The following is a 114,306-nucleotide window of genomic DNA, read 5'->3' on the forward strand; positions in this document are numbered from 1 at the left end:
GCATACAGATCGAGATAGAACTGCGCGACGAGCGAGCCGTCGCGGTTCTCCACGCGGAAGAAACGCACGTCCTTGTGCCACACCGGTGCGTCGTCCGGCTTGATCCGCACGCCGAACAGCGTTTCGGTGACGGTGAACAGGCCCTTCAGCACGGCCGGTTCCGGGAAATACTGCTTGACCTCGTTTTCCGAGAACGCGTAGCGCTGCTGGCGCAGCCGCTCGGCCGCGAACGCGACGTCCCACGGCGCGAGCTCGGCCAGACCGAGTTCCTTCGCGGCGAACGCGCGCAGTTCATCCCAGTCCTTGTCAGCGTGCGGGCGCGCGCGCGTCGCGAGATCCTCGAGGAACGCGATCACCTGCTGCGGCGATTCGGCCATCTTCGGCGCGAGCGACACCTCGGCGAAGTTGCGGTAGCCGAGCATCTGCGCTTCTTCGCGGCGCAGCTTCAGTTCGTCGGCGACGATCGCCGTGTTGTCCCACTCGGCCTTGCCGCCGCCGTACTGCGGGCCGAGTTCCGATGCGCGGGTTGCATACGCGCGGTACAGCGTCTCGCGCATCGCGCGGTTCTCGGCGTACTGCAGCACCGGGAAGTAGGACGGGAAATGCAGCGTGAACTTCCAGCCTTCCTTGCCGTCCTTCTGCGCGGCTTCGCGGGCCGCTTCGATCGCGTCGCCCGGCAGGCCGGCCAGCTCGGCTTCGTCGTGCGCGAAATACGCATACGCGTTGGTCGCGTCGAGCACGTGGTCGGAGAACGCCTTCGACAGTGCGGCCTGCTGCTCCTGCAGTTCCGCGAAGCGCGGCTTCCGGTCCTCGGGCAACTCGGCGCCCGACAGGCGGAAATCGCGCAGCGCGTTGTCGAGGATCTTCTTGCGTTCGGCGGACAGCGTCGCGTATTCCGCGCTCGCGGCGATCGCCTTGTACTTCTCGTACAGCGCGAGGTTCTGGCCGACGCTCGACCAGAACTCGGTCACGCGCGGCAGGTTTTCGCCGTAGGCGGCGCGCAACTCCGGCGTATCGGCGACCGCGTTCAGGTGGCCGACGACGCCCCATGCACGCCCGAGCGGCTCCGTCGCCTGCTCGACTGTCTCGACGATCGCGGCCCACGTCGCCGGCGTCTCGGGCGCGCTCGCGGTGTCGACCGCGCGGTTGGCGGCATCGAGCAGCGTGTCGAGCGCGGGCGTCACGTGTTCCGGACGAATCTCGCCGAAGCGGGGCAGGCCGGAGAAATCGAGGAGCGGATTGGTGTTGGCGCTGGCGGACATTAAGACTCCCTGTCTGTTGCCGGATGAACCGGAGTGAAAAGGGTGAGGCGCGATGCGGCGGCGCCCGATACCGACATTATTGGGGCGCATCGCGCGCTTTCCAATCGTTAGTTTCTAACGACGCGATTGGTTGCGCTCGGTGCGGGGTCGGATACGGGGGAGTTTGGTGCAACGGCGCGGCCGCGACGGCGGCCGGCCAGACGCCGGCGCACGAATGCGCGCCGGCTGGGCGGGCAGGGGCGATCGCGTTGCGATCAGGCGGCCGCGGCGGCGCGCTCGGCGGCTTCGATCGTGTTGATCAGCAGCATCGTGATGGTCATCGGGCCGACACCGCCCGGCACCGGCGTGATGTGACCGGCGACTTCCTTCACGCCGGCGAAGTCGACGTCGCCGCACAGCTTGCCCGCGTCGTCGCGGTTCATGCCGACGTCGATCACCGTCGCGCCGGGCTTGACCATGTCGGCCGTCAGGATGTTGCGCTTGCCGACCGCGGCGACCACGACGTCGGCCTGGCGCGTGTGCGCGGCGAGGTCGCGGGTCTTGCTGTGGCAGATCGTCACGGTCGCGCCGGCCTCGAGCAGCAGCATCGCCATCGGCTTGCCGACGATGTTCGAGCGGCCGATCACGACGGCGTTCGCGCCTTGCAGCGGGATGTCATGTGCTTCGAACATCTTCATCACGCCGTACGGCGTGCACGGGCGGAACAGCGGCTTGCCCGTCATCAGCGCGCCGGCGTTCGCGACGTGGAAGCCGTCGACGTCCTTCTCCGGCGCGATCGCCTCGATCACCTTGTGGCTGTCGATGTGCTTCGGCAGCGGCAGCTGGACCAGGATGCCGTGGATCTTCGGGTCGCGATTCAGTTCGTCGATGCGCGCCAGCAGGTCGGCTTCCGACAGCGTGTCCGGGTACGCATCCTTCAGCGAGAAGAAACCGTTGTCCTCGCACGCCTTGATCTTGTTGCGCACGTAGACTTCGCTCGCCGGGTTGGCGCCGACGAGGATCACCGCGAGACCGGGCTGGTGGCCGCGTGCGGTCAGGGCGGCGGCGCGTTCGGCGGCCTGCGCGCGTAAGGTCTTCGAGAGGGCGTTGCCGTCGATGAGGAGGGCTGTCATGGTGGTGGTCCTGCCGGGAAGTTGGAATGCGGGCGTGCGGCGCGCGAAGCGCCGCAGCAAAACACGCAATTATACCGGTCGCCTGCCGTCGTCCGACAGCGAATATAGGCAAAGCGTCATGGCGGCGGTGCCGGCGCGCCGGGAGGAAGCGCCGCGCCGCGCCGCGCGAGTGGGCCGCATCGCACGGCGCGGCAGGGTGACGGTGCGGCCGGCCGGGCAGGTGCCCCGCGGCCGCGCGCGACGTTCAGGCCTGCTTCTTCGACAGCGCGAGGCGCAGCAGATCGGCGACCGTGTTGACGTTGAGCTTTTCCATGATGTTCGCGCGGTGCGCTTCGACCGTCTTGATGCTGATCCCGAGATCGTCGGCGATCTGCTTGTTCAGGCGGCCGGCGATGATCCGCTCGAGCACCTGCTGCTCGCGCGCGGTCAGCTTCGACAGGCGCTCGCTCGCGGCGCGCTGTTCCTGGACGCTCTTGCTTTCGCTTCGGGCCTTGTCGAGCATCCGCTCGACGAGCTTGCGCAGCTCGGCCTCGTCGAACGGTTTCTCGATAAAGTCCATCGCACCCTTTTTCATCGTCGACACCGCCATCGGCACGTCGCCGTGGCCCGTGACGAAGATGATCGGCAGCGCGGCGTTGTCCGCGATCAGGCGTTCCTGCAGTTCGAGGCCGCTCATGCCCGACATCCGCACGTCGAGGATCAGGCAGGCGATCTGGCCGGCCTGCTGCGCCGGCTGATAGGCATCGAGGAACTGCTCGGCGCTCGAGAAGCATTGCACGCGATAGCCGTTCGCCTCCAGCAGCCAGCGCAGCGAGTCCCGTACGGCCTCGTCGTCGTCGACGACGAAGACAGTTTCCTGAGTGGTGGTGACAGGGCTATTCATAGTTCTCCCGTAACGGTATGTGATGCCGATGCCTCGCGCCCCCCTTGGCCGAGATCAGCGGGTTCCCCAATGGGCAGGCTGCAGTGGAATGTCGCGCCGGAAATGCGGCCGTCCGGTTCGACATTGTTGACCACCCACAGACGCCCCCGATGCGATTCGATGATCGAACGGCAGATGTTCAGCCCCATGCCCATGCCGTCGGACTTGGTGCTGTAAAACGGTTCGAACAGGCGTTCGGCGGTCGCCTCGTCCACGCCCGGACCCTGGTCGATCACGCGGATGTCGACGAAACCCGCGTCGATGTCGGCGACGACGCGGATCACGCCGTCCGCCGACGCCGGCTTCACGTCGGCCATCGCCTCGGCCGCGTTCTTCATCAGGTTAACGAGCACCTGCTCGATCAGCACGGGGTCGACATAAATAATAGGCATTCTTGCGAGGATTTCCGTGACGATCCGGATCCTGCGCTTTCTGGCCTCGATTTCGGCGAGCCCGACCGCGTCGGCGACGATGTCCGCGACCCGCGCCGGCTGGCGCTTCGGCTCGCTGCGCTTCACGAATTCGCGGATCCGCTTGACGATCATCCCCGCGCGCAGCGCCTGCTGCGCGGTCTTTTCCAGCGCGGGCTGCAGCGTCTCGGGCGTGCCGCGGCCGCTCTTCACGAGCGCGAGCGTGCCCGAGCAGTAGTTGTTGATCGCGGCGAGCGGCTGGTTCAATTCGTGAGCAATCGACGACGCCATTTCGCCCATCGTCATCAATCGGCTCGTGAATTGCAGCTTCTCTTCCTGCTGGTGCGCGAGTTCCTGCGCCTTCTTGCGGGTCGTGATGTCGGTCGCGATCTGCATCTGCGCGAGGTGGCCGTCCACCCACTGGATGTACTGACGGCGCACCTCGAACCACTTCTGGATGCTCTCGACGTACACCTCCTGCGCGTCGGCCGTGCTGCTCGTCAGCGCGGCGGCCGGCAGGCCCGCGAACGCGTCGACCATGTCGATCGAGTCGGACGACGCCTGCGCGCGGTCGAAGCCGCCGCCGGACAGCTCCAGGTGGCCGTCCGGGCGGATCCCGAACAGATGGCGGTAGTAGCGGTTCGCGAACAGCAGCTCGGCTTCGTCGGCGGCGAGCACCGACACGGCGGCGTCGAGGCTTTCGAGCACCGTCGTGAAGCGCTCGTGCGCGGCCGCGAGTTCCTCGCGCGCGCGCTTCGGCTCGGTGATGTCGGTCATCGACGACATCCAGCCGGTCTGGCGGCCCGAGCTGTCGATCAGCGGCGACACGTAGAGGCGCGCATGGAACAGCGTGCCGTTCTTGCGCCGCACGCGCAGCTCGAAGCCCGAGCTCGGCGCCTTGCCGCGCAGCGTCATGTCGAGCTGGCGCTGCATTTCCGGGTAGGCGTCGCGCGGCCAGTACGGGAACGGCGCGACCTTGCCGACGAGGTCGGTCTCGTCCCAGCCCGTCATCCGGCAGAACGCGGGGTTCACGTGCGTGATGCGGCCGTGCATGTCGAGCACGCGCATGCCGATCAGCACCGAGTTTTCCATCGCGCGGCGGAAGAATGCTTCCGCGTACAGCGCCTGCTGCGCCTCGAAGCGCTGGCGCGTGTGCTTCCACAGGCTCCAGAGGCTCCACAGCACGAAGCACGACAGGCCGGCGACCAGCCATACGAGCGTGTTGTTGGTCAGGTTCGTGAGCTGCGGGAATGCGTACACGCGCACGGTCAGCCCCTGGCCGGGCGGATCGAGCGGCAGATCGTAGTGGGAGTCGCGCGGCAGGCGCGGGCGCGTCGACGTGGACGACAGCTCGCGGTTGTTCGAGTCGGTGATCGAGATCTTGTACTTCGACGACAGCTCCTGCGGGATGTCGTGCTTCAGGATTCCTTCGACCGAGAACACCGCGGCGATCGAGCCGAGATATTCGCGGTCGCCGCGCATCACGGGTGTCTGCAGCGTGATGAAGCCGTTGCCGAAGTCGTCGTAGATCAGCGGCGAATAGGCCTGGCGGCGCGTGCTGCGCGCCTCGTCGTACGCGCCGCGCACGGCGTCCTGCATCTGCGCGTCGCCGGGCTTCGCGAGCCGCTGGCCGAGCAGCGGCGGGTGCACGGTCGGCCAGCGCTGCACGCCGGGCGCGGTGTACCAGTTCAGATAGAGGATTTCCGGATGCGTCTGCATCACGTCCGCGACGGCCATCTGGAATGCATTCTGGTCGAGGCGGCCGGACGCGAGATCGCGCGACAGCGCCTGCAGCTGCTCCTGCGCGCCCGTCATCGACAGGCGGATCTGCTGCTGCGCCCACGCGACGTTACGGAACAGGGTGTCTTCCTGCTGCTGCTGTTCGCGGCGATTGAGGCTCCATAGAATCAGGCTCATCACCACGAGGAACACGAGGATCGACAGCAGCGGCGTCAGCAAATAGGAGTTGGACCACCACGGTCCGTGGTGCCAGCGGGACGGCTGCGACTCCGCCGGCGGGCCCGACGGTCGCGCCGAGCGTGCGAAAAGCCGATCGGTCAACATGGCAGGATTGTAGCGCAGCGCAATACATGGAAAACCCATACCGGATATGTTGAACGGAAACGGATTTGTGCCCGTGGCGCGTGCCGGAGAGGCCCGATACGAGGGTGCAGCGCAGCAATATTCCGCATTGCGAGAAAAGATCTCACAATTCGAAAATTTTGTTGCGCGTGGCCGTACACGATCATTACAATCCGTCGGAGCTTGCCCGCAGCCGGCCGCGTCGCGTCGTCTGCACGAGAGCGATCCTCACATTCCAGGACCCAGGAGACGAGAATGTCCGCTGTACCGAACGAAGTGATGAAATATGTCGCCGCCGATCGTGACGACGACCCGCAAGAAACCGTTGAATGGCTCGAGTCGCTCGACGGCGTGATCTCCTCCGTGGGCACCGGCCGCGCGCACTACCTGATCGAAAAGCAGATCGAATTCGCCCGCATGCACGGCGAACACCTGCCGTTCTCCGCCAACACTCCGTACATCAACACGATCCCGGTCGAAGCCCAGGCGAAGATTCCGGGCGACCAGGACGTCGAGCACCGCATCCGTTCGTACACGCGCTGGAACGCGCTGGCGATGGTGCTGCGCGCAGGCAAGGACACGAACGTCGGCGGCCACATCGCGTCGTTCGCATCGGCCGCGACGCTCTATGACGTCGGCTACAACCACTTCTGGCACGCGGCGTCGGACCAGCACGGCGGCGATCTCGTGTTCGTGCAGGGCCACTCGTCGCCGGGCGTGTACTCGCGCGCGTTCCTGCTCGGCCGCCTGTCTGAAGAGCAGCTCGACAGCTTCCGCCAGGAAGTCGACGGCAAGGGCATCTCGTCGTACCCGCACCCGTGGCTGATGCCGGACTTCTGGCAGTTCCCGACCGTGTCGATGGGTCTCGGCCCGATCATGGCGATCTACCAGGCACGCTTCATGAAGTACCTGGAATCGCGCGGCATCGCGAAGACCGCCGGCCGGAAGGTCTGGGCGTTCCTCGGCGACGGCGAGACGGACGAGCCGGAATCGCTCGGCGCGATCGGCATGGCGAGCCGCGAGAAGCTCGACAACCTCGTGTTCGTGATCAACTGCAACCTGCAGCGTCTCGACGGCCCGGTGCGCGGCAACGGCAAGATCATCCAGGAACTGGAATCGGAATTCCGCGGCGCCGGCTGGAACGTGATCAAGGTCATCTGGGGCAGCCGCTGGGATGCGCTGTTCGCACGCGACAAGACGGGCGCGCTGATGCGCCGCATGATGGAAGTCGTCGACGGCGAATACCAGACGTACAAGTCGGAGTCGGGCGCGTTCGTACGCGAGCACTTCTTCAACACGCCTGAACTGAAGGCGCTCGTCGCCGACTGGTCGGACGACGACATCTGGGCGCTGAACCGTGGCGGCCACGATCCGCACAAGATCTACGCGGCATTCCACGAAGCGACCAACACGAAGGGCGCGCCGACCGTCATCCTCGCGAAGACCATCAAAGGCTACGGGATGGGCGAGTCGGGCCAGGCGATGAACATCACGCACCAGCAGAAGAAGCTGCCGGTCGAGCAACTGAAGAAGTTCCGTGACCAGTTCCGCCTGCCGATCACCGACGAGCAGATCGCCGACGTGCCGTACCTGAAGTTCGAGGAAGGTTCGAAGGAACTCGAATACATGCGCCAGAAGCGCATGGACCTCGGCGGCTACCTGCCGCATCGCCGCGAGAAGGCGACGTCGCTGCCGGTGCCGGCGCTCGACGCATTCGAGCCGCTGCTGAAGGGCACGGGCGAAGGCCGCGAGATCTCGACGACGATGGCGTTCGTGCGGATCCTGAACATCCTGCTGAAGGACAAGGCGCTGGGCAAGCGCGTCGTGCCGATCGTCCCGGACGAATCGCGTACGTTCGGCATGGAAGGCCTGTTCCGCCAGATCGGTATCTGGAACCAGGAAGGCCAGAAGTACGTGCCGGAAGATTCCGACCAGCTGATGTTCTACAAGGAATCGGAAACCGGCCAGATCCTGCAGGAAGGCATCAACGAAGCGGGCGGCATGTGCGACTGGATCGCGGCGGCGACGTCGTATTCGACGCACGGCGAGATCATGGTGCCGTTCTACATCTTCTATTCGATGTTCGGCTTCCAGCGGATCGGCGACCTGGCATGGGCGGCGGGCGACATGCGCTCGCGCGGCTTCCTGCTCGGCGGCACCGCGGGCCGCACGACGCTGAACGGCGAAGGCCTGCAGCACGAAGACGGTCACTCGCTCCTGTGGGCGGCATCGGTGCCGAACTGCGTGAGCTACGACCCGACGTTCGGCTACGAACTCGCGGTGATCATCCAGGACGGTCTGCGCCGCATGGTGCAGGACCAGGAAGACGTGTACTACTACATCACGGTGATGAACGAGAACTACGAGCACCCGGCGATTCCGCAGGGCGAGCACGTGGCGGCCGACATCATCAAGGGCATGTACGCGTTCAGGAAGGCGGACGCCGACCAGAAGGCGCCGCGCGTGCAGCTGCTCGGCGCGGGCACGATCTTCAACGAAGTGATCGCCGCCGCCGACCTGCTGAAGAACGACTGGGGCGTCGCGGCCGACCTGTGGAGCGTGCCGAGCTTCACCGAACTCGCGCGTGAAGGTCACGAAATCGAGCGCTGGAATCTGCTCCATCCGACCGAAGAGCGTCGCCTGTCGCACGTGCAGAAGTGCCTGAAGGACACGCAAGGCCCGGTCATCGCATCGACCGACTACGTGCGCGCGCTGGTCGACCAGATCCGCGGCCAGATCGATCGCCGCTTCGTCGTGCTGGGCACGGACGGCTTCGGTCGTTCGGACACACGCGAGAAGCTGCGTCACTTCTTCGAAGTCGACCGTCACTGGGTCACCGTCGCCGCGCTGAACGCGCTGGCCGACGAAGGCACGATCGAGCGCAAGGTGGTCGCGGACGCGATTGCCAAGTACAACCTCGATCCGTCGAAGCCCAACCCGATGACCGTTTAACGCACACGCGCCGTGTGATGCCGCGCGCCGCTTCCGGGAGGGGCGCGCGCGGCCATGGAGACACAAAAAGATGAGTCAAGCGATCGAAGTGAAGGTGCCGGATATCGGCGATTACAAGGACGTGCCCGTCATCGAGGTGCTCGTGAAAGTGGGCGACACGGTCGAGCCCGAGCAGTCGCTCGTCACGCTCGAGTCGGACAAGGCGACGATGGACGTCCCGAGCCCGGCAGCCGGCACGGTCAAGGAAGTGAAGATCAAGGTGGGTGATTCCGTATCGGAAGGCTCGCTGATCATCCTGCTCGAAGGTGGCGCCGCGGCGCAGGTGAACGGTGCGGCCGCGCCGGCAGCAGCGCCGGCTCCGGCGGCAGCTCCGGCACCGGCCGCAGCCGCGCCGGCTGCCGCTCCCGCTGCGTCGGGCGGCACGCTCGAGGTGAAGGTACCCGACATCGGCGATTACAAGGACGTCCCGGTGATCGAGATCGGCGTGAAGGTCGGTGACACGGTCGAGAAGGAGCAGTCGCTCGTCACGCTCGAATCGGACAAGGCGACGATGGACGTGCCGAGCCCGGCCGCCGGCGTCGTGAAGGAAATCAAGGTCAAGGTGGGCGATTCGGTGTCGGAAGGCACGCTGATCGTGCTGCTCGACGCCGCCGGCGCCGCGCCGGCCGCCGCGCCGCAAGCGAGCGCACCGGCACCGGCCGCTGCCGCGCCGGCACCCGCCGCCGCACCGGCCCCCGCGAAGGCCGCGCCGGCTCCGGCTGCTGCCGCGCCGGCCGCTGCACCGTCGGGCGAGTATCGCGCGAGCCACGCATCGCCGTCCGTGCGCAAGTTCGCGCGCGAACTCGGCGTCGAAGTCGCACGCGTGCAGGGTAGCGGTCCGAAGGGCCGTATCACGAAGGACGACATCACGGGCTTCGTGAAGGGCGTGATGACGGGCCAGCGCGCAGCGCCGGGCGCGGCAGCCGCGCCGGCAGGCGGCGGCGAGCTGAACCTGCTGCCGTGGCCGAAGGTCGACTTCGCGAAGTTCGGCCCGTTCGAGGCGAAGCCGCTGTCGCGCATCAAGAAGATCTCGGGCGCGAACCTGCATCGCAACTGGGTGATGATCCCGCACGTCACGAACAACGACGAAGCGGACATCACCGAGCTCGAAGCGCTGCGCGTGCAGCTGAACAAGGAGCACGAGAAGGCCGGCGTGAAGTTCACGATGCTCGCATTCGTGATCAAGGCGGTCGTCGCGGCGCTGAAGAAGTTCCCGACCTTCAACGCGAGCCTCGACGGCGACAACCTGGTGTTCAAGCAGTACTACCACATCGGTTTCGCCGCGGACACGCCGAATGGTCTCGTCGTGCCGGTGATCCGCGACGCGGACAAGAAGGGCCTCGTCGACATCGCTAAGGAAATGGCCGAGCTGTCGAAGGCCGCGCGCGACGGCAAGCTGAAGCCGGACCAGATGCAGGGTGGCTGCTTCTCGATCTCGTCGCTCGGCGGCATCGGCGGCACCAACTTCACGCCGATCATCAACGCGCCGGAAGTCGCGATCCTCGGGTTGTCGCGCGGTCAGATGAAGCCGGTGTGGGACGGCAAGCAGTTCGTGCCGCGTCTGACGCTGCCGCTGTCGCTGTCGTATGACCATCGTGTCATCGATGGCGCGGAAGCCGCGCGGTTCAATGCGTATCTCGGTGCGTTGCTTGCCGATTTCCGTCGCATCATTCTTTGATGAGCGGGGAGCGGGCTCGCGGGGCGTGGGTTTTCTTTCGGTGATCCACGCCCTGTCGTTGAACTGGCTTTCTTGACGGTCTGCTAGCGTCGCCCCTGCGCGGGGCGGCGGTCACTTTTCTTTGTCTTCCAAAGAAAAGTAACCAAAAGAAAGGCGCGTCCTTGGGCGGACGGCAAAGGTGGTCCTGCCCAAGTGTGCGTTCTCTTGTCAGGCCGTAGTTCTTCCGCGAGCGGCTCCCTCTCTGTCTGCAGCTAATCAAGAAGGGGACAGTAATGAGTCTCATCGAAGTCAAGGTTCCGGATATCGGCGATTTCAGCGGCGTCGATGTCATCGAAGTCAACGTCAAACCCGGCGACGTGATCGAAAAAGAGCAAACGCTCATCACGCTCGAATCGGACAAGGCCTCCATGGAAGTGCCCAGCGACGTCGCCGGCACGGTCAAGGAAGTCAAGGTCAAGGCCGGCGAGAAAGTCTCGCAAGGCACGGTCATCGCCATCGTCGAAGCTTCGGCAGGCGCCGCCGCTCCGGCGAAAGCAGCCGAACCCGCTAAGGCCGCAGCACCGGCTCCGGCCGCTGCGCCCGCCGCCGCTGCGGCACCCGCGCCGCAAGCCGGCAGCTACAGCGGCTCCGCCGACATCGAGTGCGACATGCTCGTGCTCGGCGCCGGCCCCGGCGGCTATTCGGCCGCGTTCCGCGCAGCCGACCTCGGCATGAAGACGGTGCTGGTCGAACGCTACTCGACGCTCGGCGGCGTCTGCCTGAACGTCGGTTGCATTCCGTCGAAGGCACTGCTGCACACGGCGCTCGTCGTCGAGGAAGCTGAAGCGCTCGCGGCGCACGGCATCTCGTTCGGCAAGCCGCAGGTCGATCTCGACAAGCTGCGCGACTTCAAGGGCGGCGTGGTCAAGAAGCTGACGACGGGCCTCGCCGGCATGGCGAAGGCGCGTAAGGTCGAAGTGGTCACCGGCGTCGGCGCATTCGTCGATCCGTATCACATGGAAGTGCAGGGCGAAAACGGCAAGAAGGTCGTCAAGTTCAAGCAGGCGATCATCGCCGCCGGCTCGCAGGCAGTGAAGCTGCCGTTCATGCCGGAAGACCCGCGCGTCGTCGATTCGACGGGCGCGCTCGAACTGCGTCAACTGCCCAAGCGCATGCTCGTGATCGGCGGTGGCATCATCGGCCTCGAAATGGCGACGGTGTACTCGACGCTCGGCACCGAGATCGACGTCGTCGAAATGATGGACGGCCTGATGATGGGCGCGGACCGCGATCTCGTGAAGGTCTGGGAAAAGTACAACGCGAAGCGCTTCGGCAACGTGATGCTGAAGACCAAGACGGTCGGCGCGGAAGCGAAGGAAGACGGCATCTACGTGAAGTTCGAGGGCGAGAAGGCGCCGGCGGAAGCGCAGCGCTACGACCTCGTGCTCGTCGCGGTGGGCCGCAGCCCGAACGGCAAGAAGATCGGTGCCGACAAGGCCGGCGTCGCGGTCACCGACCGCGGCTTCATCGACGTCGACAAGCAGATGCGCACGAACGTCCCGCACATCTTCGCGATCGGCGACATCGTCGGTCAGCCGATGCTCGCGCACAAGGCCGTGCATGAAGGCCACGTCGCAGCGGAAGCCGCGCACGGCGAGAAGGCGTACTTCGACGCGCTGCAGATCCCGTCGGTGGCGTACACGGATCCGGAAGTGGCCTGGGCCGGCAAGACGGAAGACCAGTGCAAGGCCGAAGGCATCAAGTACGGCAAGGCCGTGTTCCCGTGGGCCGCATCGGGCCGCGCGATCGCGAACGGCCGCGACGAAGGCTTCACGAAGCTGATCTTCGACGAGGAAACCCATCGCGTGATCGGCGGCGGTATCGTCGGCCTGAACGCGGGCGACCTGATCAGCGAAGTGTGCCTCGCCGTCGAGATGGGCGCGGACGCGGAAGACATCGGCAAGACGATCCATCCGCACCCGACGCTCGGCGAATCGGTCGGCATGGCCGCCGAGCTGTACGAAGGCGTGTGCACGGACCTGCCGCCGCAACGCAAGAAGTAACGCGACCGGCATGGCCGGCCTTGTGCCGGCCACGAAAAAACGCCGCCGCCCGGGATATCCGGACGGCGGCGTTTTCTTTTGCCTGCAGCCGACGGCAGTGCCCCAACGCGCCGGCGACGACCGGATGCCCGGATGTTCCGACGCCGGAAACGAAAAAAAGCCGCGCAGTGCGCGGCTTCTTCAGGAGCAGGGGGCGCTTACGCGGCCGGCTTGCTCGAACGGCGCGATGCAGCAGCGCTCGCAGCCTTCGTCGCGACAGCGGCAGCCGCGTTGAAGTTCGTTTCGGCGATCTCGACGGCTTGCTTGGCAGCCTTCTGGACCGTTTCGTACGTCGTGTTCGCTGCGTTCAGTGCCGACTTCAGGGCGGCGACAGCCGTTTCCGAACCGGCCGGGGCGTTCTTCGCGACGTTGTCGACGAGCGCCTGGACCTTCTTGTTCTGCTCTTCGAATTGCGCTTCGGCAACCTTCGCGAACTCGGCTTGCGTCGACGACGCGATTTCATACAGGTGACGGCTGTACGACAGCACCTTTTCCGCGACCGGCTGCGACAGGCTCGCTTGCAGCGCGATCAGTTCCTGCGCGTCCTTCACCGACAGCAGGCGCTGCGCGTTTTCCTGGCTTTCCGCCAGCGACGACTTCACGACCTGCAGGTTGAGTTCGATCAGCTTTTCGACGCCTTCGAACGCCTTGGTCGTCAGACCGAACAGGCTTTCGAGGTTGGCTTTCTGTGCGGCGGCGATTTGCTCGGGGGTCAGCAAGGACATGTCAAGCTCCTGAAAAGCGATCGCGTCGATCGCAGGGTAAGGGGCACTACGCTGGGGAACCACGGATGCGCGTGCTTTGTGCAACGCAGCAATGAGTCGTATTTTAGGGCAGAGAAAACGCTTGTCAAGTACTTTTTGTGCGTTGCACAATCGCGACAAATTATCGATAAAACAACGAGTTATCAGGCCCATCCGGAATCGGTTTCAGACGTGATCCCACATGGTGCGCACCGGGCCGGGGAAGGCGCGGCGCACCATGATCATGCACAGGTAAACCTGACAGGCATGTGGAACGTTATGCTTCTGTTCCTGTCGAAAAGCGCGCCGTTTCACTGCGCGTGCCGTGGCGATGTGCCGCCGCCGCGGTCGACACCGGTGCCGCAGGCACACCGAGCGCCGGGTACGTACTTTCCCCGCTTTAATTCGTCGCCAAAGTGACGTTATCTCAATTAACCGTGTGGTAATCGGGAGACGGGTGCTGTCGGGCAGCGCATCTCATCAATTTTTTCGATGGGAGCGGGAGGGTTGATCGACTCGTCGTTGGTCAACTCTTACATTCCGGTTTAACGACGATCGGTAAGTGCCTAATATTGCTCTTTTTTTCAGCTTTAACTACACTTGCGGAAACTCCCGCCCGCTTTGTCCAGACCCCAATGAAAGCCGAATCGTTTTCACCGCGCAGATTGTTGCAGAGCATGACGCTCGGCACGGCTGTGTCGGTCGCCGTCGCCTTGCTGGCGACCGCTGCGTCCGTCGCACCCGCTGACGCCTTTGCCGCCACTGCGAAGACACACCAGGCCGCCAAGAAAGCCGCTTCCACTTCTTCGGCGAAGAAGAAGACGGTGAAGGCCGCCTCCGCGAAATCCGCCAACGTCGCGTCGGCCGATGCGCCGAAGGCAACGCGCAAGCGCGCGACGCTCGCGTCGAACGTGCACGGCCACCGCGGTGCGGTGCGCAAGGTCGCGTTCCAGCCGCGTCGCCCGACGGTCGGTCAGGCATTCGGCCTGCACGACACGCCGGACGCGCTCGCGCTGCGCTCGAGCGTCGCGTACGTCGTCGACCAGAACACCGGCGAGCCGCTGTTCGACAAGAATTCGCACGCCGTCGTGCCGATCGCGTCGATCTCGAAGCTGATGACGGCGATGGTCGTGCTCGACGCGAAATCGCCGATGACCGACCAGCTCGAAGTCACCGACGAAGACCGCGACTACGAGAAGGGCACGGGCTCGCGCCTGTCGGTCGGCTCGGTCCTGTCGCGCGAGGACATGCTCCACATCGCGCTGATGGCGTCGGAAAACCGTGCCGCTGCCGCGCTGTCGCGCTACTACCCGGGTGGCCGTCCGGCATTCATCGCCGCGATGAACGCGAAGGCGAAGTCGCTCGGCATGAACGACACGCACTTCGAGAATTCGACGGGTCTGTCGAGCTCGAACGTGTCGAGCGCGCGCGACCTCGTCAAGATGGTCAACGCGGCGTACCAGTACCCGATGATTCGCCAGTTCTCGACCGATCGCACGTACGACGTCAATACGGGCAAGCGCAACCTGGTCTACAACAGCACGAACGCGCTGATCCGCGGCAACGGCTCGTGGGACATCGGCCTGCAGAAAACGGGCTTCATCAACGAGGCAGGCGAATGTCTCGTGATGCAGGCGACGATCCACGGCCGGCCGATGGTGATGGTGCTGCTGGATTCGTTCGGCAAGTATTCGCGTTTCGCCGACGCGGCGCGCCTGCGCAACTGGCTCGACGCCGGCGGCGGCGAGCGCCTGACGGCGGCCAACACGGCGAGCGGCGGCACCTGATCGCGCCACGGCGGTTCGCCGCCGTACCGTCGCCGCAAAGAAAAAGCCCCGCAATCGCGGGGCTTTTTTTCGTCCGGCCGCCGTGCGGCGGGCGGTGCGGGTCATGCGTGCCGTTGCAGCCCTTCGGCGTCCTTCGCGGGCTCCGGCCGATAGCCGAGCGATTCCGAAATGGTGAGGGCGGTGCGGCTCAACTGGCCGAGCCACGCGTCCTGCAGGCGATCGGCCGGTGCCGACAGCGAGAGGCCCGCGACGAGCTTGCCCGAGTCGTCGTAGATGCCGGCCGCGATACAGCGCACGCCCAGCTCCAGTTCCTCGTTGTCACGCGCGCACGATTGCTGGCGCACGAGCGTCAGTTCGCGCTCGAGCTTCGCGATGTCGGTAATGCTGTTCTGCGTATGGCCGGACAGCCCGGTGCGCGTCGCGTAGGCGCGCACGCGCGACGTTTCGTCGACTGCGAGAAACAGCTTGCCGACCGACGTCAGGTGCAGCGGCGCGCGGCCGCCGATCGCGCGGACGACCTGCATCCCCGAGCGCTCCGAATACGCGCGCTCGATATAGACGATTTCGTCGCCCTGGCGTACCGACAGGTTTACGGTCTGGCCGGTCAGGCGGTGCAGTTCGCGCATCGGCATCAGCGCGGCGTCGCGTACCGACAGGCGCGCCTTCACGAGGTTGCCGAGCTCGAGCAGCCGCATGCCGAGCCGGTAGGTGCCGGGGTCGGAGCGGTCGACGAGGCGGCAGGTCACCATGTCGTTGAGGATGCGGTGCGCGGTGGACGGATGCAGCTCGGTGCGCTGCGCAAGCTCCTTCAGGCTGACGGGGTCGCTGTGCGCGGCGAGCGCGTCCAGCAGCCGCATCATGCGTTCGATCACCTGGATCGACGTTTTGGAATCCGGGGTGGGTTGGCTCATGTCGGGGGGAGAATCGGTTGACGCATCAAGCGGTGGTTGCGTCGATTGTATCTCGTATCGTGAAAAAAGCGAACGCCGTTCGAGGAAGTCCTCGTTTCCGGCCGTGCGTGCTTGCGCGCGCGCCGGCGTTGGTCTTGCCGGCCAAACGGCGGATAATGAGAGCCGTTTTCTCGAAGGAGCGCATATGCGAGTCGGTTTGTTCGTGACCTGCCTGGTCGACCTGATGCGTCCGGAAATCGGTTTTTCCGCGCTGAAACTGATTCGCGAAGCCGGCTACGAGGTGTTCGTGCCGCCCGCGCAAACCTGCTGCGGCCAGCCGGCCTACAACTCGGGCGACCGCGCGCTCGCGCGCGATCTCGCCGAAAAGACGCTGCGCGAGTTCGAGCAGTTCGACTACGTCGTCGCGCCGTCGGGCTCGTGCGGCGGCATGATCCGCACGCACTACGGCGACCTGTTCCGCGACGACCCCGAACTGATGGGGCGCTATGCGCGATTTCAGCAGAAAGTCTATGAACTGACCGATTTCCTCGCGAACGTCGCGAAGGTGACGCTCGCGCCCGGCGAATTCACGGGGCCCGTCACCTATCACGACTCGTGCTCGGGCCTGCGCGAGCTCGGCGTGAAGGCGCAGCCGCGCGCGTTGCTCGCGCAGCGCGGCGTGGCCGTCACCGAGATGAAGGACTGCGAGCACTGCTGCGGCTTCGGCGGCACGTTCGCGGTCAAGTACGGCGACATTTCGGCGGCCATCGCGGACGAGAAATGCGCGAACGTGCGCGCATCCGGCGCGGGCGCCGTCGTGCTCGGCGATCTCGGCTGCATGCTGAACATCGAAGGGCGGTTGCGCCGCACGGGCGACCGCGACACGCGCGTGCTGCACGTCGCGCAGGTGCTGGCGGGCGACGTCTGACGCCCGGTTCCGCTCACTTTTCCCCGATACCGCGATGCAAGTCCAATCGATGCATTTCAAGGCCCGCGCCGGCCAGAAGCTGGCCGACCAGCGCCTGCAGCAGAACCTGAAGAAGCTGTCGACGAAGTTCGTGTCCGCACGCGCCGACGCGATGACCGCGATCGACTTCCAAGCGACGCGCGCCGCGCTGAAGGCGCGCCGCGACCGTGCGCTGGAGAATCTCGACGTATGGCTCGAGGCGTTCGAACGCGAGGCGACGCGGCGCGGCACGACGGTGCTGTTCGCGGAAACGACCGCCGACGCCGCGCGGCTCGTCGCCGACATCGCGCGACGCCACGACGTGAAGAAGGTCATCAAGACGAAGTCGATGGTGTCCGAGGAAATGCGCCTGAACGCGGTGCTCGCCGAGATGGGCGTGCAGTCGATCGAGACCGACCTCGGCGAATACATCCTGCAGATCAACGACAACGAGCCGCCGAGCCACATCATCGCGCCCGTCGTGCACAAGGACAAGGACGAGATTGCGGACCTGTTCGCGCGCACGCACCACCGCGAGCGGCTGACCGAGATCCCCGACATGACGCGGGAGGCGCGTGAGGTGCTGCGTCCGCATTTCCTGTCGGCCGACATGGGGGTGACGGGCGGCAATTTCGTGATCGCCGAGACGGGGTCGGTCGCGGTCGTCACGAACGAAGGCAACGAAGGGATGTGCACGGTGATGCCGCGCGTGCATGTCGCGGTGACGGGCATCGAGAAGGTGCTGCCGACGCTCGAGGATCTCGCGACCGCGATGCGTCTGCTGCCGCGCTCGGCGACCGGGCAGAAGACCTCGAACTATTTCTCGCTGCTCACCGGGCCACGCGGCCCCGGCGACGAGGACGGTCCGGAGCACAACTACGTGGTGCTCGTCGACGGCGGCCGCACGGGACTGATCGGCGGCCAGTTCCAGGAGATGCTGCGCTGCATCCGCTGCGGCGCATGCATGAACCACTGCCCGGTATATCAGAAGGTCGGCGGGCACGCGTACGGATGGGTCTATCCGGGCCCGATGGGCTCGGTGCTGACGCCGAGCTACGTGGGGCTCGATCGAGCGCTCGACCTGCCGCAGGCCGCGACGCTGTGCGGCGAATGCGACAGCGTGTGCCCGGCCGGGATCCCGTTGTCGCACTTGCTGCGCACGTTGCGCGAGAAACAGGTCGAGCGGCATCTGCGGCCGTGGCGCGAGCGCGCCGCGCTCGCCGCGTGGGGCTTTGTCGCGCGCCGGCCGATGCTGTACGCGCTCACGACCAAGCTCGCGGTGCGCATCCTCGAGCGGCTGGGCGGCAATGGCGGCACGCTGCGGCGCCTGCCGATGATGGGCGGCTGGATGGACACGCGCGACATGCCGACGCCGACCGGACGCACTTTCCGCGAACTGTACGCGGCATCGCAAAGCCACCTCGGCTGACGACTGTTCATCGAGCGACAACAGTGCGTTCGCTATTCATGTATTTATCTCGATAGGTGCGGCCTATAGAATCCTGCCTGTAGTCCCCGGAATCGGGTTTCGGGGCATGAGGTCAAGGAGCCGCATCATGAGAAAGACAATATCGATGTACTGGCCGCTGGCAATCGTCGTTCCGCTCGCCGCGGTCGCTTATCTGCACGCGATGGCCGACGCGCCGTCGCGTGGCCCGCTCGCCGTTCATCAGGCATCGGCCGAGCTCGCGCGCGCGGTGTCGTTCGGGCTGGTCGGCGACGCGGCGAAGCCGTTGCCGACCGTATCCGGCGACGTCGTGCTCGCCGCACCCAAGGCGCTGTAAGGCACGCCGCCGTCGCTTTGCGCGGCGGCGCGATTCCGGGCGCCTTTGTATAATGGCGCGTTCTTCTTCCGCGCGGTTCGCCGCGGCTTTTCGATAGTGCGATGACCCGCGTTGCGATCTGTTTCGTCTGTCTCGGCAACATCTGCCGTTCGCCCACGGCCGAAGGCGTGATGCGCCACCAGGTCGATGCGGCCGGGCTGGCCGACCGGATCGCGATCGACTCGGCCGGGACCGGCGACTGGCACGTCGGCGAGCCGCCCGACACGCGTGCGCAGGCGGCGGCCCGCACCCGCGGCTACGACCTGTCGGCGCTGCGGGCGCGGCAGGTGAGCGCGGTGGATTTCGAGCGGTTCGATCTGCTGCTGGCGATGGATGAAGCCAATTTCGCGGAATTGCGGCGGCGCTGCCCGCCCGAGCATCGCGACAAGGTGCGCCTCCTGATGGAATTCGCGCCGGGCGCGACCGAGACCGAAGTGGCGGATCCTTATTTCGGTGGCGCGCAGGGCTTCGAACAGGTGCTCGACCAGGTCGAGCGCGCGTGCGCGGGCCTGCTGGACACCCTCCAGCGCGGCGCCGCACGCTGATCGCGGCGGGGCGTATTCAGTGATTTGCGAATACCCTGTCGAAGACATGGATACTTGACTAAAATCGTCAAATATTTATACTTGACCAAAATCGTCAAGATTGCAGTCCCCTAGACACCATGAGACTCACCACCAAAGGCCGTTTCGCCGTCACGGCGATGATTGACTTGGCACTGCGCCAGGAGCAGGGCCCGGTGACGCTTGCAGGCATCAGCCAGCGCCAGCGGATTTCGCTCTCGTATCTCGAACAGCTGTTCGGCAAGCTGCGCAGGCATGAAATCGTCGAATCCGTGCGCGGCCCGGGCGGCGGCTACAACCTCGCGCGCCGCGCGCAGGACGTCACCGTCGCCGACATCATCATCGCGGTCGATGAACCGCTCGACGCCACGCAGTGCGGCGGCAAAGGCACGTGCGACGGCTCGAAGCAGCCCGACGGCCATTGCATGACGCACGAGCTGTGGTCGACCCTGAACCAGAAAATGGTCGAATACCTCGATTCGGTATCGCTGCAGGATCTCGTCGATCAGCAGCGCGCACGCGAGGGCGCACCCGCGGTGCTGCGCGACCGGCGCACGCCGGAGCCCGTCGCGGCGCCGGCCGAACCGGTGCGCACGATGCCGCTCGGTCCCAATTCGGTGTTCAACATCGCGAGTTCGTGAGCGCGAACGCGCCGCACACCCCATAACGCACATAGTCCCTGCACAGAATTCCCGGAGCGACAGATGACCCAAGAGACTCTCCACCTGCCCATCTATATGGATTACAGCGCGACGACGCCGGTCGACCCGCGCGTGGTCGACAAGATGGTGCCGTATCTGCGCGAGCAGTTCGGCAACCCGGCGTCGCGCAGCCACGCATACGGCTGGGACGCGGAACGCGCGGTCGAGGAAGCGCGCGAGCAGGTGGCCGCGCTCGTGAACGCGGATCCGCGCGAGATCATCTGGACGTCCGGCGCGACGGAATCGGACAACCTCGCCATCAAGGGCGCCGCGAACTTCTACAAGGGCAAGGGCAAGCACATCGTCACGGTGAAGACCGAGCACAAGGCCGTGCTGGACACCTGCCGCGAGCTCGAGCGCGACGGCTTCGAAGTCACCTATCTCGACGTGAAGGAAGACGGCCTGATCGACCTCGACGTGTTCAAGGCCGCGCTGCGCCCGGACACGATCCTCGTATCGGTCATGCACGTGAACAACGAGATCGGCGTGATCCAGGACATCGAGACGATCGGCGAGATCTGCCGCGAGAAGGGCATCGTGTTCCACGTCGACGCCGCACAGTCGACCGGCAAGGTCGAGATCGACCTCGCGAAGCTGAAGGTCGACCTGATGTCGTTCTCGGCGCACAAGACCTACGGCCCGAAGGGCATCGGCGCGCTGTACGTGCGCCGCAAGCCGCGCGTGCGCATCGAAGCGCAGATGCACGGCGGCGGCCACGAGCGCGGCATGCGTTCGGGCACGCTGGCGACGCACCAGATCGTCGGCATGGGCGAAGCGTTCCGCATCGCGCGTGAAGAAATGGCGACCGAGAACGAGCGCATCCGCATGCTGCGCGACAAGCTGCTGCGCGGCCTGTCGCAGATCGAGGAAACGTACGTGAACGGCGACATGGAGCACCGTGTCCCGCACAACCTGAACATCAGCTTCAACTTCGTCGAAGGCGAGTCGCTGATCATGGCGATCAAGGACGTCGCGGTGTCGTCGGGCTCGGCGTGCACGTCGGCGTCGCTGGAGCCGTCGTACGTGCTGCGTGCACTCGGCCGCAACGACGAACTCGCGCACAGCTCGATCCGCTTCACGGTCGGCCGCTTCACGACGGAGCAGGACGTCGACTTCGTGATCGCACTGCTGAACAGCAAGATCGCAAAGCTGCGCGAACTGTCGCCGCTCTGGGAAATGCACCAGGAAGGCATCGATCTGTCGACGATCGAATGGGCCGCACACTGAACACCGCATTGAATACATTCGCGGGCGGATTTGCGCACGCAGACGTAACGAGTCAAGGAGTCTGAGTCATGTCATACAGCAACAAGGTTCTGGATCACTACGAAAACCCGCGTAACGTCGGTTCGTTCGCGAAAGACGACGACGCGGTCGGCACGGGCATGGTCGGCGCGCCGGCCTGCGGCGACGTGATGAAGCTGCAGATCCGCGTCGGCGCGGACGGCGTGATCGAAGACGCGAAGTTCAAGACGTACGGCTGCGGTTCGGCGATCGCGTCGAGCTCGCTCGTGACCGAATGGGTGAAGGGCAAGACCCTCGACGAGGCGCTGTCGATCAAGAACACGCAGATCGCCGAAGAGCTGGCCCTGCCGCCGGTGAAGATTCACTGCTCGATTCTCGCGGAAGACGCGATCAAGGCAGCCGTGGCCGACTACAAGAAGCGCCACGACACGAAGGAAGGCGATCAGGCAGCGGCCTGAGCGGCATCGAGCGGCTTGTGAAGGAACGCGGCGGGCCCGGGTGGCGCGCCGCGGCAAGGACATCATGGCAATTACACTGACCGAAAAAGCAGCACAGCACGTCCAGAAATACCTCGTCCGTCGCGGCAAGGGTGTGGGCCTGCGGCTTGGCGTTCGCACGACCGGGTGCTCGGGGCTCGCGTACAAGCTCGAGTATGTCGACGAGCTGGCCCCCGAGGATCAGGTGTTCGAGAGCCATGGCGTGAAGGTCGTCGTCGACCCGAAGAGCCTCGCGTACATCGACGGCACCGAGCTCGACTTCGCACGCGAAGGCCTGAACGAAGGGTTCAAGTTCAACAACCCGAACGTGAAGGACGAGTGCGGTTGCGGCGAATCGTTCCGCGTGTGACGCGGGTATCCGCGCGATGCGGGCAAGAGGCGGCACGAGCCGCCTTTTTAATGTGCGGCGTTTGCCGCGCGACGAACCGGAATTGAACGCGACGATGGTTTCGCTGAAAGACAGCCACTTCGATCTGTTTCACCTGCCGGCGCAATTCGCGCTCGACGAGGCTGCGCTCGACAGCGCATATCGCACGGTGCAGACGCAGGTCCATCCGGACCGCTTCGCGGCGGCCGGCGACGCGCAAAAGCGCATCGCGATGCAATGGGCGACCCGTGCGAACGAAGCCTACCGCACGCTGCGCGATCCGCTGAAGCGCGCGACCTATCTGCTGTCGCTGCGCGGTGTCGATATCGGTGCCGAAAACAATACCGCGATGGAGCCCGCGTTCCTGATGCAGCAGATGGAGTGGCGCGAAGGCATCGAGGATGCCGCGGCCGCCCGCAACGTCGACGCGCTCGATGCGCTGCTCGCCGAACTGCGCGACGAAAAACGCGTGCGCCTCGAGCGCCTCGGCACGCTGCTCGACAGCGCCGCCGACCAGGCCGCCGCCGAAGCCGTGCGCCAGCTGATGTTCATCGAACGGGTCGCGTCGGAAGTGGGCGCGCAGATCGAGCGCCTCGAAACTTAACCGCGTGCCTGGCGGCACGCGCAGCAAACGGGCCGAGCGCCCGAACGAACCAAGATGGCTTTACTGCAAATTTCCGAACCGGGCATGGCGCCGGCGCCGCACCAGCGGCGACTCGCTGTCGGGATCGATCTCGGCACGACGAACTCGCTCGTCGCGGCCGTGCGCAACAGCGTGCCCGAAGTGCTGCCGGACGAGGCGGGCCGCGCGCTGCTGCCGTCGGTGGTCCGTTATCTGGAGCAGGGCGGCCGCCGCATCGGCCACGAAGCGAAGGAACAGGCCGCGACCGATCCGCGCAACACGATCGTGTCGGTCAAGCGCTTCATGGGCCGTGGCAAGGCGGAAGTCGAAGGCGCGGCGAACGCGCCTTACGAATTCGTCGATGCGCCGGGCATGGTGCAGATCCGCACGATCGACGGCGTGAAGAGCCCGGTCGAAGTATCGGCCGAGATTCTCGCGACGCTGCGTTACCGCGCGGAAGACACGCTCGGCGACGAACTGGTCGGCGCGGTGATCACGGTGCCCGCGTACTTCGACGACGCGCAGCGCCAGGCGACGAAGGACGCCGCGCGTCTTGCGGGCCTCAACGTGCTGCGTCTGCTGAACGAACCGACCGCGGCCGCGATCGCCTACGGTCTCGACAACGCGGCCGAAGGCCTCTACGCGGTGTACGACCTCGGCGGCGGCACGTTCGACCTGTCGATCCTGAAGCTGACCAAGGGCGTGTTCGAAGTGCTGGCCGCGGGCGGCGATTCCGCGCTCGGCGGCGACGATTTCGACCACGCGCTGTTCGGCCACGTGCTTGCGCAGGCCGGCATCGATGCGAAGGTGCTCGCGCCCGAGGACGTGCGCCTGCTGCTCGATCGCGTGCGCGTGCTGAAGGAAGCGCTGTCGTCCGCGCCGCAGGCGTCGCTCGACGTGACGCTGTCGAGCGGTGCCCGGATCGAGCAGACGATCTCGCACGACACGTTCGCCGCGCTCGTCGAGCCGCTCGTGCAGCGTACGCTGACGCCGACCCGCAAGGCACTGCGCGATGCGCAGGTGAGCCCGGCCGACATCAAGGGCGTCGTGCTCGTCGGCGGCGCGACGCGCATGCCGGTGATCCGCGAGGCGGTCGCGAAGCATTTCGGCCAGCCGCCGCTCGTCAATCTCGATCCGGACCAGGTCGTCGCGCTCGGCGCGGCAATCCAGGCCGACCTGCTCGCCGGCAATCGCGGCAGCGGCGACGACTGGCTGCTGCTCGACGTGATCCCGCTGTCGCTCGGCGTCGAGACGATGGGCGGCCTCGTCGAGAAGATCATTCCGCGCAATTCGACGATTCCGATCGCGCGTGCACAGGAATTCACGACCTTCAAGGACGGCCAGACCGCGATGGCGATCCACGTCGTGCAGGGCGAGCGCGAGCTCGTCGCCGACTGCCGGTCGCTCGCGCGCTTCGAGCTGCGCGGCATCCCGCCGATGACGGCCGGTGCGGCGCGCATCCGCGTGACCTACCAGGTCGATGCGGACGGGCTGCTGTCGGTGTTCGCGCGCGAGCAGCATTCGGGCGTCGAGGCGTCGGTCGTCGTGAAGCCGTCGTACGGCCTCGCCGACGACGACATCGCGAAGATGCTCGAGGACAGCTTCAAGACCGCCGAGATCGACATGCGGGCGCGCGCGCTGCGCGAAGCGCAGGTCGAGGCCGAGCGGATGATCGAGGCGACGCAGGCGGCGCTGGCGGCCGACGGCGAATTGCTCGACGACACCGAACGCACGCAGGTCGACGCGCTCGTCGCCGCGCTGCGCACGATCGCGCAGGGCGACGACACGGACGCGATCGAAACCGCGACCAAGACGCTGGCCGACGGCACCGACGAATTCGCGGCGCGCCGGATGGACAAGAGCATCAAGCGCGCACTGTCGGGCCGACGGCTCGACGAGATCTGAACGAACTGCGCGCGGGCCGGCGACGGCCCGCGCGATATTGAACCGTGCGGCGCCAGTCGCCGCACCCTGACTGACGGAACGGACATGCCTCAACTGGTGGTGCTGCCTCACGTCGAACTGTGCCCGGACGGTGCAGTGATCGACGCGACGCCCGGCAAGAGTATTTGCGACAACCTGCTCGACAACGGGATCGAGATCGAGCATGCGTGCGAGAAGTCGTGCGCATGCACGACCTGCCACGTGGTGATCCGCGAGGGCTTCAACGATCTCGACCCGTCCGACGAGGACGAAGACGACCTGCTCGACAAGGCGTGGGGCCTCGAGCCGACATCGCGCCTGTCGTGCCAGGCAATCGTGAAGGAAGATTCTGACCTGGTGGTCGAGATCCCGAAGTACTCGATCAACCACGCGAAGGAAAATCACTGACGGATCGGCGGGGCGGACTCGCCGCGTACACGGGAGAGCAGGCCATGAAATGGACCGATTCGCGCGAAATCGCCATCGCGCTGGCAGACAAGCATCCGGACGTCGATCCGCAGCGGATCAATTTCGTCGACCTGCGCCAATGGGTCATCGAACTGGACGGCTTCACCGACGACCCGGCGCACTCGGGCGAGAAGATCCTCGAAGCGATCCAGGCCCACTGGATCGATGAATCCGACTTCGACGACGAAGACTGAGATTCGCGCTGGCGCCTCGCGCCATGCGGCTCCGGCAACGCTCCCGCAAACAGAGAAGGCTCGTGAAGCATCACGAGCCTTTTTCATTTCCGGCGCGGCGCAAGGGCCGCCCGGCGAGACGTCAGGCGTTACGCGCCGACCAGCGTCCCGTTCTCGATCCGCACGCGCTGGCCCTGGCCGAACGGCGGCGGGTTGTGGTACGTGAACGTGCGCGTCGCGCCGCTTTCCATCTGGACCTGCACCTGGTAGTCGGTTTCCGCGCGCACCTGCTTCTCGACCTGATTGCCGGCGAGACCGCCGCCGAGCGCGCCGATGATCGTCATCGCCGTGCGGCCGTTGCCGTGACCGAACTGGTTGCCGAGCAGGCCGCCGGCCGCTGCGCCGCCGACCGCGCCGATCCCCGAGCTCTGGCCCGGCGTACGCGTCTGCGTGATCGCGACGACGGTGCCGCAGGTCTGGCAATAAGCCGCCTGCGCGGGCGCGGACGGCTGCTGCGCGTATTGCGGCGGTTGCGGCGCCGGCGTATGGCGGCGATGCGTGGCGGCAGGGCGCGGCGCGGGCTTCGGTTCGGCCTGGGCTGCCGCCGCTTTCTCGGCCGCCGCCTTCTGCTGCGCGGCCTGTTCGGCTGCCTGCTGCTGCGCTTGCGCGGCGAGCGCGGCGCTGGCCGCAGCGGCCGTATCGACGGCCGGCTGCGACGCGATCAGCGCGGCCTGGGTCTGGCCGTTCTGCGCATTGTTGCTGTTGGCCTTCGGGAAGATGCCCGTGATCGCTGCGGTGGCCGCGAGGCTCGCGACGATCACGGCGCCTGCCGCGGTCGCGATGAGCGGGTGAAGGCGTTGCTTTTGCGGCGTGGTTTGATTCTGGTTGTCCATTTTGTTCTCTCCGGTGTCGACCCGGCTTCGCACGTTGGTGCCGGCCGGATCCCACGCTCGGGAGCGAGCAGACTCGGCGTTCCGGCGCCGCGTTCTGGTCCCGTGGTCATGCGTGGTGACGCAACAGGAGTGTCGTCCACGGGCGAGGGTCGCACCGTATCAAGGTGTAACGAATTGCAGCGCGGGGGCAGCGGGCGTTACAGGGAAAACCCGGAGAAGGCCGTCGCAACGAGGAGATAAAACGGGGGAGGATCGAAAACCGGCGAACGCCGGCGGGCGGGATTTACGCGTGGTTACAAAGCTGACGCGTGCGCGCCGCAGGGCGCGGCGCACACGCGGGCTCGGCCGTCAGTCTTCGCGGCGCAGGTGCGGGAACAGCAGCACGTCGCGGATCGTCGGGCTGTCGGTCAGCAGCATCACGAGACGGTCGATGCCGATCCCGCAACCGCCCGTCGGCGGCATCCCGTGTTCGAGCGCGCGGATGTAGTCGGCGTCGAAGAACATCGCTTCCTCGTCGCCCGCATCCTTCTGCTCGACCTGCTTCTTGAAGCGCGCGGCCTGGTCTTCCGGATCATTCAGCTCCGAGAAGCCGTTCGCGATCTCGCGGCCGGTCATGAACAGCTCGAAACGCTCGGTGATGCCCGGCACCGTATCCGATGCGCGTGCGAGCGGCGACACCTCGATCGGGTAATCGATGATGTAGGTCGGCTCCCACAGCTGCGATTCGGCGGTTTCCTCGAACAGCGCGAGCTGCAGCGCGCCGATGCCGGCGTTCAGGAAGGCCGGTTGCGACACGTCCACGCCGAGGCGCTTCAGTTCGGAGCGCAGGAACGCGTCGTCCGACAGCTGGCCGTCGGTGTACTGCGGCGCGTATTTCTGGATCGCCTGCGTGATCGTCAGGCGGTGGAACGGCTTCGCGAGGTCGAGCTCGCGGCCCTGGTACTGGATCGTCGCGGTGCCGAGCGCATCGATCGCCGCCTGGCGGATCAGCTGCTCGGTGAAGTCCATCAGCCAGCGGTAGTCGGTGTACGCGGCGTAGAACTCCATCATCGTGAATTCCGGGTTGTGGCGCGGCGACACGCCTTCATTCCGGAAGTTGCGGTTGATCTCGAACACGCGCTCGAAGCCGCCGACGATCAGGCGCTTCAGGTACAGCTCCGGCGCGATGCGCAGGAACATCTGCATGTCGAGCGCGTTGTGGTGCGTGACGAACGGCTTCGCCGCGGCGCCGCCCGGGATCGGGTGCAGCATCGGCGTTTCGACTTCCATGAAGTCGGCGTTGTCCATGAACTTGCGGATCGACGCGATGGTCTTGGTGCGCGCGCGGAACGTGTCACGCGTTTCCGGCGTGACGATCAGATCGACGTAGCGCTGGCGATAGCGCATTTCCTGGTCGGCGAGGCCGTGGAACTTGTCCGGCAGCGGACGCAGCGCCTTCGACAGCAGGCGCAGCTCCTTGCACTGGACCGACAGCTCGCCCTTGTTGGTGCGGAACAGCACGCCGCGCGCGGCGACGATGTCGCCGAGGTCCCACTTCTTGAATGCGTCGTAGGTTTCCGCGCCGACGTCGTTCGGCGTCACGAAGAACTGGATCTGGCCCGAACCGTCCTGCACCGTCGCGAAGCTCGCCTTGCCCATCACGCGCTTGAGCATCATGCGGCCGGCGACCGATACCTCGACCGGGTTCGCCTCGAGCGCGGCCTTGTCCGAGTCGGCGAATTTCGCCTGGAGATCGGCGGCGTGATGCGTCGGCCGGAAATCGTTCGGATAGGCGACGCCTTGCTCGCGCAATGCGCGCAGCTTCTCGCGGCGCTCGGCGATGATCTGGTTTTCGTCCGCCGCGACGGCGGGCTGCGTTTGGGTCGGTTCGGTCATGATGGTCGGAATTCGGAGTGGGTGCGGCAACGCAACGGGAAGGGCGGCGCGACCGCAGGGGCCGCGCCGCGGCGCTTACACGCCCTGTTTGAGGCTCGCGCTGATGAAGTCGTCGAGATCGCCGTCGAGCACGGCCTTCGTGTTGCTCATTTCGACGTTCGTACGGAGGTCCTTCACGCGGCTCTGGTCGAGGACGTACGAGCGGATCTGGTGACCCCAGCCCACATCGGTCTTGCTCGATTCGAGCTTGTCCTGCTCGGCCTGGCGCTTGCGCATTTCGGCTTCGTACAGGCGCGACTTCAGCATGGCCATCGCTTCGGCGCGGTTGCGGTGCTGCGAGCGGTCGTTCTGGCACTGCACGACGATGCCGGTCGGCATGTGCGTGATCCGCACCGCCGAGTCGGTCTTGTTGATGTGCTGGCCGCCCGCGCCCGATGCGCGATACGTGTCGATGCGCAGGTCGGCCGGGTTGACCTCGACTTCGATCGAGTCGTCGATTTCCGGATACACGAACACCGACGAGAACGACGTGTGGCGGCCGCCCGACGAGTCGAACGGCGACTTGCGCACGAGGCGGTGGATGCCGGTTTCGGTGCGCAGGAAGCCGTACGCGTATTCGCCCGACACCTTGATCGTCGCGTTCTTGATGCCCGCGACATCGCCGTCGGACTCTTCGAGCACTTCGGCCTTGAAGCCCTTGCGTTCGCAGTAGCGCAGGTATTGGCGCAGCAGCATCGACGCCCAGTCGCACGCCTCGGTGCCGCCGGCGCCGGCCTGGATGTCGATGAAGCAGTTGTTCGGGTCGGCCGGGTTCGAGAACATCCGGCGGAATTCGATGTCGCCGACGCGCGCTTCGAGCTTCTTCGCGTCGTCTTCGGATGCGACGAGGGTGTCTTCGTCGCCTTCCTCGCGTGCCAGCTCGAACAGGTCGAGCGCATCGCGCAGGTCGCTATCGAGTGCCGTCAGCGTCGTGACGACGCCTTCGAGCAGCTTCTTCTCGCGGCCGAGTGCCTGGGCGTTCTTCGAATCGTTCCAGACGTTCGGGTCTTCGAGTTCCTTGTTGACTTCGGTCAGACGCGCAGATTTGGCGTCGTAGTCAAAGATACCCCCGAAGCTCGCCGGCGCGCGTGCGCAGGTCGAGCAGGGAGCTTTCGATCGCGTTGAGACGTTCCGCTTCCATGATCGTTCGCTATTCTTGCTTCGTAAAAAAGCGGAATTATAGCCGATCGGCGGGGTTTCCCGGTGACGCGGAACGTGCTTGCATGCGCGCCGCGGCCCCGTTCGGCGCGGCGCGCATGCGGCCCGCGCGTGCCGCGGGCGGGTTGGCCGGGCGGGCGGCGCTCAGCCGGCCGCGTGTTCGACGATCAGCTGGACGCGCGTCACGCCGTTCCACGTGTCGGCCACGAGGCGGTACGCGATCAGCGCGCTCGCCGGCAGCGGCTCGGTGTGGTTGAACCAGATCGCGTTGAAGCGCTGGCGGCCGCGCGCCAGCTGCAGCTTCAGGTGCTTTTCCTTCACGAGCGACTGCGACACGACGTCGAATTCGCCGGAGAAAAGCGGGGCCGGAAAGCCCTGACCCCAGACGGCTTCGTCGAGCAGCCCGACGAACTGCGGCGTGAAATACGCTTCCTCGAGTTCGCCGTCGGTCTCGATCACACGCGCCAGCGCGTCGTCGGACAACCACTCGCGCGCGACGGCCTCGAATGCAGCCGCGAAGCGCGGCACGTTGCCGGTGTCGAGCGTGAGGCCGGCCGCCATCGCGTGGCCGCCGAACGCGACGATCAGGTCGGGTTCGCGCTTCGATACCAGGTCGAGCGCGTCACGCAGGTGGAAGCCGGGAATCGAGCGGCCCGAACCCTTGACCCGCGTGCCGGCTTCGTCCGCATGCGCGAACGTGAACGACGGGCGGTGGAATTTCTCCTTGAGCCGCCCGGCGACGATGCCGATCACGCCCTGGTGCCATTCCGGGTTGAACAGCGTGATCGTGCACGCGTCGGCCGGATCGACGTCGGCGAGATCGGCCAGCGCCTGCTGCTGCATGCCGGCCTCGATCTCGCGGCGCTCGCGGTTCATCGTGTCGAGCTGTTGCGCGAGGTCCCATGCGCGGCCGATGTCGTCGGTGATCAGGCACTCGATGCCGAGCGACATGTCCGAGAGCCGCCCGGCGGCGTTCAGGCGCGGGCCGAGGCCGAAGCCGAGGTCGAAGCCCGACGCGGTGCGCGCCTCGCGGCCGGCCGCGCGGAACAGCGCGGCGATGCCCGGCTGCATGCGGCCGTTGCGGATGCGCTGCAGCCCCTGCGCGACGAGCACGCGGTTGTTGCCGTCGAGCCGCACGACGTCGGCGACGGTGCCGAGCGCGACGAGGTCGAGCAGCCCGTCGAGGCGAGGTTCGGCCTCCTTGCTCGCGAACGCGCCGCGGCGGCGCAGCTCGGCGCGCAGCGCGAGCAGCACGTAGAACATCACGCCGACGCCGGCGATGTGCTTGCTCGGGAACGCGCAGCCGGGCTGGTTCGGGTTGACGATCGCGCGCGCGGCGGGCAGCGCGTCGCCGGGCAGGTGGTGATCGGTGACGAGCACGTCGATGCCGCGCGCGTTCGCGGCTTCGACGCCCGCGACGCTCGCGATCCCGTTGTCGACGGTGATCAGCAGGTCGGGCTTGCGCGCGGCCGCGAGTTCGACGATCTCGGGCGTGAGCCCGTAGCCGTATTCGAAGCGGTTCGGCACCAGGTAGTCGATCTGCGCGCCGAACATGCGCAGGCCACGCACCGCGACCGCGCACGCGGTCGCGCCGTCGCAGTCGTAGTCGGCGACGACCAGCAGGCGCCGCTTGTCGGCGATCGCGTCGGCGAGCAGCGCCGCGGCGTCCGCGCAGCCTTTCAGTTCGGTGGGCGGGACGAGGCGCGCGAGCGCAGTCTCGATGTCGGTCGGGGATTGCACGCCGCGCGACGCGTACAGGCGCGCGAGGACGGGGTGGAGGCCGTGGCGCGCGAGCGCTTCGGCGTCGGCGGGCGCGACGGGGCGGGTAACGATCCGGGTCATACAGGTCGGGTTATTCGAACAGGGATGCCAGCGCGCGGCGGCGCCAGAACTTGCGCAGGTCGCCGCGCGTCGCGTGCAGCGTCACGGAGCTGGTGTCGCCGCACAGCGTGAAATCGACGCCGGCCAGCTCGCCGTTCTGCAGCGCGGCGAGGGACGGCGCGAACCAGTCGCGCTCGAGCGCGGCGAGCGCATCGTGCCAGCGTGGCCAGTCCTGCTCGATGTACGGGGCGGACAGCGTGGGCAGCTCGACGAGCGTCGCGCCGGCGGCGGCGGGCAGTGCGTCGAGTGCTGCCGGCACGCCGCCGGCTTCGGCTTGCGCGGCGCGCGCGAGGCCGAGCGCTGCGGGCGACGCGGACAGCACGCGCGCGAACGGCTTGCCGACCGGCTTCAGTGTGCCTTGCGCGTGGAACCAGATCGAATTGACGGCGGGCAGCCCGCGCGCTTCGCGCGCTTCGTTGACCGGATGCTGGAACCACGCCATCTGCACTTCGTTCTGCAGCTTCATCCACATCCGCGAGCGTTCGCCGGTGTGCGCTTCGTGCGGCAGCCAGATCTCGATGTTGCGGCCGCTCGCGCGCAGCGGCGCTGCGCCGGCGAGGCGGGCGAGCTGCTCGCTGGACAGGTACCAGCGCGCCGGCTGCGGCGCCTCCAGCCGCACGCCGAGCTCCTCGATCAGCGGGCGCGCGACCGCCAGCAATGCGGCGGCGTCGCCGTCGTCGAGCGCGAGGCTCGCCGGGTCGACGAGCACGAGGTGGTCGTGAGCGATTTCGACGTGGACGGGTTCGACGCACGCCCAGGCCTCGGTGCCCGGATCGCCGCCGTCCGCCAGCAGCATGTAGGGCGCGAGCGGCGCCTCGTCGGCGGCGTTGCCCTGGGCCGCGCCGAACTGGCGGGCCAGCCAGCGTTCGTGCGGCAGCGTGCGCTGGAAGTCCTCGCCGGCCACGCGCTCGACGAGGCTTGCGCGGGCGAGCAACTTTTCGAGCGCGGGGCTGTCCAGCGTGTGCAGGGACGAGGTCGCATCGGCCGCCGACGGCAGCGCGAACGGAACGAGAAAATGGAGGCGTCGGTCGTGCATGATGGTGCGCATTGTATGGCAAACTGCGCGCGTGATCGGGCCGGCGGACGGCCCGATTGCGTCCGGCGACCGTTTTTTCGGCCGTGCCCGGGCGGCCGGCCGCCGCCGGACGGCGCTCCGGCCACGGGCCGCCATCCCCGCCGTAACCAGCAGAAAGGATTCGCTTGAAACTTCCGTACGAATGGCAGATCGGCTGGCGCTACACGCGCGCCGGCAAACGCACGACCGGCAACGGCTTCATTTCCTTCATCGCGCTCGTTTCGATGCTCGGGATCGCGCTCGGCGTCGCGGCGCTGATCGTCGTGCTGTCCGTGATGAACGGCTTCCAGAAGGAAGTGCGCGACCGCATGCTGTCGGTGCTTGCGCACGTCGAGGTATTCTCGCCGACCGGCTCGATGCCCGATTGGCAACTGACCGCGCAGGAAGCGCGCCGCAATACGTCGGTGATCGGCGCGGCGCCGTACGTCGACGCGCAGGCGCTGCTCACGCGCCAGGACGCGGTGAGCGGCGTGATGCTGCGCGGCGTCGAGCCGTCGCTCGAACCGCAGGTGTCGGACATCGGCAAGGACATGAAGGCGGGCCAGCTCGCCGCGCTCGTGCCCGGCCAGTTCGGCATCGTGCTCGGCGACGCGCTCGCCGGCAACCTCGGCGTGACGGTCGGCGACAAGGTCACGCTCGTCGCGCCCGAAGGCACGATCACGCCGGCCGGGATGATGCCGCGGCTCAAGCAGTTCACGGTGGTCGGCGTGTTCGAGTCGGGCCACTACGAATACGACAGCACGCTCGCGATGATCAACATCCGCGATGCGGAGGCGCTGTTCCGGATGTCCGCGCCGACCGGCGTGCGGCTGCGGCTCACCGACATGCAGAAGGCGCCGCAGGTCGCGGTCGAGCTGTCGCATACGCTGTCGGGCAGCCTGTACATCCGCGACTGGACCCAGCAGAACAAGACCTGGTTCTCGGCCGTGCAGATCGAGAAGCGGATGATGTTCATCATCCTCACGCTGATCATCGCGGTGGCCGCGTTCAACCTCGTGTCGTCGCTCGTGATGACGGTGACCAACAAGCAGGCCGACATCGCGATCCTGCGCACGCTCGGCGCGCAACCAGGCTCGATCATGAAGATCTTCGTCGTGCAGGGCGTGACGATCGGCTTCGTCGGCACCGCGTCGGGCGTCGCGCTCGGCTGCCTGATCGCGTGGAGCATTCCGTGGCTGATCCCGATGATCGAGCATCTGTTCGGCGTGCAGTTCCTGCCGCCGTCGGTGTACTTCATCAGCGAGCTGCCGTCGGAGCTCGTCGCGGGCGACGTCATCAAGATCGGTCTGATCGCGTTCGTGCTGTCGGCCGTCGCGACGCTCTATCCGAGCTGGCGCGGCGCGAAGGTGAAGCCGGCGGAGGCGCTGCGCTATGAATGATCGCGCGACCGCATTGGCGGATTCACGACAACCCATCAGACAGGATTCGGCAGGTATGCAGGAATACGTGCTTCAGGCGCGCGGGATCACGAAGGCGTTCGTGCAGGGCGGCTTCAACGTGCAGGTGCTCAACAACACCGAGCTGACGGTGCGGCGCGGCGAGAAGCTCGCGGTCGTCGGCGCGTCGGGCTCCGGCAAGAGCACGCTGCTGCACGTGCTGGGCGGCCTCGACGAACCGAGCGCGGGCGAAGTGTCGCTGCTCGGCAAGCCGTTTACGCAACTCGCCGAGCGCGAGCGCAACGAGCTGCGCAACCGCGCGCTCGGCTTCGTCTACCAGTTTCATCACCTGCTGCCGGAATTCACCGCACTCGACAACGTCGCGATGCCGCTGCGCATCCGCCGGATGACGACCGAGGATGCACGCGCGCAGGCACAGGCGATGCTCGAACGCGTCGGTCTCGGGCCGCGCGCGAAGCATCGGCCGGGCGAGCTGTCGGGCGGCGAGCGGCAACGCGTGGCGATCGCGCGTGCGCTGGTGACGAAGCCCGCGTGCGTACTCGCCGACGAGCCGACCGGCAACCTCGACGGCACCACCGCCGACACGGTGTTCAACCTGATGCTCGAACTGTCCGAGACGCTCGAAACGAGCTTCGTGATCGTCACGCACGATCCCGAGCTCGCGGCGCGCTGCGACCGCATCATGCGCCTGCGCGACGGCGTGCTGCACGAGGAGCCGGCGCTGCCGGTGTGAACGAACGCCCCGCCGTGCCGTCGGGCGAGTCCCGGCGCGGCGGCGAGGGCGCAGGAAAGCCGCCATGTGGATCGATACGCATTGCCATCTCGATGCCGCCGAGTTCGACGCCGACCGCGACGCCGTCGCGCACGCGGCGCGCGCGGCCGGCGTGTCGCGCATCGTGATTCCGAGCATCGGACGCGACAATTTCACGACCGTGCGCGAACTGGCGCAGCGCACGCCGGGTGCCGTCTACGCGCTCGGCATCCATCCGATGTATACGCCGCACGCGCGCGACGAGGATCTCGACCGCCTGCGCATGGAGATCGAGGCGAGCCTCGATGATCCGCGCTTCGTCGCGATCGGCGAGATCGGTCTCGACTACTTCGTGCCGGGCCTCGACGAGGAGCGCCAGCAATTCTTCTATCAGGGGCAGCTCAAGCTCGCGCGCGAATTCGACCTGCCGGTGCTGTGCCACGTGCGCAAGTCGCAGGACCGCGTGCTCGCCGGGCTGCGCCGCTTCGGTGTGCGGCGCGGCATCGCGCATGCGTTCAACGGCAGTTTCCAGCAGGCCGATGCGTATCTCGCGCAGGGGCTGCATCTCGGTTTCGGCGGCAACGTGACGTTCGGACGCGCGTTGCAGATCCGGCGGCTCGCCGCGCAGTTGCCGCTCGAGGCGATCGTCGTCGAGACGGACGCGCCCGACATCGCGCCCGAGTGGGCGTACAAGTCCCGCAACGCGCCCGACCAGGTGCCGCGCATCGGCGGCGTGCTCGCCGAACTGCGCGGGATCGACGCGCACGCGCTGTCCCTATCCACAACGGCTAACGCGCTCGCCGCGCTGCCGCGCCTCGCACTTTCGTCCGCATAATCGTTGCCGGAAGGTGCCGCATCGACGGCGGCGCCAGGTCGACGAGGAGGTGCGATGCGCGTGTGGTGGATCGCGTTTGCGCTCGGCGTCGTCGTGCTGCAGCGGCAGGCGGCGTTGCCGGGCATGGGCGGCTGGGTAGGCGGGGCGGTCGTGCTGGCCGGTTGCGGCGCGCTGCTCGCAGGGTGCGCGCGGCGCCGTCGAACCCGCGCGATCGTCGCGCTCCGGTGGATGCTGTGCGCTTGCGCCGCCGGTGCGATCGGATTCGGCTATGCGGCCGCACGTGCCGAATGGCGGTTGCGTGACAGCCTGCCTGTCGAGCGGGAAGGGCGCGACATCGTCGTCACGGGTGTGATCCGCGGGTTGCCCGTGATCGACGACACCGGCGCGCGACTGCTGCTGGCCGTCGAATCGAACGATGCGGGGCTGGCCCGCTTCCCTCCGCTGATCCGGTTGTCGTGGCGCACGTACGGCGCGCGCGCAGCACGCGACGCGATGCCCGATTTGCGCGCCGCGCAGCGCTGGCGTCTCGTCGTGCGCCTGAAGCGCCCGCATGCCGAGGCGAATCCCGGCGTGCGCGACAGCGAGGCGGCGTGGCTTGCCGCGGGCATTCGTGCGATCGGCTATGTGGTCGCGCCCGAGCGGGCGGAACTGCTCGACGCGCGGGCATCGGGATGGCGCGCATCGATCGATCGGCTGCGCGACGCGCTGCGCAACGGTATCGGTGACGCGCTCGGCAGCGACGCGCGCCATCGCGGCATCGTGACCGCGCTCGCGGTCGGCGATCAATCCGGCGTCGGCGACGACGCATGGCGCGTGCTGCGCAATACCGGCACGAGTCATCTGGTCGCGATTTCGGGCCTGCATGTCGGGCTCGTCGGCGCGCTCGCGGGCGGGATCGTATCGTGGGTCTGGCGGCGTCTGCGCTGGCGCGGACATGCCGCGGCGCTCGCGATGCCTGCGCCGTATGCGGCTTCGGTGGCGGCGCTGACGGCCGCCGCCGGCTATGCGGCGCTTGCCGGGTTCAACGTGCCGGCGCAGCGCGCGTGGTGGATGATCGCGGCCGGGGCGGCTGGCTATCTCGCCGGACGCAGCGTGCCGCCGTCCGCCGTGTTGTGCGCGGCGCTCGGCGGCGTGCTGCTGGTCGATCCGTGGGCGGTGGTGTCGGCCGGGTTCTGGCTGTCTTTTGGCGCCGTCGCGGTGATCCTGATGGCCGTGGCGGGCTGGCGCGCGGTGCGCGAATTCGACGGCGGCGACGACCGCGGGACGGACGGCGCTGCCACGGTCGACCGCTGGCACCGCCTGCGCGCGTGGTGCCAGCGTGCCGGGCGCCGTGTCGCGGAGGCGACACGCGTGCAGTACGCGGTGACGATCGGTCTTGCGCCGCTGACGGCCGCGTGGTTCGCTCAGATCTCGGTATCGGGCCCGTTCGGCAATGCGTTTGCGATCCCGTGGGTCAGCGCCGTGGTGACGCCGATCGTGCTCGCCGGGATCGGGTTGCCCGCGCCGTTGGACGCGTACGCGTTCCGGCTTGCGCATGCGACGCTCGAACCGATGATGGCGCTGCTCCGGCACCTCGCCGACTGGCCGGCCGGCGTGTTCTGGCTGCGCATGCCCGACTGGCCGGTTCTGGCGCTTGCGTGCGTGGGTGTCGCGTGGGTCTTGATGCCGCGCGGCTGGCCGCTGCGCTGGGCGGCGCCGTTGACATGGCTGCCGCTGGTCGCGCCGGCACCCGATGCGCCGCCGCCCGGCGGTTTCCGGCTGACTGTGCTCGACGTCGGGCAGGGCGCGTCGGTGCTGGTGGAGACCGCGCGCCGGACCTTGCTGTTCGACGCGGGGCCGGGGGCGGAGTCGACCCATGCCGGTGCGCGGATCGTCGCGCCGGCGTTGCGTGCCCGCGGAATCCGTACCGTCGATTCGCTCGTCCTGAGTCATGCGGACGCCGATCACGCGGGCGGCGCGGCGGCCGTCTATGCGGCCGCCGAGGTCCGCCAGCTGCTCGCCGGCATTGCGCCGCGGCACCGGCTGTGGCGCGACGCGCATGCGGCCGGCGTGGCGGATCGGCTGCCGTGCGCGGCCGGACAGCGGTGGATCTGGGACGGCGTCGTATTCACGATGTTGTGGCCGCCGGGCGTTGCCGGCGCGGGTTCCTCGAACGAGAAATCGTGCGTGCTGCGAATCGACGCGGGTGACACGTCGGCGCTGCTGACGGGCGACATCGAGGCACGCGCCGAGCGCCGTCTGGTGGACGATGCGCGCGACGCGCTGGCCGCGCAGATCCTCGTCGTGCCGCACCACGGCAGCCGCACGTCGTCGGTCGAGCCTTTCCTCGATTCGGTCGGGCCGCGCGTCGCGGTATTTCCTGTAGGCTATCGCAATCGATTCGGGCATCCGCACCGGACGGTCCTCGCGCGCTACGAAACGCGCGGGATTCCGCTGCCGCGCACCGATCGCGACGGGGCCGTGAGGTTCGACATCGCCCCGGCGAGCGGCGGCTTCGCGTTCGAGCGTCATCGCGATGCGCAGCGGCGGTACTGGATGGACCGGTGAGCGGCGCGACGGCGCGGATCAGGAAGGCGGAGGCCGGAGGTGGTGCAGAAGGGCCAGCCCCGGCCGACCGCGAAGCATGGGACTGGAGTCAGCTCGAGCGCGCTGACTCCGGTCGACAAAGGAGACATCGGCGTTTGAAGGACATCCTCCATTTCTCGCATGCGAACGGTTTTCCGGCATCGACGTACCGGACGATCTTCGCCGAGCTGGCAGACGACTACGAGCTGCGCTACATCGAGCGCATCGGTCACGACCGCCGCTACCCGGTCACGCGCGACTGGCCGCATCTCGTCGAGCAGTTGCTCGACGACATCGGCAGCCGCTACGAGCGCCCGGTCTGGCTCGTCGGCCATTCGCTCGGCGGCTACCTGTCGCTGATGGCCGCGCTGAAGAAGCCGCACTGGGTGCGCGGCGTGGTGATGATCGATTCGCCGATCATCGCGGGATGGCGCGCCGGCGCATTGCGCGCGAGCCAGTGGGCCGGCCTCGACGAACGGCTGTCGCCGGCGGCCGCGACGCGCAACCGGCGCACGCGCTGGGTGAGTCGCGACGAAGCCTGGCGGCACTTTCACGAGAAACCCGCGTTCGCGCGCTGGGACGAGCGGATGCTGTCCGACTACATCGACTACGGCATTCCACAGGCGGGCGCCGACGGCGAACGCGTGCTCGCGTTCGACCGGCAGGTCGAATACCTGATCTACCGGACACTGCCGCATACGCTCGGTCCGCGGCTCGCGCACGGCGCGCCGGTGCCGCTCGGCTTTCTCGCCGGCACGCGCTCGCGCGAAGTGCGGCAGGTCGGGCTCGATGCGACGCGTCGCGCGGCGCGCGGGCGCATCGAATGGCTCGAGGGTAGCCACCTGTTCCCGATGGAGCGGCCGATCGAGACGGCCCGCGCATTGCAGCGGATGCTGAGTTCGCTGAAAACGGCGGAGGGCGGCGTGCCGCGCGACAGCGCGGCGCTCGCGAAAAGCGCCTGACGCATCGACCCGGTGCACCGGGCCGGCGTGCGCGGTTGCACCGACCGGCCGGCCGGTTCGCCCCGGCGCGCACGGCTGGCGCGGCACAGCGCGAAAGGGCGCGATCATCGCGTCAATTGCTGAGAGAAGGGCGGGCTTTACGGTATAATCCGTTTTTCCCGCGAGCATCCAGCGATGACCAAATATGTTTTCGTCACCGGCGGCGTAGTTTCTTCCCTCGGCAAGGGTATTGCCGCCGCCTCTCTCGCCGCGATCCTCGAATCGCGCGGTCTGAAAGTCACCCTCCTCAAACTCGATCCCTACATCAACGTCGACCCCGGCACGATGAGCCCGTTCCAGCACGGCGAAGTGTTCGTGACGGAAGACGGAGCGGAGACCGACCTCGACCTCGGCCACTATGAGCGCTTCATCAGCACGAAGATGCGCAAGGCCAACAACTTCACGACCGGCCAGATCTACGAATCGGTGATCCGCAAGGAACGCCGTGGCGACTATCTCGGCAAGACCGTGCAGGTGATCCCGCACATCACGAACGAAATCCAGGCGTTCATCGAGCGCGGGGCGGCATCGGCCACCTGCGGCGAGCCGGACGTCGCGATCGTCGAGATCGGCGGCACGGTCGGCGACATCGAGTCGCTGCCGTTCCTCGAGGCCGCGCGCCAGATGAGCCTGCGCCTCGGCCGCAACAGCGCGTGCTTCGTGCACCTGACGCTCGTGCCGTACGTCGCGACGGCCGGCGAGCTGAAGACGAAGCCGACCCAGCACAGCGTGCAGAAGCTGCGCGAGATCGGGATCCTGCCGCACGTGCTGCTGTGCCGTGCGGATCGCCGCATCCCCGACGACGAATCGAAGAAGATCTCGATGTTCTCGAACGTGCCGGAAGACGCCGTGATCTCGGTGTGGGACGCCGACAGCATCTACAAGATTCCGCAGATGCTGCACGACCAGGGCCTCGACCGGATCATCTGCGAGGAACTGAAGCTGTCGCCGAAGGACGCCGACCTGAGCATGTGGTCGGAGCTCGTCGAGAAGCTGGAAAACCCGAAGCACGAAGTCACGATCGGCATGGTCGGCAAGTATGTCGACCTGACCGAGTCGTACAAGTCGCTGATCGAGGCGCTGCGCCACGCATCGCTGCACACGTCGACCAAGGTCAACATCGAGTACATCGACTCGGAAGAGATCGAGACGAACGGTGTCGACAGCCTGAAGCATCTCGACGCCGTGCTGGTGCCGGGCGGTTTCGGCCGTCGCGGCACGGAAGGCAAGATCGCCGCGATCCGCTACGCGCGCGAGTCGAAGGTGCCGTACCTCGGCATCTGCCTCGGCATGCAGCTGGCGGTGATCGAATTCGCACGCGACGTCGTCGGCCTGAAGCAGGCGAACAGCACGGAATTCGATCCGGACACGCCGGAACGCGTGGTCGCGCTGATCACCGAGTGGTACGACCGCGAAGGCAAGGTCGAGACGCGCACCGAGGAATCCGATCTCGGCGGCACGATGCGCCTCGGCTCGCAACGTTGCCCGATCAAGCCCGGCACGATGGCCGAAGAGATCTACGGCAAGGACGTGAACGAGCGCCACCGCCACCGTTATGAAGTCAATAACCGCTTCGTGCCCCAGCTCGAAGCCGGCGGCCTTATCATCAGCGCCCGTACCCCGAGCGAGGATCTGCCGGAAATGATGGAGCTGCCGCGTTCGATGCACCCTTGGTTCGTCGGCGTCCAGTTCCACCCGGAATTCACGTCCACGCCGCGTGACGGTCATCCCCTGTTCAAGTCGTTCGTCGAAGCCGCGCTCGCCAACAAGCAGGCGCGTGGAGTGCAAGCATGAAGCTGTGCGATTTCGAGGTCGGTCTCGACCAGCCTTTCTTCCTGATCGCGGGTACCTGCGTCGTCGAATCGGAGCAAATGACGATCGACACGGCGGGCCGCCTGAAGGAGATCTGCGAGAAGCTGAACGTTCCGTTCATCTACAAGTCGTCCTACGACAAGGCGAATCGCAGCTCGGGCAAGTCGTTTCGCGGCCTCGGAATGGACGAGGGGCTGCGGATCCTCGGCGAGGTAAAGCGCCAGCTCGGCCTGCCGGTGCTGACCGACGTGCATTCGATCGAAGAGATCGAGCAGGTCGCATCGGTCGTCGACGTGCTGCAGACGCCCGCGTTCCTGTGCCGCCAGACCGACTTCATCCACGCGTGCGCGCGCTCGGGCAAGCCCGTCAACATCAAGAAGGGCCAGTTCCTCGCGCCGCACGACATGAAGAACGTGATCGACAAGGCGCGCGACGCGGCGCGTGAAGCCGGTCTGTCGGAAGACCGCTTCATGGCGTGCGAGCGCGGCGTCTCGTTCGGCTATAACAACCTCGTGTCCGACATGCGTTCGCTCGCGATCATGCGCGAGACGAGCGCGCCGGTCGTGTTCGACGCGACCCACTCGGTGCAGCTGCCGGGCGGGCAGGGCACGAGCTCGGGCGGCCAGCGCGAATTCGTGCCGGTGCTCGCGCGTGCCGCGGTCGCGACGGGCGTCGCGGGCCTGTTCATGGAAACGCACCCGAATCCGGCCGAAGCGAAGTCCGACGGCCCGAACGCGGTGCCGCTGAACCGGATGGGCGCGCTGCTGGAGACCCTCGTCACGCTCGACCAGGCGGTGAAGCGCAATCCGTTCCTGGAAAACGATTTCAACTAAAGATCGAATGAACCTTGCGGCGGCTTCGCGCGTCAGTAGCGTAGGCGGTTTCGGCGCGCGTGCCATCGCAGTTTGAAGAATCCATCGTCATTCTCAGAGGAAACCCATGAGTGCAATCGTAGATATCATCGGCCGCGAGATTCTGGATTCGCGCGGCAACCCCACCGTCGAATGCGACGTGCTGCTCGAATCGGGCACGATGGGCCGCGCGGCGGTGCCGTCGGGCGCATCCACCGGCTCGCGTGAAGCGATCGAACTGCGCGACGGCGAAGCCGGCCGCTACAACGGCAAGGGCGTGCTGAAGGCCGTCGAGCACATCAACACCGAAATCTCCGAAGCCATCATGGGCCTCGACGCGTCGGAACAGGCGTTCCTCGACAAGACGCTGCTCGAGCTGGACGGCACCGACAACAAGTCGCGCCTTGGCGCGAACGCGATGCTGGCCGTGTCGATGGCCGTCGCGAAGGCTGCGGCTGAAGAAGCCGGCCTGCCGCTGTACCGCTACTTCGGCGGCTCGGGCGCGATGCAGCTGCCCGTCCCGATGATGAACATCGTCAACGGCGGCGCGCACGCGAACAACAGCCTCGACATCCAGGAATTCATGATCGTCCCGGTGAGCCAGCCGACGTTCCGTGAAGCCCTGCGTTGCGGCGCGGAAGTGTTCCACGCGCTGAAGAAGATCCTGAGCGACCGCGGCATGAGCACGGCAGTCGGCGACGAAGGCGGCTTCGCGCCGAACTTCGGCAGCAACGACGAGTGCCTGTCGACGATCCTGCAGGCGATCGAGAAGGCCGGCTACCGTGCCGGCGAAGACGTGCTGCTCGCGCTCGACTGCGCGGCATCCGAGTTCTACCACGACGGCAAGTACCAGCTCGCGGGCGAAGGCCTGCAACTGTCGTCGGCCGAATTCACCGACTACCTCGCGACGCTCGCCGACAAGTTCCCGATCGTGTCGATCGAGGACGGCATGCACGAAGGCGACTGGGACGGCTGGAAGCTGCTGACCGAGCGCCTCGGCAAGAAGGTGCAGCTCGTCGGCGACGACCTGTTCGTCACGAACACGCGCATCCTGAAGGAAGGCATCGAGAAGGGCATCGCGAACTCGATCCTCATCAAGATCAACCAGATCGGTACGCTGACCGAAACGTTCGCGGCAATCGAAATGGCGAAGCGCGCCGGCTACACGGCCGTGATCTCGCACCGCTCGGGCGAAACGGAAGATTCGACGATCGCGGACATCGCGGTCGGCCTGAACGCCGGTCAGATCAAGACGGGTTCGCTGTCGCGCAGCGACCGCATCTCGAAGTACAACCAGCTGCTGCGCATCGAGGAAGACCTCGGCGATATCGCGAGCTACCCGGGCAAATCGGCTTTCTATAACCTGCGCTAACGCGCTACTATCGGGTTCGTCATCTCGACGCCGCTCTGTGCATGTTGCGCGGAGCGGCGCTTCTTATATCTGCGTCTCCTACATGCGGCTTGTCACTGTCGTCCTGATTGCCTTGCTGGCGCTCATTCAGTACCCCCTATGGTGGGGACACGGCGGCTGGTTGCGGGTGCACGAATTGCGCCAGCAGCTCGGCGATCAACTGCAGAAGAATGCGGACGAGAAGCTGCGCAATGAACGGATCGCGGGCGAAGTGCAGGATCTGCAGGGCGGTACCGCGGCCATCGAGGAGCGCGCGCGCTACGAGATGGGCATGGTGAAGGACGGCGAAGTATTCGTGCAGTTCGTGTCGCCGAATGCGCCGGCCGCGCCGCTGAACAACACGCCTTCGAGCACGTCGACGCGCGGTACGGTGTCCTCGGCGCCCGTGCGCGTCGTGCCGAACCCGCAATCGATCGCGAAGCCGTCGCGGCATCACGGCGGCGAGAAGGGCAAGGCCGCGCATCACTGAGCGCGGGAGTCCGAACCATTGAAAAAGCGCGGGAAATGCCGCGCTTTTTTATTTCCTGTCAGTCTTCAATCGAGTCGGTCGACGCGATCACGCATCACCACCACCAGCCCGGGTAACCGTAGCCATAACCGATGCCGGTGCCCCACCGGTTTCCCCAACCGCCGCCGTAATAGCCGCCGTAGACGGTCACGGGGGGCGGCGAGTAATACGCCCAGGCGCGCGCGGCGGCCTCGGCCGCCATCGCGTCGTTCTGCTCGCGCAGCACCTGCCGGTCGATTTCGTCGTAGCGTTTGCGCTCCGCGCTCGACAGCGCGGGCGGCTGGCCGCCCGATGCGCCCGGTTCGGGCAGCCGGCTCAGGATCGTCGACGAAGGCGGCTGCACCGCGCAGCCGGCGAGGGCCAGTGTGCTGGCGGCGACACTGGTCAGGACGAGGGTGCGGAATGGGCGATTCATGTATTTCTCCAGCAGCGCGCCGACAGCGGAAAGCGGTTTGCGCCGAAGGCGGGACCTCCGGCGCCTGAGCCGTGCGTGCGACGCTCGTGCGTCATTATGCGCCCGCGCGCGCATGGCTCGCACGGGCGCGCCGCTCACTCAGTGACGCTGATCGGTCGCGGGCGTGATGCCGGTCGCGAGTTCCGGCGCGGCGAACAGCTGCGCGACGTCGACGGGATCGAACTCGTAGCGCTGGTTGCAGAACTCGCAGTGGATCTCGACGTGACCGCGCTCGACGATCACGCTGTCGACTTCGTCGCGGCCGAGCATGCGCAGCATCGCGCCGACCTTCTCGCGCGAGCACGAGCACTGGAAGCGCGTACCGGCCGGGTCGAAGTGCTGCACGTTTTCCTGCCAGAAGAGCCGGCGGAACACGACTTCCGGTTCGACCTCGAGCAGTTCCTTCGCGGACAGCGTGCCGCCCAGCGTGCAGACGCGCTCCCACGTGTCGGCGTCGGTCTCGGCGTTGCGCGGCACGATGCCGCCGTCGCCCGGCAGCTTCTGCAGCAGCATGCCGACCGCGCGGTCGCGATCGGCCGCGAGCCACAGCCGCGTGTCGAGCTGCTCCGAGTGATGCATGTAATGCTCGAGCACTTGCGACACCGATTCGAGCGGACCGTCGACGCCGTTCAGCGGCACGATGCCCTGATACGGCTGCTGGCCCGGCAGCTTCTCGGCCGGATCGAGCGTGATCACGCAACGGCCGTGGCCGCTCGCGTTGACGAGCGACGCGAAGTGCGTGTCGTCGCCGATCGTCTGCGCGACGTCGCCGGCGAACTTGGCCGTGGCGCGCATCGACAGGTCCGAGCCGCACTGGACGACCAGCATCTGGACCGGCCCGTCGCCGAAGATCTGCATGATCAGGGTGCCGTGAAATTTCAGGTTCGCGGACAGCAGCGCACACGCGGCCATCATCTCGCCGAGCACCGTGCGCACCGGGGCAGGGTAGTCACGGCGGGAAAGCACCTCTTGCCACGTGTTGCGCAGCGACACGATCTCGCCGCGCACGGGTGCCGAATTGAACATGAATTTCTGTAACTGGTCGCTCACTCTTCTTCCTTGAAATCCGCGCGAATCAGCCGATCCGCACGAGTTGCTCCTTGAAATGCGCGCGTCGTTCGACGTACGTCTTCGCATTTGCGCGCAGCCGCGCGACGTCGTCCGCCGACAGCTCGCGCACGACCTTCGCCGGGGCGCCGAGAATCAGCGAATTGTCCGGGAACGTCTTGCCTTCCGTCACCACCGCGCCGGCACCAACCAGACAGTTGCGGCCGATGACCGCACCATTCAAGACCACCGCCTGAATCCCGATCAGCGAACCTTCGCCGATCGTGCATCCGTGCAGCATCGCCTGGTGCCCGATCGTCACGTTCTCGGCAATCGTCAGAGGAAAGCCGGGGTCCGTATGCAGGACCGCGCCTTCCTGGACGTTGCTGCCGGCACCGACCGCGATCGTCTCGTTGTCGCCGCGAATCGTCGCGCCGAACCATACGCTCGCGTTTTCCTCGAGCACGACCTTGCCGATGATGGCCGCCGTATCGGCGACGAATACGCTTTCGTGGATCGTCGGGGCCGTCTCGCCCAGTTTGTAGATCGTCACGGAGTCTCCTGGTCTCTTCGGTGATGGGCGCCGGTAGAATGGCGCGTCTGGCGTGCCGGGCGCATTGCGTGGCGGCACAAACGCATATTGTAAACCGTCGCGTGCATGCGCTCCCGCGATGCGCACGGGCGGTGCCCCCGCTTGATGAACATGGAGCCTTCTACTTTCATGGCTGCGCCGCACTGCGTGCGACGCACCGCGCTCGACGCGCTGCGGATGTCCGAGCCGGCCGCGAAGGCCGCTCGGGTCCGCGCGCTGCATGACGCGCTGCTGGCCGGGCAGGCCGCGATCGTACCGGCGCTCGATCTGGACGAACCGACCGACCTGCCCGGCCGTCCGGCGCGCCCGCCGCTCGTCGAGCCGCGCCAGCTCGAGCGCCGCAGCATGCGCTCGCCCGCGGGGCGCGCGGTGCTGCTGCACGCCCTCGCGCATATCGAATTCAACGCGATCAACCTCGCGCTCGATGCCGTGTGGCGCTTCGCCGGGATGCCCGACGCATTCTATGCGGACTGGCTGCAGGTCGCGGCCGAGGAGGCCCATCACTTCACGCTGCTGTCCGAGCGGCTTGCCGAATTCGGGCATGCATACGGTGATTTTCCCGCGCACAACGGGCTGTGGGAGATGTGCGAGCGGACCAAGGCCGATGTGCTCGCGCGGATGGCGCTCGTGCCGCGCACGCTCGAGGCGCGCGGGCTCGACGCGTCGCCGCCGATCCGCGCGCGGCTCGTGCAGGCGGGCGACGACGCGTCCGCGGCGATCCTCGACGTGATCCTGCGCGACGAGATCGGCCATGTCGCGATCGGGAATCGCTGGTTCCGGTACTTGTGCGACGAGGCAGGTCGTGATCCGGTGCCGGCCTACCGCGAGCTCGCCGAGCAGTACCATGCGCCGCGACTGCGCGGCCCGTTCAATTTCGACGCGCGTCGCATCGCGGGGTTCGAGCAGGCGGAGCTGGACGAACTCGCCGCGCAGGACGCGGCGGACGGCAAGGCGGCCGGTTAGCGCGGCGGGCCGCCGGGCTCCCGACGGGCGGGCGAACGCTGTCGCCGCGCCGGCCTCGCGGATCGTTCAGCGGCATGTCCGCGGTGTCCGCATGCCGATTCCACACGCCGGCGCTAGAGAGCTGCCTCGACTGCCAGGCGCCGGAACGGAAGCGCCATCGCTATAATCGAACGATCATTCTTTTTTTGGCGACTGCAATGAGTGCCTCGAGTTCTGTTTCCGATTTCGTCACGGTGCGCGGCGTCAAGCTGCATGTGCGGCGCTGGGGCCGGCCCGATGCGCCGACGCTGTTCATGCTGCACGGCTGGATGGACGTCGCGGCATCGTTCCAGTTCGTCGTCGACGCACTCGCGGGCGACTGGCAGGTGATCGCGCCGGATGCGCGCGGCTTCGGCCTGTCCGACTGGCCGGTCGCGAGGCAGGGCGGCGGTCATTACTGGTTCCACGAGTACCTGGGCGACCTCGATGCGCTCGTCGATCACTATGCGCCCACCGGCGAAGTCAATTTGATCGGGCACAGCATGGGGGCGAACGTCGTGTGCCTGTATGCGGGCGCGCGCCCGGAGCGCGTGCGGCGCGTGGTCGACCTCGAAGGGTTCGGGCTCGCCCCCGCGCGGGCCGAACAGGCGCCGCGCCGGCTGCGCGGCTGGCTCGACGAGCTGCGCGAGCCGCCGGTGTTGCGCCCGTACGCGTCGCTCGACGACGTGGCGGCCCGGCTGATCAAGACCAATCCGCGGCTCGAACCGCGCAGGGCCGCATTCCTTGCCGGGCACTGGTCGAAGCGTGGCGACGACGGCCTCTACCACCTGCTGGCGGATCCCGCGCACAAGATGGCGGGCCCGCAGCTGTACCGGCTCGACGAAGTGATGGCCGTCTGGAAGCAGGTGCGCGCGAAGGTGCTGCACGTCGAGGCCGTCAATTCGCCGACGCTCGCGTATCTCGCCGGCGACATCCCGCTGCCGGAGTTCAAGGCGCGCTTCGACGCGTTCCCCGATTGGCGCGAAAAGCTCGTCGAGGATGCCGGACACATGGTTCATCATGACCAGCCGGAGCAGATCGCGGCGCTGATCGAGGCGTTTTGCGCGTAGGCCGGCGGCGGCGGCGGCGGGGCAGGCGGGCGGCGCAATTGCCGCATTGCAGTAGAATGAAGCTTCACCTGCCATACCGACAATGAACGCTGATCTCCACTGCCATTCGAATGTTTCCGACGGGTTGCTGTCGCCTGCCGACGTCGCGCGCCGCGCCCATGCCGGCGGCGTGACCCTGTGGGCGCTGACCGACCACGACGAAATCGGCGGCCAGGCAGCGGCGCGCAGCGAGGCGGAGGCGCTGGGGATGCGCTACCTGAGCGGCGTCGAGATTTCGGTTACGTGGGCGTCGCGCACCGTGCATATCGTCGGGCTGCACATCGATCCGTCGAACCCGACGCTCGTGGACGGCCTCTACCGCACGCGCCACGGCCGCGCCGCCCGTGCACGGGCGATTGCCGCGCAACTCGAGACGCTCGGCATTCCCGGCGCGTACGAAGGCGCACTCAAGTACGTATCGAATCCCGACCTGATCTCGCGCACCCACTTCGCGCGCTTCCTGGTCGAGAACGGTCATGCCGAATCGACCTCCGATGTGTTCGACCGCCTGCTCGGCGACGGCAAGCCCGGGTTCGTCCCGCACCGCTGGGCGACGCTGTCCGACGCCGTTGCATGGATTCGCGCGGCGGGCGGCGAGGCCGTGGTCGCGCACCCGGGCCGCTATCGCTACACGCCGGTCGAATTCGATGCGTTTTTCGGCGAATTCATCGATCTGGGCGGCCGCGCGATCGAGGTCATTACGGGCAGTCACACGCCCGACCAGTACCGCGAATACGCGGACGTCGCGCGCCGCTTCGGCTTCGAGGTGTCGCGCGGCTCGGATTTCCATGCGCCGGGCGAGGGCCGCATCGAGCTCGGTAGCCTGCCGCCGTTGCCGCCCGACCTGAAACCGCTCTGGGAGCGCTGGCTCTGACGTACCGCGGCCGCTTGCCGCCGGCGCTGCCGCCCAGGCGCGCATCCGACTTCTCCCTCTTTACGTGTCCCCATGTCCCAGTTCTTCAGGATTCATCCGGATAATCCGCAGCCGCGCCTGATCAAGCAGGCCGCGGACATCGTCAGCAAGGGCGGCGTGATCGCGATGCCGACCGATTCGAGCTACGCGCTCGCGTGCCACCTCGACGACAAGGACGCGGTCGAGCGCGTGCGCCGCATCCGTGGCCTCGACGAGAAGCAGCATCTTTCGCTGCTCGTGCGCGACCTGTCGGAACTGGCGAACTTCGCGATGGTGGACAATCGTCAGTACCGGCAGATCAAGTCGGTGACGCCGGGCCCGTACGTATTCATCCTGCAGGCGACGAAGGAAGTGCCGCGCCGGCTGTCGCACCCGTCGCGCAAGACGATCGGCCTGCGCGTGCCCGACCACGCGATCACGCTCGCGCTGCTCGAATCGCTCGGCCAGCCGCTGCTCGGCACGACGCTGATCCTGCCGCCGGACGACGAGCCGCTCAACGATCCCGACGACATCCGCGCGCGGCTCGAGAAGCAGGTCGATCTCGTGATCGACGGCGGCGCGTGTCCGCGCGAGCCGTCGACGGTGATCGACCTGACGGGCGACGAGCCGCAACTCGTGCGCGCGGGGCGCGGCGCGCTCGAACCGTTCGGGCTTTCGGCCGCGTAAGCGCCTTTCATTTTTGCGCGAGTGCGCTTGTTACAATAACGCGATATGGACGCTTCCCTGATACAGACCATCGCCGTCTACGCGCTGCCCGTGATCTTCGCGATCACGCTGCACGAGGCCGCGCACGGCTATGCCGCACGCCTGCTCGGCGACAACACCGCCTACATGATGGGGCGCGTGTCGTTCAACCCGATGCGCCACATCGATCCGATCGGCACGATCGCGATCCCGCTCGCGATGTATTTCCTGACGGGCGGCGCTTTCCTGTTCGGCTATGCGAAGCCGGTGCCGGTGTCGTTCGGCAACTTGCGCGATCCGCGCTGGGGCAGCCTGTGGGTATCGCTGGCGGGCCCGGCCTGCAACTTCGTGCAGGCACTGATCTGGGGCGTGCTGACCATCGTGCTGCCCGCTGCCGGCATCGACGAGCCGTTCTTCACGCGGATGGCCTACGCAGGCGTCAGCGCGAACCTGGTGCTCGGCGTGCTGAACCTGTTTCCGCTGCCGCCGCTCGACGGCGGCCGCATCCTGGCGGCGCTGCTGCCGCCGAAGCAATCGATCGCGCTGTCGCGCATCGAGCCGTATGGTTTCATCATCGTCCTCGTGCTGGTCATGACGGGCGTGCTGACGAACTTCTGGCTGCGTCCGCTCGTGAACGCCGCGGCCGGCGTGCTGAGCGCCATCCTGTCTCCCTTCGCCTCGCTTTTCTAACGACAATCATGTTCCCAGATCGTATTTTCTCCGGCATGCGACCCACCGGGTCGCTGCACCTCGGCCACTACCACGGCGTGCTGAAAAACTGGGTGAAGCTGCAGTCCGAGTACCCGTGCTTCTTCTGCGTGGTCGACTGGCATGCGCTGACGACGCACTACGAAACACCCGAGGTCATCGAGAAGAACGTGTGGGACGTGCTGATCGACTGGCTCGCGTCCGGCATCGATCCGGCGCAGGCGACGCTGTTCATCCAGAGCAAGGTGCCCGAGCATGCGGAACTCGCGCTGCTGCTCGGCATGAGCACGCCGCTCGGCTGGCTCGAACGCGTGCCGACCTACAAGGAGCAGATGGAGAAGCTGAAGGACAAGGACCTGTCGACCTACGGCTTCCTCGGCTACCCGGTGCTGATGGCGGCCGACATCCTGCTGTATCGCGGCTCGCTCGTGCCGGTCGGCGAGGACCAGGTGCCGCACGTCGAGATGACGCGCGAGATCGCGCGCCGCTTCAACTACCTGTACGGCCGCGAGCCGGGCTTCGAGGAGAAGGCGCTCGAAGCCGCGAAGAAGCTCGGCGGCAAGCGCGCGAAGCTTTATCACGAGCTGCGCAACGCGTATCAGCAGGAAGGTGACGACGAGGCGCTCGAACAGGCGCGCGCGATGCTGCAGGAATCGCAGAGCCTGTCGATGAGCGACCGCGAGCGCCTGTTCGGCTATCTCGAAGGCGCGCGCAAGATCATCCTGGTCGAGCCGCAGGCGATGTTGACCGAAGCGTCCCGGATGCCGGGCCTCGACGGCCAGAAGATGTCGAAGTCGTACGGCAATACGATCGGCCTGCGCGAGGATGCGGAGACGATCACGAAGAAGGTGCGCACGATGCCGACCGATCCGGCGCGCGTGCGCCGCACCGATCCAGGCGATCCGGACAAGTGCCCGGTGTGGCAGCTGCATCAGGTCTATACGGACGAAACGACGCACCAGTGGGTGCAGAGCGGCTGCCGCTCGGCGGGCATCGGCTGCCTCGACTGCAAGCAGCCGGTCGTCGAAGGGATCCTGCGCGAACAGCAGCCGATGCTCGAGCGCGCACAGAAGTACATGGACGATCCGTCGCTGCTGCGTGCGATCGTCGCGGACGGCTGCGACAAGGCGCGCAAGCACGCGGTCGAGACGATGCGCGACGTGCGCGAGGCGATGGGCCTGTCGTACACCTGACCTGACGGCATGCGCGAACCTGTCATTGCCGCCGCGGGCGGCCACGTCGCCCAGACCGAACCGTCGCGCTGGGTCGCCCGCTGGTCGCGGCTCGTCCCGGCGGGCGGCGCGGTGCTCGACGTCGCCGCGGGCGGTGGCCGCCATGCACGTTGGTTTGCGTCGCACGGGCATCCGGTCGTCGCGCTCGACCGCGATCCGGCCGCGCTGGCCGCATTGCGCGCGATTCCCGGCGTCGATGTGCGCGACGCCGATCTCGAGGGCGCGCCCTGGCCGCTGCCGGCCGGCGCGTCGTTCGCGGCAGTGATCGTCACCCATTATCTGCATCGCCCGCTCTGGCCCCAACTGCTCGATGCGGTGGCGCCGGGCGGCGTGCTGATCTACGAAACCTTCGCGCAAGGAAACGAAACGGTCGGCAAGCCGTCCAATCCCGCGTTCCTGCTCGCCCCGGGCGAGCTGCTGGACGCGGTGCGCGGCCGCCTGCGGGTGGTCGCGTACGAGGACGGATTCGTCGCCGCGCCGCGCGAGGCGTTCGTGCAGCGCGTCTGCGCGGTACGCGAGGGCGCGACCCCGACGGCGGGGGCGGGAATTCCACGTTACGAACTGCCCGGCTAATCCGCTACAATCTCAACGTTTACCGGTACATCAATCAATCGCGTTTCATGGCTAACGGCACCCAAGACGGCATTCAAATCCGCGGCAGCATCCCCGCGATCGTCACCCCGATGCTCGAAGACGGCAGTCTCGACCTGCCGGCGTTTCGCAAACTGATCGACTGGCACATCGCGGAAGGCACCGACGCACTCGTCGTGGTCGGCACGAGCGGCGAGTCGGCAACGCTCAACGTCGAAGAGCACATCCTGATGATCCGCACGGCGGTCGAGCATGCGGCGAAGCGCATCCCGATCATCGCGGGCGCGGGCGGCAATTCGACCGCCGAGGCGATCGAACTGACGAAGCATGCGAAGGCCGTCGGTGCCGACGCGACGCTGCAGGTCGTGCCGTACTACAACAAGCCCACGCAGGAAGGGATGTACCGGCACTTCAAGACGATCGCCGAAGCGGTCGACCTGCCGGTGATCCTGTACAACGTGCCCGGCCGGACGGTCGCGGACATGGCGCACGAGACGACGCTGCGCCTCGCGCAGGTGCCGGGCATCATCGGCGTGAAGGACGCGACCGGCAACATCGATCGCGCCGCGCACCTGATCAAGGCCGCGCCGAAGCATTTCGCGATCTACAGCGGCGACGATCCGACCGCGATCGCGCTGATGCTGCTCGGCGGCCACGGCAACATCTCGGTGACGGCGAACGTCGCGCCGCGCGCGATGAGCGACCTGTGCCGCGCCGCGCTGGCCGGCGACGTCGCAACGGCGCGCGAGCTGCACATGAAGCTGCTGTCGCTGCACAAGAACCTGTTCGTCGAGGCGAACCCGATTCCGGTGAAGTGGGCGCTGCAGGCAATGGGCAAGATGCAGGGCGGCATCCGCCTGCCGCTCACGCCGCTCGACGAGCGCTGTCACGATGTCGTGCGTTCGGCCCTCGTCGAGGCCGGCGTCCTCTGATGCTCAGGCGGCCGTGTCCTGCGGCCGCCGGCTCGACCCCTCATCAACCCGCACCGGCCGGCTCCGTCCGGCGCCGCTCCTGACGAGCGTTCTAGCAAGACGAAGGATTTCATGAAACGTTTCGCCTTTTCCTCTCGCGCCATCCAGGTTTCGGTGGTGGCGCTGGCGCTGGGCGCGCTCGCCGGCTGCGATACGCTGAACGATTATCTGGCTCCTGACCGGGTCAACTACAAGAACACGGGTTCGGCGCCGCCGCTCGCGGTGCCGAGCGACCTGAAGCCGGTGCCGACGACCCAGCAGTTCGTCGCGCCGCCGAGCAACGCCGGTCTCGGCACGCTGCCGCCGCGGGCGACGACCGCCGCCGGCAACGCGACCGACGGTGTCCCGAGCGCGCAGGATCCGCTCGGCATGCATATCGAGCGCGACGGCGACCGCCGCTGGCTCGTCGTGGACGGGCGCACGCCCGAGCAGCTGTGGCCGATCCTGAAGGAATTCTGGCAGGAGAACGGCTTCTCGCTGAAGACCGACGCACCGTCGACCGGCATCATGGCTACCGACTGGGCCGAGAACCGCGCGAACATTCCCGACGACTGGTTCCGTCGCACGATCGGCAAGGTCATCGACTTCGCTTACTCGTCGGGCACGCGCGACCGTTTCCGTACGCTCGTGAACCGCACGCCGGACGGCAACACCGACATCTCGATCACGCACAGCGCGATGGAGGAAATGATGGTCGGCCCGCAGGGCGGCACGTCGTCGCGCTGGGAAGAGCGTCCGCGCAATCCGGTGCTCGAGGCCGTGTTCCTGTCGAAGCTCATGCAGAAGTTCGGCCTGAGCGACGCGCAGGCGAAGCAACTGCTGACCGATGCGCGTCCCGCGACGGCGCCGGCGCAGGTCAGCGATACGAGCAGCGGTGCCGCGACGCTGCAGCTGGCGGAATCGTTCGACCGTGCATGGCTGCGCGTCGGTCTCGCGCTCGACCGTACCAACTTCGCGGTCGACAATCGCGACCGCGAGAAGGGCGTGTACACGGTCCGTTATGCGAACACGATGGAAGAGCTCAAGCGCGACGGGCTGTTCGGCAAGCTGTTCTACGGCGGCCCGTCGGCGGCCAAGCCGGGCAAGGAATACCTGGTCAACGTGCGCGCGCAGGGCAGTGGCGGCACGCAGGTCGCGGTGGTCGACGCGAACGGCAAGGTCGACAACTCGTCGGACGCGCAGCGGATCATTTCGCTGCTGCATGCACAGTTGAACTGATCGCGTGCGCTTCGCCAGCCTCGGTAGCGGCAGCGAAGGCAACGCGCTGGTCGTCGAGGTCTCGAGCGGCACGACGACCACCCGCGTGCTGCTCGACTGCGGTTTTTCAGCGAAGGAGGTCGAGCGCCGCCTCGGCCGCCTGAATCTCGCCATCGACGATCTCGATGCGATCCTCATCACCCACGAACACAGCGACCACGTCGGTAGTGCGCTGACGCTCGCGCGGCGCGGGTCGCTGCCGCTCTACATGAGCTGGGGCACGGCACGCGCGGTGGGCGCGGACGAAGCCGATGTCGATCTCCACGTATTGTGGGGCGACGAGACGGCCGCGATTCGCGATCTGGCCGTGATGCCCTATACGGTGCCCCATGACGCGCGGGAACCGCTCCAGTTCGTCTTCATGGACGGTTGCAGCCGACTCGGCGTGCTGACCGACGTCGGAATGGCCACACCGCATATCACGGCCGTTCTGAGCGGTTGTGACGCGCTGGTGCTCGAATCCAACCACGATACCGAGATGCTCGCCGGGAGCCGCTATCCGCAGTCGCTGAAGGCGCGGATCGGCGGCAATCACGGCCACCTGAGCAACGACGCCGCCGCGGGCATCCTCGCATCGCTCGAACGCAGCCGCCTCCAGCACTTGGTCGCGGCGCACCTGAGCCAGCAGAACAACCGGCCCGAGCTGGCCCGCCAGGCATTGGCCGGCGTGCTGGGAACGGACGGGGAGGAAATCGTCGTGGCCACGCAGGACGCGGGCTTCGACTGGCTGACGCTCGGCTGAGCGGGTGCAGGTAGGGCGTACAGGACGGCTCCTGGCCGGCCTGGCTGCCGGAAATGATGCGCGTAACCGACAGACGTAAAAAAACCGGCCCGAAGGCCGGTTTTTTTTCAGCTGATGCTGAGGCTTACTGGCTTGCGCCCGAAGCCGGAGCAGCCGTCGCTGCCGAAGCAGCCGACGCCACAGCAGCAGCTGCGTCGCTCGCAGCAGCCGTCGCCGACGAAGCAGCAGCCGAAGCGTCGCTCGCAGCACCAGCAACTGCCGAAGCAGCCGACGAAGCAGCAGCCGATGCGTCGCTAGCAGCCGACGAAGCAGCTTGATCAGCGCTCTTGTTGCAAGCAGCCAGTGCAACAGCAGCCAACAGGGAAGCTACGAGGAGGGATTTCTTCATGATCACGTCCTTTTATGGTTAAAGGTAAGCAACAGCGCGAAACAATACCGGTAATGTGCTCCAACACCGACCTGGGCCGCTGGTGGAGACGCACTTCTAGAGCGTGAATCTTCCCTACGGCTTGGGCGGAAATTATATGCACTTTCCTATCGACCGTCGACAAATGCGGGGTCAATACGTTGTCTTTCCCATACAGAATTTGATCTGCACGGGCATACGGGGAGGCTCACTAAATCCGGTTTCCGACCCGTATCCAGCCCGCACAATACCACTCGTGCAGCAAGGCTGTCATTGAGGGAACCCGGGATAGTGTTACAAACCGTTTCGCCTCCATGTGGCGCAGATTGGCCAGTTCGGGCAGCCATTCGCCGGCCTGCTCGAGCGGTTCTTCCTCGCCATTAATGAAGTACGAGCGCGCGTTATACATCAATGCGGCCCGTCTGTCGAGATACACGCCCCGCCGCGACGCCTGTGCGACGAACGCGGCCTCCGACAGCGGACGCGCCGGCGGCTCGAATACGACGTTTGATTTGGGTTCGCTCAGGTAGCAACCGAGGAATTCGGCGACGTCGCGCTTGCGCCAGCGGATTGCATCGACGATCTCGGCGACGCGCTCGACCATCGCCGGCGGCAGTTGCGCAGGCGTGTCGACCGCCGGCTGCTTCGGGTCGCGGTAAAGCGCGTCGCCACGCTCGTCGCGCAGGCCGCCGCGTTCCGCGAGGTAGTACAGGAATTGCGCGCCCAGCTCCCCGGCGGACGGCGCCCGAAAGCCGATCGAGCAGGTCATGCATTCGCCTTCGGCCACGCCGTCGTGCGCGATGTGCGGCGGCAGGTACAGCATGTCGCCCGGCTCCAGCACCCACTCGTCGCTCGGCTCGAAATGCTCGAGGATCTTCAGCGGGACGTCCGGCTGCAGCGACAGGTCCTTCTGCGCACCGATGCGCCAGCGGCGCCGGCCCTCGACCTGCAGCAGAAATACGTCGTACGAGTCGAAGTGCGGGCCGACGCCGCCGCCGTCGGTCGCGTACGAAATCATCAGGTCGTCGAGGCGCGCGTCCGGGATGAAGCGGAAGCGGTCGAGCAGCGCGCGTGCCGCGTCGACGTGCAGGTCGAGCCCCTGCACGAGCAAGGACCAGGACTTGCGCGAAACGGCAGGCAGCGCGCCCGGCTCGAACGGACCGTGGGCCAGTTGCCACTTGTTACGAAAATGGGTGATCAGTCGCGATTCGGCGTCATAGTCGGCTGCGAGCTCGAACAGGGCGTCGCGCGTGACCGGCGGCTTCACGCCGGGGATCGCCTGACGGATCAGCAGCGGCTTCTTCTGCCAGTAGCGGCGCATGAATTGCGCCGGCGAGAGGCCGCCGAGCAGCGGCGTGGGAAGATCGGAAGGCGGCGCGCCGAGCGGGGCGGCAGCGGTATCCCGCGGTTCGGCTTGAGACCGGTTGCGCATCGTATAATGAGACTTGTATTTGGGAGAATTGGATGAAAATCGCAAAAAACACCGTCGTGTCGGTCACTTACAAGCTGTCGGATGCGCAAGGCAATCTGATCGAGGAAAGCGACGAGCCGATGGTTTATCTGCACGGCGGCTATGATGGCACGTTCCCCAAGATCGAGGAACAGCTCGACGGCCAGGAGCCTGGCTACCAGGCGCAGATTCAGCTCGAGCCGCAGGACGCGTTCGGCGACTACGATCCCGAACTCGTGAAGATCGAGCCGCGCGATCGTTTTCCCGAGCCGATCGAAGTGGGCATGCAGTTCGAAGGCACGCCGGAAGACGGCGACGAGGAAGTGGATTCGCTGATCTACACGGTCACCGACATCGCCGAGGACAAGGTCGTGCTCGACGGCAACCACCCGCTCGCGGGCATGGCGCTGCGTTTCGCGCTGACGGTCAAGGACGTTCGCGAAGCGACCGAGGACGAGATCGAGCATGAGCACGCGCATGGCGCGGAAGGCCTCGAAATCGTCGACGAGGACGAAGACGAGGACGGCGAAGCGCCGTCAGGGCGTACCCTGCACTGAGCTGGCGGGCAGGCCCGGCGCCGGCCCTGAAGCAGGGGGCGGCACGGGCCACGAAGCGCCGCCCGGAGTCGTGCCGTCGCCCTGCAGTGGCGGCGCGACCGACGACGAGTCGGGCAATGCCGGCAAGGCCGGGATTTCCGGCATCTGCGGCAGCGGGACCTCGTCGCGCGGCACGGCCGGCAGCGCGGGCGGAATCGGCAGATTCTTCGGGACGTCCTGCACGCTCACGTTGAAGATGGTCTGCCGCGCCGGCGACACGTTGACCTTCACCCACTGATTCGCCGGATGACGCGGTCCGATCGCGACACGCGTCACATTTCCCACCAGCACGCCGTCGTCCGCATGCAGCGGGCGATCGATCAGGAAGCCGTTCGCAAGCGGCTCGCTGCTCGCGTGCATCACCAGGATCGGGCCGCGGAATGTCGCTGCCGCCTTCACCAGCGTTCGTTTCAGTTCACGAAAGCCGTCGCGGACGCGCGGCCGGTTGAAACGCAACCACGCAAAGCGTTCGGCACGCTCATAGCGGTCGAACTGCGGATCGCCTTCGAACATCACCACCATCGCGCGCGCTTCGCGCCGCTTCGCATATTCGGCCGCGTGGTCGATCCAGAAGCCATTCGCGATGATGCGGTCCTCGAATTCGCCGTTGCGCCCGCCGGCCGTCAGGTAGTGATTGTTCGGCGCCGGTGCGTTCAGCGTGACGTAGACGACGTCGTCATGCAGCCAGCGCGCGTTTTCACGATAGGGCCGGAAGCGGGCGACTTCGCTTTCGCGCGTGATCTGCAGCGCGCCGGGGTCGGGCTGCGCCGCGTCGGCCAGCAGCGTCTGACGCAGGAAGTCCAGGCGTTCGACCGGGTCGTAGCTGCCGCCTGCCGCCGTGTTGCACGTCACCCAGTCGTCGTGACCGGGAATGAACACGAGCGGCACGCGCGATGCATCCAGGATCGCGCCGCGCTGCGTATACAGCGAATCGCGGCAGGCTTCCTTCGCACCCTTGATGTTGCCTGCATAGACGACGAAGGCCAGATTGCGCTCGCGCGCGATCGATTCGAACAGCCGCTGTGCGGCAGGTTCGTCGGCCGGTGCGTCGATGACGCCCGACACGACCGCGAACGAATAGGGGGCGGCGGCTCGTTTGGGCGGCGCGGCCAGCGCGCCGGCCTGCGCCAGCGCGAGCATCGCCGCGACCAGCGCAGCGGTGGCCCGGGCCGGCCAGCCCGACGGGGTGCGTTTATGCGTGCCCGTCGGCATCGTGCGAGCGGACGAGCGTGCGCAGTTCGTACAGCAGGTCGAGCGCGTCGCGCGGCTTGAGGTCGTCGGGATCGATGTCGCGCAGCCTTTCGAGTGCCGGATGCGGAATGTCGGACGGCGCGGGCGCATCCGCGCATTCGAGTTCGTCGGCCGCGGCGGGCGGCGCGCTGAACAGGTCGAGCTGCGGCGTATGCTGCGTGGCCGACTGCTGTTCGAGATATGCGAGATGCTTGCGCGCGGCGCGGATCACCGGTGCCGGCACGCCCGCGAGTTGCGCAACCTGCAGCCCGTAGCTCTGGTTCGCCGGGCCTTCGTTGACCGCATGCAGGAATACGATGCCGTGACCGTGCTCGACGGCTGACAGATGGACATTGGCCGCTTGCGGGAATTCCGCGGGCAGTTGCGTCAACTCGAAGTAATGCGTCGCGAACAGCGTGTAGCAGCCGTTTTGCGCCAGCAGATGGCGCGCGATGGCCCATGCGAGCGCGAGGCCGTCGAACGTCGACGTGCCGCGGCCGATTTCGTCCATCAGCACGAGGCTCTGCGGTGTCGCGTCGTTCAGGATCGCAGCCGCTTCGGTCATCTCGACCATGAAGGTCGAGCGGCCGCCGGCGAGGTCGTCGGCCGCGCCGATCCGCGTGAAGATCCGGTCGATCGGGCCGAAGCAGGCCGACTTCGCCGGCACGTAGCTGCCGACGTACGCCATCAGCGCGATCAGCGCCGTCTGCCGCATGAAGGTCGACTTACCGCCCATGTTCGGGCCGGTGATCAGCAGCAGTTTGCGCTCGGCGCCGAATCGGCAGTCGTTCGCAATGAACTGCTCGACCTGCGCTTCGACGACGGGGTGACGCCCCTGTTCGATCTCGATGCCGATTTCGTCGGTGAAGGCGGGCGCAACCCAGTCGAGCGTGCGGGCGCGCTCGGCGAACGCGGCGAGCACGTCGAGCTCCGCGAGCGCCGACGCGACGCGCTGACACTCGGCAATGAACGGCAGCAGTGCCTGCAGCACGCCGTCGTACAGCGCGCGCTCGCGGGCCAGCGCGCGTTCCTGCGCGGACAGCGCCTTGTCCTCGAAAGTCTTCAGTTCGGGCGTGATGTAGCGCTCGGCGTTCTTCAGCGTCTGGCGGCGGCGATAGTCGTCCGGCACCTTGTCGGTCTGGCCGCGCGTGACCTCGATGTAGAAGCCGTGCACCTTGTTGTATTCGACGCGCAGGTTCGCGATGCCGGTGCGGGTACGCTCGCGCGCCTCGAGATCGATCAGGAACTGCCCGCAGTTCTCGGAGATGTCGCGCAGCTCGTCAAGCTCCGCATCGTAGCCGCGCGCGATCACGCCGCCGTCGCGCACCATCGCGGCAGGCTCGGGGGCGATCGCGCTCGTCAGCAGGTCGAGACATTCGGCGGGCGGCGCGAGCGCCGCATCGACACGCGCGAGCGCATCCGCGTTCGCGACGATCGCGCCGATGCGTTCGCGCAGCGCGGGCAGCGCCGCGAACGTGTCGCGCAGGCTCGACAGATCGCGCGGGCGTGCGGACAGCAGCGCGAGACGCCCGGTGATCCGCTCGACGTCGGCGATCTGGCGCAGGGCGGTTCGCAGTGCGTCGAGGCTCGCGTTCACGGGCGCCTCGAGCAGCGCGCCGATCGCTTGCTGGCGAGACTGCGCGGCGACGGACGCGCGCGGCGGGTGATGCAGCCAGTGGCGCAGCAGGCGGCTGCCCATCGTCGTGCAGCAGGTGTCGAGCAGCGAGTACAGCGTCGGCGATTCGGTGCCGCGCAGCGTTTCGGTCAGTTCGAGGTTGCGGCGCGTTGCCGGATCGAGCCCGATGTATTCGGTTTCGTTCTCGACCTTCAGGCTGCGCACGTGACGCAGTTGCTGCCCCTGTGTGGCGGCCGCGTACAGCAGCAGTGCGCCGGCAGCGCCGCATGCGCTCGTCAGCGAATGCGCGCCGAAGCCGTCGAGGCCCGCGACGTCGAGCTGGTCGCACAGGCGCTGCGTGCCCGACGCGATATCGAAGTGCCATGCCGGCACGCGCTTGATCGCGCCGGCGCCGGCGGGCACGGCGTCAGTCGCGCCGTCAGCCGTGAGGATCTCGGCCGGCCGGATGCGTTCGAGCGCGGCACCGAGCTGCTCGGGTTCGATTTCGGCGAGCCGCAGCGCGCCGCTTGCGAGGTTCAGCCACGCGAGGCCGATGTTGACCGCCACGCCACGCTTGTTGTGCCCCGTGCACATCGCGAGCAGGTAGACGTCGTTCTTGTCGGACAGCAGCGCCGCGTCGGTCAGCGTGCCGGGCGTGACGACGCGCACGACCTTGCGTTCGACCGGCCCCTTCGACGTCGCGGGGTCGCCGATCTGCTCGCAGATCGCGACCGATTCGCCCATCTTCACGAGCTTCGCCAGATACTGTTCGACCGCGTGATGCGGGACGCCGGCCATCTTGATCGGCGTGCCGGCCGATGCGCCGCGTTGCGTCAGGGTCAGATCGAGCAGACGCGCCGCTTTCTCCGCATCCTCGAAGAACAGCTCGTAGAAGTCGCCCATCCGGTAAAAGACGAGCGTGTCGGGGTGATCGGCCTTGATGCGCAGGTACTGCTGCATCATCGGAGTGTGGCCTGCAAAGGCCTCGGGCGACAGCGTGGTCATAGATCCGGCATGAATTTGTTGCTTGAGTTGCCCCGAGTTTACCAGTGGCTTCGACGAATTCGGTCGAAGTTGGCCGATAGGCCAGCAGATCGCGCGATACGGCTCCGTGTCCGGCATCGATTCCTGGCCGCTCGGATGGTCCCAAGGGATGGCGCCGGTGTTTGTCTTGCCGGCATGACGCTGATGAATCAGCCAAGGCGGGCAGGCGGCCTGTCGGCCAACCGGATCTCGATACGACTTGCAGCGTCGCGCTGAAACCCTCTCCGGGCACTCGTTCCAAGACGGCCGCGCTGTTGACCTGAATCAATCGGGGGCGATCGACTCCGCTTAAAGTGAATTCACGTCGGAATCGATGGACGCGCGGCAAGGGATACGACGTGCGGTCCGCTACTGACGGAGACGGCTCGGCAAATCGAGCTTCTGCAGAGAAAACGTCGTGAAAGAGGCATCATGAGATCCCCATCATTTGCCATGCTCGCCGCGTTATTCGCGGGGTACGCCGTGTCGATGACTGCCAATGCGCAGACGTTGGACAAAATCTCCCGGTCCAATCAAATCGTCGTTTCGTACAGGGAAGCCGCCGTGCCGTTCAGCTATCTGCTGACACCGCATAAAGCCGTCGGCTTTTCGATGGACGTAACGGAAGCAATCGTCGACGACGTTCGCAAGGCACTTCGCAGACCGGATCTGAAGGTCGCTTATGTGCCGGTCACCGGTCAAAATCGAATTCCGCTGCTCGTCAATGGCACCTACGATCTGGAGTGCGGGTCGACGACCAACACGTCGGCGCGTGGCAAGGACGTCGCGTTTTCGATCAATTACTTTTATGCCGGCACGCGGCTGATGGCCAAACGAGCGTCGGGCATTGGCGACTATGCCGACCTCGCGCATAAGGCCGTCGCGACAGTCGGCGGGAGTACGAACGAAAAAACGCTGCGGCGCCAGCTCGAAGCGCAGCACATCGATGCCGAAGTCGTGCTGACAAGGGACTACGCCGACGCACTAAAAATCGTCGCGGACGACAAAGCGGCAGCGCTCGCCCTCGATGACGTGCTGCTTTACGGGCTCAGGGCCAACGCGGACGACCCGAGTGCGTGGGCCGTGGCAGGAGACGCGCTGCAGGTGGAGCCGTACGCATGCATGGTGCGCAAAGACGATCCGGCGTTCAAGCGACTCGTCGATGGCACGCTCACTCGGCTCATGAAGAGCGGCGAATTCACTCGCCTGTACGCAAAGTGGTTTGAATCGCCGATTCCGCCACGCGGCGCGAATCTCGACATGCCGATGAGCGCGGCGCTAAAGGGAAATCTGGTCACGCGAAGCGATCGACCTGCACAGTGACGAGCCATCGGCCGGGCGCAGGTCTTGGCGTAGCGTCGTGCGCCAGGACTTGTCGAATCATGCGATCCTCAAGCGTTGTCCGTGCGCCAACGACGCGGCGTCACGCCGGTGACGCGCGTGAATGTTCTCGTGAAGTGGCTCTGGTCGGCGAAGCCGCATGCGTCCGAGATCATTTGCAGGGGCATGGACGACGTGCGCATGTACATCATCGCTCGCTCGATACGCTGGTTGATCAGCCAGCGATGGGGCGGTAACCCGGTGGTCTGATGAAAGGCTTTGACGAAATGGCCGCGAGACAGGCCGCATGCTCTCGCCACGTCGGCAATCGAGATGTTCCCGGTAAGGTGTTCGAGAAGAAGTCCTTTCGCCATTCGCTCCTGCCACGCCGTGAGTTTGCAGGTTGACTTCTCCCGGCGCTCGCTGACGCCGCCATACAGGCGCGCGACATGCGCCTGGAAGGCGAGCGCGACGTGGTCGATAAAGAGCTGAGACGCATGCTCGGGCCGCGCTAAAGCGGGGAGCAGAGCCTGGCCCAGGCGATGGATGATCGGATCCGTCGCACTCAAGTGCGGCGGCAAGTAAAGCTGTGGTCGCTGTCTGCCACCGATTTCATCGACCGTCTCCTCCAGCGTTCGGCGAGGGAGGTGAAAATGGATGCAGTCGAACGCCCCCTTGAGGTCGGAAACCCATCTGCGATCGAGGTCATGAATCGTGACGGTCCCCGCGTCGTAGGGGACGAAACGGGCAACACGTCCGTCAAGCCACAATTCCTGTTCGCCGAACGCGCGCAATTGCAGCACGATGAGATCGGCGTCTTCAAGTTCATATGGCGCAGTTCGGCCAATATTTCTACGAGATGTCTTCAGTCGGCTGATGCCGACCTGGGAATGCGGCAAGGTTTGCGTGACCACGCTTTGCCTGAGGTCAGCCGGCATGAAATCAGATGACGCGTTGTCCGACTGTGCGGCGGCCATGGATGCGGGGAAACGTAGAGGGCTTGGCCGCGAAGTATACCAAAGCGAAATTTGGCCCGGCGCCAGTCGTGTCCGGCACATCGGCCTCTGAATGGCCGCGGCGCATCGCAAAGGTCGGCGACCGATATCCGAGACCGTCGGTCCGATGCGGCGATTCGAACTCACCCCGGGCGGGCATTGAAAATGCCGGCTTCACTCGGCGCACGGACGTACGTGCGCCGAGTCCGTCCTGCAATATCAGGACGTGTGCGCCGACATCAGATCGAGCGCCACCGCCTGCGCGACTTCGATACCGTCGATCGCTGCCGAATAGATGCCGCCCGCATACCCGGCGCCTTCGCCGGCCGGATACAGCCCTTCGACGTTCACGCTCTGGTAATCGTCCTTGCGCCGGATCCGGATCGGGGACGACGTGCGCGTCTCCACGCCGGTGAGCACCGCGTCGTGCATCGCGAAGCCGGCGATCTTCTTGTCGATCTGCGGCAGCGCTTCACGAATGGCTTCGATCACGTAGTCGGGCAGCGCGGTGCCGAGATCGGTCGGGCGCACGCCCGGTTTGTACGACGGCACCACGGAGCCGAGCGACGTCGACGGCCGGCCCGCGATGAAATCGCCGACCAGCTGCCCGGGCGCGCTGTAATCGCCGCCGCCGAGCTCGAACGCGCGTTCTTCCCATTTGCGCTGGAACGCGATGCCCGCCAGCGGGCCGCCCGGATAGTCTTCCGGCGTGATGCCGACGACGATGCCCGCATTCGCGTTGCGCTCGGCGCGGGAATACTGGCTCATGCCGTTGGTGACGACGCGGCCCGGCTCGGAGGTCGCCGCGACCACCGTGCCGCCGGGGCACATGCAGAAGCTGTAGACCGCGCGGCCGTTGCTGCAGTGGTGAACCACCTTGTAGTCGGCCGCGCCGAGTTGCTTGTGACCGGCGAACTTGCCGAAGCGGCTGCGATCGATCAGCCCCTGCGGATGTTCGATCCGGAAACCCAGCGAGAACGGCTTCGCTTCGACATACACGCCGCGATCGTGCAGCATCTGGAACGTGTCGCGCGCGCTGTGGCCCACGGCCAGCACCACGTGATCGCACCGGAGCGTTTCGCCGTTCGACAGCGTCAGCGAGCGCACCTTGCCCTGGTCGATTTCGATGTCCTCGACCCGGGTTTCGAAGCGCACTTCACCGCCCAGTTCGTGGATGGTCGCGCGCATCTTTTCCACCATGCTCACGAGGCGGAACGTGCCGATGTGCGGCCGGCTCAGGTACAGGATGTCTTCCGGTGCACCGGCCTTGACGAATTCGTCGAGCACCTTGCGGCCGTAGTGATGGGGATCCTTGATCTGGCTGTAAAGCTTGCCGTCGGAAAACGTCCCGGCGCCGCCTTCGCCGAACTGCACGTTGGACTCGGGATTGAGGACGCTCTTGCGCCACAGGCCGAAGGTGTCCTTGGTGCGCTCGCGCACGGCCTTGCCGCGCTCGAGGATGATGGGGCGGAAACCCATCTGCGCGAGGATCAGGCCGGCAAACAGGCCGCACGGCCCCATGCCGATGACGACCGGGCGCAGGAAGTCGGCGTGCTCGGGCGCCTTCGTGACGAAGTGGTACGCCATGTCGGGCGTCACGCCGCAATGCGGCGTGCCGGCGAGTCGCGGAAGCACGGCCGCTTCGTCCTTGACTTCGACGTCGACGATATATGTGAGCTTGATGTCGGCGCGCTTGCGCGCATCGTGCGCACGGCGGAACACCGTGTAACGGAGGAGCCCGTCTGCCGGCACGCCAAGCTCCGCGAGGCGCGCGCGGATCGCGGCTTCGAGGGCGCTCTCGGGGTGGTCGAGCGGGAGTTTAAGTTCGCTTAGCCGTAACATGAGTATTCGGATACGGTCGCCACGAAGTCGTGGCGGTGTTGAGACGGGCGGGGCGGCGCGCTGGCGGCAGGGGTGCTGCGTCAGCCGCGCCGCGCGGGCGCGGCCCGGATTTACTCCGCTGCCGGATGCACGCGGCTGTAGCGGTTCAGGATCGGGATCATCTGCGCGTAGATCTTCGGGTTCGCCGCGACGATCTCATGACGATGCAGGAAGTCGGCGTCGCCCGTGTAGTTGCCGACGAGGCCGCCGGCTTCGGTGATCAGCAGGCTGCCCGCCGCCATGTCCCACACGTTGATGCCCTGCTCGAAGAATGCGTCGAGACGGCCGGCCGCGACGTTCGCGAGATCGAGCGCGGCCGCGCCCGGACGGCGCAGCCCCGTGCAGGCCTGCGTCATTTCGGTGAACAGGCGCGCATATGCGTCGAGGCCGTCCTTCTCGCGGAACGGAAAGCCGGTGCCGACCAGCGCGTCCGCCAGGCGGTCGCGACGGCCGACGCGGATGCGGCGGTCGTTCAGGTACGCGCCGCGGCCGCGGGTGGCCGTGAACAGGTCGTTCTTGTTCGGATCGTAGACGACGGCCTGCGTGACGACACCCTTGTGCTCGAGCGCGATCGACACGCAGTAGTACGGGAAGCCGTGGATGAAGTTGGTCGTGCCGTCGAGCGGATCGATGATCCACTTGAATTCGGATTCGTTCTCGGATTCGCCCGATTCTTCCGCGAGGATCGCGTGGTCGGGGTAGGCGGTCTTCAGCGTCTCGATGATCGCCTCTTCGGCGGCCTTGTCCACTTCGGTGACGAAGTCGTTCTGCTGTTTCCTGCGGATCTCAATCAGGTCGAGGTCGAGCGAGGCACGGTTGATGATCTGTCCGGCGCGGCGCGCAGCCTTGACAGCGATGTTGAGCATGGGATGCATGAGCCTGGATCCTGTAGCCGGCGGCATGGGCCGCCACGAAGTGGAACACACCGCCCGGAACGGCGCAAACGTGCCGGGCGAGATGAGACGCGAATTGACAAAGAGCAGGGTACGACCCGCGTCGCACGGGATGCGACACGTAAACGCATGATTTTACCCGATTTTTGAGAGTTTCAGGTGGCCGGAATGCGGGGAAACCCCACTGGCCGTCCGGACGAGTGGGTTTGCCGGGGCGATGGCGATACCATACTGCCATTCTGATGAACCGAGTCGTATGTAGTGGAAACCCCGCAGAACCCCGCCGCGCCGTCCGAATCGGGCGTGGCCTCGTCCCCGCCGCCGTCCGGCGGCTTCACGTCCACCCGCTTCGTGCTCGTCGAGCCGAGCCATCCCGGCAATGTCGGGGCGGCCGCCCGCGCTTTGAAGACGATGGGTTTCTCCAGGCTCGTACTGGTCGCGCCGCGCGTGCCGCACGTGCAGAGCGACCCCGAGGCGATCGCGATGGCGAGCGGCGCGGATGACGTCCTCGCGTCCGCGCATGTCGTGCCCACGCTCGGCGACGCGCTGTCCGGCGTCCAGTGGTCGATCGCGCTGACTGCCCGCGCGCGCGAATACGGGCCGCCGCGCCTTGCGCCGCGCGCGGCCGCCGAACAGGCGCGCGCGCAGGTCGGCACCGGCGACATCGCGCTCGTGTTCGGCAACGAGCGCACGGGCCTCGCGAACGAGCACGTCGAGCAGTGCAGCGCGCTCGCGCACATCCCGGCGAATCCGGCTTACAGTTCGCTGAACCTCGCGCAGGCCGTGCAGGTGCTCGCGTATGAACTGCGCGTCGCGCTCCTGGAGCAGGGGAGCGGGCCGTCGCATCAAGCGCAGGCCGAAGCCGGCACGCTCGCGCAGAGCGACGAGATCGAGCGGATGTACGCGCACCTCGAGAACGCGCTGATCGCGCTCGATTTTCTCGATCCGCGCAACCCGAAGAAGCTGATGCCGCGGCTGCGGCGCCTGTTCGCACGCACCGGTCTCGAGCGCGAGGAAGTCAACATCTTGCGCGGCATCGCGAAGCACATCCTGCTGAAATCCGGCACGCCCGACGGCGACGCGTAAGCGGCCCGGCACGCCGGCTGCCGGGCGCTTGCGCGCTGCACGGCTGCGTCCCCGCCCGCGAACGCCGCATTGCATCGACCGCTCGATGTCGGTGATCTGGTGCGCGCCGATCCAACGGAAGGCCGCGTCGATCCGCCGCGACGGGCGGTCCGCACGAATACCCGTGCCGCCGGCGGGGTGAACGCGCGACGCCGTGCGGCCGCGCGCGAGTGGCCCTACAATCGCCGGACGTCATAAGCAAATTACCCGGTGCGATAACGGCCGGCCTTTGCCGGCGGGGCGCGCCGGCCTTTTCCCCAGCCCAGACCAGATCATGTTCACTAGACTGCGCGAAGACGTTGCGACGATTCGCGAGCGGGATCCCGCCGCTCGCAGTGCCTGGGAAGTGCTGACCTGTTATCCGGGGCTGCACGCGCTCGTGCTGCATCGCTTCGCGCATGCGTGCTGGCGCGCGAAGCGCTACTGGCTCGCACGCTTCGCGTCGCAGGCCGGGCGCTTCCTGACGGGTATCGAGATTCACCCGGGCGCGACGATCGGCCGGCGCGTGTTCATCGATCACGGGATGGGTGTCGTGATCGGCGAAACCGCGATCGTCGGCGACGACTGCACGATCTATCAGGGCGTGACGCTCGGCGGCACGTCGCTCACGCGCGGTGCGAAGCGCCATCCGACGCTCGAGGCCGGCGTGATCGTCGGCGCGGGCGCGAAGGTGCTCGGCGGTTTCACGGTCGGCGCGGGTGCGAAGATCGGTTCCAACGCGGTCGTCGTGAAGCCGGTGCCGGCAGGCGGCACCGCGGTCGGCAATCCGGCGCGCATCGTGATGCCGGCGCAATCGAAGCCGCAGCCTGAGCGCGCCGCGTTCTGCGCGTACGGGATCACGCCGAACGCGGACGACCCGATGTCGCTCGCGATTCACGGCCTGATCGACCACGCGGCGAAGGAAAGTCGGCGCGTGGACGAGATCGTCGCGGCGCTCGAGCAACTCGGCACGCATCTGGAAACGCTGCAGGGCGCGGACGCGGCGCGTCTCGACCTGCGCAGGCTGTCGGCGGTGCTGGAAGGCAAGGCGCTCGAGCGCCAGCCGTAACGCGGCGCATGCCGGCGGCCGCCGGCAGCGCCGATCGCGTCAGTCGAGCGGCATCGCGTGGATGCCTTCGGCGTCGACGCGCAGATAGCCGCCGCGCGGCATGCCGTGGTCGAGATCCCAGTCGGGCAATACCCAGCGAATCCCGCCCGGTTCGGCGTGGCTTGCGGGGCGATGCGTGTGGCCGTGAATGATCACGCTCGCGCGGCTCTTCCGGAACAGCGCGGCGATGCCTTCGCGCGTGACGTCGTAGAGCGGCGAGGCGGGGCGCATCCGGCCCGCTTCGCTGTTCGAGCGCATCCGTTGCGCGAGCGCGCGGCGCCAGCGGAACGGCCACGCGAGAAACAGCGCCTGCGCGACGCCATTGCGGGCAAACCGCCGAAATATCTGGTAGCCGCGATCGGCCGTGCATTGCGCGTCGCCGTGGGCGAGCACGATACGCTGGCCGAACGACGTGATCAGCGCCGGATCGGGCAGCAGCATCGCGCCGGCCGCCTTCATGAAGCGCCGGCCGAGCAGGAAATCGCGATTGCCGTGCATCACGTAGAGCGCGATCCCGCGTTCCGAGAACGTATGCATCAGCGCGGCCATGCGCGCCGCGAACGGATCGTGGTCGAGCACGTCGTCGCCGATCCAGTATTCGAACAGGTCGCCGAGGATGAACACCGAGTCGGCGCTGTCGGCCGTGTATTTCACGAAATGCTCGAACGCGGCGACCGTCTTCGGAATCGCCTCGCTCAGGTGCAGATCGGAGAGAAACAGGAACGGGCGTGCGGCTTGCGCGTATTCGCGCTCGCCCGGCACGCCCGCGGAGACGCTTCGCGGCGGACTCTCCTGCAACATCGAAGTGCCTCCGTAACGGACTATGCGTCAGACCACCACGGCCTTTTCGATCACGACGTCGTCGGTCGGGACGTCCTGGTGGAAGCCCGCGTTGCCCGTCTTGACGCCCTTGATCTTGTCGACCACGTCCTGGCCTTCGACGACCTTGCCGAACACGGCGTAACCCCAGCCCTGCGGCGTCGGCGACGAGTGGTTCAGGAAGTCGTTGTCGTTCACGTTGATGAAGAACTGGGCGGTCGCCGAGTGCGGATCGTTCGTGCGCGCCATCGCGATCGTGTAGTTGTCGTTCTTCAGGCCGTTGTTCGCTTCGTTGTCGATCGGCGCGTCGGTCGGCTTCTGCTTCAGGCCCGGCTCGAAGCCGCCGCCTTGAATCATGAAGCCGTTGATCACGCGGTGGAACACCGTGCCGTCATAGTGACCCTTCTTCACGTAGTTGAGGAAGTTCTCGACCGTCTTCGGTGCCTTGGCGGCGTCCAGCTCGAGCTTGATCACGCCGTGGTTCGTGTGCAGTTCAACCATGATGAATTCCTTCGGTAAGGCGGTTTAAATGGCACGCGGCCGGTCGTGCGACGCGGCCGCGTGTGGCGCCGGACGTGCCGGCAGGTGCTTATTTCGAGACGATGCTGGCCGATTCGATCAGGACCGGCTGGGCCGGCACGTCCTGCATCGGGCCGCGCGAGGTCGTCGCCACGCCTTCGATCTTCTTCACGACGTCGAGGCCCGACACGACCTTGCCGAACACCGCATAGCCGTTGCCGTCCGGGTTCGGGTAGTCGAGGCCGCTGTTGTCGACCGTGTTGATGAAGAACTGCGCGGTGGCCGAATTCGGATCGCTGGTACGCGCCATCGCGATCGTGCCCGTCAGGTTCTTCAGACCATTGCGGCTTTCCAGCGGGATCGGCGCGCGGGTCGGCTTCTCCTCGAAGTTGGTCTTGTAGCCGCCGCCCTGGATCATGAAGCCCTTGATCACGCGATGGAAGATCGTGCCGTTGTACTGGCCGGCCTTCACGTAATCGAGGAAGTTGGCGACCGTCTTCGGCGCCTTCTCCGGATAGAGCTCGACGCGGATGTCGCCCTGCGAGGTCTTCAGCTGCACGACGGGGTGCGCGGTGGCCGATTGCGCGAACGCGGGCGCGGTCGCGAGAAGGGCGGCGCCGCCAAGCGCCAGCAACAGACGTTTCATTGCGATCCTCAGATTGGGAGGGAAGAAAGGTTGCGCCGCTTACTGCGACGGCGCGACGTACGGCGCTGTCAGCGCGCCGGACGGACCGTTGAACTGGAACGTCGGCGACATCGGCAGCGTGGTGGTGCTCACGTTCGCGGCGGCGCGATCGGTGTACGCGCGCGTCGCAGGCGTGACGGCGCGTGCGTTCGCCGCAGCCTTCGGCGGCGACACGATCTTCTGCAGGTCGGCGAGGCGCTGGGTGGTCGCGCCGCTCGTGCGGCCGAGCGATTGCGCGCGCTTGTACGATTCGGCCGCGAGGCGCAGATAAAGGTCGCCGAGGTTCTCGTACGCGAGCGAGTAGCTCGGGTTCGATTGCGTCGCGGTGACGAGCGCGCTGCGCGCCTCGTCGTAGCGGCCGTGCTTCGCGTAGAGCGCCGCGAGGTTGTTGTACGGTTCGGGCAGTTCGGGGTAGGCCTGCGTGATCGCGACGAACTGCTGGATCGCGTCGTCGTCGCGATTCAGGCGGGCGAGCACGGTGCCGCGCTTGAACTGCGCCTGCACGTCGTGCGGATTCGACGCGATGCGCGCGTCGAGTTGCGCGAGCGCCTGCTTCCACTGCTTGCCGGCGATCGACCCGTCGATTTCGGGCGTGCCGTCGGCGATGGCCGGGGCCTTTTGCGCGTATGCCGCGGGGGCCGCGAAAAGCGTCAGTGCGACGCCCATGACGGCGGTCGCAACGAGGGTCGCAGCGCTCGGCGCGCGGCCGCGATGAGGTTTCATAGGCGTAAATCGGAATGTTATACTCCGACCCATTCTAACAAAACGTCTGCGCGTTCCGGCGAGCCGCAGACAGTCTTTCTTTGCCTCTCGTGGCCGTCACCGCTGTGCTTGCAGCCTGACCGCCCCATGTGATACCGAGGACGCGCGGCGTCGTGCCGCGGCAGGTGGTCCGTCCGTTTCGCATGCTGGGCGAGCTTCGCCAGGGCGGTTTCCTTCGGCTCACGGTTCATCTCTATGGAATCACTGCGCATCTACAACACGCTCGCGCGTGACAAGCAAGTTTTCGTGCCGCGCCAGTCAGGCGAAGTGCGGATGTACGTATGCGGGATCACCGTCTACGACTATTGTCACGTGGGCCACGCGCGCATGCTGGTCGTGTTCGACCTCGTCCAGCGCTGGCTGCGTGCGATCGGCTATCGGGTCACGTACGTGCGCAACATCACCGACATCGACGACAAGATCATCCGCCGCGCGGTCGAGAACGGCGAGACGATCAAGTCGTTGACCGACCGGTTCATCGGCGCGATGCACGAGGATGAAGCGGCGCTCGGCATCCAGCGGCCGGACATCGAGCCGCGCGCGACGCAGTTCATTCCGCAGATGCTCGGGATGATCGAGCAGCTCGAGACGAACGGCTACGCATACCAGGCGACCGACGGCGACGTCAATTATTCGGTGCGCAAGTTCGCCAACTACGGGAAGCTGTCGGGCAAGTCGCTCGACGATCTGCGCGCGGGCGAGCGCGTCGCCGCGAACGATGCGAAGGAAGATCCGCTCGATTTCGTGCTGTGGAAGCGCGCGAAGTCGGACGACCCGGAAGGCGCGTCGTGGGCATCGAAGTACGGGATGGGCCGGCCGGGCTGGCACATCGAGTGCTCCGCGATGGGCTGCACGCTGCTCGGCGAGCATTTCGACATCCACGGCGGCGGCCAGGACCTGCAATTCCCGCACCACGAGAACGAGATCGCGCAGAGCGAAGGCGCGACCGGCCAGACGTTCGTCAATTACTGGATGCACAACGGCTTCGTGCAGGTCGACAACGAGAAGATGTCGAAATCGCTCGGCAACTTCTTCACGATCCGCGAAGTGCTCGAGCGCTACGACGCCGAGGTCATGCGCTTCTTCATCGTGCGCACGCACTACCGGTCGCCGCTCAACTACAGCGACGTGCATCTCGACGATGCGCGCGCGTCGCTCACGCGCCTGTATACGGCGCTGAAGGATGTCGAGCCCGACGCGCTCGCGCTCGACTGGAACGAGCCGCATGCGCAGCGTTTCGCGGCCGCGATGAACGACGACATCAACACGCCGGTCGCGGTGGCGACGCTGTTCGAGCTGGCGGGCGAAGTCAACCGCACGCGCGATGCATCGCTCGCGCGGCAACTGAAACAGCTGGCGGGCCTGCTGGGCCTGCTCGGCCGCGAACCGCGCGCGTTCCTGCAGCAGGGCACGGGTGCCGCGCAGGCAGGCGGGCTCGCAGCCGACGAAATCGAAGCGAAGATCGCCGCGCGTGTCGCGGCGAAGCAAGCGAAGGACTATGCCGAAGCGGACCGGATTCGGGCGGAACTGCTCGACGCCGGCATCGCACTTGAAGACAAACCGGGCGGATCGACCGAATGGCGTCGCGTATGAGCGCGGTGCGTTCCACTGACCGATCCGTCAGGTAGGAGGCAAGATGGCAACGGCCAGAAAAGCGCCGGTCAGGCGCGCGACTCCGCTCGCCGCGCGTCCGGCGGCCAAGCGCGCGCCAGCGGCGAAGGCGGACGCGACGCGCGCCGTGCCGAACGGCGCGCTCAACGGTCATGCGAAGCCCGCACGCGGGAAGGGCGCGGACGCGGCACAGCCGGAGGTCGCGATGGCGGCCGCCGACGCGGCCCGCAAGGTGCGTGCTGCCGATGCGGCAGTCGACGGCGCCGATGGTGTCGTGCGCCCCGCATACTGGGACAAGGCGTGCGCCGATCTCGTCAAGCGCGACCGCATCCTGAAGAAACTGATCCCGAAGTTCGGCCCCGCGCATCTCGTGAAGCGCGGCGACCCGTTCGTCACGCTCGCGCGTTCGGTCGTCGGCCAGCAGATTTCGGTGCCGTCCGCGCAGGCGCTGTGGGCGCGCATCGAGGATGCGTGTCCGAAACTCGCACCGCAGCCGGTCATCCGGCTCGGGGCGGACAAGCTGATCGCGTGCGGACTGTCGAAGCGCAAGACGGAATATATTCTCGACCTCGCGCAACACTTCGTGTCCGGCGCGCTGCACGTCGACAAATGGACGTCGATGGACGACGAGGACGTGATCGCCGAACTCACGCAGATCCGCGGCATCAGCCGCTGGACGGCCGAGATGTTCCTGATCTTCAACCTGTCGCGGCCGGACGTGCTGCCGCTCGACGATCCAGGCCTGATCCGCGCGATCAGCGTCAATTACTTCAGCGGGGAGCCCGTCACGCGCAGCGAGGCGCGCGAAGTCGCCGCCAACTGGGAGCCGTGGCGTACCGTCGCGACCTGGTACATGTGGCGCAGCCTCGACACGCCGGACGCCGACGCCGATTGACGGCTATCGGGTTTTAAACATCAATAGTTGAGAACCGGTCTTGCACATCGCCCCGCGCGGGTAGAATACGCGCTGCCGCAAGACCCAAGGATTCGAACACATGAAGACCACGTTTCTGGATTTCGAACAGCCGATCGCCGAACTCGAGGCCAAGATCGAAGAGCTGCGATTCGTGCAGGACGACTCGGCTGTCGATATTTCGGAAGAAATCGAGCGTCTGTCGAAGAAGAGCCAGCAACTGACGAAGGACCTCTACGCGAATCTGTCGCCGTGGCAGGTCTCGCAGATCGCGCGGCATCCGCAGCGTCCGTACACGCTCGATTACGTTGCGGAACTGTTTACCGATTTTCACGAACTGCATGGCGACCGCGCATTCGCGGACGATCTTTCGATCGTCGGCGGTCTCGCGCGCTTCGGCGGGCATCCGTGCATGGTGATCGGCCATCAGAAGGGGCGCGACACGAAGGAACGCGCGGCGCGTAACTTCGGGATGCCGCGTCCGGAAGGCTATCGCAAGGCCGAACGCCTGATGCGTCTCGCCGAGAAGTTCGGGCTGCCCATCTTCACGTTCGTCGACACGCCGGGCGCGTACCCGGGCATCGGCGCGGAAGAGCGTGGCCAGTCGGAGGCGATCGGCCGCAACCTGTACGTCATGGCCGAACTGAAGACGCCGATCATCACGACCGTGATCGGCGAGGGCGGTTCGGGTGGCGCGCTCGCGATCGCCGTGGCCGACACCGTGATGATGCTGCAGTTCTCGACCTATTCGGTCATCTCGCCGGAAGGCTGCGCGTCGATCCTGTGGAAGAGCGCGGCGAAGGCGCCCGAGGCAGCGGAAGCGCTGGGCCTGACCGCGCATCGCCTGAAGGCGCTCGGCCTGATCGACAAGATCATCAACGAGCCGCTCGGCGGCGCGCACCGCGATCCGAAGGGCATGGCCGCGCTGCTGCGCCGTGCGCTCGCCGATTCGCTGCGTCAGTTCCAGGGCATGAGCATCGATGCGCTGCGCGAGCGCCGCTTCGAGCGCCTGATGGCCTACGGCAAGTTCAAGGAAACCACGCCCGGCGCATGACCGGCGTGTTCGCATCGCGCGCCGTCCGGCGCGCGTCTGTCTCGTGATCCCCTCGACCGAATTCTCCGCCGACCGCGTCGTTCTCGACGCGGTCGGCGTTGCGCTTGCCGATCTGCCGGCCGATGCGCGCATCGCGATCGCGTACAGCGGCGGCCTCGACTCGACCGTGCTGCTCGACGCGGCCGTGCGCGTGGCGGGCGCATCGCGCTGCGTCGCGCTGCACGTGCATCACGGCCTGAGCGCGAACGCCGACGCATGGGTCGCGCATGCGCAGGAGGAGGCCGAGCGACTCGGCGTCGTGTTCGAATCTGAGCGTGTCGACGTGCCGCGCGACAGCGGCCTCGGCATCGAGGCGAGCGCGCGCGAGCGCCGCTATGCGGCGCTCGACGTGATGTGCGAACGTCATGGCGTGGCCGCGCTCTGGGTCGCGCAGCATGCCGACGACCAGGCGGAGACCGTGCTGCTGCAGTTGCTGCGCGGTGCGGGGATCGCCGGCCTGGCCGCGATGGCGCCGCGATATCGCCCTGACGGTGCGAGCGTCGAGCGCTTGCGACCGCTGCTGCGATTGTTGCGCGCGCAACTGGAGCGCTACGCCGCGCAGCGCGGGCTGACGTGGATCGACGACGAATCGAACGCCGACACGCGCTATGCGCGCAATGCGCTGCGCCTTGACGTGCTGCCGTCGCTTGCCGTGCATTTCCCGGGCTTTCGCGATGCGCTGGGCCGCGCGGCCCAGCATGCGGCCGCCGCGCAGCGGCTGCTCGACGATCTCGCCGAACTGGATTTCGCCGGCGCCGCGCGTGACGACGGCCGCGCGCTGTCGCGCGATGCGCTGGTCGCCTTCGACGACACGCGCGGCGCGAACCTGCTGCGTTTCTGGATGCGCCGGCTCGGCTTGCCCGGCGCATCGGCAGGGCGGCTCGCGAACATGATGCGGCAACTGCGCGCCGCGCACGACGCGCATGCGCTGCGGGTCGATCACGCCGGGCAGTGTCTGCGGCTCTATCGCGACACCGTGTACTGGGAGGCGGGCGACAGCGCCGAGCCGGCCGACGACGGCACCGGAACGCCGCATCCCGAATCCTCGCTTGCGTGGGACGGCCAGGAAGTCTGGCACGTACCGGCATGGCGCGGCACGTTCGTGTTCGCGCCGGCCGAAGCCGGCAGCGACGGTTCGGTGCCGGAGGCGCTGCTGCGAAGCGCCGCGCTTGCCGCGCGCGCCCGCGCGGGCGGCGAGCGGCTGCGTACGTCACCTGGCGGCCCGGGTCGCACGCTGAAGAATCTGTTCCAGGAGCGCGGCGTGCCGGCCTGGCAGCGCGACGTGCCGCTGCTGTTCGCGGGCGACCGGCTCGTCTACGTGCCGCGGCTCGGCGTGAATCATGGCGACGGGCTGTCCGGCGACGGCGGGTGGCGCCGGATCGAGTGGCGTCCCGACCTGCTGATCGCATAGCGGCGGCACGCTTCCGGCCGCGCGATCGCGCGCCGGTTTTCACCATTTGGTAAACAGCGCCGGAACGCTTGCCAAACCGGCGGGCGGCTTGTCAAGCGGGCCTCTATCGGGTACGCTCGGTCGTTTGCTCGGCTCGATTTTTGAGCGATTTGTGCAGGTTTTCCGCGTGACGTACCCGGTTTGCGCGGCCTGATCGGCCTTCCGGGCAAAATCCGTCACGCTTGCGTGTTGCGTCCCAGCCGTCCCCCTCGTCGTCCGTCCACAGCCACAAGCCGCGTGACCGAACGGCAACTCGGCCTGCCCTGCGCGCCCGTGCGGCTTCTCCTTCAGTTCAGAACGACAATGGCACTCATCGTACACAAATACGGCGGCACTTCGATGGGCTCGGTCGAGCGCATCAAGAACGTCGCGAAACGCGTCGCAAAATGGCATCAGGCCGGGCACCAGATGGTGGTCGTGCCGTCCGCGATGTCCGGCGAAACCAACCGCCTGCTCGGTCTCGCGAAAGAGATTTCGAGCCAGCCGAGCCCGCGTGAGCTCGACATGATCGCGTCGACCGGCGAGCAGGTCAGCGTCGGCCTGCTGTCGATCGCGCTGCAGGAAATCGGCGTCGAAGCCGTGAGCTATGCCGGCTGGCAAGTGCCGATCAAGACCGACAGCGCGTTCACGAAGGCGCGTATCCACTCGATCGACGACGAGCGCGTGAAGGCCGATCTGAACGCCGGCAAGGTCGTGATCATCACGGGCTTCCAGGGCGTCGATCCGGATGGCCACATCACGACGCTGGGCCGTGGCGGCTCGGACACGTCGGCGGTGGCGGTCGCGGCCGCGCTGGATGCCGAAGAGTGCCTGATCTACACCGACGTCGACGGCGTCTACACGACCGACCCACGCGTGGTCGAAGAGGCGCGACGCCTCGATCGCGTGACGTTCGAGGAAATGCTGGAAATGGCCAGCCTCGGCTCGAAGGTCCTGCAGATCCGCTCGGTCGAATTCGCCGGCAAATACCAGGTGAAGACGCGCGTGCTGTCGAGCCTGACCGATCCGCTGATTGCGCTCGACGAAGAAATGCGCTCGGGCACCCTGATTACTTTTGAAGAAGACGAGACCATGGAAAAGGCAGTCATTTCCGGCATCGCGTTCCAGCGCGACGAAGCCCGCATTGCGGTGATGGGCGTGCCCGACAAGCCGGGCATCGCGTATCAGATTCTTGGCCCGGTCGCCGACGCGAACGTCGACGTCGACATGATCATCCAGAACCAGAGCGTCGAAGGGAAGACGGACTTCACGTTCACGGTCGGCCGCGGCGACTACCAGAAGGCAATGGACATCCTCACCAACCAGGTGCAGGGCCATGTGAGCGCCGAGCGCGTGCAGGGCGACCCGAAGGTGTCGAAGGTGTCGGTCGTCGGCGTCGGCATGCGTTCGCACGTGGGCGTCGCGAGCAAGATGTTCCGCACGCTGTCGGAAGAGGGCATTAACATCCAGATGATCTCGACGTCCGAAATCAAGATTTCGGTGCTGATCGACGAGAAATACATGGAGCTGGCTGTCCGCGCACTGCACAAGGCATTCGAGCTCGATCAGGCCGCGTGAATTTTTCGTGATGCATTAAAGAAAATGCATCATAGAAATTGACCAACGGCTCCAAACCCTATATGATCTTGTTCTCGTCGCACTGCCTCCCTGGTGCGAGCGAAAGTTTGGGAGACGTGGCCGAGAGGTCGAAGGCACTCCCCTGCTAAGGGAGCATCTGGGCCAAAACCTGGATCGAGGGTTCGAATCCCTCCGTCTCCGCCAAAAGCGGTGACAAAGCCCCGCAAGTTCTCGGACTTGCGGGGCTTTTTCTATTGTAGCTCGCGCATAAACCTATACCTGTACCTATACATAGGGTTGGCCACACCTTTCGGCAAAAATTGAATTGCTATACTGGTTCGAAGAACAACAAGCGAGAACGAGCCAATAAATGACCACGCTGCCTACAGGCTTGCCAACGGGGTGCCCTACGTCGGTTCCGGGCGTTCGGGCGTGCGCTAACGATGTTGTGTACCGCTTCACCCAGAACCCGCCGACACCCAATGACTTATTGTCGTACGCGGAACTTGGCCGAGTGGTATGGAAGCGGCCTCCGACGCAAGCGGCCATCTGCAAAAGCCACGGGATCAGCGTGTTCACAAACACGCTCGACGCAGGGCATTTTCGCAGCTTGCAGCCGAACGGGGGTGGCTTGTATATGGCGACGGCAACCTTGGCCCAAACGGACGGCCTGATTGCGAAATCGGGAAGCTTGAGCCATCAAACCTGGTGGCCCTTTCACGGCACGAATCGAGCTGCACTGTTTAAATAGTGGAGGCCCAAATGTGGACTGCCCGTGGGAAGGTCGAATCAAACGAAAAATTCGGGACGCTGCCCGTTGACCACGTACTGTACGAGGCGGACAGCCCGGTTCTATTCATCAGTCATCCAGCCGCGCCGGCCATGGAGCCCGCGTATCTAGTCTACGAATCGACCTTCGACGTCGAAGATAGATTAGTCCGCCTAGTCGTCGCCCCTACAAGGGCATCCCTCATCAAGCAGTTGGCGGACGGTTCTGTTTCTGTTGAACAAGCATTAGATCAGCCTACCGTATGGGCAGTTGATCAAGCTTTCGATGGCGAGATTCGACGTGTTGTCCTTCTCGTGGAAGGACTTCATTCGGTTCCAGACGGATACAAACCGGAACCGGGAACACGCCTCCGCCCTGACCACCACTACGCAACGTAACGTGCGTCATCGCCCCGCGGTAGCAGATGCCGCACCCGGGGCAGCCGCTCCCATCGACGGTATTGGCGTGGTTGTCGCGTACCCGCATTGCTTCGACGAACGCAGACTGTCGAGCGCCTGGCGCCGATCGCTGGCGCTCTTCATCGCGGCGTCCTTCTCCATCACGTTTCCGATCCCGAAATCTCCGAGGAAGGACAGGACCGAGCGCCCATCAAACTCGCTCTCCTTGTCAACATGCGACATGAATCCGTCGACGCGCGCGATCTCTAAATCGATTTCCCGACAGCTCATGGTATTGCGTTCGTAGTCGGTCAGGCTTCCCATCCGCCCGTAGTTCTTCGTTGCGCACCCCGCCAGTACGAGCAAGGCCGCCAGCGCGGCCAACCCTGTTGTTCTCATGCTCGATCCCCGAAAGTTGTTATTTGCCGCACGTCGCAGCGAACCCAAGCCGGTGGAACGTTCGCATGACGGAAGGTGACCGTCAACGCGCGCTGTCCCGAACGCCAGTCGTGTTTGACTGTAGATGCTCCCGTTCGAACGCCTCGAGCTCAGGAAGCGGATACAGGATCTTCCGGCCCAGCTTAATGAATTTGGGCCCGCGCCCCTGCACGCGCCAGTTCGATAACGTGTTCTTCGAAACCCTTAGCCGCTCCGCGGCTTCATCGGGCAGCAGATTAAGCGGTCGTTCCATTTCCCATCCCCTCAAGTGAAAAGCCGCGCGGGCCACTAAGCCGACGCGGCGCGGTTGCGCGAGTAGCGCTCACATCCTGATGCGCGATCGATCGGGCTCGACTTTGGCGGCCTTGACCTGGACACCCGCCCGGCCTTCGAACGCATCGCCGGCCGCGCGGAACATCAGCCCGTAATACTCATGGTCGCGCGGGACGTCGTACCGGAACCAGTCGCCGGCGCGGATCCGCTCCATCTCGATCCGCGTCCACAGGCCGCCCATCGACACCTCAATTGAATAGAACTCGTCAGACGAATTGCCGGCTTCTTCCCATTGCTCGCGCTTCATGATCAACCCCCGATTGGCCTATCCGGTCTGTCTAGTGACCGTGAGGTAATCATAGGTGTTGATCGGTATTTGAGCAATAAAATTCTAACATAGCGGTTTTTTGTGGAATTTGTTGCTACATTCGCAACGCGTTGCGAATGTAGCAACTTCTTGTGCCTCGTGGGCGGATCAGAGGCCGTACAGGCCCTAGCTAAGGGATCTTTCGTCAGCTCCCAGCCTGAACCATGTACGTGACTTGACCGCGGATATCAGCGATGCAGCCGGAGGAAGCTGAACCGACAAGGTGGTGCCACTGCGCACGAACACTTTCTGCACGCCGACCGGAATCGCTGCGGTGAACGTCAGCACCGCGCCGACTAGCGAGGCGATCTGGTCAGGACCCTGGAACGTTGCATCGAAGAACACTTCGACATTCGCCACTGTCCCAGGAGCACGGGAAAGCGTAAGGCTCGTCGTCGTGCCCGGCGTGAAATTCGTCCCCGCCACGAAGGTGTCCCACCGGAGATCCCCCACTCCGACGCTGGCCGGCAGCGGAACCGTGGTCGGGTTTCCGTTCGCGTCAAAGCCGAGCAGCATGCTTGCGCGCAGAGATGCTGCCGGCAGGGAAGGTGGAACAGGCTCGTACGTCGGCAACTGCAATGAATGCGTCTGCGCTTCAGTAACCTGCTGAATTTCCATCGTCAGCTGGTCAAGCGCCTGCTCATGCGAAGCCGCCGGGAACGGATCGTTCGGGACGTAGTGGGTCAGCTGAGTCAGCGGCACATTCCGCAGGATCGATATCTTCTGCGTCGCGGTCGGCGCGATTGCCGTGGTGATCGATCCGCCACCTTGCACGCCGGCGCCCGTCACCGTGTAATCCGAGTTCAGCACCAGTAACGCCGTCGTAGGAGGCGTGGTGCTGGTGTCCGTGCGGAGCACCTTGATGTGCGTCGGGTCAAGGAAATAGAACGGCACCGGAAACAGGGTGGTGGCGCCGTTCCCGTTGTAGTCTGCCCGCGCGAGGGAGGATGAGACGGTCATGTCGTGTCCTGTACATGCTGCGGGCCTTATCCATTGGGGGCTCCAAGTTGAGGAAAGAGTTTGCGCTGGTGTAGAAAACCAACTGCTTCACTGGTACTCGTAGACAACCACCTTGCCAGCGGTCCCTGCGCCGCCAGCAAGTGCCGCAGACGATGCGCCAGCCGCAGCGCCAAGGCCACCAGCGCCGAAACCTGTGGCGGCTACCCCATTGGATCCGCCGAGCCACTGAGCACCGATTCCGAACGGCGTAGAACCGCCGTTGCCGGGGATATAGCTCGCGCCGGCAAGCAAGAAGCCAGCGGCGGCAATCGAGCCGCTCAGATTCTTGATGAACGTCGCAGTCCCTGAACAAGTTGCAACGGTCGTGTTGTAGGTCACGAATGCGGGGAACGTTGAAATTGCCGTACCAGCTGCGCCGCCGTTCCCTCCGCCACAGGACGCGAGCGATCCGAAACTCGTCGTGCCGCCGTTACCACCTGCTGCACCCGCTGCGCCGGCTGCGCCGGCTGCGCCGATCGTGACGGTTTGCGACGTGAGTCCGGACGAGATCCATAATTGCGCGTATGCACCGGCGTTGCCGCCTTGGCCCACGGAGTTCTGCGCCGACGACGTGGCCGGCGTTCCGCCACCGCCGCCACCCGCGCCAACCAGTTCGACGATCGCGCGGTTCGCTCCGGTCGTCGGCGTGTACGTGCCGCTCGCCGTGAAAACTTGAATGGCGAGAAGCCGGCCGGGAAATCCGGTCAGAGTTCCGGTGGCGGTAAGGTTCGTGAACGCACCGCTACTTGCCGTCGTTGACCCGATTGCCCCCGGTGACGCGAATGTAGCGCCCCCGAGCGTCGCGGCGTTGATGCTCGTGTTGCAGCCGATGCCGGTGCTCGTCGTGTAGTTGAGGGCGCTCGAGCTAGTCGAACAGCTCGGCATTGCGAATGCAGTAACGTTAGCCGTCGAGCCGGTTGCGTTCGCGAGCACCGTGTTGGCGGGTTGTTGCGCGAGCTGGCCGAGCGCCACACCATTGGTGGCCACCGACACGGTGACATTGCCTGTCGCGCCGCTGATGGCAATGCCTGAGCCGGCGACGATTGAATCGACGATCGACTGCCACGTCGGAGCGCTTGACGCGCCGTTCGATACGACAGCCTGGCCGCTCGTAGAACCGGTGGGATTAAGAAGCTGGACCGGCGCGAGCGTTGCCGCCCACGAAATGACCGCGGCTTGAAGCAGCGCAATGGCGGTGGCGATTCGTTTCATTCAGACACCCCTTGGTTGGCTTGGGCCATCAGTTCAGTTTTGCGCGCGAGGGAGGATGAGACGGTCATGTCGTGTCCTGTACATGCTGCGGGCCTTATCCATTGGGGGCTCCAAGTTGAGGAAAAACTATCGTTGCGATGGATCGGGTTGAAGCGCTTTGCCAACCGTAACAGCCGTCCCTACAGTAGTTGCACTTTGTGCAAGCGATCGTACGGCAGGTGCTGATTGCGCCAACGCACTACCAACGGCTCCTGTAGCAGCGCCGGCGGCAGCGCCTGTTATGTAGGACTTCAGAGTTTCGCCAAGAATGGGTTCAAACCGATCCCAAAAATCAGAAGGTGACTTAAAGTCGCCTTTCACATAAGCATCCATTAAGGTCATTCGCAATGCAGTAGGCAACGCGAACGCCCCCGCCATAGCTGAAACCGCCGCACCAGGGCCGGTTTCCGAACCACCCAGAGCACCGCCGGCGGCGCCGATTATGGCTGCTGGTGCGTCGCCAGCGAACTGCGCGACATTGGCTGCGAATCTCTTGTACCAAGGCTGGCCCGGTTGCATCGAAACATCCGGCGCTTTGCCGCGGGTTATAAGTCCGGTGACGGAGCTTTGCCAGCCTGCATCGAGTGCTTGACCCACACTCATGTCGTTGTTCCCCGTGGACTCGGCTGGCCATGTGTCCCGCGGAACACTCACTCCGAAATGAGCTGCTACCTCATGCACGGAAAATCCCGCAGCATACAACTGCCGCATCTGTTTCGTTTGCCACTCGTCAATTTCGTCAGAGCTAAAACCCGCAGCTCGAAACTGCTGAATCTGAGCAAGGCCCGAAGGAATTTGTTGAGCTGGCACGTTGTCTTGGTCACTCATTCGCATCCTCCTTCGGAAAAGTCCATCCTGGAAAATCGCAAGCCGATCTAGTGAGTTCGATTACACGACGTGCGATCTCCGGAATCGTCGTTTCGCGCGCGGCTGAATTGGTGCGAAGTGGCGTACCGTCGCCGGGACGACTGCACGCGAGGCCGCTCTTACTCCCGCCACCAAAACGCGCCTTTCTGCAGTCTCGGCAATAGCCCTGCAGGCCGTCGCGACTACTCGTATTCCGGGAAAACGCATCCCGCGGTAGAAGTTGATGGCATCCGGTGCATTGCTTTTCCGTAATCACGTGCGCTCCCTCATTCGAAGATGTCGTAATCGGTGGAACGCGCAATGCGCTCGCGGCTTTCCCGCTCGTTCCGGTATGTTTCGCGCGACGGCTCGCCCCAGCGCACACCAACTTTCATCGGGTTGCGTTGGGCTTGCCGATCGTCGCCAAAGAGGGGGTAATCGACGTCGGCGGCTTGGCGCGCGCGCGGCCCCTGCCGGCGCTCCTTCCCGACTGCCAGTTCCGCGCCGCCCAGTCCAAGCACGCCGTATTGCAGCGCATCCTGAATGTGGCTGTACATGTTCTTCGTCGGTGTATCGTGGAAGTGTGTGCCGTTGCCCGACTGCACTGGCTGGAAGCAATACTTCCCATTGAACCCGCCGCGCAGCGTCTTGCACTTGGGTGACAACTGGAAGCCTGGATATCCGTCCACCGCCTTTTCCAGGAAGAACGTCACGGCCTCTGTGCGCAGTGTGATCTCGTTCGTTTGCGCAGGGCGCCACCGCCAAGGCGTGTTGGCGTTGAGTACGTCGAATGCGGTGCGCTCCGTGTCCGTGCTACGCGCGCTGCCCGCGGGGTCGCCATATGCGCCGATCACGGTAAGGTGCGAGTAGTGCTGCTTCCAATACGTGTCGAGCGTCTTGGCGAACCGGCTGATGCCGGCGTCGGTCGCCACCAATTCATCGAATACGACTACGCGGCCGTCGGCCTGCTGCTGAATAAAAGCTACGGCCGGCGTCAATCCGAAGTCGATTCCGAGGACCACGCCAAGGTTCGGCGCTGGCATGACGTCGTTCTGAGGAACGTGGAAGGTGTCCCGAAACGCCGGATACACCACCTTGCCGATACGCTGCGCTACAAACTGCGCATGCACGAAGCGGCGACACCAGTCCTCGTCGTTGGAGTCGAGCAGTCGCTGGTAATAGCCGCGCGGGAGGTTCCTCACGTTCTCGGCGTCGGGTTCCATGCCGCCCGGTTGGATGAAGAACTCCCATGACTTCGGGCAGCTCATCAGCTTCTCGTGTACCCAGTGGTCCGGGTCGGTCATGTTAGACGTGAGAAGTAGCCCCGACCAGTAACACCCGCCGTCGCGTACGCTCGGATAGCGGCCGACCCGCCCAAGCGCCGCCTGGATGATCTCGAAGGGAACCTCTGATACCTCGTCGAACCACACACCCGTGAACTCAAACGAGCGCAGCTTTTCCGCGTCTTCGGGCCGATCGAGCGGGAAGAACAGCACTTCGATTTCCAGATCCGACGTGCTGATGTTATGGACGATCGGTGAGCCCATAGTCACGCGGCCGAAGTCGTGCGGTTGCCATGACTGCCACGTCTTGATGGTTGCGCCCACCAGATCCCGATACGTTGGTCGGATCACTGCCCACCGCGAGCGGCGCTTACCATCCGGCCCGATCGGTTGGAGAGCTGACAACATCAGGATCGTCATTACCGCGGTAGAGGATTTGGCAGAGCCGACAGGACCCATCAGCACACGCACGTCGGCCGTGCTTTCCATGAAAGCTCGGGCTTTCGGGCCGGGGGGCTCGAACGAAATGACGCGGCTATTCATTGTCTGCAATCTCCGCGCGGGGCGCCTGCGGCGTTACCCCGTTGATGACAAACGTCACGTTTCCGGCGCCGGCATTCGGATCCTTGTCCTTCATAAGGCCCGCCAGTCTCATGCGCAGCTCAGTCACTCTAGCGAGTGCCGTTGCGTTCTTCGTCTGCACCGCAAACTCGGCCGCCTTTGCGAGCTCCTTCATCGCTGCATCGAAGTCATAACCCGCCTTCTCGCGCAGTTCAGCGCGCCGCCGGTCGAGTTCGGCCACGATCAACGGATTGCGTGCAAGATCACTCGCGCGGCCTTCACTGAATCCCGCTTCCCGCGCCGCCACTGGGCCGGACTTGCCCGCGAGTCGGCCGTCGATGTACTTGAGATGGCGATCGTTCAGCTTTGCAAGACGCGGCACTGTTAGCCCCCCACGCGCTCGCTGACACGATCTGCCATCGTGGTCCACACGCGCTTGTGGTGCCGGCGGCAATACGACGAACCCGGAACAGACGGTGCGTCGCAGTACGCAAGCAATCCGCTGCTTTCTTTGCGACCGCCGTGGAACTGGCAACGCGGGTAGAACCGGTTCATGCGCGCCCCCGAGCCTTCGCCAAGTTGAAGATGGTCGTGATGAGCCACGGATTGGAACCAAGCCCGCTCACTTCCAGCATGTCGTGGAGGTTCGGGTTGGCTTTCGCCATCCGCTGCACCTCCTGCTGCGCCACTTTCAGATTCGCCTCGTAGTCGTTTCCCCACTGGCGCTGCAGTACGAGCTCTGCCTGTTGCGTCGCGATATTGCGTTGTTCGGTAGTGGGAGGGTTGGCCGCCGCGGCGTTCCACAAGCGGCCTATCTCGTTACCGATACTGGCCGGCACGCCTTCGCTGACGAACAACTGGCGCGCCGCCATGTCCTGCGCCTGGTCGACCTGAACGTTGGACTCGACCGCGCCGAAGTTGTACGCCGCGGCGTTACCGGGACCGGTGAACACGGCAGCGTCTATCGGGTCGACACCAGGCGGCAGGGTGGGGGGCTTGGCCGCGGCGACGAGCGGATCGAAACCCTGATCGGCACCGGCCGCGGCATCTGCAGCAAGCATCGCGTCGGCTTGCTCACGCGTCCACACGCCGTGCTCAACAAGCGCCGATGCCATCGTATGTTCGGCGCTCTCTGCGCCAGTCGTTTGGATGTCATCCGTCATGCTGCCCCCAGAGTCGTTTGCAGCCACGCGCCGATGCGTTTTGCCTTTACATCTAGCTCCTCGACAAGGCGCGGTTCCGGAAGCAGCGCCGCCCACGAACAGCCAAGCCGAGCGAGCTCGGTTCGCACGTCGCCTGCAAGCTGCGCCTCACCCAAGTGCGCCGCCTCGATGTCGATGCGCGCGGTACCGTCGAGCGCTACGTGTAGGTCGGTGTTCGCCTTCATGAGGTCCCGGTATGCGTCTGCAAGCACAGCAGACGCTGCGGCAACAGCGGACATCTTGTCGGCCCGAATCGAAGCAAGGCGCGCCGCGTCCTTCCTACGGCTTTTCAGCGCTGCGGCCTGGGCAGCGGCCACCGCTTCGCCGTGACGCTGCTGCGCGACAGCGAGCGCGCCGCGCAATGCGTCCGCACGTTCTCGAGCGTCGCCGGCCTCACGCAGCAAGGCGGCGACGCGGGCCGAGCCAACACCGTCCCCCAGCAGAGCATCGGCATAGGCGCCTCGCGCTGCGGTGGCGGCCTGCTCGGCTACCTGTTGCTCGTGCGACAAAGCAGCGACTGTCTGCTCGAGCTTTTCCGCGGTTTGCTTTCCGAACATCGGCGGTTTCCCCGGTTGTTACGATTTTCGTAACACATTGAAAATAAACAACTTTCACGTGATTCATTATGCCGATTTGCGGCCCCGTAAACAAGAAAAATTTAGCAGTGCTTGACAAATTTTTTCGCCGTCAGGATGAAATCTAAAATCGCGAGCGCAGAAGACCGAAAAGGCGGAACACCGGCGTCCGAAGGCCGATGCCACCCACCCCATAGCCCCTGGTTGCCTCTAGGGGCCCCCTTGGGTCGATGCGAAAGCTTGCGCTCCTGAGCGGAGGGTTGCATGGTCGGTGTGTGGTATCGCAACCGCGCCATAGCACGCATCTGATTGAGCATCAGAGGGCCGTAGGCTGGACAGGCTTGTATGTCAGAGCTGCGGCCAGGGGAGGGCGCTCGCTGGTCGCACACTGGTCGCGTTCGACGCGTGATGTGTGGGTACAGGTGCAGGTAATGCGATTCGTGCCGCGGCGAGCTTCGCCGATCGGCCACCGCTTGCGGAAGGTCGTTCCGTCGTACCGGCCTAGAACGCTGCGCGGCCCGCCTCGCGCACGGAGCGTGGCTTGTGGGCGCAAGGCCAGTCTCAACCAGAGGGGCAACAGAAGATCGGGAGCGCCGTTGGTAGGGGCCGTCCGGGAATGGTGGGCAATATGGGCAACACGACACACATACTCTCTCTAACCCTTATGTAGTAGTGTGTTGACGTGTTGCCCATGTCTACGGATAGGGTGGGCAAGTTGAAGGGCAACACGAATATGAAGGGCAACACGTGGCGGACGACTTGCCCACGTCTCGCCCTTCGTGTTGCCCGTCATGGTCAACCCGTGAAACCCAATAGCGGCAAGCGTTTTCGGTCGAGTTGCCCAATTTGCCCATGTGTCGGGTGTACGGGCGCCACGAGTGTGAAAAAGCCGCCCGAAGGCGGCCTGTGTGTCGACGCATCGCTCGTCAGTCGAAGATGTCGCCGGCTGTTTTTGCCCCCGCTAACTCAGCGGTTGCGCCCGGCAAAATCCACAGCCATTCACCGTTTTTCGATCCTTCGGCCTTTTTCGTGACGACACCAAGCGTTTCACGTGCGCGGCGCAGGGTCTTCTCGCTGATGCTTGCATCTTTCGCGGCTGACTGCACTTCCTTGCTCGGCTTCGGCCCGTCCTGCAGCTGCTCGTGAATGAATCGCGCCGCGCGCCCCATCGCGGTATCGGTGTCACGTCCTTTTTTCCTCTCGAGTGCTTCATCTGCGCTGCGTTCTTCGGTGCGCTCTTGCCACACTGCCTTCGACGTCGCGATGCCGCTGTTGAGTGTCACGCCTTCGACCGTGAAGAAAAACGACGTGCGATCGTCGCCAACGTTGTTTTTTGCCGGGCTCATCGTACGTATCGTGTCGTCTTCCGAATCGCGCGCCACGATGTAGACAGCGCGCGCTTGCGCCGCAAATGCACCCGAACCAGTCACACGGTTCAGTGCATTTGATTCGGACGACTTGTTCAGGTGGCTGATGGACAGGAGTGCGGCGCGGCGTGATTCGGCCAGCTTCGAGATCATGGATAGCGCGGCACGCACTTCGGCGTTCTTGTGGCTGTCCGTCTCCCCCATGAAGGCGCTAATCGGATCGACGATGATCAGTCTCAAGTTCTCGAGTTTGTCGGCCAATTGGCCGAGCAGCTGGACATCGCGCGTCAGGTCGAAGGCGCGCATTCCGTCCTGTCCGTTCTTCAGCTTCTCGGGCACGCCATCGAGCACATAGACGCGATTCAGATCAGCGCCGGCAGCTTCCAACCGCGGCCGGATGGTATCCGCGATGTCGTCCTCCATCGTGAGCATCACTACGTCACCCTGCGGGCATTTGGAGCCGTCGGGCAGTGTGCCGCCGACGCTCACCGCCGCAGCCAGAAAGATCGATAGCTGCGACTTGCCGAGCCCCGGCGGCCCGGCGATGATGCTGTGCTTCCCGAGCGCAAATACGCTGGGCCATAGCCATTCGATAGGGCGTGCCTGCACATCCGCCACGCGCGTCACGTAGAGGGGCGGCAGGGTCGGTTTCGAATGCTGCTCGACTTTCCCGAACACGGCTTCGGCCGCCATGCTGCCCGGCTGCTCCTGACCGTACTTGAACGCGTGCGCGACCTTGACCGACAGTTCTTCGGCGTCCCACGGCGGATTGCAGCGTTCGTTCCAGTGCTCAAGCATGAGCTCTACCGCCTGCTGAAGCGTACAGCCGACGTCCTTCAGCTTGGCCGCCACTTTGTACGTTGTGTTGTCCCCGCCTTCGCCCTCGACTGCAGGCGGGGCTGACGACAAGTACGTAACGGCACGCTGATGCGCGCGGTCTGCGTCGACTCCGAGCAGCGGCGCGCGATCGACGGGAGCCGCTTCGGCTGCGGTACCGGCGCTGCGTACGAGCCGATACAGCCACTCCGGCGCGCGCTGAATACGCTTGTGCGGGTCGACGAAGTGGTAGGTGTAGTCGTCAACGGTCGAACCTGGCGCCACGATATAGCCATTGTGCCCGCGCACGTCGATGCGGTTGCCGACCTTCGATACCGAGCTGCCAACTGGGCCCGCTGCGTAGAAGATCATATGCCGGCCGCGGCGCGTCTTGCTCTCGAGCGTTGCCGGCAGGGGCTTATTGGCTGCGACGAGATCAGCTAGCGCGGCTTCGCCTTCTGGTCCGTCGATGTCGAGCACGAAGATGCTCGTGTCGTTGCACACATCGCACCGGATTCCGATATTGAAATTGTCAGTGCTGAACGCCTGGCGGATGAGGTGCGCGTCACGCGTTGCGTCCTTGAATCCGTTACTTCCGTACGGCGGTTTCTTGGATCCGGGTGCGAGCGGAAACACGTTGAACCCACGGTGCTGCGCGAGCGAAAGGGCTTGTTCACGCATCTTCATGCCGCCCCCTTTGCATCGTCGCGGAAACGGCAAGCGTCGATGAAAATTTCCGCTGTCGGCGGGACGGCACGCATCCAGTTGCGCGGATCGCTCAGCAGCTTGTGCACACGCTCATAGGCGACGTGGACGCCCTCGGCATCGCCACATTGCGCGGCGTCGGTGAGTTCATCCAGCTCCGTCAAGGTCAGCGTCGCGTCGACAAGGGGCCGCCAGCCTAAGATGAACACGTCGAGGCGGAACAGATGCGGCCTGCCGATGAAGATGCTCAACTGGCAGCGGTTGCCTTCCGTCTCGACGTCGATGGCGTCCACCTCCGGCGGTGCGCCATATACCATCCATTGATTCAGATGGTTGCGCAACGATCGATCGTCATCCGTGATGTGGACAGAATCGGAATCACCGTAGGCTGTGTTTTGCTGGGGCGGCGATGCGGCGCGACGGGTTTCTTTTTCAGACATGCTGCGCCCCCTTTGCGTCGCGTTCGGCAACGCGCGCGCGCATCCAGTCTTCCACTTCAGCTTCGATCCACGCAGAGCGGGAGCCGAATTTTACGGGCCTCGGAAATGCGTTGCGACTGATGAGCAGATAAATGTAAGGCCGGCTCGCGCGGGTCTTGCTCATCACCTGCTTAAGGTCGAGAAAGTTCACGGACGTTCCTTTGAACGAGTGCGGTCGTCCGAAGGCCGTAAACGAAAAACGCCCCGAACGATCACGATGTGATCATTTCGGAGCGTCCGTTGCTCGAGCTTATCCTAAAATTCGACGCGGCTACCACGCATCGGCACTCAGGGGGCCCGGCTTCAATCGCTGTATCCGTCCTGGTAGCGTACACCGACTATAGCAAGCCAAGAAAAGCTCACGCAAACTATTTTAGAACGTTGTAGCGAATTTCGTAACATCACCCAACTGCGCGAATCGCGTGCACGTTGTCCGTCGACGCCGGCGCGTTGCCTTCGCAATATGCGGCCCACTCGTCCATCAATCGACGGCGTTTCTCAAAGAGGTCGCCGCGGCGATAGGCGGCTTCCACCTTGTTGTCGATCGTGTGCGCGAGCGCCATCTCGCGCAGATCGCGCGGCCAGGCGGTCATCTCCGCTGCCCAATCGCTGAACGTCGAGCGGAAGCCGTGTACAACGATCGGCCGATTATCCTGCTTCGGGTCGACCCAGACCGGTGGGGGCGGTTCCTTGAGCTTTTCGCCGTTCATGCGTTTGACGACCGCGAGCAACGTTGCGTCCGACATTTCTTCATCCGGTTCGGCGCCGGGGAACACGTACGGGCCGGCCTTGTGCCGTGCGAGCTCGCGGACGATCTCCACCGCTCGCGCTGGCAGAGGTACTTTGAATTCGGAGCGCTTCGACTTCTTTCCCTTCATGTGGTCGGCGGGAATTGTCCACACTGCGCGCTCGAGGTCGAATTCGCCCCAAGTGGCGGCGCGCAGGGAGCCGCTGCGAACGGCAGTGAGGATCAGCAACTCCAGCGCACGAGCGGCGAGTCCGGGACGCTGGCGCAATGCAACCACGAATTCGTTGATACGGGGGTAGGGCAACGCCGGCTGCGGCTTCTCTTGCTGGACGTCGGCGGGCGCAGGTAGCACCAGCGCAAGGTGGTTCCTCCAGCGGGCCGGATTGTCGCCCTTGCGGTAACCATGCACCGTGGCGTACCCGAGGATTGCTTCCACCCGACTGCGGACACGAGAGGCCGTCTCGTTGAGATCCCACCATATCGGCTTCAACACCTTGAGCACGTGCGGCGTGTCGATGCTCGCGACGGGCAATTGGCCAATCACGGGGCTGACGTGCGTCGCGAGGGTGTTCTGCCACGCGGTTCCATTCTTCGGGTTGTCGGCAAGGAATTCGGCAGCGCACTGGTCGAAAGTTCGGTCCGCCGCCGCGGCCAGCTCGGCCTGCTTCTTGGCCGCGTCTCTGGCCCGCAGCGGATCGACACCCTGATCAAGCAGCTTGCGGAGCTCGTGTGCTTTGTCGCGTGCCGCCTTAAGAGGCACCTTGGATAGCGGGCCCAGGCCAACGGTTCGCAGCTTGCCTTTGCCGTCTTTCCCCACAACCATGCGGTCGCGGTACCGGAACACCCAGGCTTTGGACCAGTTGCCGTCTGCCTGCTCGCGCAACTGCAAGTACAAGCCCCCACCGTCGCCCAGAAGGCCGGGCTTCGTGGGAATCTTCGAAATTTGCCCTACGGTTAGATTCATCTGGCACCCCGTAAACATACACCCACACCCACACCTTATCAGGCGACTTGGGGAGATTCAAGTGGCCTTCCAAAGCTGGATTGGAGCAAAAATATGTTTGAATTCAAGTGGATATAGACGCCCTTGGATCCCGATAGCTTTGGGTCGGTCGGACTCCGTCTCCGCCAAAAGCGGTGACAAAGCCCCGCAAGTTCTCGGACTTGCGGGGCTTTTTCTTTTCCCGCTCCGATTACGGGCCTGCCGCCCGGCGCCACGCTTCGTCCGGACAGCCAATCAATGCTCGACTTGAGCGGCGCTCATGCGCTAAATAGGCGTATCGCCTCGCGCGGCTCAACCCGGAGTTCCGGCACGCATGCATTCCGTACTGACCATCCTTTCGCATCGACCCGTCGACGGGCTCGTCGACAATCACGAACGCTACGCGCGGGGCCGCGGCTACCGGCACGCGATCGTCGACGGTACGCACGTATATGGCGAGCGCCAGCAGGTGCTGCACAAGTACCACGCGATCATCGCGCAGCTCGTCGCGATGGAGCAGGGCGCGTTGCTGCTCGTGCTCGATCCGTTCTCGGTGGTGTTCGGCCAGCATGCGTTGCCGGATGTCGCCGACGGTTATGACGCGATCGTCACGACGCAGACGTCGAAGTCGCCGTTGCCCGCCGCAAGCGGCATGATCTTTCGCAACGTGCCCGACGTGCGAGAGCGCTTGCGCAAGCTGGTGGTCGAGCTGGGCAAGTGGGCGATGCGCCTGCCCGAGCGGCACCATGCGTGCGAGGCGACGCTGCTTGCCGAGCACTTCCCGCCGCTGCCGTTCGATCAGCCGCTCGCGACCGGCTATTTTGCGTCGGCCCAGACGGTGTGGGGCGATGGGCTTGCGATCGACGAGGTCGTCGGCGCGCATCCGCTCGTGGCGCATCACGCGCCGGAATGGCAGCAGATCGATGGCGTATGGGCACCGACGCCCGACTACGACTTTCGCTATGTGCTCGCGCTCGTCGACGATGCGGCGCGCGTTCAGCGAGGCGAGCAGCCGCGCGCAATGGACGACTGGCGCGCCGCGCAGCAACGAACGCGCGAGCCGGTGCGGCACCTGAACCCGCATGCAGACATCGCGTTCGTGAGTCTGCACACGTCGCACATCGCCGGTTACGGCGATCTTCACGAAGAGAACTTCATTCGCTATTGCACGCGACACGGCTATGCGTACCACGCGTATCGCGAACCGCCCGCGTTTCTGCCGGCCGGCGTCGATGCAAACTGGGCGAAGCTACACCTGATTCGCGAACATCTGCCGGATCACGCGTTCGTGTTCTGGGTCGACGCCGACATCCTCGCGATCGACCAGCGGCAGACGGTCGACAGCGTGATCGACGGCCGCGATTTCGTGATCGGCACCGACCACACGGCCTGGGCGATCAACTCGTGCATGATCGGCGTGCGCAACGTCGCGCCGATGCGCGAACTGGTCGAGCGCATATGCGCGCGCATCGAGAGCTTCGACGATCGGTCGTCAGTCTATGCGAGCGGCGGCGACCAGCAGGCGATCTATGTCGAACTGCTGGAGGCGGGCATGATCGACGCGCGCTACATCGTCGATGCGACGTCGCTCGCGTCGTCGCCCGTCTATGCGACGCAAGACAGCCGTTTCGTCCATTTCCCCGCGCAACACAACCACTATCGCGCGGTGACGATGCGCGTGTGGGACCGGCTGAGCCATCAGCGCTAACGGAACGGAATGCGCCGCGATTTCCGGATTCCGGATCGCGGTGATCGTCGGTCATTGAAGTAAAAATGAAAGTGTCGATGTAAGGATTGAATCGAGTCCCGTTCATCCTTCCCCGCATTCACCTCCTTGCGCTCCGAAGCATCGTCTTCAGACAAAAATGCGGCATCGCACCGATTCACGCGACCGACGCCGCGCCGCAATACAAAAAATTACTCATAAAAATCAGCGACGTATCTGAGCATCCTGAAACGCAGCTTTGCTGCGATGCAAAAAATAATCAATCGCCTTATGCTGGTTAACCCGATTGCGCTTGAGCGGCGTCAACCTTTGCGCTGATTCCGCTTTACATTTTGCCAACAATGGCGATCCACGAAATCTATCTGTCGATTTGATTTCGTTCCCTTCGTCACGCCTGTTCCCAATGCAGTGCGCGACCTTCTCAAGGCCTGTTGACATGCATGATTTCCCCTTTCTGAGCCTGGCGATCTGGGTTCCGATCCTGTTCGGCGCGTGCCTGCTGCGTGCCGGTTCCGACCGTCATCTGCGGCGCACGAGGCTGATCGCGCTCGTCGGCGCGTTCGCGGGGCTCGCCGCCGTCGCGCCGCTCGTCGCCGGCTTCGATTCGCACTCGGCCGCAATGCAGTTCGCCGAAACCCGCAACTGGCTGGCGGCGTTCAACGCCGGCTGGCGCGTCGGGATCGACGGCGCGTCGCTGTGGCTCGTCGTGCTGACCGCTTTCACGACGCTCGTCGTCGTGATCGCGTCGTGGGAGTCGGTGACGGTGCGCGTCGCGCAGTACTACGCGTCGTTCCTGATCCTGTCGGGGCTGATGGTCGGCGTTTTCGTCGCGCAGGACGGGCTGCTGTTCTTCATCTTCTTCGAGGCGACGCTGATTCCGCTGTATCTGCTGATCGGCACGTGGGGCAGGGAGCACCGCGTCTACGCGGCCGTGAAGTTCTTCTTCATCTCGTTCGCGGGTTCGCTGTTGCTGTTGATGGCGATGCTGTACCTGTACGCGAAGTCGCATACGTTCGACATGAACGCATGGCGCACGCTGCAGCTCGGCTTCGCACCGCAGTTGCTGGTGTTCCTCGGTTTCTTCGCCGCATTCGCGGTCAAGGTGCCGATGTGGCCGGTGCATACGTGGCTGCGCGACGTCTATACGGATGGCCCGACGGGCGCGGCGCTGATGCTCGCGATGCTCAAGCTCGGCGGCTACGGCTTCCTGCGCTTCGCGCTGCCGATCACACCGGACGCGAGCCACTTCTTCGCGCCGGCCGTGATCGCGCTGTCGCTGTTCGCGATCGTCTACGCGAGCCTGATCGCGCTCGCGCAGACCGATCTCGGCAAGCTGCTCGCATATTCGACGGTCGCGCACATGGGGATCGTCACGCTCGGGCTGTTCCTGTTCAACCAGATCGGCGTCGAAGGCGCGATCGTGCAGCTCGTGTCGTACGGCTTCGTCGCGGGCGCGATGCTGCTGTGCGTGAGCGTGCTGGTCGATCGCACGAAGCAGCGCGAGATCGCCGCGTACGGCGGCGTGGCGGGTGTCATGCCGCGCTTCGCGACGTTCGCGCTGCTGTTCGCGATGGCCAACGTCGGCCTGCCGGGCACGTCGGGCTTCGTCGGCGAGTTCATGGTCATCATGGGCGCGATCCGCGTCAACTTCTGGATCGGCGCGATCGCGGCGCTCACGCTGATCCTCAGCGCGTCGTACACGCTGTGGATGGTCAAGCGCGTCGTGTTCGGCAAGGTCGCGAGCGCGCGCATCGCGAAGCTCGCCGATCTCAGCCGTCGCGAGATCGTGATGTTCGCGTCGCTCGCGCTGATCGTGCTGATGGTCGGCGTCGATCCGAAGCCGTTCACCGACGCGATCGACCCGACCGTCGCGCGGCTGATCGACGACGCCAGCCATTCGAAGCTGCCGGCCGGAGACGGCGGCGCGCCCGCGCAGGCGTACATGGCAGCGACGCACGGCTGATGGCGTGACGTCGCGTACAACGGCCGCATCGCACGACGACGCGGTCGTTGCACGCACATTCATGCGGTCGGGCGCGGGCGGCGTCCGGCCGGCTCGTGCTCGCCTTCCGGCTGCGTGAAATTGCCCCGCGACAATCTGTCTCACAGCAGATTTTGCAATGATGATTTGCCGCATCCACCGGTTTTTCGTCGCACCCGCGCGACGTATGATTCGGCCACTTTCGTGGATCGAATGCGCATCGGGCATACGCAACGGATTCAATGACCCTCGGGCTGTGTGATGAAAAGAAAAGCTTCAAGAGGCTGGACGGCGCTGATATCGATCGGCGCGGCGTTGAGCCTGTCAGGCTGTAATTTAGATGTACTAAATCCGAAAGGAAGCGTCGGCGCCGCGGAAAAGGCGCTGATCGCGACGTCGACATGGGCGATGCTGATCGTCGTCGTGCCGGTGATCCTGCTCACGCTGTGGTTCGCGTGGCGTTATCGCGCATCGAACCGCAACGCCGCGTACGCGCCGAACTGGTCGCACTCGACCGCGATCGAAGTCGTGATCTGGACGGTGCCGACGCTGATCATCCTGTTTCTCGGCGTGCTCACGTGGAAAACCACGCACGAGCTCGATCCGTACAAGCCGCTCGAGTCGTCGGTGAAGCCGATCGACGTCGAGGTCGTCGCGCTCGACTGGAAGTGGCTGTTCATCTATCCGGAACTCGGCATCGCGTCGGTGAACCAGCTCGCGATTCCGGTCGGCACACCGGTGAACTTCCGCATCACGTCGGATTCGGTGATGAACTCGTTCTTCATTCCGCAGCTCGGCGGCCAGGTGTACGCGATGGCCGGCATGCAGACGCGCCTGCACCTGATCGCCGACGAAGCCGGCGACTACGCGGGCACGTCCGCCAACTTCAGCGGCCGCGGCTTCTCCGACATGAAGTTCCGCACGCTCGCCGAGCCGCGCGAGCAGTTCGACGCCTGGGTGCAGAAGGTGAAGGCGTCGCCCGACCGGCTCGACGCGACCGTGTACGGCACCGTCGCGCAGCCCAGCGAGAAGGCGCCCGTGCGCTACTTCTCGTCGGTCGATCCGCGGCTCTTCCACAACATCATCGCGAAATACAACGATGGCCACGTCCTCGACCTGAAGGACGCCGCCTGCGGCACGAAGGGGTAACGCATGTTCGGCAAACTCACACTATCGGCGATCCCGTTCGATCAGCCCATCATCATGGGGGCGGGCGCCTTCATGGGGCTGGTCGTGCTGGGCATCCTCGCCGCGCTGACGATCACCGGCCGCTGGAAGTGGCTGTGGACGGAATGGCTGACGACGGTCGACCACAAGAAACTCGGCGTGATGTACATCATCGTCGCGCTGATCATGCTGCTGCGCGGCTTCGCCGACGCGATCATGATGCGCATGCAGCTCGCGCTCGCGTACAACGCGCCCGGCTACCTGCCGCCGCACCACTATGACCAGATCTTCACGGCACACGGCGTGATCATGATCTTCTTCATGGCGATGGTGTTCATGGTCGGCCTGATGAACCTCGTCGTGCCGCTGCAGATCGGCGCGCGCGACGTCGCGTTTCCGTTCATCAACTCGCTGTCGTTCTGGATGACCGCGGTCAGCGCGATCCTGATCAACGTGTCGCTCGTGATCGGCGAGTTCGCGCAGACGGGCTGGCTCGCGTATCCGCCGCTGTCGGAGCTGCAGTTCAGTCCCGGGGTAGGGGTCGACTACTACCTGTGGGCGCTGCAGATCTCGGGTGTCGGCACGCTGCTGACCGGCGTGAACTTCTTCGTGACGATCATCAAGATGCGCGCGCCCGGCATGACGCTGATGAAGATGCCGGTGTTCACGTGGACGGCCCTCTGCACGAACGTGCTGATCATGGCGTCGTTCCCGATCCTGACCGCGACGCTCGCGCTGCTCGGCCTCGACCGTTACCTCGGCATGCACTTCTTCACGAACGAAGCCGGCGGCAACGCGATGCTGTACCTGAACCTGATCTGGGCGTGGGGCCATCCGGAGGTGTACATCCTGATTCTGCCGGCGTTCGGCATCTTCTCGGAAGTCATCGCGACGTTCTCGAAGAAGCCGCTGTTCGGCTACAAGACGATGGTGTACGCGACCTGCGCGATCATGGTGCTGTCGTTCCTCGTGTGGCTGCATCACTTCTTCACGATGGGGTCTGGTGCGAACGTCAACGCGTTCTTTGGGATCATGACGATGATCATCGCGATCCCGACCGGCGTGAAGGTGTTCAACTGGCTGTTTACGATGTTCCGCGGCCGGATCGAATTCACGACGCCGGTGCTGTGGACGATCGGCTTCATGGTCACGTTCACGCTCGGCGGCATGACCGGCGTGATGATGGCGATCCCGGGCGCGGACTTCGTGCTGCACAACAGCCTGTTCCTGATCGCGCACTTCCACAACGTGATCATCGGCGGCGTGCTGTTCGGGTATCTCGCGGGCTTCAACTACTGGTTCCCGAAGGCGTTCGGCTTCAAGTTGAACGAGAAGCTCGGCAAGGCCGCGTTCTGGTTCTGGCAGGTCGGATTCTACGTCGCGTTCGTGCCGCTCTACGTGCTCGGCTTCATGGGCATGACGCGCCGTCTGAACCACTACGACAACCCGGCGTGGCATCCATGGCTGCTGGTCGCCGCGTTCGGCGCCGTGCTGATCGCGATCGGCATCGCATGCCAGCTGCTGCAACTGGTCGTCAGCATCCGCAACCGCAACCTGCCGGCATACCGCGACACCACGGGCGATCCGTGGGGCGGCCGCACGCTGGAATGGGCGACCTCGTCGCCGCCGGCCGAGTACAACTTCGCGGTGATCCCGCAAGTGCGCACGCTCGACGCGTACGCCGACATGAAGGCGCGCGGCGACGGCCGGCCGAACCCGGCGACGATCCGCGACATCCACATGCCGTCGAATACGTGTGCGGGTCTCGTGGTCGCGATCTTCAGCCTGGTGCTGGGCTTCGCGCTCGTGTGGCACATCTGGTGGATGGCCATCGGCGGCCTGGTCGGCATCGTCGCGACGCTCGTGGTCTACAGCTCGCGCGACAACGACGGCTACTACATCCCCGCGTCGAAGGTGCGCAGGATCGAAGAGAAGCAACCGGCGGCACGCGTGGCCACGCATGTCGACGACGTGGAACTGGAGGCCAACTGATGTTGCAGAAAACCTTGAGCGCAACCCTGCTCGAGCACGACGACCATCCGCCGTCGCACTCGGTGTTCGGCTTCTGGCTGTACCTGATGACCGACTGCGTGATCTTCGCGGCGCTGTTCGCGACGTTCGCGGTGCTCGGCAACCAGTACGCGGGCGGTCCGACCGCGAAGGACCTGTTCGACATTCCGGGCGTCGCGGTCGAAACGGCCGCGCTGCTGCTGTCGAGCATCACCTACGGCTTCGCGATGCTGGCCGCGTACAAGCAGCGGCGCGGCGCGCTGCTCGCATGGCTCGCAGTGACGTTCGTGTTCGGCGCGGCGTTCCTCGCGATGGAACTGCGCGAGTTCTCGCACCTGATCGCGGAAGGCGCGGGCCCGCAGCGCAGCGCGTTCCTGTCGGCGTTCTTCACGCTGGTCGGCACGCACGGGCTGCACGTGACGGCCGGCCTGGTGTGGATGATCGTGCTCGCCGGGCAGATCGTATCGCGCGGCGGCGACCTGACCGATCGCGACCTGCGGCGCCTGACGTGCCTGAGCCTCTTCTGGCACTTCCTCGACATCGTGTGGATCTGCGTGTTTTCCTTTGTCTATCTCGCGAGCGTGATCTAAATGGCTCATTCGCATTCGTCTCAACTCGAAGAAGGGCACGGCAGCGTCGGCGGCTATGTCGCCGGCTTCATCCTGTCGGTCGTGCTCACCGCCGCGTCGTTCGGCCTCGTGATGGGCGGCGTGCTGTCGCCGCACGCATCGCTGATCGCGCTGGCCGTGCTCGCATTCGTGCAGATCGTCGTGCACCTCGTGTACTTCCTGCACATGAACGGTTCCTCCGGCCAGCGCTGGAACGTGATGGCGTTCAGCTACACCGTGCTGACCGCGGCGATCCTGATCGTCGGCACGCTGTGGGTGATGCACAACGTCAGCATGAACATGATGTCGCGCTGAACGTCATCGTGGCGCAGCGGACGATCTCCATGCGCTTCGTGCAAAAAAAAGGCGGCACGCAAGTGCCGCCTTTTCTCATTTTTCGCGGCCCGATGCCGCATGACGTCAGTGTAGGCGGCGCGCGGGGCCGGGCGGGCGACGCACGGATGAAACATGTTTCACCCGCGTTCGCCCGATGCCGGATGAAGCTATTTTCATCTAGCGCCGGATGGCGATCGGGGCGTCTACGATAGTCGCGCGCGCATCGGATGCGCGCGTCGTGACATCCGTTGCGAGGACAGGCATGCGAGTACTGACGGTCGAAGACGATGCGGTGACCGCGAACGAGATCGTTGGCGAACTGACCGCGCGCGGATGTCGGGAAGAATGTCGGTCGGCGTGCGCAGTGCCGCGAGCGGCCCGGCGATCAGGATCAGCAGGGCAAGGACGATGAACGTATAGGCGCGCGCGAGCGCGAGTCGGACGAGTTTCAGCATCGGCGAGGTCTCCACCGGCGCGGGGCGCCGGCCTGTCAGCGAGGCGCCGACGCGTGGCGCGAGCCCGCATCGGCTCGCGCAGTGTGCATGGCGCCGCTTAACGCCGGGCGCGGGCCAGGATGAAAGATGTTTTAGGAAGGGTGGAGCGGGCTCGCGGCCCGTGCGGCAAGGCGGGCCGGGGAGCGAGGCGCGACGGCCGGGCGCCAATTGTTACAAGACGTTAGCGCGCGCTTCCCGTTGCGATGCTGCGCATCAGTTCTTACAAACTTGAAATATGCCGGGACGGCGCTTGTCGCTATAGTCGAATCACACATGAAACAACTCGAAGAGGAATCCATGAAGACTTTGCGTGTTGCCTCGCTCATGACCGGTATGACGGCCTTGCTCGTGTCGGGCGCAGCAATGGCGGGAGTCAATGTCGGGATCAACGTCGGCGTGCCTGCTCCGGTCTACGTCGCGCCCGCGCCCGTGTATGCGCCGCCGCCGCCGCCGGTCGTCTACCAGCCGGCGCCCGTGTATGCACCGGCGCCCATCTACGCGCCGGCACCGGCGATCGTGATCGGCTGGCACGGCGATCGTTACTGGGACGGCCGCCGCTACTGGGGCCGCGACGAGTGGTATCGCCATCATGGCCGCGGCTGGGACGGCGATCGCGGTCACGGCCATTGGGATAACGGCCGCCACAACGGCTGGCGTTGATCGACATGCGACGCACGCGTGCCGCGTGCGCGCATGAGACGAAGACCGCCCGCGTGGCGGTTTTCTTTTGCCTGCACGGGCCGCGCGCGGCGCTCGCGATGCGCCGGCACCACGCACCAAAAGCCGCAGGCTGGCTCGACGTCGAATTGAATGGGTAGAATCGACCCACGTTCCATCCCTCAATCGACCGACAGGGCCTCTATGACGAAGGGTTCGCCCCGGGCCGCCGCCGCGCGCACCCGCTTCGGCGCCGCGCGTGCAGTACGTGCCGCCGGCCGCACGGCGGCAGCATGGGCAATACAGGCGGTACTCGCCGCGACGGCTGCGCACGCGGCCCATGCGATCGCGCAGTATGGCGAGCCGAAATATCCGCCGGGCTTCAAGCATTTCGACTACGTGAACCCGGACGCGCCGAAGGGCGGCACGCTCGTGCTCGCGAACCCGAACCGGCTGACATCGTTCGACAAGTTCAATCCGTTCACCATGCGCGGCAACCCTGCGCCGGGCATCGACTTGCTGTTCGAGAGCCTTGCGACCGGCAGCATGGACGAACCGTCCTCCGCCTACGGGCTGCTCGCCGACGACATCGCGATCGCGCCGGACCGCCGCTCGGTCACGTTCCACCTGAACCCGCGCGCGCGCTTCTCGAACGGCGATCCGGTCACGGCCGAGGACGTGAGGTTCTCGTTCGACACGCTGAAGAGCAAGCTGGCCGCACCGCAGTTCGGCGCGTATTTCGCCGAAATCGCGAAGGCCGTGGTGATCGATCCTGCGACGGTGCGCTTCGAATTCCGCAGCGCGAACCGCGAGCTGCCGCTGATCGCCGGCGGCGTGCCGGTGTTCTCGCGCAAGTGGGGGCTGCGCGCGGACGGTTCGCGGATTCCGTTCGACCAGCTCGCGTTCGAGCAGCCGATCGGCAGCGGTCCGTACCTGATCGAGCGCTACGACAACGGACGCACGATTACGTACCGGCGCAATCCCGCGTACTGGGGCGCCGATCTGCCGGTGCGGATCGGCACCGACAACTTCGAGCGGATCGTCTACAAGCTGTACGGCGACGGCGTCGCACGTCTCGAGGCGTTCAAGGCCGGCGAGTACGACGTGCTGGTCGAATACATCGCGCGCAACTGGACGCGACGCGACGTCGGCAAGCGCTTCGACAGCGGCGAGCTCGTCAAGCGCGAATTCCGCCAGCACAACGGCGCGGGCATGCAGGGTTTCTTCATGAACCTGCGCCGGCCGCAGTTTCGCGACGTGCGCGTGCGCCAGGCGCTCGATCTCGCGTTCGACTTCGAATGGCTGAACCGCCAGCTGTTCTATAGCGCGTACACGCGCCTCGACAGCTATTTCGCCGATACCGACCTGCAGGCGACCGGCATGCCGGGCCCGGGCGAGCTGAAACTGCTGGAGCCGTTGCGCGCGCAGCTCGACCCGGCCGTGTTCGGGCCGATGGTCACGCAGCCGAACACGAACCCGCCGGGCTCGCTGCGCGCGAATCTGCTGAAGGCGCGCGCGCTGCTCGCGCAGGCCGGCTGGACCTACCGCGACGGCGCGTTGCGCAACGCGCAGGGCGAGCCGTTCACGTTCGAGATCCTCGACGATTCGGGCGCGGCGATGGAAGGCGTCGTGACCGCCTATCAGCGCAACCTCGCGAAGCTCGGCATCGACGCGCGCTTTCGCACGGCCGATTACGCGCTGCTGCAGAAGCGGCTCGACGCATTCGACTACGACATGACGACGGTCCGCCTGCCGGGCGTGCAGGTGCCGGGCGCCGAGCAGTTTTCACGCTACGCCAGCAAGTTCGCCGACGAGCCGGGCTCCGACAACATCATCGGCCTGAAGTCGCCGGCCGTCGACACGCTGCTGCATGCGCTCGGCGCCGCACAGACGCGCGAGGACCTGCTCGACGCGACGCATGCGCTCGATCGCGTGCTGATGCACGGCTATTACGCGGTCCCGCAGTGGTACAGCACCACGCACCGGATCGCATACAAGCGCACGCTCGGCTATCCGCAGACGCTGCCGCTGTACTATTCGGCCGAGGGCTGGGTCGTGTCGACCTGGTGGGCCAAGCCCGATCACTGAAGCCTGCCGGCCCTTCGTTCAACCCAGCCTATCGATCGCGAGTCGACGCCCTATGTGGAGCTACATCCTCAAACGCCTGCTGCTGATGATCCCGACGCTCGTCGGCGTGCTCACGCTCACGTTCGCGGTGATCCAGTTCGTGCCGGGCGGCCCGGTCGAACAGGCCGTGCAGGAACTGCGCAAGGGCGCGACGGAGCAGGGCGCGGCGCCGTTCGGGATGCGCGCGCATACCGGCGTCGACGCGCAGCAGCTCGCGCAGCTCAAGGCGCTGTACGGCTTCGACAAGCCGCCGCTCGAGCGTTACTGGCTGATGCTGAAGCGCTTCGCGCGCTTCGATCTCGGCGACAGCTACTTCCGCCACCAGAGCGTGTGGTCGCTGATCGTGCAGAAGCTGCCGGTGTCGATCAGCATCGGGTTGTGGACGTTCTTCGTCACCTATCTGATCTCCGTGCCGCTCGGCATCGCGAAGGCCGTGCGCAACGGCTCGCCGTTCGATGTCGCGACGAGCCTCGTCGTGCTGGTCGGCTACGCGATTCCGGGCTTCGTGCTCGGCGTGCTGCTGCTCGTGCTGTTCGGCGGCGGCTCGTTCTGGCAGTTGTTCCCGCTGCGCGGGCTCACGTCGGACAACTTCGCCCAGCTGTCGCTCGCCGGCAAGGTGCTCGACTATCTGTGGCACATCGCGCTGCCGATCACCGCATCGGTCGTCGGCAGTTTCGCGGTCGTCACGATGCTCACGAAGAACGCGTTCCTCGACGAAATCCGCAAGCAGTACGTGCTGACCGCGCGCGCGAAAGGGCTCGCCGAGCGCACCGTGTTGTGGAAGCACGTGTTCCGCAACGCGATGCTGCCGCTGATCGTCGGGTTTCCGGCCGCGTTCATCGGCGCGTTCTTCACGGGCAGCCTGCTGATCGAGACGCTGTTTTCGCTCGACGGCCTCGGGCTGCTGTCGTACGAGTCGGTCGTGCGCCGCGACTATCCGGTCGTGCTCGGCACGCTGTACCTGTTCACGCTGATCGGACTCGCGACCAAGCTGATCTCCGACCTCTGCTACGTGTGGGTCGACCCGCGCATTCAATTCGACAATCTGGAGCGCTGACATGAAACCGTCCGCCAGCACGCCGCTCGCCGGCGCGCCCGTCCGCCTGCCCGCGCTCGCGGGGCGAGGTGCGCGATGAACCGGGCCGTCGTGTCGTCCCGCATCGACGCGGCGCGCGCGCGCGTGTCGCCGTCGCCCGCGCGCCGTGTCTGGCAGCGCTTTCGCCAGCAGCGTCTCGGCTACTGGAGCTTCGTCATCTTCGTCGTCGCGTTCGCCGCGAGCCTCGCGGCGCCGCTATGGTCGAACGACAAGCCGCTCGTCGTGCGCTACGACGGCCAGACCTATTTCCCGATGTTCCATGCGTATCCGGAGACGACCTTCGGCGGCGACTTTCCGACGCCGGCCGACTATCTCGATCCGTACGTCCGCAAGCGGCTCGAGGCGCCGGGCAACTTCGTCGTCTATCCGCCGAACCGCTATTACTACGACACGCTGAACTACTTTTCGACCGTGCCGAACCCGGCGCCGCCGTCGCGCGCGAACTGGCTCGGCACCGACGCGCAGGGGCGCGACCTGCTCGCGCGGCTCGTGTACGGGTTCCGCGTGTCGGTCGAGTTCGGGCTGATCCTGACCGCGATCGGCACGCTGCTCGGGATCGCCGCGGGCGCGGTGCAGGGCTTCTTCGGCGGGCGCATCGACATCGTCGGGCAACGGCTGATCGAGATCTGGAGTTCGCTGCCCGAGCTGTACCTGCTGATCATCTTCGCGTCGATCTTCGAGCCGAGCTTCCTGCTGCTGATCGTGCTGCTGTCGCTGTTCGGCTGGATCGGCCTGGCCGACTACGTGCGCGCCGAATTCCTGCGCAACCGCACGCAGGACTACGTGCGCGCGGCCCGGGCGATGGGCCTCACGAACTGGCAGATCATCTGGCGCCACGTGCTGCCGAACAGCATGACGCCCGTGATCACGTTTCTGCCGTTCCGGATGAGCGGTGCGATCCTCGCGCTCACGAGCCTCGACTTCCTCGGGCTCGGCGTGCCGCCGCCGACGCCGAGCCTCGGCGAGCTGCTCGCGCAGGGCAAGGGCAATCTCGACGCATGGTGGATCTCGCTGTCGACGTTCGGCGTGCTGGTCGCGACGCTGCTGTTGCTGACCTTCATGGGCGACGCGCTGCGCAACGCGCTCGATACGCGGATCGCCGACTCGGTGCGCGCGGCGGGAGGCCAGCGATGAGCGACACGGTCGTATCGAACGCGGGCGAACCGCTGCTGTCGCTCGAGCATCTGCACGTGCGCTTCGGCGACACGGTGGCCGTCGACGACGTGACGCTCGCGATCGGCCGCGGCGAGCGCGTCGCGCTCGTCGGCGAGTCGGGGTCGGGCAAGAGCGTGACCGCGCTGTCGATCCTGCGGCTGCTGCGCGACGCCGACGTGAGCGGCACGATCCGCTTCGCCGGGCACGACCTCGCCGGCAAGAGCGAGCGCGAGATGCGCGGGCTGCGCGGCTCGGACATCGCGATGATCTTCCAGGAGCCGATGACGGCGCTCAACCCGCTGTACACGATCGGCGCGCAGATCGGCGAGACGATCGTGCTGCACGACGGCGTGACGGCGGGGGAGGCGCGCAAGCGCGCGATCGCGCTGCTCGCGCGCACCGGCATCGCGGAGCCGGAGAAGCGGGTCGACAGTTACCCGCATCAGTTGTCGGGCGGCCAGCGGCAGCGCGCGATGATCGCGATGGCGCTCGCGTGCCGGCCGCGCCTCTTGCTCGCGGACGAGCCGACCACCGCGCTCGACGTGACGATCCGCGCGCAGATCGTCGATCTGCTGCTCGAGCTGCAGCGCGAGGAGGCGGAAAAGCGCGGGATGGCGATCCTGCTGATCACGCATGACCTGAACCTCGTGCGGCACTTCGCCGAGCGGGTCGCGGTGATGGAGCGCGGCAAGCTGGTCGAAAGCGGGCCGGTCGAGCGGATCTTCGCGGAGCCGGAGCATCCGTATACCCGGCGGCTGCTGAACAGCCGGCCGCAGCGGACGGTCGCGCCGGTGCTGCCGATCGCGCCCGTCGTGCTCGATGCGCGTCACGTCAGCGTGCAGTTCGCGCGCAAGCGGCCGGGCTTCGCGGGCTGGTTCGGCACGATGCCCGTGACGGCGGTTGCGGATGTGTCCGTGTCGGTGCGGCAGGGCGAGACGCTCGGGATCGTCGGCGAATCCGGCTCCGGGAAGTCGACGCTCGCGATGGCGCTGCTCGGGCTGCAACGGACGGTGCACGGCGAGATCGAATTCCAGGGGCGCGCGCTGTCGACGTACCGCGGCCGCGAACAGACCGCGCTGCGCTCGAACATGCAGGTCGTCTTTCAGGATCCATTCAGCTCGCTGTCGCCGCGTCACACGATCGAGCGGATCGTCGGCGAGGGGCTCGAACTGCATCGCCCGGAACTGACGCCGGACGCGCGTCGCGCGAAGTCGCTGGCCGTGCTGCGCGAAGTCGGCCTCGACCGCACGGTGCTGCATCGTTATCCGCACGAATTCTCGGGCGGGCAGCGCCAGCGGATCGCGATCGCGCGCGCGCTCGTGCTGGAGCCGCGCATCCTCATCCTCGACGAGCCGACTTCGGCGCTCGACGTGTCGATCCAGCAGCAGGTGCTGAAACTGCTCGCGAATTTGCAACAGAAATACAACCTCGGCTATGTATTCATCAGCCACGATCTGGAGGTGATCGGCGCGATGGCGCACCGGGTCGCGGTGATGCAGGGCGGGGCGATCGTCGAGTCCGGCGACGTGGCCGATATCTTCACGAAACCGTCACATCCTTACACACAAAAGCTGTTGAAAGCGGTCTGGAAAGCGTGATAAGCGTCCAATGGTCTGACTATCTCGATTGTATTTTTTAATTTGTTTTGACAAACGATTACGCGCTGGCTAGTATCGACCGAAATTTTCCGCCAATCAGCTGATTTTTAAGCACATTCCATCGACCAATGCAGCATCGATCCCTGACCCAGGCATGCGCGCGCACCCTCGCCGGGCTGTTCATCGGCGCCCTGTTCGCAGCAGCTCCCGGCGCGTTCGCCGACGAAGTCAGCAGTTTTAACCAGAATGTCACGAATTCGACTCAAATCGGGGCGAATTCCTCCCTCCAGCAGACCAGCGCCCAGCCGTCGAGCGGCGGCGCGAAGTCGTTCCTCGCCGGCATGGCCGGCAAGGCAGGCGACGTGGTCGTCGGCGCGCTGAACATGATCGGCGTGCGCTACCGCTGGGGCGGCAACTCGCCGGATTCCGGCCTCGACTGCAGCGGTTTCGTGCGCTACGTGTTCCAGGACACGCTCGGCATGTCGCTGCCGCGTCGCGCGGAAGAGATGAGCCGCGTCGGCGAGAAGGTCAGCATGAGCAACCTCAAGCCGGGCGACCTCGTGTTCTTCAACACGATGCGTCGTACGTTCTCGCACGTCGGCATCTACATCGGCGACAACAAGTTCGTGCATTCGCCGTCGACGGGCAGCACGGTTCGCGTCGACGATCTCGACAGCGGCTACTGGGAAAAGCGTTTCACCGGTGCGCGCCGGATCGAATCGGCCTTCCCGATGAAGGCCGACGACCTGCGCCAGCGCGTGCGCGCGACGCTCGGCGACGACGCGGCGAACGGCAGCAACTGACGCCCGCCGGCGATCGGCCGGATCAAAAAACCCTGTCACCGAAAGGCGGCAGGGTTTTTTGCTTTGGGGCGCGCGGAAGTGGCGGGGAGGCGGTGCCGTCGTCGGCGCCGCGCCCCGCGTGCGTCCGCTTATGCCGCTACTGCCCCACGGGCTGCGGCAAGCTTGCGCTGCAACTCGGGCATGATGCGCGCGACCGCTTCCTCGCCGGCGAGGATGGCCGCGTTGCGCTGGTTGAAGTCGCTGCCGCCCATCGCCGCGAGGTTCGGGCGGATCACGACGTCCGCGTATTTGTCGAGCTCGTAGGTCTTGATCGTCTGACCCATGATCGTGAAAGTCTGCAGCAGCATCTCGATCGGGTTGGTGGTCGCCGCGCCGTCCGGTCGCGACGAGATGTCGACCGCGATCACGAAGTTCGCGCCCATCTTGCGCGCGAACGACGCGGGCACCGGGCTCACGAGGCCGCCGTCGACGTATTCGCGGTTGCCGATCTTCACGGGCTCGAACACCGACGGCACGCTGCACGACGCGCGTACCGCAAGCCCCGTATTGCCCTGCTGGAACAGGATCGGCTGGCCGTTCTGCAGGTCGGTCGCGACGACGCCGAGCGGTTTCGCCATCTTTTCGATCGGCCGGTTGTTGAGCGTCTTGTTCAGGAAGTTCTGCAGCGCGATGCCCTGCAGCAGCCCGCGCGAGCGGAACGGCAGCGCCCAGTCGCTGATCGCCGCCTGATCCATGTCGAGCGCGATCTTGTTGATCTGCAGTCCGCTCATCCCCGCCGCGTACAGTGCTCCGACCACCGAGCCCGCGCTCGTGCCGGCGACGATCTCGACCGGGATGCCGCGTGCCTCCAGCGCCTTCAGCACGCCGATGTGCGAGAAGCCGCGGGCGGCTCCGCCGCCGAGCGCGATGCCGATCTTCACGGGCTTCTCGCGCGATTGCGCGGGATTCGCGGCGTTGTCGGGGCGGGACTTGTCGCCGAACGACGTGCAGGCGGCGAGGCTGGCGGATGCGCATGCGATCGTGAAGTGGCGGCGCGACAGGCGAGGGGACGACATCGAGTGGTTCTCCGGCGGCTTGGCGGCGGGCCGGACGGCCCGCGGCGGCGATAGGTTCCGAGCGGCCGTGCGGCGGAAACCGGGCGGCCGGCGCGGCGCCGGCTGGCGGCCGCGGCGCGCACATCATAAAGCAAGCGGCGCGCTTGGCGCGAAGACCGGCGCGAGTATAATTCCGGCTTCTTTCCCGTTCCGGGCGCGGCCGGCCCCATTGCTGTCCGGGCTGTCGCCGTCGATCCCGCGTCGAATCATTCATGCGCCCCAGGCGTTCGAGTTACCGTTTATGACCCGTCCTGTCCGTACCCGCTTCGCGCCGAGTCCCACCGGCTTCATCCACCTCGGCAACATCCGCTCCGCGCTCTATCCGTGGGCGTTCGCGCGCAAGATGAAAGGCACGTTCGTGCTGCGTATCGAGGATACCGACGTCGAGCGCTCGTCGCAGGAAGCCGTCGACGCGATCCTCGAAGGGATGCAATGGCTCGGCCTGGATTTCGACGAAGGCCCGATCTACCAGATGCAGCGGATGGACCGCTATCGCGCGGTGCTCGCGCAGATGCTCGAGCAGGGGCTCGCGTACCCGTGCTACATGTCGGCCGAGGAACTCGACGCGTTGCGCGAACGCCAGCGCGAGGCCGGCCTCAAGCCGCGCTATGACGGCACGTGGCGTCCGGAGCCGGGCAAGGTCCTGCCCGAGCCGCCGGCCGGTGTGAAGCCCGTGCTGCGGTTCCGCAACCCGCTGACCGGCACGGTCGTGTGGGACGACGCAGTGAAGGGGCGCGTCGAGATCTCGAACGAGGAACTCGACGACCTCGTGATCGCGCGTCCGGACGGCACGCCGATCTACAACTTCTGCGTGGTCGTGGACGACATGGACATGAACATCACGCACGTGATCCGTGGCGACGACCACGTGAACAACACGCCGCGCCAGATCAACATCCTGCGCGCGCTCGGCGGCGAGCCGCCCGTCTACGCGCACCTGCCGACCGTGCTGAACGAGCAGGGCGAGAAGATGAGCAAGCGGCATGGCGCGATGAGCGTGATGGCGTACCGCGACGCGGGCTTCCTGCCGGAGGCCGTCGTCAACTACCTCGCGCGTCTCGGCTGGTCGCACGGCGACGCCGAAATCTTCTCGCGCGAGCAGTTCGTCGAATGGTTCGATCTCGAGCATCTCGGCAAGTCGCCCGCGCAATACGATCACAGCAAGCTGAGCTGGTTGAATGCCCATTACATCAAGGAAGCGGACAACGCGCGCCTCGCCGCGCTGGCGAAACCGTTCCTCGACGCGCTCGGCATCGACGACGCGGCGATCGCGACGGGCCCGGCGCTCGACGCGGTGGTCGGCCTGATGAAGGACCGCGCGACGACGGTCAAGGAGATCGCCGAAGGCGCCGCGATGTTCTACCGCGTGCCGGCGCCCGACGCCGACGCGCTCGCGCAGCATGTGACCGACGCCGTGCGCCCGGCGCTGGCCGATCTCGTCGCCGCGCTGAAGACGGCCGACTGGACGAAGGAAGCGGTGTCCGCCGCGTTGAAGGCGACGCTCGGCGCGCACAAGCTGAAGATGCCGCAGCTTGCGATGCCGGTGCGCCTGCTGGTGGCGGGCACGACGCATACGCCGTCGATCGATGCGGTGCTCGTGCTGTTCGGTCGCGATGTCGTGGTGTCGCGTATCGAGGGTGCGCTGGCCTGAGGTTCGGGCGGGGCGAAGCCGCCCGTGCATGAGGTCACGACGGCTTCGCAAAAAAATTCGCTCGAATCGCAAAAAGGGTATTTACAAGTTCAAATTCGGTCCATATAATCTCACTTCTGTTCTGCAAGGGGGTATAGCTCAGCTGGGAGAGCGCTTGCATGGCATGCAAGAGGTCAGCGGTTCGATCCCGCTTACCTCCACCATCAGAGCAGAATGGATTGATTTGCGAAGCAGTGGTGGTAGTAATAAATGCTTCACAAAATGATTTAAAGCAGTTAGAATTTCGGCCTTCGCTGTTGATGATGAATGAATAGCGGAAGTCAGACAGATCTGAAAAGATTATGTCCCCTTCGTCTAGAGGCCTAGGACATCACCCTTTCACGGTGAGTACAGGGGTTCGAATCCCCTAGGGGACGCCAGATTCAGCGGCGTTTCGTAGTAGAAGTGTCGCGAGGCTTGCAGGAACGTAACCGACGTCCTGCGGGTAACGGTGCAGAAAGTTGGAGCGGTAGTTCAGTCGGTTAGAATACCGGCCTGTCACGCCGGGGGTCGCGGGTTCGAGTCCCGTCCGCTCCGCCAGAACGAAGCCCGTTCAAGACGTTTTTGAGCGGGCTTTTGTATTAAAGATGTAAGCAGTACGTTGTCCCCTTCGTCTAGAGGCCTAGGACATCACCCTTTCACGGTGAGTACAGGGGTTCGAATCCCCTAGGGGACGCCAGATTCAGCGGCGTTTCATGGTAGAAGTGTCGCAACGCTTGCAGGGCGTGAACGAGGTCCTGCGGGTGAGAGTGAAGAAAGCTGGAGCGGTAGTTCAGTTGGTTAGAATACCGGCCTGTCACGCCGGGGGTCGCGGGTTCGAGCCCCGTCCGCTCCGCCAGAACGAAGCCCGTTCAAATGAACGTTTTGAACGGGCTTTTGCATTAAAGATGTAAGCAGTACGTTGTCCCCTTCGTCTAGAGGCCTAGGACATCACCCTTTCACGGTGAGTACAGGGGTTCGAATCCCCTAGGGGACGCCAGATTTCGGCGTCGTTCGAACAAACGATGCGCCGGCAGGAAGTAACCGACGCCTGCCAGGCAAGAAGCAAGACTGGAGCGGTAGTTCAGTCGGTTAGAATACCGGCCTGTCACGCCGGGGGTCGCGGGTTCGAGTCCCGTCCGCTCCGCCAAAAAATGAAGAAGCCCGCCTTGCGCGGGCTTTTTCGTTTGCATTGCCGATCCGCGTGTCGCTACGAGAAATTCGCGATTGCATCCGCCCGCGACTGCGCTATCGTGGCGGGATGCGTACTTGACCCCCGCGCGATGCTCGATCCGACCGACCTGCGATTGCTGTATCAGCTCCGGCCAGCGGAGCCTGGCGATTTTCCCTTTGCCGAGGCGCTCACGCACGGCAACATGGGCGGCTATTACAAGCGCCATGGGCTCGTCTGGCGCAGCGATCTGTTCTATGCAAGCTGGCGCGAATCCGAAAACTTCATCCTGGAAGCCGACGGCGAACGCATCGGCGTGCTGCGCGTGACCGAGGAGGGCGATTCGCTGCACATCCGCGACGTGCAGATCGCAGCGGGTCATCGCGGACAGGGTGCAGGCACCTACCTGCTCGACATGTCGCATCGCTGGGCGCGCGCCCGCGGGCTGCACGAACTGCAGCTGCGCGTGTTCGTCGACAATCCGGCCGCGAAGCTCTACCAGCGCATGGGGTACCGCGTTACCGGGCCGAGGCTGGCGCAGCTCGGATCGATCCGCCATATGGTGCGCGCGGTCTGAACGCGTAACGGCACAAGGCCGCAGGCAACATGGCGACGTCAGCGTGCGGTGCCGATCGCGTCGTCGTCGGGGATGTCGCTGGTGTCGATGTCGTCTTCCGCGCCGCGATGCTCGTAGCCTCGCAGCATGAATGCGCGCGGGCTTTCGCCGAACGCGCGCCGGAACATCGCCGAAAACGCGCTCTGGCTCTGATAGCCGAGTTCGCGCGCGATGTGCGATAGCGGACGCCCCTGGTTCAACAGCGGAATCGCGCGCGCGAGCAGCGCCTGCTGCCGCCACTGTGAAAAACTCACGCCCAGCTCCTGCTTGAATAGCCGCGAAATCGTGCGCGTGCTGGCGCCGACCTCACTCGCCCAGTGTTCGAGCGATTCCGCGTGCGCGGGTTGTGCGAGCACCGACTCGCACAGCAAGCGCAGCCGCTTCTCGTCGGGCATCGGCACCGCGAGCGGCAGCGGTTCGGCGCGGCTCAATTCGTCGAGCACGAGCCCGCACAGCAGCCGTTCGCGCTCGCCGCTCAGGTCGCGCGCGTCGAGTGCGACGATCAGTTCGCGCAGCAAGCCCGTCACCTCGACGACGCGGCACGCGTCGAGCCCGTCCGGCACGACCGACTCGTCGATATACAGCGTGCGCAAGTACGCTTCCTCGACGATCACGACCTCGTGCGTGACGTGCGGCGGCACCCAGATCGCGCGGGACGGCGGCACCATCCAGGTCGTTCCGGTCGTCGCGACGCGCAGCACGCCGCGCGACGCATACGCAAGCTGCGCCCACGCGTGCGTGTGCAGCGGGATCCGGCGGCCGGCATCCACCTGCCGCGCCCGGACGCGCATCGGGTGGACGCGGGTCGGCGCGAACTCGGGCGGGATGTCGATGACGTCGTAGGGATTCGATGCGTCGGCTTGGGCAGGCGGATTCATGGACGATTCGGTCGGCGCGGCGGCGATGCCGTTATTTTAGAAGGCGCCGCGCAGGCGCATGCGGCGGTTTTTCGGCCGATAATGCACCGTTCAAATGAACTTTGTATGGGGCCGCACGCATTCCGGCCCACGCAAGCCGGGTTCAGGGCCAGCGCGCCGCGTCGTGCCGAAAGAACCATCGGGTCGCCGGCGCGGTCTATCGATGCGGGCGCGTCCTCGTGAGAGCGGCGCCCCGGCGACGCCGGCGCCCGCGGCGCGGCCGCGACGGCCCGGCACGGCAACACCTGAGTCAAAGAGGAGAACCACAATGCGCTACGTATTCGTCTACGGCACGTTGAGAGCGGGAGAAGCCAACGACATCGGCCATGCGGCCGCGCGGCACGGGATCGCCGCGCCGACGCTGCTCGGTGCGGCCGCGCTGCCGGGCGAACTGTACGATTTCGGCACGTATCCGGGCATGGTCGCCGGGCCCGCCGGCCAGTCGCTCGTATGGGGCGACGTCTACGAGATCGACGAACAACTGGTGCCGGTGCTCGACGAGATCGAGCGCGTCTATCCGGGCGTCGATACGTTGTTCCGGCAGGAGCCGGTGACCGTCGAGCTCGGCGGCCGGACGTATGCGTGCGTCTACTATCCGGTCGCAGCGCATGCGGCAGCCGACCGTCCGCGCATTGTGTCGGGCGACTGGGTGCAGCACCGGCGCGAGCGGGAAGCCGCCTGAGCGTCCGCGCGGCGAACGGCTGCACGGCAAAAGGAAAAAGCGCCCCGCGGGGCGCTTTTTTCATGCCGCCGTGTTGCGTGTCGCGCGTCGCGCGACCGGCGGGCAGGACGGGGCGAGCAGGTCGACCCGGTCCGCGTCGTCAGATTTCCTCGTACAGCGGCAGCGTCAGGAATTCGGTGAAGCCTTCCGACGTCGACATCTGTTCGAAGATCGCCGCGGCACGCTCGTACGGCTGCGTGTTGCCGCCGACCGAACGCTTCACGTTCTCAAGTTCGACCTTCGCGAATTCGCGTACGAGCTCGGCGGTGACCTTGCGGCCGTCGTCGAGCACGCCCTTCGGCGAGCGGATCCACTGCCACACCTGCGAGCGGGAAATCTCGGCGGTCGCCGCGTCTTCCATCAGGTTGTGGATCGGCACGCAGCCGTTGCCGTCGAGCCAGGCGCCGAGATAATGGATGCCGACGTTGATGTTGTTGCGCAGGCCGGCTTCGGTGATCGGCGCTTCAGGCTGGAAGTCGAGCAGGTTCTTCCCTTCGATCTGGACGTCGTCGCGCTGCTTCGCGATCTGGTTCGGCTTGTCGCCGAGCACCTTGACGAATTCTTCCATCGCGATCGGCACGAGGCCCGGGTGCGCGACCCAGCCGCCGTCGTAGCCGTCGGTCGCGTCGCGCTGCTTGTCCGACCGCACGCC

At 65.7% G+C, this 114,306-nt stretch carries 102 protein-coding genes, 8 tRNA genes and 1 pseudogene (2 of these 111 cut by a window edge); 69 read left to right on the forward strand and 42 right to left on the reverse strand.

Going from position 1 to position 114,306, the window contains the following annotated elements; all coding sequences use genetic code 11:
• The 4 genes from ACV22V_RS04005 to fixL all read right to left on the reverse strand — a co-directional run.
• A protein-coding gene (locus tag ACV22V_RS04005) for a M3 family metallopeptidase (protein WP_059535876.1) crosses the window boundary here: on the reverse strand, positions 1-1,262 show its 5' portion. The gene continues 826 nt to the left of window position 1, outside the view; the window shows 1,262 of its 2,088 coding nt (coding positions 1-1,262); its start codon is at positions 1,260-1,262; the stop codon falls past the left edge of the window.
• A 254-nt stretch (positions 1,263-1,516) separates the two neighbouring features.
• Positions 1,517-2,374, reverse strand: a complete 858-nt coding sequence (folD, locus tag ACV22V_RS04010; RefSeq protein ID WP_059464202.1) for a bifunctional methylenetetrahydrofolate dehydrogenase/methenyltetrahydrofolate cyclohydrolase FolD — start codon at positions 2,372-2,374, stop codon at positions 1,517-1,519.
• Between the two features lie 244 nt (positions 2,375-2,618).
• On the reverse strand, positions 2,619-3,257 hold the full coding sequence (gene fixJ / locus ACV22V_RS04015) for an oxygen response regulator transcription factor FixJ (RefSeq protein ID WP_006493245.1): 639 nt from the start codon (positions 3,255-3,257) through the stop codon (positions 2,619-2,621).
• Positions 3,254-5,770 (reverse strand): oxygen sensor histidine kinase FixL, encoded by a 2,517-nt coding sequence (gene fixL / locus ACV22V_RS04020; RefSeq protein ID WP_059464201.1) that lies wholly within the window; start codon positions 5,768-5,770, stop codon positions 3,254-3,256. The genes fixJ and fixL overlap by 4 nt, the downstream gene beginning before the upstream one ends.
• 273 nt (positions 5,771-6,043) lie before the next feature.
• Between fixL and aceE the strand changes: the two genes are divergently transcribed.
• The 3 genes from aceE to lpdA all read left to right on the forward strand — a co-directional run bounded on the left by aceE (position 6,044) and on the right by lpdA (position 12,499).
• Complete coding sequence (gene aceE, locus ACV22V_RS04025; RefSeq protein WP_448013100.1) at positions 6,044-8,740, forward strand: pyruvate dehydrogenase (acetyl-transferring), homodimeric type; 2,697 nt, start codon at positions 6,044-6,046, stop codon at positions 8,738-8,740.
• 70 nt (positions 8,741-8,810) lie between these two features.
• Entirely contained in the window at positions 8,811-10,457 is a 1,647-nt protein-coding gene (gene aceF / locus ACV22V_RS04030) for a dihydrolipoyllysine-residue acetyltransferase (protein ID WP_059535872.1), read from the forward strand.
• Positions 10,458-10,729: 272 nt separating this feature from the next.
• The gene (gene lpdA, locus ACV22V_RS04035) at positions 10,730-12,499 is read left to right on the forward strand and encodes a dihydrolipoyl dehydrogenase (RefSeq protein WP_059535870.1); all 1,770 of its coding nucleotides are present in this window, start codon (positions 10,730-10,732) and stop codon (positions 12,497-12,499) included.
• Between the two features lie 197 nt (positions 12,500-12,696).
• On the opposite strand, the gene ACV22V_RS04040 is transcribed toward lpdA, so the two are convergent.
• On the reverse strand, positions 12,697-13,263 hold the full coding sequence (locus ACV22V_RS04040; protein ID WP_059450463.1) for a phasin family protein: 567 nt from the start codon (positions 13,261-13,263) through the stop codon (positions 12,697-12,699).
• 653 nt (positions 13,264-13,916) lie between these two features.
• Between ACV22V_RS04040 and pbpG the strand changes: the two genes are divergently transcribed.
• Entirely contained in the window at positions 13,917-15,068 is a 1,152-nt protein-coding gene (gene pbpG / locus ACV22V_RS04045; protein ID WP_059535869.1) for a D-alanyl-D-alanine endopeptidase, read from the forward strand.
• Positions 15,069-15,169: 101 nt separating this feature from the next.
• On the opposite strand, the gene ACV22V_RS04050 is transcribed toward pbpG, so the two are convergent.
• Positions 15,170-15,979: an IclR family transcriptional regulator gene (locus ACV22V_RS04050; protein WP_059535866.1), complete on the reverse strand. Its 810-nt coding sequence runs from the start codon at positions 15,977-15,979 to the stop codon at positions 15,170-15,172.
• A gap of 184 nt (positions 15,980-16,163) precedes the next feature.
• Here ACV22V_RS04050 and ACV22V_RS04055 point away from each other — a divergent pair, with 184 nt between their 5' ends.
• The 12 genes from ACV22V_RS04055 to iscX all read left to right on the forward strand — a co-directional run bounded on the left by ACV22V_RS04055 (position 16,164) and on the right by iscX (position 25,307).
• On the forward strand, positions 16,164-16,886 hold the full coding sequence (locus ACV22V_RS04055; protein WP_059535864.1) for a (Fe-S)-binding protein: 723 nt from the start codon (positions 16,164-16,166) through the stop codon (positions 16,884-16,886).
• Between the two features lie 34 nt (positions 16,887-16,920).
• The gene (locus ACV22V_RS04060; protein ID WP_059535861.1) at positions 16,921-18,333 is read left to right on the forward strand and encodes a lactate utilization protein B; all 1,413 of its coding nucleotides are present in this window, start codon (positions 16,921-16,923) and stop codon (positions 18,331-18,333) included.
• A 127-nt stretch (positions 18,334-18,460) separates the two neighbouring features.
• On the forward strand, positions 18,461-18,688 hold the full coding sequence (locus tag ACV22V_RS04065) for a hypothetical protein (RefSeq protein ID WP_059535859.1): 228 nt from the start codon (positions 18,461-18,463) through the stop codon (positions 18,686-18,688).
• Between the two features lie 101 nt (positions 18,689-18,789).
• Positions 18,790-19,272 carry a low molecular weight protein-tyrosine-phosphatase gene (locus ACV22V_RS04070; RefSeq protein ID WP_223960126.1) on the forward strand — a complete coding sequence of 161 codons (483 nt, stop codon included), beginning with the start codon at positions 18,790-18,792 and terminating at the stop codon, positions 19,270-19,272.
• A 119-nt stretch (positions 19,273-19,391) separates the two neighbouring features.
• On the forward strand, positions 19,392-19,931 hold the full coding sequence (gene iscR / locus ACV22V_RS04075) for a Fe-S cluster assembly transcriptional regulator IscR (RefSeq protein ID WP_009691731.1): 540 nt from the start codon (positions 19,392-19,394) through the stop codon (positions 19,929-19,931).
• A gap of 63 nt (positions 19,932-19,994) precedes the next feature.
• Entirely contained in the window at positions 19,995-21,218 is a 1,224-nt protein-coding gene (locus ACV22V_RS04080; RefSeq protein WP_059535854.1) for an IscS subfamily cysteine desulfurase, read from the forward strand.
• Between the two features lie 68 nt (positions 21,219-21,286).
• The gene (gene iscU / locus ACV22V_RS04085; protein WP_009691729.1) at positions 21,287-21,694 is read left to right on the forward strand and encodes a Fe-S cluster assembly scaffold IscU; all 408 of its coding nucleotides are present in this window, start codon (positions 21,287-21,289) and stop codon (positions 21,692-21,694) included.
• A 64-nt stretch (positions 21,695-21,758) separates the two neighbouring features.
• Positions 21,759-22,082, forward strand: a complete 324-nt coding sequence (gene iscA / locus ACV22V_RS04090; protein WP_011885413.1) for an iron-sulfur cluster assembly protein IscA — start codon at positions 21,759-21,761, stop codon at positions 22,080-22,082.
• A 94-nt stretch (positions 22,083-22,176) separates the two neighbouring features.
• Positions 22,177-22,704: a Fe-S protein assembly co-chaperone HscB gene (gene hscB, locus ACV22V_RS04095; protein ID WP_034176899.1), complete on the forward strand. Its 528-nt coding sequence runs from the start codon at positions 22,177-22,179 to the stop codon at positions 22,702-22,704.
• 54 nt (positions 22,705-22,758) lie between these two features.
• On the forward strand, positions 22,759-24,627 hold the full coding sequence (gene hscA, locus ACV22V_RS04100; protein WP_448013105.1) for a Fe-S protein assembly chaperone HscA: 1,869 nt from the start codon (positions 22,759-22,761) through the stop codon (positions 24,625-24,627).
• A gap of 84 nt (positions 24,628-24,711) precedes the next feature.
• Positions 24,712-25,053, forward strand: a complete 342-nt coding sequence (fdx, locus tag ACV22V_RS04105) for an ISC system 2Fe-2S type ferredoxin (RefSeq protein ID WP_059464189.1) — start codon at positions 24,712-24,714, stop codon at positions 25,051-25,053.
• A gap of 44 nt (positions 25,054-25,097) precedes the next feature.
• Positions 25,098-25,307, forward strand: a complete 210-nt coding sequence (iscX, locus tag ACV22V_RS04110) for a Fe-S cluster assembly protein IscX (RefSeq protein ID WP_040144569.1) — start codon at positions 25,098-25,100, stop codon at positions 25,305-25,307.
• Between the two features lie 128 nt (positions 25,308-25,435).
• On the opposite strand, the gene ACV22V_RS04115 is transcribed toward iscX, so the two are convergent.
• The 5 genes from ACV22V_RS04115 to ACV22V_RS04135 all read right to left on the reverse strand — a co-directional run bounded on the left by ACV22V_RS04115 (position 25,436) and on the right by ACV22V_RS04135 (position 32,180).
• A complete protein-coding gene (locus tag ACV22V_RS04115) occupies positions 25,436-26,179 on the reverse strand; it encodes a glycine zipper 2TM domain-containing protein (RefSeq protein ID WP_059535846.1) in 744 nt (247 codons plus the stop codon).
• Positions 26,180-26,527: 348 nt separating this feature from the next.
• A complete protein-coding gene (gene lysS / locus ACV22V_RS04120; protein ID WP_059702247.1) occupies positions 26,528-28,054 on the reverse strand; it encodes a lysine--tRNA ligase in 1,527 nt (508 codons plus the stop codon).
• Positions 28,055-28,129: 75 nt separating this feature from the next.
• Positions 28,130-29,234 (reverse strand): peptide chain release factor 2 gene (gene prfB / locus ACV22V_RS04125; protein WP_107938119.1). Its coding sequence is split into 2 segments (ribosomal slippage): positions 28,130-29,152 and positions 29,154-29,234, totalling 1,104 coding nucleotides; the frame shifts between segments, so codons are not numbered across the junction.
• A gap of 161 nt (positions 29,235-29,395) precedes the next feature.
• Positions 29,396-31,093, reverse strand: a complete 1,698-nt coding sequence (gene recJ, locus ACV22V_RS04130) for a single-stranded-DNA-specific exonuclease RecJ (protein WP_059608402.1) — start codon at positions 31,091-31,093, stop codon at positions 29,396-29,398.
• A 10-nt stretch (positions 31,094-31,103) separates the two neighbouring features.
• Positions 31,104-32,180 (reverse strand): regulator, encoded by a 1,077-nt coding sequence (locus ACV22V_RS04135; RefSeq protein ID WP_448013108.1) that lies wholly within the window; start codon positions 32,178-32,180, stop codon positions 31,104-31,106.
• Positions 32,181-32,332: 152 nt separating this feature from the next.
• On the opposite strand from ACV22V_RS04135, the gene ACV22V_RS04140 reads away from it, so the two are divergent.
• From ACV22V_RS04140 to ftsB, 9 genes are all read left to right on the forward strand, one after another.
• Complete coding sequence (locus ACV22V_RS04140; protein WP_059535838.1) at positions 32,333-33,586, forward strand: lipoprotein-releasing ABC transporter permease subunit; 1,254 nt, start codon at positions 32,333-32,335, stop codon at positions 33,584-33,586.
• 55 nt (positions 33,587-33,641) lie between these two features.
• Complete coding sequence (lolD, locus tag ACV22V_RS04145) at positions 33,642-34,337, forward strand: lipoprotein-releasing ABC transporter ATP-binding protein LolD (RefSeq protein ID WP_059450449.1); 696 nt, start codon at positions 33,642-33,644, stop codon at positions 34,335-34,337.
• A 64-nt stretch (positions 34,338-34,401) separates the two neighbouring features.
• Positions 34,402-35,190, forward strand: coding sequence for a TatD family hydrolase (locus ACV22V_RS04150; RefSeq protein WP_448013109.1), 789 nt, complete (start codon positions 34,402-34,404; stop codon positions 35,188-35,190).
• Positions 35,191-35,244: 54 nt separating this feature from the next.
• A complete protein-coding gene (locus tag ACV22V_RS04155; protein WP_448013110.1) occupies positions 35,245-37,737 on the forward strand; it encodes a DNA internalization-related competence protein ComEC/Rec2 in 2,493 nt (830 codons plus the stop codon).
• Positions 37,738-37,871: 134 nt separating this feature from the next.
• Positions 37,872-38,717, forward strand: a complete 846-nt coding sequence (locus tag ACV22V_RS04160; RefSeq protein WP_059535830.1) for an alpha/beta fold hydrolase — start codon at positions 37,872-37,874, stop codon at positions 38,715-38,717.
• 174 nt (positions 38,718-38,891) lie between these two features.
• Entirely contained in the window at positions 38,892-40,550 is a 1,659-nt protein-coding gene (locus ACV22V_RS04165) for a CTP synthase (protein WP_059535827.1), read from the forward strand.
• A complete protein-coding gene (gene kdsA, locus ACV22V_RS04170; RefSeq protein WP_014896643.1) occupies positions 40,547-41,401 on the forward strand; it encodes a 3-deoxy-8-phosphooctulonate synthase in 855 nt (284 codons plus the stop codon). The genes ACV22V_RS04165 and kdsA overlap by 4 nt, the downstream gene beginning before the upstream one ends.
• Positions 41,402-41,507: 106 nt before the next feature.
• Positions 41,508-42,791 carry a phosphopyruvate hydratase gene (gene eno, locus ACV22V_RS04175; protein WP_011885396.1) on the forward strand — a complete coding sequence of 428 codons (1,284 nt, stop codon included), beginning with the start codon at positions 41,508-41,510 and terminating at the stop codon, positions 42,789-42,791.
• An 82-nt stretch (positions 42,792-42,873) separates the two neighbouring features.
• Positions 42,874-43,299: a cell division protein FtsB gene (ftsB, locus tag ACV22V_RS04180; protein ID WP_059690942.1), complete on the forward strand. Its 426-nt coding sequence runs from the start codon at positions 42,874-42,876 to the stop codon at positions 43,297-43,299.
• A 94-nt stretch (positions 43,300-43,393) separates the two neighbouring features.
• Here ftsB and ACV22V_RS04185 read toward each other — a convergent pair whose 3' ends face one another.
• From ACV22V_RS04185 to ACV22V_RS04195, 3 genes are all read right to left on the reverse strand, one after another.
• The gene (locus tag ACV22V_RS04185; RefSeq protein WP_059535824.1) at positions 43,394-43,753 is read right to left on the reverse strand and encodes a hypothetical protein; all 360 of its coding nucleotides are present in this window, start codon (positions 43,751-43,753) and stop codon (positions 43,394-43,396) included.
• Between the two features lie 138 nt (positions 43,754-43,891).
• Positions 43,892-44,842: an Hsp33 family molecular chaperone HslO gene (gene hslO, locus ACV22V_RS04190; protein ID WP_059535822.1), complete on the reverse strand. Its 951-nt coding sequence runs from the start codon at positions 44,840-44,842 to the stop codon at positions 43,892-43,894.
• Positions 44,843-44,867: 25 nt separating this feature from the next.
• Entirely contained in the window at positions 44,868-45,392 is a 525-nt protein-coding gene (locus tag ACV22V_RS04195; RefSeq protein ID WP_059702236.1) for a gamma carbonic anhydrase family protein, read from the reverse strand.
• A gap of 144 nt (positions 45,393-45,536) precedes the next feature.
• Between ACV22V_RS04195 and ACV22V_RS04200 the strand changes: the two genes are divergently transcribed.
• The 11 genes from ACV22V_RS04200 (at position 45,537) to ACV22V_RS04250 (ending at position 54,916) form a co-directional block, all read left to right on the forward strand.
• Positions 45,537-46,394, forward strand: coding sequence for a ferritin-like domain-containing protein (locus ACV22V_RS04200; RefSeq protein WP_448013111.1), 858 nt, complete (start codon positions 45,537-45,539; stop codon positions 46,392-46,394).
• Positions 46,395-46,591: 197 nt separating this feature from the next.
• The gene (locus ACV22V_RS04205) at positions 46,592-47,482 is read left to right on the forward strand and encodes an alpha/beta fold hydrolase (protein WP_059690939.1); all 891 of its coding nucleotides are present in this window, start codon (positions 46,592-46,594) and stop codon (positions 47,480-47,482) included.
• A gap of 82 nt (positions 47,483-47,564) precedes the next feature.
• Entirely contained in the window at positions 47,565-48,395 is an 831-nt protein-coding gene (locus ACV22V_RS04210) for a 3',5'-nucleoside bisphosphate phosphatase (protein ID WP_059535814.1), read from the forward strand.
• A 72-nt stretch (positions 48,396-48,467) separates the two neighbouring features.
• The gene (locus ACV22V_RS04215) at positions 48,468-49,100 is read left to right on the forward strand and encodes an L-threonylcarbamoyladenylate synthase (protein WP_059535812.1); all 633 of its coding nucleotides are present in this window, start codon (positions 48,468-48,470) and stop codon (positions 49,098-49,100) included.
• A gap of 45 nt (positions 49,101-49,145) precedes the next feature.
• A complete protein-coding gene (locus ACV22V_RS04220) occupies positions 49,146-49,808 on the forward strand; it encodes a site-2 protease family protein (protein ID WP_059690936.1) in 663 nt (220 codons plus the stop codon).
• Positions 49,809-49,816: 8 nt separating this feature from the next.
• The gene (locus tag ACV22V_RS04225; protein WP_059690935.1) at positions 49,817-51,019 is read left to right on the forward strand and encodes a tryptophan--tRNA ligase; all 1,203 of its coding nucleotides are present in this window, start codon (positions 49,817-49,819) and stop codon (positions 51,017-51,019) included.
• A 9-nt stretch (positions 51,020-51,028) separates the two neighbouring features.
• Positions 51,029-51,631: a class I SAM-dependent methyltransferase gene (locus ACV22V_RS04230; RefSeq protein WP_448013112.1), complete on the forward strand. Its 603-nt coding sequence runs from the start codon at positions 51,029-51,031 to the stop codon at positions 51,629-51,631.
• A gap of 47 nt (positions 51,632-51,678) precedes the next feature.
• Positions 51,679-52,581 (forward strand): 4-hydroxy-tetrahydrodipicolinate synthase, encoded by a 903-nt coding sequence (dapA, locus tag ACV22V_RS04235; protein ID WP_059464169.1) that lies wholly within the window; start codon positions 51,679-51,681, stop codon positions 52,579-52,581.
• A gap of 111 nt (positions 52,582-52,692) precedes the next feature.
• Entirely contained in the window at positions 52,693-53,838 is a 1,146-nt protein-coding gene (gene bamC / locus ACV22V_RS04240; protein ID WP_059535804.1) for an outer membrane protein assembly factor BamC, read from the forward strand.
• A gap of 4 nt (positions 53,839-53,842) precedes the next feature.
• Positions 53,843-54,619, forward strand: coding sequence for an MBL fold metallo-hydrolase (locus ACV22V_RS04245; RefSeq protein ID WP_448013113.1), 777 nt, complete (start codon positions 53,843-53,845; stop codon positions 54,617-54,619).
• Positions 54,620-54,733: 114 nt separating this feature from the next.
• Positions 54,734-54,916, forward strand: coding sequence for a hypothetical protein (locus ACV22V_RS04250; protein WP_162499716.1), 183 nt, complete (start codon positions 54,734-54,736; stop codon positions 54,914-54,916).
• A gap of 20 nt (positions 54,917-54,936) precedes the next feature.
• Here ACV22V_RS04250 and ACV22V_RS04255 read toward each other — a convergent pair whose 3' ends face one another.
• Positions 54,937-55,182 carry a hypothetical protein gene (locus tag ACV22V_RS04255; protein WP_011657350.1) on the reverse strand — a complete coding sequence of 82 codons (246 nt, stop codon included), beginning with the start codon at positions 55,180-55,182 and terminating at the stop codon, positions 54,937-54,939.
• A gap of 54 nt (positions 55,183-55,236) precedes the next feature.
• Positions 55,237-56,457, reverse strand: coding sequence for a cupin domain-containing protein (locus tag ACV22V_RS04260; RefSeq protein ID WP_059690931.1), 1,221 nt, complete (start codon positions 56,455-56,457; stop codon positions 55,237-55,239).
• A 32-nt stretch (positions 56,458-56,489) separates the two neighbouring features.
• Between ACV22V_RS04260 and ACV22V_RS04265 the strand changes: the two genes are divergently transcribed.
• Entirely contained in the window at positions 56,490-57,032 is a 543-nt protein-coding gene (locus ACV22V_RS04265; protein WP_059535798.1) for an FKBP-type peptidyl-prolyl cis-trans isomerase, read from the forward strand.
• On the opposite strand, the gene ACV22V_RS04270 is transcribed toward ACV22V_RS04265, so the two are convergent.
• Both ACV22V_RS04270 and mutS read right to left on the reverse strand, forming a co-directional pair.
• Positions 57,012-58,283 carry a hypothetical protein gene (locus tag ACV22V_RS04270; RefSeq protein ID WP_448013114.1) on the reverse strand — a complete coding sequence of 424 codons (1,272 nt, stop codon included), beginning with the start codon at positions 58,281-58,283 and terminating at the stop codon, positions 57,012-57,014. The two genes, ACV22V_RS04265 and ACV22V_RS04270, sit on opposite strands and share 21 nt — an antisense overlap.
• Positions 58,264-60,921 carry a DNA mismatch repair protein MutS gene (gene mutS, locus ACV22V_RS04275; RefSeq protein ID WP_448013115.1) on the reverse strand — a complete coding sequence of 886 codons (2,658 nt, stop codon included), beginning with the start codon at positions 60,919-60,921 and terminating at the stop codon, positions 58,264-58,266. The genes ACV22V_RS04270 and mutS overlap by 20 nt, the downstream gene beginning before the upstream one ends.
• 450 nt (positions 60,922-61,371) lie before the next feature.
• Between mutS and ACV22V_RS04280 the strand changes: the two genes are divergently transcribed.
• Positions 61,372-62,262 carry an amino acid ABC transporter substrate-binding protein gene (locus ACV22V_RS04280; RefSeq protein ID WP_059535791.1) on the forward strand — a complete coding sequence of 297 codons (891 nt, stop codon included), beginning with the start codon at positions 61,372-61,374 and terminating at the stop codon, positions 62,260-62,262.
• A gap of 68 nt (positions 62,263-62,330) precedes the next feature.
• On the opposite strand, the gene ACV22V_RS04285 is transcribed toward ACV22V_RS04280, so the two are convergent.
• From ACV22V_RS04285 to ACV22V_RS04295, 3 genes are all read right to left on the reverse strand, one after another.
• Positions 62,331-63,236, reverse strand: a complete 906-nt coding sequence (locus ACV22V_RS04285) for a helix-turn-helix transcriptional regulator (RefSeq protein ID WP_059690927.1) — start codon at positions 63,234-63,236, stop codon at positions 62,331-62,333.
• Between the two features lie 237 nt (positions 63,237-63,473).
• Entirely contained in the window at positions 63,474-65,096 is a 1,623-nt protein-coding gene (locus ACV22V_RS04290) for an NAD(P)/FAD-dependent oxidoreductase (RefSeq protein ID WP_448013116.1), read from the reverse strand.
• A gap of 110 nt (positions 65,097-65,206) precedes the next feature.
• Positions 65,207-66,010 carry an inositol monophosphatase family protein gene (locus ACV22V_RS04295; RefSeq protein ID WP_059535783.1) on the reverse strand — a complete coding sequence of 268 codons (804 nt, stop codon included), beginning with the start codon at positions 66,008-66,010 and terminating at the stop codon, positions 65,207-65,209.
• 279 nt (positions 66,011-66,289) lie between these two features.
• Between ACV22V_RS04295 and ACV22V_RS04300 the strand changes: the two genes are divergently transcribed.
• On the forward strand, positions 66,290-67,114 hold the full coding sequence (locus tag ACV22V_RS04300; RefSeq protein WP_059702216.1) for an RNA methyltransferase: 825 nt from the start codon (positions 66,290-66,292) through the stop codon (positions 67,112-67,114).
• A gap of 313 nt (positions 67,115-67,427) precedes the next feature.
• Positions 67,428-68,201: a serine O-acetyltransferase gene (gene cysE / locus ACV22V_RS04305; protein ID WP_059510868.1), complete on the forward strand. Its 774-nt coding sequence runs from the start codon at positions 67,428-67,430 to the stop codon at positions 68,199-68,201.
• Between the two features lie 39 nt (positions 68,202-68,240).
• On the opposite strand, the gene ACV22V_RS04310 is transcribed toward cysE, so the two are convergent.
• The 4 genes from ACV22V_RS04310 to ACV22V_RS04325 form a co-directional block, all read right to left on the reverse strand.
• Entirely contained in the window at positions 68,241-69,041 is an 801-nt protein-coding gene (locus ACV22V_RS04310; protein WP_059535778.1) for a UDP-2,3-diacylglucosamine diphosphatase, read from the reverse strand.
• A 27-nt stretch (positions 69,042-69,068) separates the two neighbouring features.
• A complete protein-coding gene (locus tag ACV22V_RS04315) occupies positions 69,069-69,560 on the reverse strand; it encodes a peptidylprolyl isomerase (RefSeq protein WP_006483987.1) in 492 nt (163 codons plus the stop codon).
• An 88-nt stretch (positions 69,561-69,648) separates the two neighbouring features.
• Entirely contained in the window at positions 69,649-70,224 is a 576-nt protein-coding gene (locus ACV22V_RS04320; protein ID WP_012364186.1) for a peptidylprolyl isomerase, read from the reverse strand.
• Positions 70,225-70,263: 39 nt separating this feature from the next.
• The gene (locus tag ACV22V_RS04325; protein WP_448013117.1) at positions 70,264-70,986 is read right to left on the reverse strand and encodes a tetratricopeptide repeat protein; all 723 of its coding nucleotides are present in this window, start codon (positions 70,984-70,986) and stop codon (positions 70,264-70,266) included.
• Positions 70,987-71,220: 234 nt separating this feature from the next.
• On the opposite strand from ACV22V_RS04325, the gene cysS reads away from it, so the two are divergent.
• The 6 genes from cysS (at position 71,221) to ACV22V_RS04355 (ending at position 77,853) form a co-directional block, all read left to right on the forward strand.
• Entirely contained in the window at positions 71,221-72,618 is a 1,398-nt protein-coding gene (gene cysS / locus ACV22V_RS04330; RefSeq protein WP_448013118.1) for a cysteine--tRNA ligase, read from the forward strand.
• 43 nt (positions 72,619-72,661) lie between these two features.
• Positions 72,662-73,531, forward strand: a complete 870-nt coding sequence (locus ACV22V_RS04335) for a DNA-3-methyladenine glycosylase family protein (RefSeq protein ID WP_059702212.1) — start codon at positions 72,662-72,664, stop codon at positions 73,529-73,531.
• Between the two features lie 100 nt (positions 73,532-73,631).
• Positions 73,632-74,603 carry an acetyl-CoA carboxylase carboxyltransferase subunit alpha gene (locus tag ACV22V_RS04340; RefSeq protein ID WP_006478433.1) on the forward strand — a complete coding sequence of 324 codons (972 nt, stop codon included), beginning with the start codon at positions 73,632-73,634 and terminating at the stop codon, positions 74,601-74,603.
• A 43-nt stretch (positions 74,604-74,646) separates the two neighbouring features.
• Positions 74,647-76,053 carry a tRNA lysidine(34) synthetase TilS gene (gene tilS / locus ACV22V_RS04345; RefSeq protein WP_448013119.1) on the forward strand — a complete coding sequence of 469 codons (1,407 nt, stop codon included), beginning with the start codon at positions 74,647-74,649 and terminating at the stop codon, positions 76,051-76,053.
• Positions 76,054-76,395: 342 nt separating this feature from the next.
• Positions 76,396-77,649 (forward strand): aspartate kinase, encoded by a 1,254-nt coding sequence (locus ACV22V_RS04350; RefSeq protein WP_040144529.1) that lies wholly within the window; start codon positions 76,396-76,398, stop codon positions 77,647-77,649.
• Positions 77,650-77,759: 110 nt separating this feature from the next.
• Positions 77,760-77,853 (forward strand) — tRNA-Ser (locus ACV22V_RS04355).
• A gap of 969 nt (positions 77,854-78,822) precedes the next feature.
• On the opposite strand, the gene ACV22V_RS04360 is transcribed toward ACV22V_RS04355, so the two are convergent.
• From ACV22V_RS04360 to ACV22V_RS04425, 14 genes are all read right to left on the reverse strand, one after another.
• Positions 78,823-79,215: a hypothetical protein gene (locus ACV22V_RS04360; RefSeq protein ID WP_448013120.1), complete on the reverse strand. Its 393-nt coding sequence runs from the start codon at positions 79,213-79,215 to the stop codon at positions 78,823-78,825.
• A gap of 82 nt (positions 79,216-79,297) precedes the next feature.
• A complete protein-coding gene (locus tag ACV22V_RS04365; protein ID WP_175906294.1) occupies positions 79,298-79,507 on the reverse strand; it encodes a helix-turn-helix domain-containing protein in 210 nt (69 codons plus the stop codon).
• A 69-nt stretch (positions 79,508-79,576) separates the two neighbouring features.
• The gene (locus ACV22V_RS04370; protein WP_448013121.1) at positions 79,577-79,834 is read right to left on the reverse strand and encodes a hypothetical protein; all 258 of its coding nucleotides are present in this window, start codon (positions 79,832-79,834) and stop codon (positions 79,577-79,579) included.
• Positions 79,835-80,020: 186 nt separating this feature from the next.
• Positions 80,021-80,854, reverse strand: a complete 834-nt coding sequence (locus ACV22V_RS04375; protein ID WP_448013122.1) for a hypothetical protein — start codon at positions 80,852-80,854, stop codon at positions 80,021-80,023.
• 87 nt (positions 80,855-80,941) lie between these two features.
• The gene (locus tag ACV22V_RS04380; RefSeq protein WP_448013123.1) at positions 80,942-82,105 is read right to left on the reverse strand and encodes a hypothetical protein; all 1,164 of its coding nucleotides are present in this window, start codon (positions 82,103-82,105) and stop codon (positions 80,942-80,944) included.
• 126 nt (positions 82,106-82,231) lie between these two features.
• The gene (locus ACV22V_RS04385) at positions 82,232-82,972 is read right to left on the reverse strand and encodes a hypothetical protein (protein ID WP_448013124.1); all 741 of its coding nucleotides are present in this window, start codon (positions 82,970-82,972) and stop codon (positions 82,232-82,234) included.
• A 305-nt stretch (positions 82,973-83,277) separates the two neighbouring features.
• A complete protein-coding gene (locus tag ACV22V_RS04390) occupies positions 83,278-84,816 on the reverse strand; it encodes a hypothetical protein (protein WP_448013125.1) in 1,539 nt (512 codons plus the stop codon).
• On the reverse strand, positions 84,809-85,216 hold the full coding sequence (locus tag ACV22V_RS04395) for a hypothetical protein (RefSeq protein ID WP_448013126.1): 408 nt from the start codon (positions 85,214-85,216) through the stop codon (positions 84,809-84,811). The genes ACV22V_RS04390 and ACV22V_RS04395 overlap by 8 nt, the downstream gene beginning before the upstream one ends.
• A gap of 169 nt (positions 85,217-85,385) precedes the next feature.
• Entirely contained in the window at positions 85,386-85,997 is a 612-nt protein-coding gene (locus ACV22V_RS04400) for a hypothetical protein (protein ID WP_448013127.1), read from the reverse strand.
• Complete coding sequence (locus ACV22V_RS04405; protein ID WP_448013128.1) at positions 85,994-86,593, reverse strand: hypothetical protein; 600 nt, start codon at positions 86,591-86,593, stop codon at positions 85,994-85,996. The genes ACV22V_RS04400 and ACV22V_RS04405 overlap by 4 nt, the downstream gene beginning before the upstream one ends.
• Positions 86,594-87,537: 944 nt before the next feature.
• Positions 87,538-89,481, reverse strand: a complete 1,944-nt coding sequence (locus ACV22V_RS04410) for a bifunctional DNA primase/polymerase (RefSeq protein ID WP_448013129.1) — start codon at positions 89,479-89,481, stop codon at positions 87,538-87,540.
• The gene (locus tag ACV22V_RS04415; RefSeq protein ID WP_448013130.1) at positions 89,478-89,939 is read right to left on the reverse strand and encodes a hypothetical protein; all 462 of its coding nucleotides are present in this window, start codon (positions 89,937-89,939) and stop codon (positions 89,478-89,480) included. Before ACV22V_RS04415 ends, ACV22V_RS04410 begins: the two co-directional genes overlap by 4 nt.
• Positions 89,932-90,129 carry a helix-turn-helix transcriptional regulator gene (locus tag ACV22V_RS04420; RefSeq protein ID WP_448013131.1) on the reverse strand — a complete coding sequence of 66 codons (198 nt, stop codon included), beginning with the start codon at positions 90,127-90,129 and terminating at the stop codon, positions 89,932-89,934. The genes ACV22V_RS04415 and ACV22V_RS04420 overlap by 8 nt, the downstream gene beginning before the upstream one ends.
• A 250-nt stretch (positions 90,130-90,379) precedes the next feature.
• Entirely contained in the window at positions 90,380-91,690 is a 1,311-nt protein-coding gene (locus tag ACV22V_RS04425) for a tyrosine-type recombinase/integrase (protein ID WP_448013132.1), read from the reverse strand.
• A 352-nt stretch (positions 91,691-92,042) separates the two neighbouring features.
• Here ACV22V_RS04425 and ACV22V_RS04430 point away from each other — a divergent pair, with 352 nt between their 5' ends.
• The 13 genes and pseudogenes from ACV22V_RS04430 to ACV22V_RS04490 all read left to right on the forward strand — a co-directional run bounded on the left by ACV22V_RS04430 (position 92,043) and on the right by ACV22V_RS04490 (position 107,466).
• The gene (locus tag ACV22V_RS04430) at positions 92,043-93,416 is read left to right on the forward strand and encodes a hypothetical protein (protein ID WP_448013133.1); all 1,374 of its coding nucleotides are present in this window, start codon (positions 92,043-92,045) and stop codon (positions 93,414-93,416) included.
• Between the two features lie 454 nt (positions 93,417-93,870).
• Positions 93,871-95,397 carry an NADH-quinone oxidoreductase subunit M gene (locus ACV22V_RS04435; protein ID WP_059702207.1) on the forward strand — a complete coding sequence of 509 codons (1,527 nt, stop codon included), beginning with the start codon at positions 93,871-93,873 and terminating at the stop codon, positions 95,395-95,397.
• Positions 95,398-95,676: 279 nt separating this feature from the next.
• A complete protein-coding gene (cyoA, locus tag ACV22V_RS04440) occupies positions 95,677-96,564 on the forward strand; it encodes a ubiquinol oxidase subunit II (protein WP_059450408.1) in 888 nt (295 codons plus the stop codon).
• A 3-nt stretch (positions 96,565-96,567) separates the two neighbouring features.
• Positions 96,568-98,574: a cytochrome o ubiquinol oxidase subunit I gene (cyoB, locus tag ACV22V_RS04445; protein ID WP_059690921.1), complete on the forward strand. Its 2,007-nt coding sequence runs from the start codon at positions 96,568-96,570 to the stop codon at positions 98,572-98,574.
• A complete protein-coding gene (gene cyoC, locus ACV22V_RS04450) occupies positions 98,574-99,182 on the forward strand; it encodes a cytochrome o ubiquinol oxidase subunit III (RefSeq protein ID WP_448013134.1) in 609 nt (202 codons plus the stop codon). Before cyoB ends, cyoC begins: the two co-directional genes overlap by 1 nt.
• Positions 99,183-99,515, forward strand: coding sequence for a cytochrome o ubiquinol oxidase subunit IV (gene cyoD, locus ACV22V_RS04455; protein ID WP_059535756.1), 333 nt, complete (start codon positions 99,183-99,185; stop codon positions 99,513-99,515).
• Positions 99,516-99,798: 283 nt separating this feature from the next.
• Positions 99,799-99,870 (forward strand): annotated as a pseudogene (locus ACV22V_RS04460) (DNA-binding response regulator); the annotation flags it as partial.
• Between the two features lie 457 nt (positions 99,871-100,327).
• On the forward strand, positions 100,328-100,690 hold the full coding sequence (locus ACV22V_RS04465; RefSeq protein WP_059535918.1) for a hypothetical protein: 363 nt from the start codon (positions 100,328-100,330) through the stop codon (positions 100,688-100,690).
• A gap of 201 nt (positions 100,691-100,891) precedes the next feature.
• Entirely contained in the window at positions 100,892-102,775 is a 1,884-nt protein-coding gene (locus tag ACV22V_RS04470) for an extracellular solute-binding protein (RefSeq protein WP_448013135.1), read from the forward strand.
• Positions 102,776-102,827: 52 nt separating this feature from the next.
• Positions 102,828-103,871 (forward strand): microcin C ABC transporter permease YejB, encoded by a 1,044-nt coding sequence (locus ACV22V_RS04475; RefSeq protein ID WP_448013136.1) that lies wholly within the window; start codon positions 102,828-102,830, stop codon positions 103,869-103,871.
• Positions 103,872-103,946: 75 nt separating this feature from the next.
• The gene (locus tag ACV22V_RS04480) at positions 103,947-105,044 is read left to right on the forward strand and encodes an ABC transporter permease (RefSeq protein WP_059464142.1); all 1,098 of its coding nucleotides are present in this window, start codon (positions 103,947-103,949) and stop codon (positions 105,042-105,044) included.
• Positions 105,041-106,663 (forward strand): ABC transporter ATP-binding protein, encoded by a 1,623-nt coding sequence (locus tag ACV22V_RS04485; RefSeq protein WP_059702201.1) that lies wholly within the window; start codon positions 105,041-105,043, stop codon positions 106,661-106,663. Before ACV22V_RS04480 ends, ACV22V_RS04485 begins: the two co-directional genes overlap by 4 nt.
• 128 nt (positions 106,664-106,791) lie before the next feature.
• Positions 106,792-107,466: a C40 family peptidase gene (locus ACV22V_RS04490; protein WP_059535746.1), complete on the forward strand. Its 675-nt coding sequence runs from the start codon at positions 106,792-106,794 to the stop codon at positions 107,464-107,466.
• A 128-nt stretch (positions 107,467-107,594) separates the two neighbouring features.
• Here ACV22V_RS04490 and ACV22V_RS04495 read toward each other — a convergent pair whose 3' ends face one another.
• On the reverse strand, positions 107,595-108,521 hold the full coding sequence (locus tag ACV22V_RS04495) for a patatin-like phospholipase family protein (RefSeq protein WP_059535744.1): 927 nt from the start codon (positions 108,519-108,521) through the stop codon (positions 107,595-107,597).
• Positions 108,522-108,801: 280 nt separating this feature from the next.
• Between ACV22V_RS04495 and gltX the strand changes: the two genes are divergently transcribed.
• The 9 genes from gltX to ACV22V_RS04540 all read left to right on the forward strand — a co-directional run bounded on the left by gltX (position 108,802) and on the right by ACV22V_RS04540 (position 111,977).
• Complete coding sequence (gene gltX, locus ACV22V_RS04500) at positions 108,802-110,211, forward strand: glutamate--tRNA ligase (RefSeq protein ID WP_059535742.1); 1,410 nt, start codon at positions 108,802-108,804, stop codon at positions 110,209-110,211.
• Between the two features lie 127 nt (positions 110,212-110,338).
• Positions 110,339-110,414, forward strand: a tRNA-Ala gene (locus ACV22V_RS04505).
• A 140-nt stretch (positions 110,415-110,554) separates the two neighbouring features.
• Positions 110,555-110,630: transfer RNA gene (locus tag ACV22V_RS04510), tRNA-Glu, on the forward strand.
• A gap of 83 nt (positions 110,631-110,713) precedes the next feature.
• Positions 110,714-110,790: transfer RNA gene (locus ACV22V_RS04515), tRNA-Asp, on the forward strand.
• Positions 110,791-110,853: 63 nt separating this feature from the next.
• Positions 110,854-110,929 (forward strand) — tRNA-Glu (locus ACV22V_RS04520).
• An 82-nt stretch (positions 110,930-111,011) separates the two neighbouring features.
• A tRNA-Asp gene (locus tag ACV22V_RS04525) sits at positions 111,012-111,088 on the forward strand.
• 65 nt (positions 111,089-111,153) lie between these two features.
• Positions 111,154-111,229, forward strand: a tRNA-Glu gene (locus ACV22V_RS04530).
• A gap of 73 nt (positions 111,230-111,302) precedes the next feature.
• A tRNA-Asp gene (locus tag ACV22V_RS04535) sits at positions 111,303-111,379 on the forward strand.
• A 4-nt stretch (positions 111,380-111,383) separates the two neighbouring features.
• Positions 111,384-111,977 (forward strand): GNAT family N-acetyltransferase, encoded by a 594-nt coding sequence (locus tag ACV22V_RS04540; RefSeq protein ID WP_448013137.1) that lies wholly within the window; start codon positions 111,384-111,386, stop codon positions 111,975-111,977.
• 38 nt (positions 111,978-112,015) lie between these two features.
• Here the strand turns inward: ACV22V_RS04540 and ACV22V_RS04545 are convergent, their stop codons facing one another.
• Positions 112,016-112,894, reverse strand: coding sequence for an AraC family transcriptional regulator (locus ACV22V_RS04545; protein ID WP_448013138.1), 879 nt, complete (start codon positions 112,892-112,894; stop codon positions 112,016-112,018).
• 307 nt (positions 112,895-113,201) lie between these two features.
• Between ACV22V_RS04545 and ACV22V_RS04550 the strand changes: the two genes are divergently transcribed.
• Entirely contained in the window at positions 113,202-113,615 is a 414-nt protein-coding gene (locus tag ACV22V_RS04550) for a gamma-glutamylcyclotransferase family protein (RefSeq protein ID WP_059817771.1), read from the forward strand.
• A gap of 139 nt (positions 113,616-113,754) precedes the next feature.
• Here the strand turns inward: ACV22V_RS04550 and aceB are convergent, their stop codons facing one another.
• Positions 113,755-114,306: the final stretch of a malate synthase A gene (aceB, locus tag ACV22V_RS04555; protein ID WP_059701622.1), read on the reverse strand. It continues 1,041 nt past the right edge of the window; only the last 552 of its 1,593 coding nucleotides appear in the window; its start codon lies beyond the right edge, outside the window — the gene reads right to left on this strand; it ends in the stop codon at positions 113,755-113,757.

The organism is Burkholderia sp. AW33-5 (genome assembly GCF_053427615.1).

Excerpts from the sequence above, each read along its gene's own strand:
- ACV22V_RS04475 (WP_448013136.1), top strand. The coding sequence starts at position 102,828 with ATGTGGAGCTACATCCTCAAACGCCTGCTGCTGATGATCCCGACGCTC.
- ACV22V_RS04205 (WP_059690939.1), top strand. The coding sequence starts at position 46,592 with ATGAGTGCCTCGAGTTCTGTTTCCGATTTCGTCACGGTGCGCGGCGTC.
- ACV22V_RS04210 (WP_059535814.1), top strand. The coding sequence starts at position 47,565 with ATGAACGCTGATCTCCACTGCCATTCGAATGTTTCCGACGGGTTGCTG.
- ACV22V_RS04165 (WP_059535827.1), top strand. The coding sequence starts at position 38,892 with ATGACCAAATATGTTTTCGTCACCGGCGGCGTAGTTTCTTCCCTCGGC.
- eno (WP_011885396.1), top strand. The coding sequence starts at position 41,508 with ATGAGTGCAATCGTAGATATCATCGGCCGCGAGATTCTGGATTCGCGC.
- ACV22V_RS04150 (WP_448013109.1), top strand. The coding sequence starts at position 34,402 with ATGTGGATCGATACGCATTGCCATCTCGATGCCGCCGAGTTCGACGCC.
- ACV22V_RS04365 (WP_175906294.1), bottom strand. The coding sequence starts at position 79,507 with ATGGAACGACCGCTTAATCTGCTGCCCGATGAAGCCGCGGAGCGGCTA.
- ACV22V_RS04050 (WP_059535866.1), bottom strand. The coding sequence starts at position 15,979 with ATGAGCCAACCCACCCCGGATTCCAAAACGTCGATCCAGGTGATCGAA.
- ACV22V_RS04060 (WP_059535861.1), top strand. The coding sequence starts at position 16,921 with ATGCAAGTCCAATCGATGCATTTCAAGGCCCGCGCCGGCCAGAAGCTG.
- iscU (WP_009691729.1), top strand. The coding sequence starts at position 21,287 with ATGTCATACAGCAACAAGGTTCTGGATCACTACGAAAACCCGCGTAAC.
- ACV22V_RS04540 (WP_448013137.1), top strand. The coding sequence starts at position 111,384 with ATGAAGAAGCCCGCCTTGCGCGGGCTTTTTCGTTTGCATTGCCGATCC.
- ACV22V_RS04185 (WP_059535824.1), bottom strand. The coding sequence starts at position 43,753 with ATGAATCGCCCATTCCGCACCCTCGTCCTGACCAGTGTCGCCGCCAGC.
- ACV22V_RS04470 (WP_448013135.1), top strand. The coding sequence starts at position 100,892 with ATGACGAAGGGTTCGCCCCGGGCCGCCGCCGCGCGCACCCGCTTCGGC.
- ACV22V_RS04495 (WP_059535744.1), bottom strand. The coding sequence starts at position 108,521 with ATGTCGTCCCCTCGCCTGTCGCGCCGCCACTTCACGATCGCATGCGCA.
- cyoB (WP_059690921.1), top strand. The coding sequence starts at position 96,568 with ATGTTCGGCAAACTCACACTATCGGCGATCCCGTTCGATCAGCCCATC.
- ACV22V_RS04325 (WP_448013117.1), bottom strand. The coding sequence starts at position 70,986 with ATGAAACCTCATCGCGGCCGCGCGCCGAGCGCTGCGACCCTCGTTGCG.
- kdsA (WP_014896643.1), top strand. The coding sequence starts at position 40,547 with ATGAAGCTGTGCGATTTCGAGGTCGGTCTCGACCAGCCTTTCTTCCTG.
- ACV22V_RS04270 (WP_448013114.1), bottom strand. The coding sequence starts at position 58,283 with ATGCCGACGGGCACGCATAAACGCACCCCGTCGGGCTGGCCGGCCCGG.
- ACV22V_RS04200 (WP_448013111.1), top strand. The coding sequence starts at position 45,537 with ATGAACATGGAGCCTTCTACTTTCATGGCTGCGCCGCACTGCGTGCGA.
- iscX (WP_040144569.1), top strand. The coding sequence starts at position 25,098 with ATGAAATGGACCGATTCGCGCGAAATCGCCATCGCGCTGGCAGACAAG.
- lysS (WP_059702247.1), bottom strand. The coding sequence starts at position 28,054 with ATGACCGAACCGACCCAAACGCAGCCCGCCGTCGCGGCGGACGAAAAC.
- ACV22V_RS04225 (WP_059690935.1), top strand. The coding sequence starts at position 49,817 with ATGTTCCCAGATCGTATTTTCTCCGGCATGCGACCCACCGGGTCGCTG.
- ACV22V_RS04410 (WP_448013129.1), bottom strand. The coding sequence starts at position 89,481 with ATGAAGATGCGTGAACAAGCCCTTTCGCTCGCGCAGCACCGTGGGTTC.
- recJ (WP_059608402.1), bottom strand. The coding sequence starts at position 31,093 with ATGACCCGGATCGTTACCCGCCCCGTCGCGCCCGCCGACGCCGAAGCG.
- ACV22V_RS04360 (WP_448013120.1), bottom strand. The coding sequence starts at position 79,215 with ATGAGAACAACAGGGTTGGCCGCGCTGGCGGCCTTGCTCGTACTGGCG.
- ACV22V_RS04070 (WP_223960126.1), top strand. The coding sequence starts at position 18,790 with ATGACCCGCGTTGCGATCTGTTTCGTCTGTCTCGGCAACATCTGCCGT.
- bamC (WP_059535804.1), top strand. The coding sequence starts at position 52,693 with ATGAAACGTTTCGCCTTTTCCTCTCGCGCCATCCAGGTTTCGGTGGTG.
- ACV22V_RS04425 (WP_448013132.1), bottom strand. The coding sequence starts at position 91,690 with ATGAATCTAACCGTAGGGCAAATTTCGAAGATTCCCACGAAGCCCGGC.
- ACV22V_RS04435 (WP_059702207.1), top strand. The coding sequence starts at position 93,871 with ATGCATGATTTCCCCTTTCTGAGCCTGGCGATCTGGGTTCCGATCCTG.
- ACV22V_RS04465 (WP_059535918.1), top strand. The coding sequence starts at position 100,328 with ATGAAGACTTTGCGTGTTGCCTCGCTCATGACCGGTATGACGGCCTTG.
- cyoD (WP_059535756.1), top strand. The coding sequence starts at position 99,183 with ATGGCTCATTCGCATTCGTCTCAACTCGAAGAAGGGCACGGCAGCGTC.
- ACV22V_RS04550 (WP_059817771.1), top strand. The coding sequence starts at position 113,202 with ATGCGCTACGTATTCGTCTACGGCACGTTGAGAGCGGGAGAAGCCAAC.
- aceF (WP_059535872.1), top strand. The coding sequence starts at position 8,811 with ATGAGTCAAGCGATCGAAGTGAAGGTGCCGGATATCGGCGATTACAAG.
- ACV22V_RS04230 (WP_448013112.1), top strand. The coding sequence starts at position 51,029 with ATGCGCGAACCTGTCATTGCCGCCGCGGGCGGCCACGTCGCCCAGACC.
- ACV22V_RS04215 (WP_059535812.1), top strand. The coding sequence starts at position 48,468 with ATGTCCCAGTTCTTCAGGATTCATCCGGATAATCCGCAGCCGCGCCTG.
- fixL (WP_059464201.1), bottom strand. The coding sequence starts at position 5,770 with ATGTTGACCGATCGGCTTTTCGCACGCTCGGCGCGACCGTCGGGCCCG.
- ACV22V_RS04400 (WP_448013127.1), bottom strand. The coding sequence starts at position 85,997 with ATGACGGATGACATCCAAACGACTGGCGCAGAGAGCGCCGAACATACG.
- cyoA (WP_059450408.1), top strand. The coding sequence starts at position 95,677 with ATGAAAAGAAAAGCTTCAAGAGGCTGGACGGCGCTGATATCGATCGGC.
- ACV22V_RS04285 (WP_059690927.1), bottom strand. The coding sequence starts at position 63,236 with ATGGCCGCCGCACAGTCGGACAACGCGTCATCTGATTTCATGCCGGCT.
- gltX (WP_059535742.1), top strand. The coding sequence starts at position 108,802 with ATGACCCGTCCTGTCCGTACCCGCTTCGCGCCGAGTCCCACCGGCTTC.
- mutS (WP_448013115.1), bottom strand. The coding sequence starts at position 60,921 with ATGACCACGCTGTCGCCCGAGGCCTTTGCAGGCCACACTCCGATGATG.
- cyoC (WP_448013134.1), top strand. The coding sequence starts at position 98,574 with ATGTTGCAGAAAACCTTGAGCGCAACCCTGCTCGAGCACGACGACCAT.
- ACV22V_RS04385 (WP_448013124.1), bottom strand. The coding sequence starts at position 82,972 with ATGAGTGACCAAGACAACGTGCCAGCTCAACAAATTCCTTCGGGCCTT.
- aceE (WP_448013100.1), top strand. The coding sequence starts at position 6,044 with ATGTCCGCTGTACCGAACGAAGTGATGAAATATGTCGCCGCCGATCGT.
- ACV22V_RS04115 (WP_059535846.1), bottom strand. The coding sequence starts at position 26,179 with ATGGACAACCAGAATCAAACCACGCCGCAAAAGCAACGCCTTCACCCG.
- ACV22V_RS04310 (WP_059535778.1), bottom strand. The coding sequence starts at position 69,041 with ATGTTGCAGGAGAGTCCGCCGCGAAGCGTCTCCGCGGGCGTGCCGGGC.
- ACV22V_RS04315 (WP_006483987.1), bottom strand. The coding sequence starts at position 69,560 with ATGGTTGAACTGCACACGAACCACGGCGTGATCAAGCTCGAGCTGGAC.
- hscB (WP_034176899.1), top strand. The coding sequence starts at position 22,177 with ATGGTTTCGCTGAAAGACAGCCACTTCGATCTGTTTCACCTGCCGGCG.
- iscA (WP_011885413.1), top strand. The coding sequence starts at position 21,759 with ATGGCAATTACACTGACCGAAAAAGCAGCACAGCACGTCCAGAAATAC.
- ACV22V_RS04490 (WP_059535746.1), top strand. The coding sequence starts at position 106,792 with ATGCAGCATCGATCCCTGACCCAGGCATGCGCGCGCACCCTCGCCGGG.
- fdx (WP_059464189.1), top strand. The coding sequence starts at position 24,712 with ATGCCTCAACTGGTGGTGCTGCCTCACGTCGAACTGTGCCCGGACGGT.
- lolD (WP_059450449.1), top strand. The coding sequence starts at position 33,642 with ATGCAGGAATACGTGCTTCAGGCGCGCGGGATCACGAAGGCGTTCGTG.
- ACV22V_RS04375 (WP_448013122.1), bottom strand. The coding sequence starts at position 80,854 with ATGACCGTCTCATCCTCCCTCGCGCGGGCAGACTACAACGGGAACGGC.
- ACV22V_RS04250 (WP_162499716.1), top strand. The coding sequence starts at position 54,734 with ATGCTGAGGCTTACTGGCTTGCGCCCGAAGCCGGAGCAGCCGTCGCTG.
- ACV22V_RS04545 (WP_448013138.1), bottom strand. The coding sequence starts at position 112,894 with ATGAATCCGCCTGCCCAAGCCGACGCATCGAATCCCTACGACGTCATC.
- ACV22V_RS04335 (WP_059702212.1), top strand. The coding sequence starts at position 72,662 with ATGGCAACGGCCAGAAAAGCGCCGGTCAGGCGCGCGACTCCGCTCGCC.
- fixJ (WP_006493245.1), bottom strand. The coding sequence starts at position 3,257 with ATGAATAGCCCTGTCACCACCACTCAGGAAACTGTCTTCGTCGTCGAC.
- ACV22V_RS04340 (WP_006478433.1), top strand. The coding sequence starts at position 73,632 with ATGAAGACCACGTTTCTGGATTTCGAACAGCCGATCGCCGAACTCGAG.
- ACV22V_RS04290 (WP_448013116.1), bottom strand. The coding sequence starts at position 65,096 with ATGTTACGGCTAAGCGAACTTAAACTCCCGCTCGACCACCCCGAGAGC.
- ACV22V_RS04295 (WP_059535783.1), bottom strand. The coding sequence starts at position 66,010 with ATGCATCCCATGCTCAACATCGCTGTCAAGGCTGCGCGCCGCGCCGGA.
- ACV22V_RS04320 (WP_012364186.1), bottom strand. The coding sequence starts at position 70,224 with ATGAAACGTCTGTTGCTGGCGCTTGGCGGCGCCGCCCTTCTCGCGACC.
- ACV22V_RS04080 (WP_059535854.1), top strand. The coding sequence starts at position 19,995 with ATGACCCAAGAGACTCTCCACCTGCCCATCTATATGGATTACAGCGCG.
- ACV22V_RS04405 (WP_448013128.1), bottom strand. The coding sequence starts at position 86,593 with ATGTTCGGAAAGCAAACCGCGGAAAAGCTCGAGCAGACAGTCGCTGCT.
- ACV22V_RS04065 (WP_059535859.1), top strand. The coding sequence starts at position 18,461 with ATGAGAAAGACAATATCGATGTACTGGCCGCTGGCAATCGTCGTTCCG.
- ACV22V_RS04055 (WP_059535864.1), top strand. The coding sequence starts at position 16,164 with ATGCGAGTCGGTTTGTTCGTGACCTGCCTGGTCGACCTGATGCGTCCG.
- ACV22V_RS04415 (WP_448013130.1), bottom strand. The coding sequence starts at position 89,939 with ATGTCTGAAAAAGAAACCCGTCGCGCCGCATCGCCGCCCCAGCAAAAC.
- ftsB (WP_059690942.1), top strand. The coding sequence starts at position 42,874 with ATGCGGCTTGTCACTGTCGTCCTGATTGCCTTGCTGGCGCTCATTCAG.
- ACV22V_RS04350 (WP_040144529.1), top strand. The coding sequence starts at position 76,396 with ATGGCACTCATCGTACACAAATACGGCGGCACTTCGATGGGCTCGGTC.
- ACV22V_RS04480 (WP_059464142.1), top strand. The coding sequence starts at position 103,947 with ATGAACCGGGCCGTCGTGTCGTCCCGCATCGACGCGGCGCGCGCGCGC.
- ACV22V_RS04135 (WP_448013108.1), bottom strand. The coding sequence starts at position 32,180 with ATGCGCACCATCATGCACGACCGACGCCTCCATTTTCTCGTTCCGTTC.
- ACV22V_RS04280 (WP_059535791.1), top strand. The coding sequence starts at position 61,372 with ATGAGATCCCCATCATTTGCCATGCTCGCCGCGTTATTCGCGGGGTAC.
- cysE (WP_059510868.1), top strand. The coding sequence starts at position 67,428 with ATGTTCACTAGACTGCGCGAAGACGTTGCGACGATTCGCGAGCGGGAT.
- cysS (WP_448013118.1), top strand. The coding sequence starts at position 71,221 with ATGGAATCACTGCGCATCTACAACACGCTCGCGCGTGACAAGCAAGTT.
- ACV22V_RS04155 (WP_448013110.1), top strand. The coding sequence starts at position 35,245 with ATGCGCGTGTGGTGGATCGCGTTTGCGCTCGGCGTCGTCGTGCTGCAG.
- iscR (WP_009691731.1), top strand. The coding sequence starts at position 19,392 with ATGAGACTCACCACCAAAGGCCGTTTCGCCGTCACGGCGATGATTGAC.
- lpdA (WP_059535870.1), top strand. The coding sequence starts at position 10,730 with ATGAGTCTCATCGAAGTCAAGGTTCCGGATATCGGCGATTTCAGCGGC.
- hscA (WP_448013105.1), top strand. The coding sequence starts at position 22,759 with ATGGCTTTACTGCAAATTTCCGAACCGGGCATGGCGCCGGCGCCGCAC.
- dapA (WP_059464169.1), top strand. The coding sequence starts at position 51,679 with ATGGCTAACGGCACCCAAGACGGCATTCAAATCCGCGGCAGCATCCCC.
- ACV22V_RS04370 (WP_448013121.1), bottom strand. The coding sequence starts at position 79,834 with ATGAAGCGCGAGCAATGGGAAGAAGCCGGCAATTCGTCTGACGAGTTC.
- ACV22V_RS04380 (WP_448013123.1), bottom strand. The coding sequence starts at position 82,105 with ATGAAACGAATCGCCACCGCCATTGCGCTGCTTCAAGCCGCGGTCATT.
- ACV22V_RS04430 (WP_448013133.1), top strand. The coding sequence starts at position 92,043 with ATGCATTCCGTACTGACCATCCTTTCGCATCGACCCGTCGACGGGCTC.
- ACV22V_RS04040 (WP_059450463.1), bottom strand. The coding sequence starts at position 13,263 with ATGTCCTTGCTGACCCCCGAGCAAATCGCCGCCGCACAGAAAGCCAAC.
- ACV22V_RS04485 (WP_059702201.1), top strand. The coding sequence starts at position 105,041 with ATGAGCGACACGGTCGTATCGAACGCGGGCGAACCGCTGCTGTCGCTC.
- ACV22V_RS04265 (WP_059535798.1), top strand. The coding sequence starts at position 56,490 with ATGAAAATCGCAAAAAACACCGTCGTGTCGGTCACTTACAAGCTGTCG.
- ACV22V_RS04390 (WP_448013125.1), bottom strand. The coding sequence starts at position 84,816 with ATGAATAGCCGCGTCATTTCGTTCGAGCCCCCCGGCCCGAAAGCCCGA.
- ACV22V_RS04260 (WP_059690931.1), bottom strand. The coding sequence starts at position 56,457 with ATGCGCAACCGGTCTCAAGCCGAACCGCGGGATACCGCTGCCGCCCCG.
- folD (WP_059464202.1), bottom strand. The coding sequence starts at position 2,374 with ATGACAGCCCTCCTCATCGACGGCAACGCCCTCTCGAAGACCTTACGC.
- pbpG (WP_059535869.1), top strand. The coding sequence starts at position 13,917 with ATGAAAGCCGAATCGTTTTCACCGCGCAGATTGTTGCAGAGCATGACG.
- ACV22V_RS04220 (WP_059690936.1), top strand. The coding sequence starts at position 49,146 with ATGGACGCTTCCCTGATACAGACCATCGCCGTCTACGCGCTGCCCGTG.